86 protein-coding genes, 8 pseudogenes and 1 riboswitch are annotated in these 86213 nt (G+C 72.2%); of the genes and pseudogenes, 53 read left to right on the top strand and 41 right to left on the bottom strand.

Going from position 1 to position 86213, the window contains the following annotated elements; translation table 11 throughout:
• Positions 1-100: pseudogene (locus ABZ154_RS22250) on the top strand (glutathione peroxidase); the annotation flags it as partial.
• A 13-nt stretch (positions 101-113) separates the two neighbouring features.
• Here the strand turns inward: ABZ154_RS22250 and ABZ154_RS22245 are convergent.
• Positions 114-1340, bottom strand: coding sequence for an acyl-CoA dehydrogenase family protein (locus tag ABZ154_RS22245; RefSeq protein WP_356835144.1), 1227 nt, complete (start codon positions 1338-1340; stop codon positions 114-116).
• A 186-nt stretch (positions 1341-1526) separates the two neighbouring features.
• On the opposite strand from ABZ154_RS22245, the gene ABZ154_RS22240 reads away from it, so the two are divergent.
• Positions 1527-2201 (top strand): TetR family transcriptional regulator, encoded by a 675-nt coding sequence (locus ABZ154_RS22240; protein WP_356835142.1) that lies wholly within the window; start codon positions 1527-1529, stop codon positions 2199-2201.
• Here the strand turns inward: ABZ154_RS22240 and def are convergent.
• On the bottom strand, positions 2198-2749 hold the full coding sequence (gene def, locus ABZ154_RS22235; RefSeq protein ID WP_356835140.1) for a peptide deformylase: 552 nt from the start codon (positions 2747-2749) through the stop codon (positions 2198-2200). The genes ABZ154_RS22240 and def overlap by 4 nt on opposite strands.
• Positions 2750-2863: 114 nt before the next feature.
• Here def and ABZ154_RS22230 point away from each other — a divergent pair, with 114 nt between their 5' ends.
• From ABZ154_RS22230 to ABZ154_RS22200, 7 genes are all read left to right on the top strand, one after another.
• Positions 2864-4102, top strand: a complete 1239-nt coding sequence (locus tag ABZ154_RS22230; RefSeq protein ID WP_356835139.1) for a MurT ligase domain-containing protein — start codon at positions 2864-2866, stop codon at positions 4100-4102.
• Between the two features lie 34 nt (positions 4103-4136).
• Positions 4137-4865, top strand: coding sequence for a glutamine amidotransferase (locus tag ABZ154_RS22225; RefSeq protein WP_356835137.1), 729 nt, complete (start codon positions 4137-4139; stop codon positions 4863-4865).
• 143 nt (positions 4866-5008) lie between these two features.
• Entirely contained in the window at positions 5009-6034 is a 1026-nt protein-coding gene (locus ABZ154_RS22220; RefSeq protein WP_073881335.1) for a 6-phosphofructokinase, read from the top strand.
• A 110-nt stretch (positions 6035-6144) separates the two neighbouring features.
• The gene (locus ABZ154_RS22215) at positions 6145-7092 is read left to right on the top strand and encodes a cytochrome c oxidase assembly protein (RefSeq protein ID WP_356835135.1); all 948 of its coding nucleotides are present in this window, start codon (positions 6145-6147) and stop codon (positions 7090-7092) included.
• 66 nt (positions 7093-7158) lie between these two features.
• Positions 7159-7317, top strand: a complete 159-nt coding sequence (locus ABZ154_RS22210) for a hypothetical protein (protein WP_167405160.1) — start codon at positions 7159-7161, stop codon at positions 7315-7317.
• A 193-nt stretch (positions 7318-7510) separates the two neighbouring features.
• Entirely contained in the window at positions 7511-8227 is a 717-nt protein-coding gene (locus tag ABZ154_RS22205) for a lysophospholipid acyltransferase family protein (protein WP_356835133.1), read from the top strand.
• An 86-nt stretch (positions 8228-8313) separates the two neighbouring features.
• Positions 8314-9345, top strand: a complete 1032-nt coding sequence (locus tag ABZ154_RS22200) for an NAD-dependent epimerase/dehydratase family protein (protein ID WP_356835159.1) — start codon at positions 8314-8316, stop codon at positions 9343-9345.
• A gap of 248 nt (positions 9346-9593) precedes the next feature.
• On the opposite strand, the gene ABZ154_RS22195 is transcribed toward ABZ154_RS22200, so the two are convergent.
• The 7 genes and pseudogenes from ABZ154_RS22195 to ABZ154_RS22165 all read right to left on the bottom strand — a co-directional run.
• Positions 9594-10391: an urease accessory protein UreD gene (locus tag ABZ154_RS22195; RefSeq protein ID WP_356835131.1), complete on the bottom strand. Its 798-nt coding sequence runs from the start codon at positions 10389-10391 to the stop codon at positions 9594-9596.
• On the bottom strand, positions 10388-11065 hold the full coding sequence (ureG, locus tag ABZ154_RS22190; RefSeq protein WP_356835129.1) for an urease accessory protein UreG: 678 nt from the start codon (positions 11063-11065) through the stop codon (positions 10388-10390). The genes ABZ154_RS22195 and ureG overlap by 4 nt, the downstream gene beginning before the upstream one ends.
• 25 nt (positions 11066-11090) lie before the next feature.
• Positions 11091-11753 carry an urease accessory UreF family protein gene (locus ABZ154_RS22185; protein ID WP_356835127.1) on the bottom strand — a complete coding sequence of 221 codons (663 nt, stop codon included), beginning with the start codon at positions 11751-11753 and terminating at the stop codon, positions 11091-11093.
• A gap of 19 nt (positions 11754-11772) precedes the next feature.
• Positions 11773-13494 (bottom strand): urease subunit alpha, encoded by a 1722-nt coding sequence (locus tag ABZ154_RS22180; protein WP_356835124.1) that lies wholly within the window; start codon positions 13492-13494, stop codon positions 11773-11775.
• Entirely contained in the window at positions 13487-13798 is a 312-nt protein-coding gene (locus tag ABZ154_RS22175) for an urease subunit beta (protein WP_356835157.1), read from the bottom strand. Before ABZ154_RS22175 ends, ABZ154_RS22180 begins: the two co-directional genes overlap by 8 nt.
• Before the next feature lie 13 nt (positions 13799-13811).
• Positions 13812-14114: an urease subunit gamma gene (locus tag ABZ154_RS22170; RefSeq protein WP_109976838.1), complete on the bottom strand. Its 303-nt coding sequence runs from the start codon at positions 14112-14114 to the stop codon at positions 13812-13814.
• A 139-nt stretch (positions 14115-14253) separates the two neighbouring features.
• Positions 14254-14664 (bottom strand): annotated as a pseudogene (locus ABZ154_RS22165) (TetR family transcriptional regulator C-terminal domain-containing protein); the annotation flags it as partial.
• Here ABZ154_RS22165 and ABZ154_RS22160 point away from each other — a divergent pair.
• The 3 genes and pseudogenes from ABZ154_RS22160 to ABZ154_RS22150 all read left to right on the top strand — a co-directional run.
• Positions 14621-14764 (top strand): hypothetical protein, encoded by a 144-nt coding sequence (locus ABZ154_RS22160; protein ID WP_356835161.1) that lies wholly within the window; start codon positions 14621-14623, stop codon positions 14762-14764. The pseudogene ABZ154_RS22165 and the gene ABZ154_RS22160 overlap by 44 nt on opposite strands.
• A gap of 353 nt (positions 14765-15117) precedes the next feature.
• Positions 15118-15304, top strand: a riboswitch (cyclic di-AMP (ydaO/yuaA leader).
• Between the two features lie 3 nt (positions 15305-15307).
• On the top strand, positions 15308-15778 hold the full coding sequence (locus tag ABZ154_RS22155; RefSeq protein ID WP_356835122.1) for a C40 family peptidase: 471 nt from the start codon (positions 15308-15310) through the stop codon (positions 15776-15778).
• A gap of 151 nt (positions 15779-15929) precedes the next feature.
• Positions 15930-16097: pseudogene (locus ABZ154_RS22150) on the top strand (LysR family transcriptional regulator); the annotation flags it as partial.
• Between the two features lie 136 nt (positions 16098-16233).
• Here ABZ154_RS22150 and ABZ154_RS22145 read toward each other — a convergent pair.
• Positions 16234-16665: an ATP-binding protein gene (locus ABZ154_RS22145; RefSeq protein ID WP_356835120.1), complete on the bottom strand. Its 432-nt coding sequence runs from the start codon at positions 16663-16665 to the stop codon at positions 16234-16236.
• 250 nt (positions 16666-16915) lie between these two features.
• On the opposite strand from ABZ154_RS22145, the gene ABZ154_RS22140 reads away from it, so the two are divergent.
• Both ABZ154_RS22140 and ABZ154_RS22135 read left to right on the top strand, forming a co-directional pair.
• Positions 16916-17776: a helix-turn-helix transcriptional regulator gene (locus tag ABZ154_RS22140; protein WP_356835118.1), complete on the top strand. Its 861-nt coding sequence runs from the start codon at positions 16916-16918 to the stop codon at positions 17774-17776.
• 27 nt (positions 17777-17803) lie between these two features.
• The gene (locus ABZ154_RS22135; protein ID WP_356835116.1) at positions 17804-18046 is read left to right on the top strand and encodes a DUF397 domain-containing protein; all 243 of its coding nucleotides are present in this window, start codon (positions 17804-17806) and stop codon (positions 18044-18046) included.
• Here ABZ154_RS22135 and ABZ154_RS22130 read toward each other — a convergent pair.
• Positions 18039-19199 (bottom strand): 8-amino-7-oxononanoate synthase, encoded by a 1161-nt coding sequence (locus ABZ154_RS22130; RefSeq protein WP_356835113.1) that lies wholly within the window; start codon positions 19197-19199, stop codon positions 18039-18041. The genes ABZ154_RS22135 and ABZ154_RS22130 overlap by 8 nt on opposite strands.
• A 144-nt stretch (positions 19200-19343) precedes the next feature.
• Here ABZ154_RS22130 and bioB point away from each other — a divergent pair, with 144 nt between their 5' ends.
• From bioB to ABZ154_RS22110, 4 genes are all read left to right on the top strand, one after another.
• Positions 19344-20612 carry a biotin synthase BioB gene (bioB, locus tag ABZ154_RS22125; RefSeq protein WP_356835111.1) on the top strand — a complete coding sequence of 423 codons (1269 nt, stop codon included), beginning with the start codon at positions 19344-19346 and terminating at the stop codon, positions 20610-20612.
• A complete protein-coding gene (locus tag ABZ154_RS22120; RefSeq protein WP_356835109.1) occupies positions 20605-21993 on the top strand; it encodes an adenosylmethionine--8-amino-7-oxononanoate transaminase in 1389 nt (462 codons plus the stop codon). Before bioB ends, ABZ154_RS22120 begins: the two co-directional genes overlap by 8 nt.
• Before the next feature lies 1 nt (position 21994).
• A complete protein-coding gene (gene bioD, locus ABZ154_RS22115) occupies positions 21995-22690 on the top strand; it encodes a dethiobiotin synthase (RefSeq protein ID WP_356835107.1) in 696 nt (231 codons plus the stop codon).
• A gap of 185 nt (positions 22691-22875) precedes the next feature.
• Entirely contained in the window at positions 22876-23553 is a 678-nt protein-coding gene (locus tag ABZ154_RS22110; protein ID WP_356835105.1) for a class I SAM-dependent methyltransferase, read from the top strand.
• Between the two features lie 12 nt (positions 23554-23565).
• Here the strand turns inward: ABZ154_RS22110 and ABZ154_RS22105 are convergent, their stop codons facing one another.
• Complete coding sequence (locus tag ABZ154_RS22105; protein WP_018516085.1) at positions 23566-23937, bottom strand: hypothetical protein; 372 nt, start codon at positions 23935-23937, stop codon at positions 23566-23568.
• Entirely contained in the window at positions 23934-24161 is a 228-nt protein-coding gene (locus ABZ154_RS22100; protein WP_014157595.1) for a hypothetical protein, read from the bottom strand. The genes ABZ154_RS22105 and ABZ154_RS22100 overlap by 4 nt, the downstream gene beginning before the upstream one ends.
• Positions 24162-24245: 84 nt before the next feature.
• Between ABZ154_RS22100 and ABZ154_RS22095 the strand changes: the two genes are divergently transcribed.
• From ABZ154_RS22095 to mug, 8 genes are all read left to right on the top strand, one after another.
• A complete protein-coding gene (locus tag ABZ154_RS22095) occupies positions 24246-24680 on the top strand; it encodes a GNAT family N-acetyltransferase (protein ID WP_356835103.1) in 435 nt (144 codons plus the stop codon).
• Positions 24681-24873: 193 nt separating this feature from the next.
• Complete coding sequence (locus ABZ154_RS22090; protein ID WP_356835101.1) at positions 24874-26211, top strand: hemolysin family protein; 1338 nt, start codon at positions 24874-24876, stop codon at positions 26209-26211.
• A complete protein-coding gene (locus ABZ154_RS22085) occupies positions 26208-27227 on the top strand; it encodes a hemolysin family protein (protein WP_356835099.1) in 1020 nt (339 codons plus the stop codon). Before ABZ154_RS22090 ends, ABZ154_RS22085 begins: the two co-directional genes overlap by 4 nt.
• Before the next feature lie 92 nt (positions 27228-27319).
• Positions 27320-28183 carry an SGNH/GDSL hydrolase family protein gene (locus ABZ154_RS22080; protein WP_356835097.1) on the top strand — a complete coding sequence of 288 codons (864 nt, stop codon included), beginning with the start codon at positions 27320-27322 and terminating at the stop codon, positions 28181-28183.
• Positions 28184-28399: 216 nt separating this feature from the next.
• Positions 28400-28606, top strand: coding sequence for a cupin domain-containing protein (locus ABZ154_RS22075; protein ID WP_356835095.1), 207 nt, complete (start codon positions 28400-28402; stop codon positions 28604-28606).
• Positions 28607-28794: 188 nt separating this feature from the next.
• Positions 28795-28998 carry a helix-turn-helix domain-containing protein gene (locus ABZ154_RS22070; RefSeq protein ID WP_356835093.1) on the top strand — a complete coding sequence of 68 codons (204 nt, stop codon included), beginning with the start codon at positions 28795-28797 and terminating at the stop codon, positions 28996-28998.
• A 171-nt stretch (positions 28999-29169) separates the two neighbouring features.
• Positions 29170-30612, top strand: coding sequence for an adenylosuccinate lyase (gene purB / locus ABZ154_RS22065; protein WP_356835089.1), 1443 nt, complete (start codon positions 29170-29172; stop codon positions 30610-30612).
• Between the two features lie 19 nt (positions 30613-30631).
• Positions 30632-31189, top strand: coding sequence for a G/U mismatch-specific DNA glycosylase (gene mug / locus ABZ154_RS22060; protein WP_356835087.1), 558 nt, complete (start codon positions 30632-30634; stop codon positions 31187-31189).
• 34 nt (positions 31190-31223) lie between these two features.
• Here mug and ABZ154_RS22055 read toward each other — a convergent pair whose 3' ends face one another.
• Both ABZ154_RS22055 and ABZ154_RS22050 read right to left on the bottom strand, forming a co-directional pair.
• Positions 31224-31661, bottom strand: a complete 438-nt coding sequence (locus tag ABZ154_RS22055; protein ID WP_356835085.1) for a hypothetical protein — start codon at positions 31659-31661, stop codon at positions 31224-31226.
• Between the two features lie 49 nt (positions 31662-31710).
• Positions 31711-31836 (bottom strand): annotated as a pseudogene (locus ABZ154_RS22050) (ABC transporter permease); the annotation flags it as partial.
• An 84-nt stretch (positions 31837-31920) separates the two neighbouring features.
• Here ABZ154_RS22050 and ABZ154_RS22045 point away from each other — a divergent pair.
• Positions 31921-32178, top strand: a pseudogene (locus ABZ154_RS22045) (helix-turn-helix transcriptional regulator); the annotation flags it as partial.
• A gap of 100 nt (positions 32179-32278) precedes the next feature.
• Positions 32279-33436, top strand: coding sequence for an ROK family protein (locus ABZ154_RS22040; RefSeq protein ID WP_356835082.1), 1158 nt, complete (start codon positions 32279-32281; stop codon positions 33434-33436).
• A 210-nt stretch (positions 33437-33646) separates the two neighbouring features.
• Here ABZ154_RS22040 and ABZ154_RS22035 read toward each other — a convergent pair whose 3' ends face one another.
• Together ABZ154_RS22035 and ABZ154_RS22030 are read right to left on the bottom strand one after the other, a co-directional pair.
• Positions 33647-34414 (bottom strand): GntR family transcriptional regulator, encoded by a 768-nt coding sequence (locus ABZ154_RS22035; protein ID WP_356835080.1) that lies wholly within the window; start codon positions 34412-34414, stop codon positions 33647-33649.
• A gap of 279 nt (positions 34415-34693) precedes the next feature.
• A complete protein-coding gene (locus ABZ154_RS22030; RefSeq protein WP_356835078.1) occupies positions 34694-34933 on the bottom strand; it encodes a hypothetical protein in 240 nt (79 codons plus the stop codon).
• Between the two features lie 122 nt (positions 34934-35055).
• Here ABZ154_RS22030 and ABZ154_RS22025 point away from each other — a divergent pair, with 122 nt between their 5' ends.
• Positions 35056-35886 (top strand): alpha/beta fold hydrolase, encoded by an 831-nt coding sequence (locus ABZ154_RS22025; protein ID WP_356835076.1) that lies wholly within the window; start codon positions 35056-35058, stop codon positions 35884-35886.
• Between the two features lie 66 nt (positions 35887-35952).
• Here the strand turns inward: ABZ154_RS22025 and ABZ154_RS22020 are convergent.
• Positions 35953-36798 (bottom strand): annotated as a pseudogene (locus tag ABZ154_RS22020) (DMT family transporter); the annotation flags it as partial.
• A 131-nt stretch (positions 36799-36929) separates the two neighbouring features.
• Here ABZ154_RS22020 and ABZ154_RS22015 point away from each other — a divergent pair.
• The 5 genes from ABZ154_RS22015 (at position 36930) to ABZ154_RS21995 (ending at position 45863) form a co-directional block, all read left to right on the top strand.
• Entirely contained in the window at positions 36930-38324 is a 1395-nt protein-coding gene (locus ABZ154_RS22015; RefSeq protein WP_356835155.1) for a PLP-dependent aminotransferase family protein, read from the top strand.
• A gap of 160 nt (positions 38325-38484) precedes the next feature.
• Positions 38485-40077 carry an alkaline phosphatase D family protein gene (locus ABZ154_RS22010; protein ID WP_356835074.1) on the top strand — a complete coding sequence of 531 codons (1593 nt, stop codon included), beginning with the start codon at positions 38485-38487 and terminating at the stop codon, positions 40075-40077.
• A gap of 72 nt (positions 40078-40149) precedes the next feature.
• Positions 40150-41526 (top strand): SWIM zinc finger family protein, encoded by a 1377-nt coding sequence (locus ABZ154_RS22005; protein WP_356835073.1) that lies wholly within the window; start codon positions 40150-40152, stop codon positions 41524-41526.
• Positions 41523-44285 (top strand): DUF6493 family protein, encoded by a 2763-nt coding sequence (locus ABZ154_RS22000; protein ID WP_356835071.1) that lies wholly within the window; start codon positions 41523-41525, stop codon positions 44283-44285. The genes ABZ154_RS22005 and ABZ154_RS22000 overlap by 4 nt, the downstream gene beginning before the upstream one ends.
• A 123-nt stretch (positions 44286-44408) precedes the next feature.
• Positions 44409-45863: a GNAT family N-acetyltransferase gene (locus tag ABZ154_RS21995; RefSeq protein ID WP_356835152.1), complete on the top strand. Its 1455-nt coding sequence runs from the start codon at positions 44409-44411 to the stop codon at positions 45861-45863.
• Here ABZ154_RS21995 and ABZ154_RS21990 read toward each other — a convergent pair.
• Positions 45745-47010: a PLP-dependent transferase gene (locus tag ABZ154_RS21990; protein WP_356835069.1), complete on the bottom strand. Its 1266-nt coding sequence runs from the start codon at positions 47008-47010 to the stop codon at positions 45745-45747. The genes ABZ154_RS21995 and ABZ154_RS21990 overlap by 119 nt on opposite strands.
• 59 nt (positions 47011-47069) lie before the next feature.
• Here ABZ154_RS21990 and ABZ154_RS21985 point away from each other — a divergent pair, with 59 nt between their 5' ends.
• Complete coding sequence (locus tag ABZ154_RS21985) at positions 47070-47558, top strand: Lrp/AsnC family transcriptional regulator (protein ID WP_356835067.1); 489 nt, start codon at positions 47070-47072, stop codon at positions 47556-47558.
• A 93-nt stretch (positions 47559-47651) separates the two neighbouring features.
• Positions 47652-49340 carry a DUF885 domain-containing protein gene (locus ABZ154_RS21980; RefSeq protein ID WP_356835065.1) on the top strand — a complete coding sequence of 563 codons (1689 nt, stop codon included), beginning with the start codon at positions 47652-47654 and terminating at the stop codon, positions 49338-49340.
• Between the two features lie 294 nt (positions 49341-49634).
• On the opposite strand, the gene ABZ154_RS21975 is transcribed toward ABZ154_RS21980, so the two are convergent.
• The 3 genes from ABZ154_RS21975 to ABZ154_RS21965 form a co-directional block, all read right to left on the bottom strand.
• Positions 49635-52643 carry an SMC family ATPase gene (locus tag ABZ154_RS21975; RefSeq protein ID WP_356835063.1) on the bottom strand — a complete coding sequence of 1003 codons (3009 nt, stop codon included), beginning with the start codon at positions 52641-52643 and terminating at the stop codon, positions 49635-49637.
• On the bottom strand, positions 52640-53809 hold the full coding sequence (locus ABZ154_RS21970) for an exonuclease SbcCD subunit D (RefSeq protein ID WP_356835060.1): 1170 nt from the start codon (positions 53807-53809) through the stop codon (positions 52640-52642). The genes ABZ154_RS21975 and ABZ154_RS21970 overlap by 4 nt, the downstream gene beginning before the upstream one ends.
• Before the next feature lie 192 nt (positions 53810-54001).
• Complete coding sequence (locus ABZ154_RS21965; protein WP_356835058.1) at positions 54002-54628, bottom strand: YigZ family protein; 627 nt, start codon at positions 54626-54628, stop codon at positions 54002-54004.
• 74 nt (positions 54629-54702) lie between these two features.
• On the opposite strand from ABZ154_RS21965, the gene ABZ154_RS21960 reads away from it, so the two are divergent.
• Both ABZ154_RS21960 and ABZ154_RS21955 read left to right on the top strand, forming a co-directional pair.
• The gene (locus ABZ154_RS21960) at positions 54703-55110 is read left to right on the top strand and encodes a CoA-binding protein (RefSeq protein ID WP_356835056.1); all 408 of its coding nucleotides are present in this window, start codon (positions 54703-54705) and stop codon (positions 55108-55110) included.
• 42 nt (positions 55111-55152) lie between these two features.
• Entirely contained in the window at positions 55153-56082 is a 930-nt protein-coding gene (locus ABZ154_RS21955; RefSeq protein WP_356835054.1) for an AAC(3) family N-acetyltransferase, read from the top strand.
• Between the two features lie 11 nt (positions 56083-56093).
• Here the strand turns inward: ABZ154_RS21955 and ABZ154_RS21950 are convergent, their stop codons facing one another.
• Together ABZ154_RS21950 and ABZ154_RS21945 are read right to left on the bottom strand one after the other, a co-directional pair.
• On the bottom strand, positions 56094-56648 hold the full coding sequence (locus ABZ154_RS21950) for a YbaK/EbsC family protein (RefSeq protein WP_356835052.1): 555 nt from the start codon (positions 56646-56648) through the stop codon (positions 56094-56096).
• Between the two features lie 76 nt (positions 56649-56724).
• Positions 56725-57474: an acyltransferase gene (locus ABZ154_RS21945; RefSeq protein ID WP_356835050.1), complete on the bottom strand. Its 750-nt coding sequence runs from the start codon at positions 57472-57474 to the stop codon at positions 56725-56727.
• 161 nt (positions 57475-57635) lie between these two features.
• On the opposite strand from ABZ154_RS21945, the gene ABZ154_RS21940 reads away from it, so the two are divergent.
• Complete coding sequence (locus ABZ154_RS21940; RefSeq protein WP_356835048.1) at positions 57636-58166, top strand: gamma carbonic anhydrase family protein; 531 nt, start codon at positions 57636-57638, stop codon at positions 58164-58166.
• Between the two features lie 87 nt (positions 58167-58253).
• Here the strand turns inward: ABZ154_RS21940 and ABZ154_RS21935 are convergent, their stop codons facing one another.
• Entirely contained in the window at positions 58254-58691 is a 438-nt protein-coding gene (locus tag ABZ154_RS21935) for a DUF4442 domain-containing protein (RefSeq protein ID WP_356835150.1), read from the bottom strand.
• 134 nt (positions 58692-58825) lie between these two features.
• Here ABZ154_RS21935 and ABZ154_RS21930 point away from each other — a divergent pair, with 134 nt between their 5' ends.
• A complete protein-coding gene (locus ABZ154_RS21930; RefSeq protein WP_356835046.1) occupies positions 58826-59971 on the top strand; it encodes a hypothetical protein in 1146 nt (381 codons plus the stop codon).
• Positions 59972-60053: 82 nt separating this feature from the next.
• Here ABZ154_RS21930 and ABZ154_RS21925 read toward each other — a convergent pair whose 3' ends face one another.
• From ABZ154_RS21925 to ABZ154_RS21910, 4 genes are all read right to left on the bottom strand, one after another.
• Positions 60054-60899 carry a fused MFS/spermidine synthase gene (locus tag ABZ154_RS21925; protein ID WP_356835044.1) on the bottom strand — a complete coding sequence of 282 codons (846 nt, stop codon included), beginning with the start codon at positions 60897-60899 and terminating at the stop codon, positions 60054-60056.
• Between the two features lie 71 nt (positions 60900-60970).
• Positions 60971-62146 carry an elongation factor Tu gene (gene tuf / locus ABZ154_RS21920; RefSeq protein WP_356835043.1) on the bottom strand — a complete coding sequence of 392 codons (1176 nt, stop codon included), beginning with the start codon at positions 62144-62146 and terminating at the stop codon, positions 60971-60973.
• Between the two features lie 97 nt (positions 62147-62243).
• Complete coding sequence (locus tag ABZ154_RS21915; protein ID WP_356835041.1) at positions 62244-62402, bottom strand: hypothetical protein; 159 nt, start codon at positions 62400-62402, stop codon at positions 62244-62246.
• A gap of 60 nt (positions 62403-62462) precedes the next feature.
• Positions 62463-63179 (bottom strand): DNA alkylation repair protein, encoded by a 717-nt coding sequence (locus ABZ154_RS21910; protein ID WP_356835039.1) that lies wholly within the window; start codon positions 63177-63179, stop codon positions 62463-62465.
• Positions 63180-63228: 49 nt separating this feature from the next.
• On the opposite strand from ABZ154_RS21910, the gene ABZ154_RS21905 reads away from it, so the two are divergent.
• Positions 63229-63954, top strand: a complete 726-nt coding sequence (locus ABZ154_RS21905) for a TVP38/TMEM64 family protein (protein WP_356835037.1) — start codon at positions 63229-63231, stop codon at positions 63952-63954.
• A 185-nt stretch (positions 63955-64139) separates the two neighbouring features.
• Positions 64140-65012, top strand: coding sequence for an undecaprenyl-diphosphate phosphatase (locus tag ABZ154_RS21900; protein WP_356835035.1), 873 nt, complete (start codon positions 64140-64142; stop codon positions 65010-65012).
• A gap of 167 nt (positions 65013-65179) precedes the next feature.
• Here ABZ154_RS21900 and ABZ154_RS21895 read toward each other — a convergent pair.
• A pseudogene (locus tag ABZ154_RS21895) lies at positions 65180-65730 on the bottom strand (AAA family ATPase); the annotation flags it as partial.
• Between the two features lie 199 nt (positions 65731-65929).
• On the opposite strand from ABZ154_RS21895, the gene ABZ154_RS21890 reads away from it, so the two are divergent.
• Genes ABZ154_RS21890 through ABZ154_RS21875 form a run of 4 tightly spaced genes read left to right on the top strand, consistent with a single transcriptional unit; the run spans position 65930 to position 70206 of the window.
• Positions 65930-66670 (top strand): class I SAM-dependent methyltransferase, encoded by a 741-nt coding sequence (locus ABZ154_RS21890; protein ID WP_356835033.1) that lies wholly within the window; start codon positions 65930-65932, stop codon positions 66668-66670.
• The gene (locus ABZ154_RS21885) at positions 66667-67764 is read left to right on the top strand and encodes a pyridoxal-phosphate dependent enzyme (protein ID WP_356835031.1); all 1098 of its coding nucleotides are present in this window, start codon (positions 66667-66669) and stop codon (positions 67762-67764) included. Before ABZ154_RS21890 ends, ABZ154_RS21885 begins: the two co-directional genes overlap by 4 nt.
• A complete protein-coding gene (locus tag ABZ154_RS21880) occupies positions 67761-68984 on the top strand; it encodes an ATP-grasp domain-containing protein (RefSeq protein ID WP_356835029.1) in 1224 nt (407 codons plus the stop codon). Before ABZ154_RS21885 ends, ABZ154_RS21880 begins: the two co-directional genes overlap by 4 nt.
• A 7-nt stretch (positions 68985-68991) precedes the next feature.
• The gene (locus ABZ154_RS21875) at positions 68992-70206 is read left to right on the top strand and encodes an MFS transporter (RefSeq protein ID WP_356835027.1); all 1215 of its coding nucleotides are present in this window, start codon (positions 68992-68994) and stop codon (positions 70204-70206) included.
• Here ABZ154_RS21875 and ABZ154_RS21870 read toward each other — a convergent pair.
• Entirely contained in the window at positions 70195-70803 is a 609-nt protein-coding gene (locus tag ABZ154_RS21870; RefSeq protein ID WP_356835148.1) for a sigma-70 family RNA polymerase sigma factor, read from the bottom strand. The genes ABZ154_RS21875 and ABZ154_RS21870 overlap by 12 nt on opposite strands.
• 263 nt (positions 70804-71066) lie before the next feature.
• Entirely contained in the window at positions 71067-71717 is a 651-nt protein-coding gene (locus ABZ154_RS21865; protein WP_356835025.1) for a hypothetical protein, read from the bottom strand.
• Between the two features lie 221 nt (positions 71718-71938).
• Between ABZ154_RS21865 and ABZ154_RS21860 the strand changes: the two genes are divergently transcribed.
• The 4 genes from ABZ154_RS21860 (at position 71939) to lnt (ending at position 76171) form a co-directional block, all read left to right on the top strand.
• Positions 71939-72961, top strand: a complete 1023-nt coding sequence (locus ABZ154_RS21860; RefSeq protein WP_356835023.1) for a ferric reductase-like transmembrane domain-containing protein — start codon at positions 71939-71941, stop codon at positions 72959-72961.
• Between the two features lie 36 nt (positions 72962-72997).
• Positions 72998-73864, top strand: a complete 867-nt coding sequence (locus tag ABZ154_RS21855; RefSeq protein WP_356835021.1) for a universal stress protein — start codon at positions 72998-73000, stop codon at positions 73862-73864.
• Between the two features lie 72 nt (positions 73865-73936).
• Entirely contained in the window at positions 73937-74416 is a 480-nt protein-coding gene (locus tag ABZ154_RS21850) for a nuclear transport factor 2 family protein (RefSeq protein WP_356835018.1), read from the top strand.
• Positions 74417-74545: 129 nt separating this feature from the next.
• Positions 74546-76171, top strand: a complete 1626-nt coding sequence (gene lnt, locus ABZ154_RS21845; RefSeq protein ID WP_356835146.1) for an apolipoprotein N-acyltransferase — start codon at positions 74546-74548, stop codon at positions 76169-76171.
• Here lnt and ABZ154_RS21840 read toward each other — a convergent pair.
• Positions 76092-77000 (bottom strand): Gfo/Idh/MocA family oxidoreductase, encoded by a 909-nt coding sequence (locus ABZ154_RS21840; protein ID WP_356835016.1) that lies wholly within the window; start codon positions 76998-77000, stop codon positions 76092-76094. The genes lnt and ABZ154_RS21840 overlap by 80 nt on opposite strands.
• A gap of 156 nt (positions 77001-77156) precedes the next feature.
• On the opposite strand from ABZ154_RS21840, the gene ABZ154_RS21835 reads away from it, so the two are divergent.
• Both ABZ154_RS21835 and ABZ154_RS21830 read left to right on the top strand, forming a co-directional pair.
• Positions 77157-77669 carry a DinB family protein gene (locus tag ABZ154_RS21835; protein WP_356835014.1) on the top strand — a complete coding sequence of 171 codons (513 nt, stop codon included), beginning with the start codon at positions 77157-77159 and terminating at the stop codon, positions 77667-77669.
• A gap of 135 nt (positions 77670-77804) precedes the next feature.
• Positions 77805-78287, top strand: coding sequence for a hypothetical protein (locus tag ABZ154_RS21830; protein ID WP_356835012.1), 483 nt, complete (start codon positions 77805-77807; stop codon positions 78285-78287).
• A 64-nt stretch (positions 78288-78351) separates the two neighbouring features.
• On the opposite strand, the gene ABZ154_RS21825 is transcribed toward ABZ154_RS21830, so the two are convergent.
• The 8 genes and pseudogenes from ABZ154_RS21825 to ABZ154_RS21790 form a co-directional block, all read right to left on the bottom strand.
• A complete protein-coding gene (locus tag ABZ154_RS21825; RefSeq protein ID WP_356835010.1) occupies positions 78352-78861 on the bottom strand; it encodes a hypothetical protein in 510 nt (169 codons plus the stop codon).
• A gap of 100 nt (positions 78862-78961) precedes the next feature.
• Positions 78962-79645, bottom strand: coding sequence for a uracil-DNA glycosylase (locus ABZ154_RS21820; RefSeq protein ID WP_356835008.1), 684 nt, complete (start codon positions 79643-79645; stop codon positions 78962-78964).
• A 101-nt stretch (positions 79646-79746) separates the two neighbouring features.
• The gene (locus tag ABZ154_RS21815; RefSeq protein WP_356835006.1) at positions 79747-81327 is read right to left on the bottom strand and encodes an ABC transporter substrate-binding protein; all 1581 of its coding nucleotides are present in this window, start codon (positions 81325-81327) and stop codon (positions 79747-79749) included.
• Between the two features lie 118 nt (positions 81328-81445).
• Complete coding sequence (locus ABZ154_RS21810) at positions 81446-82201, bottom strand: SDR family oxidoreductase (protein ID WP_356835003.1); 756 nt, start codon at positions 82199-82201, stop codon at positions 81446-81448.
• A gap of 20 nt (positions 82202-82221) precedes the next feature.
• Positions 82222-82983 carry a 3-oxoacyl-ACP reductase FabG gene (gene fabG / locus ABZ154_RS21805; protein WP_015607234.1) on the bottom strand — a complete coding sequence of 254 codons (762 nt, stop codon included), beginning with the start codon at positions 82981-82983 and terminating at the stop codon, positions 82222-82224.
• Between the two features lie 226 nt (positions 82984-83209).
• Positions 83210-83593, bottom strand: coding sequence for a DUF3037 domain-containing protein (locus ABZ154_RS21800; RefSeq protein ID WP_356835001.1), 384 nt, complete (start codon positions 83591-83593; stop codon positions 83210-83212).
• On the bottom strand, positions 83590-84468 hold the full coding sequence (locus tag ABZ154_RS21795) for a HipA family kinase (protein ID WP_356834999.1): 879 nt from the start codon (positions 84466-84468) through the stop codon (positions 83590-83592). Before ABZ154_RS21795 ends, ABZ154_RS21800 begins: the two co-directional genes overlap by 4 nt.
• Before the next feature lie 4 nt (positions 84469-84472).
• Positions 84473-84738, bottom strand: a pseudogene (locus ABZ154_RS21790) (hypothetical protein); the annotation flags it as partial.
• A 436-nt stretch (positions 84739-85174) separates the two neighbouring features.
• Between ABZ154_RS21790 and ABZ154_RS21785 the strand changes: the two are divergent.
• Positions 85175-85729 (top strand): NUDIX hydrolase, encoded by a 555-nt coding sequence (locus ABZ154_RS21785; protein WP_356834997.1) that lies wholly within the window; start codon positions 85175-85177, stop codon positions 85727-85729.
• Positions 85730-86213 lie beyond the last annotated feature (484 nt).

Genomic DNA, 86213 nt, shown 5'->3' with positions numbered 1-86213 from the left:
GGAGCCGGGGAGCGCCGAGGAGATCGAGACCTTCTGCTCCACGACGTACGGCGTCACCTTCCCGCTCCTGGAGAAGATCGAGGTCAATGGGGCGGCCCCCTTGCGTGTGTACGTCAGCGGATCGGCATACCCGACAGTGTCCGGGCGATCACCAGGCGCTGGATCTCGCTGGTGCCCTCGAAGATGGTGTAGATCGCTGCGTCCCGGTGCATCCGCTCCACCGGGTACTCCCGGGTGAAGCCGTTGCCGCCGAGGATCTGGATCGCCTGCGCGGTGACCTTCTTCGCGGTCTCGCTGGCGTAGAGCTTCGACATGGAGCCCTCCGCCGACGTGAAGGGCTTCCCGGTGGTCGCCATCCAGGAGGCGCGCCAGACCAGCAGCCGGGCCGCGTCGATCTGAGTACGCATGTCGGCGAGCTGGAAGGCGATGCCCTGGTTGTCGATGATCGGGCGGCCGAACTGGCTGCGCGTCTTCGCGTAGTCGAGGGCCACCTCGTACGCCGCTCGGGCGGTGCCCACGGCCATGGCGCCGACGGCCGGGCGGGAGGCCTCGAAGGTGGCCATCGCCGCGTTCTTGACGCGCTCGCCGCCCGACCTGGCGCGCTCCCGGGCGCGGGCGAGCCGCTCGTCGAGCTTCTCCTTGCCGCCCAGCAGGCAGTGGCCGGGGACGCGGACGTCCTCCAGGACCACCTCGGCGGTGTGCGAGGCACGGATGCCGTGCTTCTTGAACTTCTGGCCCTGGGAGAGGCCGGGGGTGTCCGGCGGCACGATGAAGGAGGCGTGGCCCTTGGAGCCGAGGTCCGCGTCGACGACGGCGACCACCACGTGGACGTTGGCTATGCCGCCGTTGGTCGCCCAGGTCTTTGTCCCGTTGAGAACCCACTCGTCCTTGGCCGCGTCGTAGACCGCGCGCGTGCGCATCGCGGCGACGTCGGATCCGGCGTCGGGTTCGGAGGAGCAGAAGGCGGCGACCTTCACGTCGTTCGCGTCGCCGTACATCTGCGGGATCCAGGTGCCGATCTGCTCCTCGGTACCGTTGGCGAGGACGCCGACGGCCGCCAGGCCCGTGCCGACGATGGAGAGGGCGATACCCGCGTCACCCCAGAAGAGCTCTTCCATGGCCATGGGGATGCCGAGCCCCGTAGGGTCGAAGAACTGCTGGGCGTAGAAATCGAGGGAGTAGATGCCGACCTTGGCCGCCTCCTGGATGACGGGCCAGGGCGTTTCCTCGCGCTCGTCCCACTCAGAGGCCGCGGGGCGGATCACATCCGCCGCGAAGCCGTGAAGCCAGTCACGGACCTGCTTCTGGTCGTCGTTGAGATCGAGCGTGAACTCGGCCATGTTCCCCTCCATGCATTGCCGTGAGAAGCATGCGTTACTTGCGGTAACCGCAGTCTGTTACCGGACAGTAGCCGCTGTCAACCGCCCCGGAGCTGATCGACAAGGGCGCAGGGCGTGGTGTTACGTTGCGCAGGCGCGAAGAAGCAGACGTGAAGAAACAGCATGGCCAGGGGTGGGAGAGACGACATGGAGACCACACGCGGCGCCGAGCGACAGCGGACCGCGGCCGAGGCCCGTCGCCGCGAACTGCTCGAAGCAGCGGACCGGGTGGTGCTCAGGGACGGCCCGCAGGCGTCGATGAACGCGATCGCCGCCGAGGCCGGGATCACCAAGCCCATCCTCTACCGCCACTTCGGCGACAAGGGCGGCCTCTACCGCGCGCTGGCCAAGCGCCATACCGACGCCCTTCTGAGCGCCCTGCGCGCGGCCCTGGACGCCCCCGCCGAGCGACGGGCGCGGGTCGAGGCCACGCTCGACACCTATCTCGCGGCGATCGAGGCCCGCCCGCAGGTCTACCGCTTCCTGATGCATCCGTCCGACGACTCCGCCACCTCCGCGGAGGCCGCCCTCTCCGCCGAGCAGGGCTTCGACGTCGGCCGCCACTCCGCCCCGCTGCTGCGCCGCCTCGGCGAGGAGCTGGGGCAGGTGATCGTCGAGCGCGTGGACCTGGGGCCGGACGGCGAGCAGATGGCGCGCATCTGGGGCCACGGCATCGTCGGCATGATGCACGCGGCGGGCGACTGGTGGCTCGCCGACCGGCCCTGCTCCCGCGAGCGGCTGGTGCGCAGCCTCGCCGACCTGCTGTGGGGGCGGTTGGCGGAGGCGGGCGACCGCGACGTCAAGGGCGGCCCGGGGTTCTAGGCCCCGTCCTCGCGGGCCCACGGCGCCCGGCGCGCCGCCCGCAGCGCCCGGGACCGCCGCAGGCCGGTCAGCCGGTCGGTGTAGACCATGCCCTGCAGGTGGTCGCACTCGTGCTGGAGGCACCGGGCGAACCACCCCGTTCCCGCGATCCGCACCGGCTCACCCGTCATCGTGAAGCCCTCGACCACCGCGTGGTCGAAGCGTTCCGTGCCCGCTTCCAGACCCGGAAGTGACAGACAGCCCTCCGGTCCGCGTACGGTGAGTCCGTCCGCCTCGACCAGTTCGGGGTTGACGACGTGTCCCAGATGACGGACGTCGTCGTCGTCCGGGCAGTCGTAGACGAACACTTTGAGCGGGACGCCGATCTGGTTGGCGGCGAGCCCGACACCCTGCGCGGCGTACATCGTGGCGAACATGTCCTCGACCAGCCTCGCGAGCGAAGGCCCGAACTCCGTGACGTCCTCACAGGCGCGGTGGAGCAACGGGTCGCCGAGCAGACTCATCTCACGGACGAGTCCGGAACTGCCGGGGATCGGGCGGTTTCGCATGGCGGCAAGCGTACGTTCCGCCGCGGCCGGTGAGTTCCCGTGGTGCCGCGGTGCGGTCGCCGCGCCGGACATCGATAGGCTGGGCGCGGACCGATGCAAGGAGGATCTAGGACGATGGCAGGCAACACGGAGCCGTTGTCGCCGCGGGCCAAGCTGGCCGTGACGGCGGGCAAGGCCGCGGCGGCGGTGTCACGCGCCGCGGGGCGGGGCAGCGGGTCGGTGATCGGCGGCCGGGTGGCGCTCAAACTCGACCCCGACCTGCTGGGGCGGCTGGCGCAGCACCTGGACGTGATCCTCGTGTCGGCGACGAACGGCAAGACGACGACGACCCGGCTGATCGCCGAGGCACTGGGGGCCGCGGGGCCCGTCGTGTCGAACGCGCTCGGCGCGAACATGCCCGCGGGCATCACCTCGGCGCTGGCCGGCGGCTCGGACGCGAAGTTCGGCGTGATCGAGGTCGACGAGAAGTATCTCGCCGGCGTCGCCCGCGACACCACCCCCAAGGCGATCGCGCTGCTCAATCTCTCCCGCGACCAGCTGGACCGCGCGGCGGAGACCCGGATGATGGCCGAGCACTGGCGCGAGGGCCTCTCCGGCTCCAAGGCCGTGATCATCGCCAACGCGGACGACCCGCTGGTCGTCTGGGCGGCCTCCTCCTCGCCCAACGTGGTGTGGGTGGCGGCCGGTCAGGCGTGGAAGGACGACGCCTGGTCCTGCCCGTCCTGCGGCGGTGTGATGCAGCGCCCCGGCGAGGACTGGTTCTGCGGGCAGTGCGGCTTCCGCCGCCCCGCCCCGAGCTGGGCGCTCAACGGCGACTACGTCCTGGACCCGCACGGTTCGGCCTGGCCGATCCATCTCCAGCTGCCCGGCCGCGCCAACAAGGCGAACGCCACCAGTTCGGCCGCCGTCGCCGCCGTCTTCGGTGTGCCGCCGCAGGTCGCGCTGGAGCGCATGTACCAGGTGCAGGCGGTCGCCGGACGGTACGACGTCGTCACCTTCCAGAACCGTGAGCTGCGCCTGCTGCTGGCGAAGAACCCGGCCGGCTGGCTGGAGACGTTCTCGCTGATCGACCCGCCGCCGACGCCGGTGATCCTCTCCGTCAACGCCCGCGGCGCGGACGGCACGGACACCTCCTGGCTCTGGGACGTGGACTACACCCAGCTGGCCGGTCACCCGATCTTCGTGCTCGGCGACCGCAAGCTCGACCTCGCGGTCCGCCTCGAAGTGGCCGGTCTCGACTTCCGGGTCTGCGAGAACCTCGACGAGGCCGTGCAGTACGCCCCGCCCGGTCGCATCGAGGTCATCGCCAACTACACCGCCTTCCAGGATCTGCGCCGTCGTGTCGGCAACTGACCCCGGCCCCGGCCACCTCCGGAGAGGACGAAGCATGAGCAACAACGGTCTGCGTCTGGTCTGGGTCTACCCCGACCTGCTCAGCACCTACGGCGACCAGGGCAACGCCCTGGTCGTGGAGCGGCGGGCCCGGCAGCGCGGTCTGGACGTGCAGCGCGTCGACGTGCGCAGCGACCAGCCGGTGCCGACGTCCGGCGACATCTATCTGATCGGCGGCGGTGAGGACCGGCCCCAGCGCCTCGCGGCGGAGCGGCTGCGCCGCGACGGCGGGCTGAGCCGGGCCGCCTCCAACGGCGCGATCATCTTCTCGGTCTGCGCGGGCTACCAGATCCTCGGCCACGAGTTCGTCAACGACCTCGGTGAGCGCGAGCAGGGCCTCGGTCTCCTCGACGTGGTCTCGACCCGCGGCGAGGGTGCCCGGTGCGTCGGCGACGTACTGGCGGACATCGACCCGCACCTCGGCCTGGAGGCGCTGACCGGCTTCGAGAACCACCAGGGCGTCACCCATCTCGGCCCGACGGCACGGCCGTTCGCCCGGGTCCGGCTGGGCCGGGGCAACGGCACCGGGGACGGCACGGAGGGCGCGTACAACGACACGGTCTTCGGGACGTACATGCACGGCCCCGTGATGGCCCGCAACCCGCAGATCGCCGATCACCTGCTGAAGCTGGCGCTCGACGTGAACGCGCTGCCGCCCACGGACGACCGCTGGTACGAGGCGCTGCGCGCGGAGCGGATCGCGTCGGCGACACAGCCCGCCTGATGAGGGGTTTTCCGCTCGGTTGAGCGGAGTCCAGCAGGCGGACGGACGGTTCGGTCCCGCCACCCTGCGCCGGTAGGGTGGCGGGGATCCAACCGGACGACGTGGTCCGGTCGTCGACTTAACGTTGCAAAGGTTTCCGGGCCATGCGCATTGGCGTACTCACCTCCGGCGGCGACTGCCCCGGCCTCAACGCCGTCATCCGTTCCGTCGTGCACCGCGCGGTGGTGGACCACGGCGACGAGGTCATCGGCTTCCACGACGGGTGGAAGGGCCTGCTGGAGGCCGACTACCGCAAGCTCGACCTCGACGCCGTGGGCGGCATCCTGGCCCGCGGCGGCACGATCCTCGGCTCCTCCCGGGTCCAGCCCGCGCATCTGCGGGACGGTGTGGAGCGGGCCCGCGGCCATGTCGCCGACCTCGGCCTGGACGCCATCATCCCGATCGGCGGCGAGGGCACGCTGAAGGCGGCCAACCTCCTCTCCGAGGCCGGGCTGCCCATCGTCGGCGTCCCCAAGACCATCGACAACGACATCGCCTCCACCGACGTCACCTTCGGCTTCGACACCGCCGTCGGCGTCGCGACCGAGGCGCTGGACCGGCTGAAGACCACCGCCGAGTCCCACCAGCGGGTACTGATCGTTGAGGTCATGGGGCGTCACACCGGCTGGATCGCCCTGCACTCCGGGATGGCGGCCGGCGCCCACGCCATCGTCGTACCCGAGCGCCCCTTCGACATCGACGAACTGACCGAGCTGGTCGGCAAGCGCTTCTCGGCCGGCAAGAAGTTCGCCATCGTGGTGGTCGCCGAGGGCGCCAAGCCGCGCGCGGGCTCCATGCAGTTCGAGCAGGGCGTCAAGGACATCTACGGCCACGAGCGGTTCGCCGGGGTGGCCACGCAGCTCTCCGGGGAGCTGGAGCAGCGGCTCGGCAAGGAGGCCCGCCCGGTCATCCTCGGCCACGTCCAGCGCGGCGGCACGCCGACCGCGTACGACCGGGTCCTGGCGACCCGGTTCGGCTGGCACGCGGTGGAGGCGGCGCACCGGGGCGAGTTCGGGATGCTGACCGCGCTGCGCGGCACCGACATCGTGATGGTCCCGCTGGCGGAGGCGGTCGAGACGCTGAAGACGGTCCCGGCCGAGCGGTACGCCGAGGCGGAGTGCGTGCTCTAGCACCTGGTCCCCGAGAACTGCCCCCGGCCGCGAGCGCGGTCGGGGGCAGTTCTACGCTGTACCGGACAACCGGCACGAAACGGGGACGTGTCCCCATCGGGAGTGAACAGATGGACCACAGCGGGCACGGCATGAACATGGATCTGCCGCCGTTCACGCTGGGACGGGGGCTGGAGCTCTCCGCCGACCCGTTCTTCCTGACCGGCTGTGTCCTGGCGCTCGCGCTGTACGCGTACGGCGTGGTGCGGCTGCGTCGGCGCGGGGACGGCTGGCCGGTCAACCGGATCGTCTTCTTCGTCATCGGCGTGCTGAGCGTCGCCCTGGTGATGTGCACCAGGCTCAACGACTACGGCATGGTCATGTTCAGCGTGCACATGGTGCAGCACATGGTGATCAGCATGCTGTCGCCGATCCTGCTGCTCCTGGGCGCTCCGGTGACGCTGGCGCTGCGCGCACTGCCGCCCGCCGGGCGAGGGCGGACCGGGCCGCGAGAGGTGCTCCTGAAGCTGCTGCACAGCCGGTACATGAAGATCATCACGCATCCGGCCTTCACCATCCCGCTCTTCATCGCGAGCCTGTACGCGCTGTACTTCACGCCGGTCTTCGACTTCCTGATGGGCTCCAAGCCCGGCCACATCGGGATGATGGTGCACTTCCTCGCCGTCGGCCTGGTCTTCTTCTGGCCGATCATGGGCGTCGACCCCGGTCCCCACCGGCCCGGTTATGTGATGAGGATGCTGGAGCTGTTCGCCGGGATGCCGTTCCACGCGTTCTTCGGGATCGCGCTGATGATGGCGAGCACGCCGATGGTCAAGACGTACGAGAACCCGCCCGCATCCCTCGGTATCGACGCCCTCACCGACCAGAACTGGGCGGGCGGCATCGCATGGGCGTTCAGCGAGATCCCCTCGGTGCTGGTCCTGATCGCGCTGGTCTACCAGTGGTACCGCTCCGAGCAGCGCACGGCCAAGCGTTCGGACCGGGCCGCCGACCGCGACGGCGACAAGGAGCTGGCGGCGTACAACGCCTATCTCGCGTCATTGCAGGCGCGACAGTAGCGCGAGGGGTGGTGTCGGGGTGACCATGGGGACAACGGCCGCGCGGCCGACGAGGAGGGTGCGCGCATGTCCGGATCGACGAGAACCATGGGATATCTGACCGTCGGGGCGCTGGTCACGGTGACGGCGTACACGGTGGCACTGGGAAGCAGTGGCTGGCTCTGGTTCGGCTGGGTGGTGCTGGGACTGTGCACACTCGGCATGCTGGCCACCCAGGACACCTGACGGCCGCGCCAGGACACCTGACCGTCGCGCCGGACACGCCTGACGGGCCCGGTGGCGGGTACGAGCCCGGGTGACCGGTTCGCTACGGTCGCACGGTGATGCCGGGGACCTAAACTGTCGGTCCCCGGCACGACCATGACCTGGTAGTACGCAGCCCTGACGCCGGCCCGGCAGAGCGAGGTGCACCCACAAGGTGTTTTATTACGTCCTGAAGTATGTCGTGCTGGGACCCGTGCTGCGGGTGCTGTTCCGCCCTCGTATCGAGGGCCTGGAGAACATCCCGGAGGAAGGCGCGGCGATCGTCGCGGGGAACCATCTCTCCTTCTCCGACCACTTCCTCATGCCCGCCATCATCAAGCGCCGCATCACCTTCCTCGCGAAGGCCGAGTACTTCACCGGCCCGGGCATCAAGGGCAAGCTCACCGCCGCCTTCTTCCGCAGCGCGGGGCAGATCCCGGTGGACCGCTCGGGCAAGGACGCGGGCCAGGTGGCGATCCGCGAGGGCCTGGGGGTGCTGGGCAAGGGCGAGCTGCTGGGGATCTATCCGGAAGGCACCCGCTCGCACGACGGCCGGCTCTACAAGGGCAAGGTCGGGGTGGCGGTCATGGCGATCACCGCACAGGTGCCGGTGGTCCCGTGCGCCATGCTCGGGACATTCGAGATCCAGCCGCCCGGCCAGACCCTCCCGAAGATCAAGCAGGTCGCGATCCGGTTCGGTGAGCCGCTGGACTTCTCGCGGTACGCGGGCATGGAGAACCAGAAGGCCGCGATCCGGGCCGTGACGGACGAGATCATGTACGCGATCCTCGAACTGTCCGGCCAGGAGTACGTGGACGAGTACGCGGCGAAGGTGAAGGCCGCCGAGCAGGAGGCCGCGCCGCCGAGGAAGTTCCCCAAGCTGCGACGCTGAGGGCGGATTCGCCACCGGCAGAGCGGGCTGGTCCGGCCGGGCCCGCTCCCCCTAGCGTCGTCACCATGAACCAGGGACACGCATGGGTGCTGGGAGCGACAGGACAGATCGGGCGGGCCGCGGTGAGTGCGCTCGCCGGGGACGGCTGGGAGGTGACCGCCGTCTCGCGCGGCGGCGGCCGGGACGAGCGGTGGGGTGACGGGGTCCGCGTCCTGGCGCTCGACCGGGACGAGGAGGGCGCGCTGGAGAAGGCGCTCGGCGAGGGCTGTGACGTCCTGGTCGACATGGTCGCCTTCGGCCCGGCGCACGCACGGCAGCTGACCGGGTTCGTCGGGCGGGTCGGTTCGGCCGTCGTGATCTCCAGCGGCGCGGTGTACGAGGACGACCGGGGCCGCAGCTTCGACACCCAGGAACAGCCCGACGGCTTCCCCCGCTATCCGGTTCCTCTGCCGGAGACCCAGCGCACGGTGGAGCCGGGGGACACGACGTACGGGACCCGGAAGGTCCTGCTGGAGCGTGAGCTGCTGGCGGCGGGCGACGCGCTGCCGGTGACCCTGCTGCGGGCGGGCGCGGTCCACGGCCCGCACTGCCGCACACCGCGAGAGCTGTACTTCGTGAAGCGGCTGCTCGACGGGCGCCGGCGCCGGGTCCTCGCGTACGGCGGCGAGAGCCGCTTCCACCCGCTCCACGTCGAGAACGCGGCCGAGCTGATCCGGCTGGCCGCCCGGCGGCCCGGTTCGCGGGTGCTCAACGCGGCTGACCCGCAGGCGCCGACCGTGGCCGAGATCGGGGTGGCGATCGACGCGGTGCTGGGCCGGGAGACGGAGACGGTCCTGGTCGACGGTCCGGCACCCGAGGGGGGCGTGGGCGAGACGCCGTGGAGCGGGGCCCATCCCGTCGTGTACGACATGACGGCGGCGGAGCGGGAGCTCGGGTACCGGCCGGTGACGGGGTACGTGGAGTCGCTGCCGGAGACCGTCGAGTGGCTGGCCGGGGAGCTGGCGGGGCGGGACTGGCGGGAGGCGTTCTCCACGATGGCACGGAACTACGGGGAGGTGCTCTTCGACTACGCGGCGGAGGACGCGTGGCTGGAGGCGTACGACCGGCGCCGGCGCTGAGGTCCCTCCGGACCCCGGCCGAACACCGGCACGGTCACCCGGCCGCACTGAACGGGGTGGCCAGGCCCCCGTCCTCCGGACGGTTCTTCCGGTCGGTCCCTGTCTTCGCCGACCGCTCGGCGGCGATCCTGACGCCGCGCGCCTTCGAGCCCGCCCGGTCGTGGTGGCAGCCGGTGCGGCTGTCGCTCCCGCGACGAGTGTGCCGGCGATCAGCGCCCCGCGCGCGCCGAGCAGTGAGGAGAGTCCGCTCAGCGGACCCAGCCGCCGCCTGCCTCTGGTTCGAGGCCGTCCAGCAGCTCGCGCATCGCCTCGTCCAGGACCGCGCGCAGCAGGCGGGCGTCGGCGGCCACTGCTGTGACGAGGACGGCGGGTCCGGCCAGCGGGGTGAGGGCGGCGGTGGGACCGAGGAGGCGGGCGGGGAGCGGGGCGCCCTCGAAGGAAGGGTCGGCCAGGAGGAGTTGGCCCACCGCGCGGTGGCCACCAAGGACCGCGGGACCGTCCCAGCCGCCGCGGGCGCCGGGCCCGTACGCCAGTTGCTGGTCCAGGAGCGGGCGGCCCGCCCGGCGGACGGTGAGCCGGGTGGTGAGGGCGCCGGTGGGTTCGCCGTGGCGGCCGAGGACCTGCTCCTCGCGCAGCAACAGCCGTGCGGAGGGCGCGATGTCGACCCGGGTGGTCTGGTGCAGGTCGCTGCCGTGGGCGGAGACGAGCTGTTCGGGCAGCCAGCGCAGGGCGGCCCCCTCCCCCACCCTCAGGCTCACCGTGTACGTGGACGGCTCGCCGTCGGACCGCGCGCCCGGCAGCGCGACGGTGGCCGCCGCCGCGTCGACGGTGAGGCGCGCGCCGTCGGCGGCCTCCGCCTCCAGGGTCAGCCGATCGCCGTTGAGGGGTGCGCTCATGGCGCCGACGACGGTGGCCCGGGCGTATCCGGCGAACGGTGAGCGGGTGCGGCGCAGCGCGAGCGGGCCGTCGCTCTCCAGGACGGGCAGCGCGGTCCCGCCCCGCCCGTCGGGCTCCGCGCGGAGGCGGGCGGTGGCGTGGACGCTCATGCGGTCCAGGCGGAGAGCTGCGCCCGCACCCAGTCGGCGACCGGCCCGACCCCCTCCGCCGAGGTCAGGGAAGTGAAGAGTACGGGGAGTTCACCGCGTTGCTCCTTGGCGTCCCGGGCCATCCGCCGGAGGTCGGAGCCGACGTAGGGGGCGAGGTCGGTCTTGTTGATGACGAGGAGGTCGGCGGTGGTGACACCGGGGCCGCCCTTGCGCGGGATGTCGTCGCCGCCCGCCACGTCGATGACGAAGACCTGGGCGTCGACGAGCCCCTTGGAGAAGGTGGCGGTGAGGTTGTCGCCGCCGGACTCGACGAGGATCAGGTCGAGCGGGCCCACCGCGTCCTCCAGGTCCTCGACGGCTTCGAGGTTGGCGGAGATGTCGTCGCGGATCGCGGTGTGCGGGCAGGCCCCCGTCTCCACCGCCTGGATGCGCTCGGGCGGCAGGACGGCGTTGCGGAGGAGGAAGGCGGCGTCCTCCTGGGTGTAGATGTCGTTGGTGACGACGGCGATGGAGAGCCGGTCGCGCAGCTCGCGGCAGAGGGCGGCGACGGTGGCTGTCTTGCCGGAGCCGACGGGGCCGCCGAGTCCGATGCGCAGGGCGCGCCGGGTGCCGTCGGGGCGGGTGGCGTCGGCGCTGACGGCGGCGGGGCCGTCGTGGGTGTGGCCGAGGTGCATGGTGCTGCTCCTGTTTGTTCGAGGGTCAGGAAGCGAAGAGGCGGACCGGCCAGGCGGCGTGCGCCTCGGCGGTGATGTCGAGGAGCGGGGCGGAGGCGGCGGGCAGGGCGTCGATGCCCTGCCTGGCGGCCTCGGCGGCGCAAGCGGCCACCTCGTCCAGCTCGGGGGCGAGCCGGGCGAGTACGGCGGTGGCCTGGAACGGGTCGAGGGAGAGCAGCCGGACCACGGCGGTGGCCGGACCGCTGACCGTCTCGTACGCGACACAGTGCGCCGCGTCCTTCGGTCCCAGCCCGGCGGCCCTGGCGGTGAGGCCGAGCACGACGGGCTGGTGGGCGCCACGTGGCCGGGCGGTGGCGAGCGCGTCGAGTTCGGGGCTCGGCCAGGTGGCTCGGGCGGCGCGCATCATCTGCCGGCCCAGCTTGCGGGCGGTGGCCCGCAGGGCGGGCGAGGACGTACGGGCGTCGGCGGCCTCGTCCAGAGCGAGCGGGTCGAGGCCGTGGGCGGCCGCCGCGGCGAGGGCGGCGGCGGTGAGCCCTGCGGTGTGCAGGCGGCCCCGGCAGAAGGCGGCGAGGTCGCCGGCGTCGCGGATGCGCCCCTGGGTGACGGCCGGTTCGGCGCCGCCGGAGTGGGCGTGGCCGCCGGCGGGGAACCGGCCGTCGGCGAGGACGAGCAGGGCTGCGCGTGACATGGCTGGTGGTCCACCCGGCTCAGAAGAGGAAGTAGCGCTGGGACATGGGCAGTTCCGCCGCCGGCGCCGGTTCGACCGGTTCGCCGTCGATGGTGACGGCGAAGCTGTCGGGGTCGACGTGGACGTGCGGCATCGCGTCGTTCTCCCGCATGTCCGTCTTGGTGACCCCCCGGGTGCTGGTGATCGGCGTGAACCGCTTGTCCAGCCCGAGCCGTTCGGGCAGTCCGTCCTCGATCGCCGTCTGGGTGACGAAGTTGAAGGAGCCGCGTGCGGCCGCCCGGCCCAGCGCGCCGAACATGGGCCGGGGCATGACCGGTTGGGGCGTCGGGATGGAGGCGTTGGCATCGCCCATCTGCGCGTACGCGATCTGTCCGCCCTTGATGACGGTCTGCGGCTTCACACCGAAGAACGCCGGGTCCCAGAGCACGAGGTCGGCGAGCTTGCCGGTCTCCACCGAGCCGATCTCGCGGTCCAGGCCCTGGGCGACGGCCGGGTTGATGGTGTATTTGGCGACATAGCGACGGACCCGGTGGTTGTCGGCGGCACCGTCCCCGGCCAGCGCACCACGCCTTTTCTTCATGACGTGGGCGGTCTGCCAGGTCCGCAGGATCACCTCGCCGATGCGGCCCATCGCCTGCGAGTCAGAGGAGATGATCGAGATGGCGCCGAGGTCGTGGAGGATGTCCTCGGCCGCGATGGTGGAAGGCCGGATCCGGGACTCCGCGAAGGCGAGGTCCTCGGGGACGGCGGGGTTGAGGTGGTGGCAGACCATCAGCATGTCGAGGTGTTCCTCGATGGTGTTGACGGTGTGCGGCCGGGTCGGGTTCGTCGAGCTCGGCAGGACGTACGGCTCGGAGACCACGGTGATGATGTCGGGCGCGTGCCCGCCGCCCGCGCCCTCGGTGTGGTACGCGTGGATGGAGCGCCCGGCGATGGCGGCGAGGGTGTCGGCGACGAACCCGGCCTCGTTGAGGGTGTCGGTGTGGATGGCGAGCTGGGCGCCGGTCTCCTCGCAGACGTTGAGACAGGCGTCGATGGCGGCCGGGGTGGCGCCCCAGTCCTCGTGGATCTTGAATCCCAGTGCTCCGCCGCGCAGTTGGGAGTACATGGCGTCGCGGGAGGTGGTGTTTCCCTTGCCGAGCAGCCCGATGTTGACGGGGAAGGCCTCCAGCGCCTCGAACATCCGGGCAAGGTGCCAGGGGCCCGGGGTGATGGTGGTCGCCTTGGTGCCCTCGGCGGGTCCGGTGCCGCCGCCGACGAGGGTGGTGATCCCACTGGAGAGCGCCTGGTCGAGAAGGGTCGGTGAGATGAAGTGGACGTGCGCGTCGACCGCTCCGGCGGTCAGGAACTTGCCGTTGCCCGCGATGATCTCGGTCTCGGGGCCGATCACCAGGTCGGGGTGGACCCCGTCCATGGTGTCCGGGTTCCCGGCCTTGCCGATGCCGGTGATGCGGCCGTCGCGGATGCCGATGTCCGCCTTGACGATGCCCCAGTGGTCGATCACGACCGCGCCGGTGATGACGGTGTCGGGTGCGCCCTCGGCGCGGGTGGTGCGGGCCTGGCCCATGGACTCGCGGATCACCTTGCCGCCGCCGAAAACCGCCTCGTCGCCCGCGTGGCCGGGTCCGCCGGAGCGGTCCTCCTCGATCTCGACGAAGAGGCCGGTGTCGGCGAGGCGGATGCGGTCGCCGGTGGTGGGCCCGAAGAGGTCGGCGTACACGGCCCTGTTGAGGTCAGGCATCGAGGGCACCTCCCATCTCGCCGCGCAGGCCGGGGACGATGCGGCGGCCGGCGAGGGGGACGAGCTCGACGTCGACGGGGATGCCGGGTTCGAAGCGGACCGCCGTGCCGGCCGCGATGTGCAGCCGCAGTCCGTGGGCGGCCTGCCGGTCGAAGCGCAGCCCGGGGTTGGCCTCGGCGAAGTGGTAGTGGGAACCGACCTGGACGGGGCGGTCGGCGGCGTTGAGAACGGTGAGGCGGGTGACCGGGCGCCCCTCGTTGAGGGGGATGCCCCCGTCCCCGTACAGGATCTCTCCGGGAATCATCGGCGTGGCCCCGTCAGACGATCGGGTCATGGACGGTGACGAGCTTGGTCCCGTCCGGGAAGGTGGCCTCGACCTGGACGTCGTGGAGCATCTCCGGGATGCCCTCCATGACCTCGTCCCGGGTGAGCAGCTTGCGGCCGGACACCATGAGTTCGGCGACCGTACGGCCGTCCCGGGCACCTTCGAGCAGATGGGCGGTGATGAGGGCGACGGACTCGGGGTGATTGAGCTTCAGCCCGCGCGCCCGGCGCTTCTCGGCCACGTCGGCAGCCACATGGATGAGCAGGCGTTCCTGCTCGTGCGGGGTCAGTTGCACGCTTCCACCTCATCGTCCACCGCCCGGTAACGGCCTCCGGGCGCAGCGGGACCCTATCCCTGTTCAACAGTTCGTTGAACGACGAACCCGGCTCCCGCGACCAGGTATTGCACGTTAGGGCGGAAGTTTTTCCGTCGCGTTAACTGGCCCTTTGCGGACCCATGGACATCGGCCCGCGCAAGCCGTTCTCCAGCACCTCGGGGCGTACGTCCCCGAAGAGAGCCTCCTGCACGATGAAGCCCCGGGCGGTGGCGATCATCGCGCGCGCCACATGGTCGGCCACCACGTCGCCGACCAGGATTCCGGCGTCCCGGTAGGCCTCGACCAGTCCGGTCCATGCGGCGCGCATCGCGGCGTAACCCTCCTCCGACCGCGCCGCCAGTCGCCCGTCGCGCAGCGTCTCGGACCAGAGCGGTACAGCGAGGGCGGCGAAGGTCCGGCGCTCGAGCCCGCACACCGCCCCGTCCAGCACCCGGCCGAGCACCCGGCCCAGCAGCACGTCCGGGGTGGGCGGCGGAGACATACGGCCGGCCTCCTCGAACGCGCCGCGCGAGCGGCAGATCCACGCGGCGACGCTCGCGCGTGCCCTGCGGGTGCTGGACGGCGAACGGCGGGCGGGCCGGGTCGCCGTACCGCCGACCCCGAACTGAGCCGCGCTGCGCGCCGGGAGCGCATGACGGGAGCGGGCCGGTCGTCCTGCCGTGCGACACGCCCGGTCCCGCGATCGATTTCCCTCGCTCGTTCGGCGTAGGCGATCACCCGCGCGAGCGACGGCTCAACTTGCGCCCGACGCGGGAGTCGTACTCGAAATGCGGCCTTTCGTCGCTGGTACGAGGGCGTGCGCCCGGCTCGTCGGCGGGGGCGAATCCCCCCTGTCCACCTGAATGGATCAGTGGTGAGGAGACTCACAAATCCCTGTTTCGACTCGGAAATCCGGCACTTCGTGAGTCAAGATCCCTGGGACGACAAGCCCCCGCCACCGCGGCGGGGCGGTCCGGGTGGACGCCGAGTCCTGCCGCCTCCCGGATGACTGGTCGACAGGAGTGGATCGGCAGGAGTGGAGGACCCGAGCACAACGGGCCGACCGGGAGACCGGGAAGCCCTCGGGGTGAAGCCGCGTCGAGCGGCCGGGCAACTTCGCCAGCCCGAACCCGACAGGTCATCCTTCACAGGCGGCTGACGAAGGGTTGCGCATGTCTGCGCAGGTTCATGTCCCGTCTCTGTTCGCCCGGGTCGGTACGGCTTCCGTGCTCACCCTGGCCGTGACGTCCTCGATGCTGGCACCAGGGCTGGTCGACGATGCCGAGGCCGCCACCCATTCGACGAAGGCGCTGAAGGTCGCCGCGTCGAAGAAGGGCGCTCCCTACAAGTACGGGGCCGCAGGTCCCAACCGGTTCGACTGCTCGGGGCTGACTCTCTACTCGTTCAAGAAGGCCGGGAAGAAACTTCCCCGCACAGCACAGCAGCAGTACAACAAGACCAGCCGTATCTCCTCGTCGAAGCGGAAACCCGGCGACCTGGTCTTCTTCCATTCCGGGCGCAGCGTCTACCACGTGGGCATCTACGCCGGGGGCGGGAAGATCTGGCACTCCCCCAAATCCGGGGACGTGGTGCGCAAGGCGAAAATCTGGTCCAAGAGCGTCTGGTACGGACGGGTCCGCTGACCCACCGGCCGGACGCTCTTCCCTTGCGGGCGGTACGCCGCGCGCCTCGGCGCCGCCCGCAAGGCTCCGGCGGCCCTCCTGGGCGCTCTCGGCGCAGGAGGGGCCCGGTCGCCAGCACCAGTGCAGTCCGGTGAGCGCCACGCCGCTGCCGCGGGCCCATCCGGAGGTCGATCCGGCCGTCACCGGGTACGAGCCGCCGGGCGGAATCGCGGCGGTCACCGCGGGCGAGGTGGACCTGGCGCTGACCCACACCTACGAACAGGCGGTGGCCGACCCGCCGGCCCCAGGTGTCACCGTCGAGCCCCTGCTGTTCGAGGAGTGGTCCTGGCGACGATCTCCGTGGTGCACCGCGGCGACCGGGCGACCGCCGCGGCCGGCGGCGCTGCTCGCCGTGCTGCGGAGCGGGATCGGCCGGGTGGCGGCCCCCTGCGCCGCCGGTTCCCCGAACCGTGCCGTCAGCCTTGGAATGGCACCGCCCAGGGCAGCGCGATCCAGACCGTCTTGCCGCCCTCCGCCGTCGGCACGACCGTGAGCCGTCCCCCGTATTCCTTGGCCAGTGTCCGGATGATCACCATGCCCCGCCCGTTGTCCTGCCGTACGGCCGCGGGCAGCCGCTGGGGCCACCGGGGGTGACTGTCCGTCACCCCGAGGCGCAGTTCCTCGTCGCGTTCGAGGCGCAGATCGACCGTGAAGGTGGGCGACTGGCCGAAGGTGTGCTGGACGGCGTTGGTGGTGAGCTCGGAGATGATCAGCCGGATGGTGTCGGCGAGATCCGTGTCCTCGGAGAGGCCCCATTCGGCCAACGTCCTGGCCACATATCTGCGGGCCGAGGAGACCGAGACCGGATCGCTCGGCAGGGTGACGGTTGCTTCCTGATGGTCTGCCATGGCGACGCCGTCCCTTTCGCGCCCCGGCCGACCGGCAGTCGGCCAGGATTGTGCTTCGCGCCAGACTGCCACTGTTGGAGCTCGCTGTAACGACGTTCGACCAAGATATGCATATATCTGTCGCTCGAAGCGGTGAATTCGGGTCCCGCACAACCCGGACGAAGGGCACACTGACCCCCCTGCGGGCCCGAACCTTGCGGTGTGTGTCGGACCCGTCCCGTTCCGTACCGCACAGTGCGAGGAGACCTGGATGCTGCACGGCCCCGTCGTCCGACGACGGAAGCTCGGCGAGGAGTTACGGAGTCTGCGGCACGCCTCCGGACTGACCAGCCGGGACGCGGCGCGCCTGCTCGGCTGGCACCAGTCGAAGGTGAGCCGTATCGAGACCGGCGCCAGCGGGGTCAGCCCCGAGGACGTGACGCGTCTGCTCGACATCTACGCGGTGCGCGACACGCAGCTGCGCGCCCTGCTCGAAGTGCTCGCCGGGTCGGCGGGCGGCGGCGGCTCGGGGTGGTGGCACGCCTACCGGGGCCTGATCCCGCCCCAGTACCGCGACTTCATCAGCCTGGAGTCCCAGGCCAGTACGGTGCGGACCCTGGAGACGTCGGTGGTGCCGGGGCTGCTCCAGACGGCCGGCTACGCGCGGGCGGTGACCCGCGCCTCGCTGGACGGACTGCCGGCGGACCGTCTGGACTCGCTGGTCGAGGTGCGGCTGGCGCGTCAGAGGGTGCTGCGCGCGAAGCCGCCGCTGCGGTTCACCGCCGTGCTGGACGAGGCGGTGCTGCACCGGGAGGTGGGCGGGCCCGAGGTGATGCGGGACCAGCTGCACCATCTGACACAGATGGCCCAACTTCCCCATCTGGCCCTCCAGTTGCTCCCGTTCTCCGTCGGCGGGTATGTCGGACTCACCTCCCCTTTCGTTATCTTCTCCTTTCCGAACATTTCCGATCTGGATGTGGTCGTTCTTGACCACTTGACGAGTAGCCTCTATCTGGAGCGGAAAGAAGACCTCGAGGCGTACAGCTCGGCCTTCCGCACCTTGCAGACGCACGCACTGACGCCGGATCAATCGCTGGAGCTCCTCGCCGCGATCCGCTGCGGCTTCCGTTAGGACGTCCGACTGCCCGAGGGGGGCATCATGTCCGACCGTCTCGCACCACACGCCGTACCGCCCGCTGGGAGGCCACTGCTGTGGCGCCGCAGCAGCCGCTCCACCGGAATGAACAACTGCGTGGAGACCGCACAGCTCTACGGATCGGAGTACGGCGGGCCGCTCCTCGCCGTACGCGACTCCAAGGACGTGGAACGGCCGCCGCTGCGCTTCTCCCCGTCGGCCTGGACCACGTTCGTGGCCGGGCTGGCGCCGCGTCCCTTCAGCTGAGCGGAGCCAGTGCCTCCCGGGGAGCGGTGGCGACGACCGTGGACACCGCGGCCGTGATCTGCTCCTCGGTCAGGTCCGCCCGCGCGGTCAGCCGCAGCCGGGAGACGCCGTCCGGCACCGACGGCGGACGGAAGCACCCGACCGCCACCCCGGCCCCGCGGCAGTCGGCCGCCCACCGCACCGCCGCGTCCGCGGAGGGCGCCCGGACGGAGACGACCGCCGCGTCGGGCCGGACCGCGGTCAGTCCGGCGGCGGTGAGCCGCCCGTACAGTGCGGTGGCCACCTCCCGGGCCCTGGCCGCCCGTTCCGGTTCCCGGCGCAGCAGCCGGAGCGCGCCCAGTGCGCCGCCCGCCGCGGCCGGGGCGAGACCGGTGTCGAAGATGAACGTACGGGCCGTGTTCACCAGGTGATCGATGACCCGGGCCGGTCCGAGGACCGCGCCGCCCTGGCTGCCCAGGGACTTGGAGAGGGTGAGCGTGGCGACGGTCCCCTCGCCGCCCGCCAGTCCTGCGGCGGCGAGGGCGCCGCGTCCACCGTCCCCGAGGACGCCGAGGCCGTGGGCGTCGTCCACGACGAGCGCGGCGTTCGCGGTGCGGCAGACCTCGGCCAGGGCGGACAGGGGTGCCGCGTCCCCGTCGACCGAGAAGACGGAGTCGGTGACGGCGAGCGCCCGCCCTCCGTGGGACTGGAGCGCCTTGGCGACCGCCTCCGGATCGGCGTGCGGGACGACCGCGGTCTCCGCACGGGAGAGCCGGCAGCCGTCCACGATGGACGCGTGGTTGCCCGCGTCGGAGACGATGAGTGAACCGCGCCCGGTCAGTGCCGTCAGGGCCGCCAGATTGGCCGCGTAGCCGGAGGAGAGGACGAGGGCCGCCTCGAAGCCGCAGAAATCGGCGAGTTCCCGTTCGAGTTCGGCGTGCAGCGCGGTGGAGCCGGTGACCAGCCGGGACCCCGTCGCGCCCGCACCCCAGCGGTGGGCGGCACCGGCGGCGGCGGTGGTGACCTCGGGGTGCCGGGTGAGGCCCAGGTAGTCGTTGCTCGCGAGGTCGAGGAGCCCGGCCGCCGCACTCCTCGGGCGCAGGGCCCGGACGAGTCCGGCGGCGGCCCGGCGGCGGGCCTCGTCGTCGATCCAGTCGAACGGGGCGAAGGACATAGGAGGGTCCCCTTTGTAGGCAGCTCACAGACCCTAGCGGGGGGCGCAGCAGGTCAGGGTGTGGCAATACACACACCCTCGTCCACGTCTCCTGTCTGGTTCCTCCTTGGCTGGAGGCGGTGCCGTAAGCCAGGATCATCTTTCATGGACCTGCTGAACACGCTGGTGGACAAGGGGCTGCGGCGCGAACTGCCGACCCGCGAAGAAGCGCTCGCCGTGCTGGCGACCTCCGACGACGACCTGCTGGACGTGGTGGCCGCGGCCGGCAAGGTACGCCGCCAGTGGTTCGGGCGGCGCGTCAAACTCAACTACCTGGTCAACCTGAAGTCGGGGCTCTGCCCCGAGGACTGCTCGTACTGCTCGCAGCGGCTGGGCTCCAAGGCCGGGATCCTCAAGTACACCTGGCTGAAGCCGGACGAGGCGTCCAAGGCGGCCGCCGCCGGGGTCGCGGGCGGCGCCAAGCGGGTCTGCCTGGTGGCGAGCGGGCGCGGGCCGACGGACCGGGACGTCGACCGGGTCACCAAGACCATCGAAGCCATCAAGGAAGAGAACGAGGGCGTCGAGGTCTGCGCCTGTCTCGGTCTGCTCTCCGACGGACAGGCCGACCGGCTGCGTTCGGCGGGCGCCGACGCGTACAACCACAACCTCAACACGTCCGAGGAGACGTACGGGGCGATCACGACCACCCACACGTACGCGGACCGGGTGGAGACCGTGCAGCAGGCCCAGGCCGCGGGCCTGTCGGCGTGTTCCGGGCTGATCGCCGGGATGGGCGAGAGCGACAAGGACCTGGTCGACGTCGTCTTCGCACTGCGGGACCTGGACCCGGACTCGGTGCCGGTGAACTTCCTGATCCCGTTCGAGGGCACGCCGCTGGCCAAGGAGTGGAACCTCACCCCGCAGCGCTGCCTGCGCATCCTCGCCATGGTCCGCTTCGTCTGCCCCGACGTGGAGGTCCGGCTCGCGGGGGGCCGCGAGGTGCATCTGCGCTCGATGCAGCCGCTGGCGCTGCACCTGGTGAACTCGATCTTCCTCGGTGACTACCTGACGAGCGAGGGCCAGGCCGGCCAGACCGACCTGGACATGATCGCGGACGCCGGTTTCGAGGTGGAGGGCGCGGGCACGACGACGCTCCCCCGCCACCGGGCCGACGCGCTCGGCGGCGGTTGCGGTTCGCAGGCGGCCGCACCGGAGAAGGCGGGCTGCGGTTCGCACGAAGCGTCCGGTGCCGGGGGCTGCGGTTCGCACGGTGGCGGCGGAGGCTGCGGGCCGTGCGGCGGTCACGGGGAACCGGAACCGGAGTCGGCGACTGTCACGGGCGCCGGGGAGAGCGTCCCTGCCGGGGCGGCCCGTACGGATCTGGTGGCGGTCCGCCGCCGCGGTGCCGGGACGGATCTCGCGCCCAATGCCTGAGCCGTACGACCGTGAGCGATACGCCCCGGGGGCCGAGCCGTACGCCTCCGGGGCCGCCTCGGACGGCGTACCCGCCGCGCCGAAGCCGTACTCCACCGACGAACTGCGGGCGCTGGACCGCGCGCACGTCTGGCACCCCTACGGTCCGATGCCCGGCCGGCAGGAGCCGCTGATCGTCGAGTCGGCCTCCGGTGTACGGCTCAGGCTCGCCGAACCCGTCGAGGGGCAGAACGAGTTGGTGGACGGCATGTCGTCCTGGTGGTCGGCGGTGCACGGGTACAACCACCCGGTCCTCAACGAGGCCGCGCGCGGCCAGCTGGACCGGATGAGTCATGTGATGTTCGGCGGGCTCACCCACGAGCCCGCCGTCCGGCTGGCCACCCGGCTGGTGGAGATCACGCCCGAGCCTCTCCAGCACGTCTTCCTGGCCGACTCGGGGTCCGTCTCGGTCGAGGTCGCCGTCAAGATGTGCCTGCAGTTCTGGCGTTCGGCCGGGCGCCCGGAGAAGCGCCGGCTGCTGACCTGGCGCGGCGGCTACCACGGCGACACCTGGCAGCCGATGTCGGTCTGCGACCCGGACGGCGGAATGCACGAGCTGTGGTCCGGGGCGCTGCCCCGGCAGGTGTTCGCCGACGCCCCGCCGGACGGCTTCGACGCGGAGCCGGACCCCGCCTACGTCAGCCACCTGCGGGAGCTGATCGCGCACCACGCCGACGAGCTGGCCGCGGTGATCGTGGAACCGGTGGTGCAGGGAGCGGGCGGGATGCGGTTCCACTCCCCCGCCTATCTGCGGGTGCTGCGTGAGGCATGCGACGAGCTGGACGTCCTGCTGGTGTTCGACGAGATCGCGACGGGTTTCGGGCGGACGGGGAAGCTGTTCGCCGCCGGGCACGCCGGTGTCTCGCCGGACGTCATGTGCGTCGGCAAGGCGCTGACCGGCGGTTATCTCACGATGGCGGCGACGCTGTGCACCTCGCGGGTGGCAGAGGGGATCTCTCGCGGCGAGGTGCCGGTGCTGGCGCACGGCCCGACGTTCATGGGCAACCCGCTGGCCGCCTCGATCGCCTCGGCCTCGGTGGACCTGCTGCTCGGACAGGACTGGGAGGGCGAGGTCTCGCGGATCGGCGCGGGGCTGCGCTCCGGTCTGGCGCCCGCGTCGGACCTCCCCGGCGTCGTGGACGTACGTGTCCTGGGGGCGATCGGGGTCGTCCAGCTGGACCACGAGGTGGACATGGCGGCGGCGACCCGGGCGGCCGTGCGCGAGGGCGTGTGGCTGCGGCCGTTCCGCGAGCTGGTGTACACGATGCCGCCGTACGTCACCGGGGACGATGACGTACGACGGATCTGCCGGGCCGTGTGTGCCGCGGCTCGGGAGGGCTGACATGACGATTCTCGTGGTGACCGGTACGGGCACGGAGATCGGCAAGACGGTGGTGACCGCCGCGGTGGCGGCCGCCGCGCGGGGACGCCGGGTCGCGGTGCTCAAGCCCGCGCAGACCGGGCTCGCGCCCGGGGAGCCGGGTGATGCGGCCGAGGTGGCCCGTCTGGCGGGTGACCGTGTGACCGCGGTCGAACTGGCCCGGTTCCCCGAGCCGTTGGCCCCGGCCACGGCGGCGCGGCGGGCGGGGCTCGTCCCGGTGCGGCCGCGCGAGGTGGCCGAGGCGGCTCAGAAGCTGGCCACCGAGCACGATCTGGTGCTGGTGGAGGGGGCGGGCGGGCTGCTCGTCCGGTTCGACGACGAGGGCGGCACGCTCGCGGACGCCGCCCGGCTGCTGTCCGCGCCGGTGCTGGTGGTGGCGCCCGCGGGCCTGGGCACGCTGAATGCCACGGCCCTGACGGCCGAGGCGCTGCGGGCCCGGGGACTGGAGTGCCTGGGCGTCGTGGTGGGCAGCATGCCGGACCGTCCCGATCTCGCTTCCCGGTGCAACATCGAGGATCTGCCGGTGGCGGCCGGCGCCCCGCTGCTGGGAGCCGTGCCGGCCGGGGCGGGGGCCCTGGCGGGCGCCGATTTCGCGGCCAGGGCGGCGGGCTGGCTGGCCCCGGAGCTCGGAGGGACCTGGACCGTGCCGTCGCTGTGACTCGGGGGTCTGCCCCGGTGCCGTACGGACGTGCCGGGCCCCGGCGCCGTACGGACATGGTCGGCCCCGGTGCCGTACATACATGCCCCGGCCTCGGTGCCGTACGGACATGCCTGTACCGGTCCGTACGGGGGAGAATCGGTGAGGAGAGCCGTACGTCCTCCTCTCCCTCCCGGAGGTCCGTCATGCAGCCGCGCAGCAGGAAGCTCCCGCGGGACCCCGTGCACCACCCGGTCTTCGCCCGCTTCTACGCCCGGCTGAGCGTGACGGCTGACCTCAAAGGCGGCGTCGCCGCGTACCGCGAGGAACTGCTGGCGGGGCTCTCCGGCCGCGTCATCGAGATCGGGGCGGGGAACGGGCTGAACTTCGCCCACCACCCGGGGGCCGTCTCGGAGGTCGTGGCGCTGGAGCCCGAGCGCTCGCTGCGGCAGATCGCCGTTCGCGCCGGGCTGCTCGCCGAGGTGCCGGTGGACGTGGTGCCGGGGGCGGCCGAGGCCCTCCCGGTCAAGAGCGAGGCCTTCGACGCGGCGGTGGCCTCACTGGTCCTGTGCACCGTACGGAACCTGCCGAAGGCGCTCGCCGAGATCATGCGGGTCCTGCGCCCGGGTGGTGAACTGCGGTTCTTCGAACACGGACTGGCACCGGGCAGAGCCCTGGCGGCCGCACAGCGCACGGCGGACCGGACGGTGTGGCCCCTGCTCTTCGGCGGCTGTCACACGGCACGGGATCCGCTGGCCGCGATCGAGGCGGCGGGCTTCGAGACGGGGACGTACCGCAGGCTGCGGATCCCGGAGAAGGGTCTGCAGTTCCCGTCGTCCCCCTGCGTCCTGGGCGTGGCCCGCAAGCCGTTCACCCCGGACTGACCAGCTCGTGTCTCACACGCTCCACTGGCGCAGCTCGTCCGCGATGGCTCGCACGTCCGCCTTGCCCTGCTTGACCAGGAGGGCAAGGTCGCGCACCTGCTCCGGCGAGGTGATGACCTTCAGCCCGGAGGCGACCAGATAGCCGTACGCGACGGCCGAGGCGAACATCGCGTTGGAGCGTTCGAGGGCGGGCACATGCAGCAGCAGCTGCAACAGGGCGGCCGCCCGCGTGTGCGGGTCGCTGTATACGGCGCTGCCGAAGATCTCCGCCTCGTGGCGGGCGACCGCGGCGACGAGGGCGCCCCAGTCGACGACCTGGGGGTCACCGGGTGTCTTGTGCTCGGCGACCATGAGCAGCCAGGAAAGGTCGATCCGCAGGTTCAACGGGTGCCTTCGCGCTCCGGGCCGAACTCCTCGGCGAAGACCGACTCGTACTGCTTCATGAAGTCGGCGGCGGCCTCGACGAAGGTGTGTCCCACCTCGCCGGCGTCCTGTTTGACGAGCTCCTCTATGTAGCGGTTCACGCTCATCCCCCTCTGGAGCGCACGCTGCCGCGCGGCCTCGGCGGTGGCCTCGTCCACTCGGACGTTCAGCTGAGTCTTGGGCACCCTTCCAAGCTAGCGCGACCGTGCTAGCACCGGCAAGAGGAGGCCCGGGAAAGCGGTCGACCTCCGGGGCCGGCCGGTGGTGGGATGGCCGTCATGAACGATCTTTCGATACGGTCCGCGACGGCTGCCGATCCGGACCGGGTGCTCGCCTTCTGGAAGGTGTCCGCTCAGGGCACCAGCATCAGCGACGACGGCGAGGGGGTCGCGCGCCTGGTGGAACGGGACCCGCACGCCTTGATCCTGGCGGAGCGGGACGGAGCGCTGGTGGGCACCGTGATCGCGGGCTTCGACGGCTGGCGCTGCCATCTCTACCGGCTCGCGGTCCATCCGGAGCAGCGCCGCAGGGGCGTGGGCGGCGCCCTTCTCGCGGCGGCGGAGGAACGCTTCGCGGCTCTCGGCGGACGTCGCGCCGACGCCATGGTGCTGGACCGCAACGAGCTGGCACAGCACGCCTGGCGGGCGGCGGGGTACGGGCCCGAGCCGCAGTGGAGCCGCTGGGTGAAGCACCTCACCAACTGACGCGGTACGGCCGGGGGCGGCTGGGGGCGGTACGGCCGGGGGCGGCTGGGCAGACGCCCTACGATGAGGTCTTCTTCCGTCCCCCACCTGCCTCTGCCGAAAGGTGTGAGCGTCCGCCCATGGGCGAGCCCCCCAGTAGCCGACACCGCGCGATCCGTCCGGCCCTGCCCGATCATGGGACGGAGGTGAACCGATGATCGAAGTGCTTCTGCTGCTCGTCGCCCTTCTGCTCTGTGTCGCGTGCGGCGCCTTCGTCGCGGCGGAGTTCTCCCTGACCACGGTGGAGCGCGGGGAGCTGGAGCGGGCCGTCGAGCGGGGTGACCGGGGTGCGGCGAGCGCTCTGAAGGCCGTACGGAGCCTGACCTTCCAGCTCTCGGGCGCGCAGCTCGGGATCACCGTCACCAACCTGGTGATCGGCATGCTCTCCGAGCCGTCGATCGCCAAGCTCGTCCGCAGCCCGGTGGAGGCCGCCGGGCTGCCTCCGGCCGCGGCGTCGACGCTGGCCCTCGTCATCGGTACGGCGCTGTCCACGGTGGTCCTGATGGTGGTCGGCGAGCTGGTGCCGAAGAACTGGGCGATCTCCTCGCCGCTGTCCGTGGCCAAGGCGGTCGCCACCCCCCAGCGGGTGTTCACCGCCGTGTTCCGCCCCTTCATCAGCCACCTCAACAGCACGGCGAACCGGATCGTGCGCCGCTTCGGCCTGGAGCCGACCGAGGAGCTGGCCTCCGCCCGCAGCCCCCAGGAGCTGGTCGCGCTGGCGCGGCACTCCGCGAAGGAGGGGGCGCTGGAGGCGGACACCGCCGAACTCTTCGTACGCACCCTGAATCTGGCGCAGCTGACCGCGGAGAACGTGATGACCCCTCGGGTCCAGGTGACCGCGCTGGAGGTGCGGGCGACGGCCGAGGACGTGGCCAACGCGACCCGCGCCACCGGTCTCTCCCGCTTCCCCGTCTACCGCGGCAGTCTGGACACCGTGGTCGGCGTGGCCCACATCAAGGACGTGCTGGCGGTCCCGGCCGGCGAGCGCCCCCGCAAGCGGGTTTCGGAGATGCTGCGTGAACCCCTCCTCGTACCGGAGACGCTCACCGTGGACCGGCTGCTGGACCAGCTGTCCGGCAATCTCGCCATGGCTGTGGTGATCGACGAGTACGGCGGTACGGCGGGGGTCGTGACGTTGGAGGACATCGTGGAGGAGGTCGTCGGCGAGGTCCGTGACGAGCACGATCCGCACGAGACGCCCGATTTGGCGGCCGCCGGTGAGGACGCCGGCGGCCGCACCCTGTGGTCGGCCGACGGCGCGGCCCGTACCGACCAGCTGAGCCGGATCGGGCTGCGGGTTCCCGACGGGCCCTACGAGACGCTGGCCGGGCTGATCGCCGCCGAGCTCGGACGGATCCCGACGGTGGACGACACCGTCGAGCTGTCGGGGTGGCGGATCGACGTGGTCGACGCCACGGGCCGACGGGCCGCGCGGGCACTGCTGCACGCGCCGCTGCCCGGTGCCGAGGAGCGGGCGGAGGAGGGCCGGTGACCGTTCTTCAGCTCTTCATCGGTCTGCTGACCCTGGTGGTCAACGCCTTCTTCGTGGGCGCCGAGTTCGCCCTGATCTCCGTACGCCGGAGCCAGATCGAGCCGCAGGCCGAGACCGGCGACCGGCGGGCCCGCAGCGTCATCTGGGGGCTGGAGCACGTGTCGGCCCTGCTGGCCGCCGCCCAGCTCGGCATCACGCTGTGCACCCTGGTGCTGGGCATCGTGGCCGAGCCCGCCATCGCCCATCTGCTGGAGCCGGTCTTCGACGCGGTGGGGGTGCCGCACGGACTGGTGCACCCGCTCTCCTTCGTGATCGCGCTGAGCGTGGCGACCTATCTGCACATGCTGCTGGGCGAGATGGTGCCGAAGAACATCGCGCTGGCCGAACCGGCGCGCAGCGCGCTGCTGCTGGGGCCGCCGCTGGTCGCGGTGGCCCGTGCGCTGCGTCCGGTGATCTTCGCGATCAACGCCTTCGCCAACGCCTTGCTCAAGCTCCTGCGGGTGGAGACGAAGGACGAGGTCTCCGCGACGTTCTCGGACGACGAACTGGCCCGGCTGGTGAAGGACGCCGGGGACGCGGGGCTGGTCGACGACCGCTCAGCGGAGCGGCTGCGCCACGCCCTGGAGCTGGGCCGGCGGCCGGTACGGGATGTGGTCATGCCGGTGGACCGGGTGCTGTACACCCGGGTCGGCACCACTCCGGAGGAGTTGGAGCGGCTCTCGCACGAGTCCGGGTTCTCCCGCTTCCCGGTGATGGACAGCGAGGGCCGCATCCTGGGCTATCTCCACGTGAAGGACGCCCTGGACGCCACGCCCCGCGACGCGCCCTTCCCGGTGACGGCTCTGCGGCCGATCGCCCGGGTCCGCGCGGCTACTCCGCTGGACGACGTGCTGACCGCGCTGCGGCGCAGCCGGACCCATCTCGCGGCGGTCCTGGACGAGGGCGACCGGCTGGTCGGCATGGTCACGATGGAGGACGTCCTGCGCGAGCTCGTCGGCTGGGCGCAGTCCCGCTGAACGCCTGCCGTGGCGGCTTTCGCACCGGCGGTGCGACGGCTCCCGTACCGGCCGGACGGTACGGGAGCCGTACGCGATAGGATCACGGGGCCATGGAATTGAATGCCTCCTACACCAGTCTCGTCACGGTCGGCGACTCCTTCACCGAGGGCATGTCGGACCTGCTCCCCGACGGCACCTACCGGGGCTGGGCCGATGTCCTGGCCTCACGGCTCGCGTCCCGGTCCCCCGGATTCCGGTACGCCAACCTCGCCGTACGCGGAAAGCTCATCGGTCAGATCGTCGACGAGCAGGTGGGCGCGGCGGCTGCGATGCGGGCCGATGTGGTGACCCTCGTCGGCGGGCTGAACGACACACTGCGCCCGAAGTGCGACATGGGCATGGTCAGGGGGCGGCTGGAAGAGGCCGTGGAACGCCTGGCCCCGTCCTGCAAGCAGCTGGTGCTGATGCGCAGCCCCGGGCGCAGCGGCCCGGTGTTCGACCGGTTCCGTCCTCGGATGGAGGCGCTGTTCGCCCTGATCGACGACCTGGCCGGCCGGCACGGCGCCGCGGTGGTCGACCTCTACTCCGCCCCCTCGCTCAGCGACCCGCGCATGTGGGACGCCGACCGGCTGCACCTCGCCGCCGAAGGGCACCGGCGGGTGGCGGAGGCGGTCTGGCAGACGCTGGGGCTCCCGTCCGAGCTCGACTGGCAGGCGCCGGTACCCGCCTCCCTGCCGCCGCGCTGGGTCAACCGGCGGGCCGACGACATCCGCTTCGCCCGCCGCCACCTGGGGCCCTGGATCGGCCGCCGGCTCACCGGCCGGTCCTCCGGCGACGGCCGGTGGGGCGCCCAGTTCGACGCGGGGACGGCGTCGGGCTTCTGGATCACGCCTGCGGACGCCGCGTCCCCCGGCCCGGTGACGGGATGGCGCCGGGCCGCCCCCGAGGAGGGCGCGCCCCCCGCGTCTTCGTAGCGAGCCTTCACCGTTGGTCTTCGCCGGCGGCCTTCGCATGCGGTCTCCCCGTCGGCCTTCGCAGCAACCCACGAACCGGACCGCTGCGCCGACCCGCGGAAACCGCCAGTTCTTCCGCCGCACCTCTCCGGCCTGCACCAATCCGCGACGAATCTGCTGTGACTTGCGAAGGGGCTCCGGAAGCTGAACTCGTCCACCCGCAGCGAGGTGTGGGAGATGTCGGCCAAGGTGGGTGAGACACCCCTGCGGTCCAGGTGGCCGACGGCTTCGTATGCCGAGCTCGCCACCCGCCACGGCCGGCACCCCGAGCTGAGAGCGGCCGTCCAGCTCCTCGGCGCGGAGCTGGAGAACCCGCGCATCGGACCGGCCGGCATCGTCCCCGCGCTCATCGACTCGCTGCTCCTCCACATCCTGCGCGCCTGAATCGAGGAGGTACCCGACGGAGACCAAGGTACGGGCCGCCACTCTCGGTGATTCCGCGGTCGCCCCTGCTCTGGCGGCCATCCACGAGGCTCCGTCGCGCAATGGACCGTCGAGTCGCTGGCCGACCGGGTGGGCCTGTCCGAGCAGCGTTCGCGCGCCGGTTCACCGCCTTCGTCGGCGAACCGGCCATGACCTATCTGACCCGCTGGCGCGTGACGACCGCCGCGAAACTGCTGCGCGAGTCCCAGGCCCCGCTCGTGACCGTCGCGGCCCGAACGGGATACGGCTCCGAGTACGCCTTCGCCAAGGCCTTCAAGCGCGAGTACGGCCGGGCTCCCGGCGGTTACCCGCCGCGAGTCGCGTGCTGCCTGAGTCCGTTGTTCATGGTCTGATCCGGTCGCTTGACCCTCGCCGTTCCTGGCCCTGGGTGGTCCCGAGGTCTCGTACCTCGATTCGGCCTGACTTCGACCTGCTGGTACACGCCGGAGCGCAGTAGCCCTCTGACGTGGGACGAATGGCCGGGGCGGCAGAGCATGTCTTGACCGCCAGTAGAATCTGTCCACGTGACTGCTGTGTCTGCGAAGCCTCGCATCCCCAATGTCCTGGCCGGCCGCTACGCCTCCACGGAGCTGGCCGTCCTCTGGTCCCCCGAGCAGAAGGTGAAGCTGGAACGTCAGCTGTGGCTGGCGGTGCTGCGCGCTCAGAAGGACCTCGGGATCGAGGTGCCGGATGAAGCGCTGACCGACTACGAGCGTGTGCTCGACCAGGTCGACCTCGCGTCGATCGCTGAGCGCGAGAAGATCACCCGACATGACGTGAAGGCCCGGATCGAGGAGTTCAACGCTCTCGCGGGTCATGAGCAGGTCCACAAGGGCATGACCTCCCGGGATCTGACGGAGAACGTCGAGCAGCTGCAGATCCGCCTCTCGCTGGAGCTGATGCGTGACCGCACCGTGGCCGTACTGGCCCGGCTCGGCAAGCTCGCGGCGGAGTACCGCGAGCTCGTGATCGCCGGTCGCTCGCACAATGTCGCCGCGCAGGCGACGACGCTCGGCAAGCGCTTCGCGACTGCGGCCGACGAGCTGCTGGTGGCCTACGGACGGCTGGAGGACCTCCTCTCCCGTTATCCGTTGCGCGGGATCAAGGGCCCGGTCGGTACGGCGCAGGACATGCTGGACCTCCTGGGCGGTGACGCGGACAAGCTCGCCGACCTGGAACAACGCATCGCCGGGCACCTCGGTTTCGCCGAGGCGTTCACCTCGGTCGGGCAGGTCTACCCCCGCTCCCTCGACTACGACGTGGTGACCGCTCTGGTGCAGCTCGCCGCGGCGCCCTCGTCGGTGGCGAAGACCATCCGGCTGATGGCCGGCCACGAGCTGGTGACCGAGGGCTTCAAGCCCGGCCAGGTCGGCTCGTCCGCGATGCCGCACAAGATGAACACGCGCTCCTGCGAGCGGGTCAACGGCCTGATGGTGATCCTGCGGGGTTACGCCTCGATGACCGGCGAGCTGGCGGGTGACCAGTGGAACGAGGGCGACGTGTCCTGCTCCGTGGTTCGCCGGGTGGCGCTGCCCGACGCGTTCTTCGCGTTCGACGGTCTGCTGGAAACCTTCCTGACGGTGCTGGACGAGTTCGGCGCCTTCCCCGCGGTGGTCGCTCGCGAACTGGACCGTTACCTTCCCTTCCTGGCGACGACCAAGGTCCTCATGGGCGCCGTGCGGGCCGGGGTGGGCCGCGAGGTCGCCCACGAAGCGATCAAGGAGAATGCGGTCGCCTCCGCACTGGCAATGCGGGAGCAGGGTGCCGAGCGCAACGAGCTGCTCGACAAACTGGCCGCCGACGAGCGCATCCCGCTGGACCGTGCGCAGCTTGACGCGCTGATGGCGGACAAGCTCTCGTTCACGGGTGCGGCGGGCGACCAGGTGACTGTGCTGGTGTCCCGGATCGAGGAGATCACCAAGCAGCACCCCCAGGCCGCGGCCTACGCCCCCGGCTCGATCCTCTGACCGGCACCGCCCTCACCGCATGACCCCCGAGGAGCTTCGCGCCGCCCGCGACCGCATCGTCCCCGATGTGGCCGCGGGCGGTCTGCGGGTGCTCTTCTGCGGTATCAATCCGAGCCTGATGACCGCTGCCACGGGCCATCACTTCGCCCACCCCGGCAACCGGTTCTGGCCGGTCCTCCACCGTTCGGGCTTCACACCCCGGCAGCTGCTGCCCTCGGAACAGTCCGAACTTCTGCCCCTCGGCCTCGGCATCACCAACGTGGTGGGCCGGGCAACGGCCCGGGCGGACGAGCTCGGCGCGGACGAGTTCCGGAAGGGCGGGGCGGCCCTCACCGCGAGGGTCGGGCGGCTCGCGCCGACGTGGCTCGCGGTCGTCGGCATCACCGCCTACCGCACGGCCTTCGGGGAGCCCCGCGCACGGATCGGTCGGCAGGAGCGCACGATCGGCGGTGCCCATGTGTGGGCTCTGCCCAACCCCAGCGGACTCAACGCCCATTGGACGATCGACACGATGGCCGAGGAGTACGCCCGCCTCCGCGAGGCCGTCCAGGCCTCGGCGCCGGACTCTCCCGGCTGACGCCCTCACCGACCGTCGGCCCCTTCCATCCGGATCAGGGCGGGTCGACGATGGTCACCAGCACCGTCAACTCGCAGCCCCGTCCGCGCTCTTCCAGGATCAGCCCGATCGCGACCCACCGGTCCTCGACCTGCCACAGCCGGACGAATTCGCATCCGGCCACCGGATCTGCCCAGGGGTCCGGTATCACTTCGCCCGCCAGCATCCGCTCCTGGGCGCTCCACAGGCTCATCAGCTGCGGTTCGCCCCAACGGGCGGTGAGGAGGGTGAGCAGCGCGTCGTGGTCGACCAGGCCTTGGGCCCGGTATTCCGGGCCCGCCTGTTCGTCGTCATCCCACGGTTCATGGCCGATACGCAGGAATGCCGTGTGATAGCCGGGTCCGCTGACTCCCGAGACCGACGGCGTGCGCTCCTGGGGAAAGTCCCTGGTGCACATCCCGTCGATGAGGCGGAGATGGTGTGCGGTCGTCATGACGTCAGTAAACCGTCCGGCACTGACAGCCGTTGCCCTGGCCCCGGGCTCAGGCGTCGCGCCGGCGCACCGCCCACCAGCCCGCCAGGAGCGCGTCCGCCGCCCAGGCCACCGTCACGGCCAGCCCGGACCAAGGCCCGTGACTGCCCTCCGGGTTCTGGTGGAAGAGGGAGCGGCAGAGCACCGCGGCGAGCGATATGTGCAGGGCTCCCCCGAGAAATACCGAGGAGATCGCTGCGGCACCGAACGCGATGACGGCCGCGATCTGTCCGAGGCCGGGTACAGCACGACCGAGCGGCGGGCGCCTCTGGAGAGGGCCGCGCTCACCGACCGGGAGCAGGAAGTGCTCCGGTTGGTGGCCCGGGGCCTGTCGAACGCGGAGATCGCCGCCGGGCTGACCGTCGGGGTCGAGACGGTGAAGCCCCATGTCAGTTCGATTGCCGCGAAGTTGGGTGCCCGGGACCGTACACAGGCGGTCATCGCGGCGTACGAGCCCGGTTTCGTGGCTCCGAGCTGACGCAGGTTGCGGCTCGGTACCGGCTTGCGGAGCTGCTCGCAGGCCCTGCGAGCAGCGAGTACGATCCGGCAGACATGCGCACGAGCTGGGAGGACACACCGTGAGCCGGCTGACCGGGGGAGATCCGTCGCTGCTGCGGCGGATCAATTCAGCGGTGGTACTGCACGCCCTGAGAGGGGCCGGCTCGCCGACGCTGACGGATCTGACCCGGATCACGGGTCTCTCCCGTCCGACGGTCGAAGGCGTGGTCGAGGGGCTGTTCGAGGCCGGTCTGGTGGTCGAGGCCCTGCCCGACGAGAGTGAGGCACGGCGCCAGGGACGGCCTGCCCGCCGCTTCCGGTTCCGTGCCGAGGCCGGACATCTGCTGGGCGTCGAGATCGGCCCGCACCGGGTTTCGGCTCTCCTGTCGGGGCTCGACGGCCGGGTGACCGGGGCGGGTTCCCGCACGGTCTCGGAGACGGCCGGTGCGGACGAGCGGCTCGACCAGGTGAGGGCCGTGATCGCGGACCTCCTGCGCCGCACGGGTGTGGCTAGGAGCAGTCTGCGTGCCGTCGGCGTCGGCAGCCCCGGCATCGTGGAGGCCGATGGGACCGTTCGGCTGGGCACGGCGCTGCCCGGGTGGACGGGGCTCGCGCTCGGGGAGCGACTGCGGCGTTCGTTCCGTTGTCCGGTCCTCGTCGAGAACGATGCCAATGCCGCCGCCGTCGCCGAGCACTGGAAGGGCGCGGCCACCGAGTCCGACGACATCGTGTTCGTTCTGGCGGGGCTGAGCCCGGGGGCCGGTTCGCTGATCGGCGGGCGTCTGCACCGGGGGTTCGGCGGGGCGGCCGGGGAGATCGGCGCTCTGCACCTGCTGGGCAGGGACGTGACTCCGGAGCATCTGCTGTCGACCACGGGCACCCCGCTGGAGCCGCTGGACGAACAGGCGGTGGCGGTGGTGTTCGCCAAGGCACGGCAGGGTGACTCGGAGGCGCAGGCGGCCGTCGAGCGGTTCCTCCAGCGGCTCGTGCACGATGTGGCGGCCCTGGCGCTGGCGCTCGACCCGGAGCTGGTGGTGGTCGGGGGCTGGGCCGCCGGCCTGGACGGGGTGCTGGAGCCGCTGCGCGAGGAGCTGGCCCGCTACTGTCTGCGCCCGCCACGGGTGACGTTGTCGTTGCTCGGCGAGGCCGCGGTCGCGACGGGGGCCCTGCGGCTGGCGCTGGACCACGTCGAGGAGCAGTTGTTCGCCGTGGAGGGCGCGGTGACGGCCCGCCGCTGATCGCGGACGGGCCGGGCGACGTGCATGGGCCGGGTGACGTGCATGGGGGGGGTGGGCCGGGCCAACGCGGGGTGACCGCGGACGGGGCGGGAGACGCGCCGATGGCGGCCCGGCCGGTTTCCCGGCGGGCCGCCATCAGGTGGCGCTGTTCACGGAGGGCCCGGAGCCTTCCGGGCTGCGGCGGCCCGCAGGCCCCCGGCGCGCGAGGCCTCAGGAAGCCTGGCGCTCCTGCTGCTCGTCGTGGCTGATCTCCAGTGCGCCGGAGTCCCCGAAGGTGAGCCGGCAGGTGTCCGCCCGGTAGGTGGCGATGGACACGGCGGCCGTACCGCCCGCGGCGAAGTACCGGGTGGTGACGACGAGGACGGGTGCGCCGGGGAGCCGGTCGAGCTCCTTGGCGTCGTCCGCGCGAGCCGATCCGAGCTCGACGGAACGGTCCTGCCCCTCCAGGCCCAGCCGGTGCAGCTCGCGCAGCACGGCTCGGGCGCGCACGGTGCCGGACGGTGCGTCGATCGCGGAGAGGTCGGGCACCGAGGCGGCGGGCACGTAGAGAAGCTCGGCCGCCACCGCCTGGCCGTGGGTGTCGCGGATGCGGCGCACCACGTGCACGGGCTCGGTACCGGTGCCGAGCATCGCGGCCACGGCGCTCGGGGCCGCCTCGCTCGCGCAGTCGACGGGCTGCCACGCCTCGCCGGCCACACCACCCGTCCATTCGTGCTGGGCGGTGGAGACGGCGACACCCACGCGCGGCGGGGCGACCGTCGTACCGACACCTCGGCGGCGCTGCAGTCTGCCTTCGAGTTCGAGCTGCTCCAGAGCCTGCCGGAGCGTGGCACGCGCGACGCCGAACCGTGCCGCGAGGTCCCGCTCGTTGGGCAGGATCTCACCCACCGCAAAATCCGAGTCGAGTGCCTCACTGAGCACGGTCTTGAGGTGCCAGTACTTCGGCTCCTGCACCGATTCCAGCTGCGTGGTCCCCACCAAGTCCTCCGCAATCGCCCAGCGACTTTTCCGCGACGCTATTTATTAAAGGTTCCTGTCTTAAGGTGACCTTAGGATGGCGCACCCCCTTGGTCAAGACCAATCCTTATTCCGTAACGGAACGAAACGGGACTTTGGCGCAGAGCGTTCACAAGACGTTCGCGGTGCCGTGAGCCGCACGCAGCATGAAGCCCCACCACCGGGCCGGTGGCGGGGCTTCTGCGGGTCAGCCGCGGAGGAGGATCGTCCGGATTCCTCTTGGCCGGAAAGCTCGGCCGGCTACACGGCGGACAGACCGGCGAGTTTGTACGGATCGCGAACGATATAGACAGATTGCATGGCACCGTCCCGGACCTCGATCCGGCAAAAGGAGTCCGGCTTTCCTCCGACAAAGCACGCCACAGCGGGTCCGCCGTTGTACTCCGCGACGCGCACGTCCCAGTCCGGCCCCACCCCCCGGCCGACCGCGGCGAGGAACCGGCCGACCTTGTCGACTTCGGTGGCGGGGCCGGCTGTCACCGGTCCGCCCCAGCCGACACGCCGGATGGTGTCCAGCGGGAATCGCCGGAGCCCTTGAACTCCAAGCTACCGGACGGTAATTGTTGTTGACGCGATGTCTACCCACTCCAGGGAGCAGCTCCATGACCACCACGGTCTCCTTCACCGTCGATTCGGCGCACGGCCCCCGTCCCGTCTCGGTGGAGTACGAACGGACCGGTGCGGGAGAGCCGCTGGTCCTGCTCCACGGCATCGGCCACCATCACCAGGCCTGGGATCCGGTGACGCGGATCCTGGCCGCCGAGCGTGAGGTGATAGCCCTCGACCTGCCCGGCTTCGGCGCGTCTCCCGGCCTGCCGGACGGAGTTCCGTACACGCTGGAGGCGGTCACCCCGGTCCTCGGGGCCCTCTTCGAGGCGCTGGGTCTCGACCGCCCGCATGTGGCCGGCAACTCCCTCGGCGGCCTGTTCGCCCTGGAGCTGGGGCGCAGGGAGCTGGTCCGCTCGGTGACCGCCCTGTCACCCGCGGGTTTCTGGAACGAGCCGGAGCGCCGCTACGCCTTCACGACCCTGCGGGCGATGCGCCGCGCCGCGCTGGCCCTCCCGGAGCCCGCGATCGAGCGGCTCTCCGTCAGCGCGGCCGGCCGTACGGTGCTGACCAGCACCATCTACGCCCGGCCCGGCAGGCGGTCACCCGAGGCCGTCGTCGCCGAGACGCTGGCCCTGCGGGGAGCGACCGGCTTCCACCAGACGCTGGCCGCCGGTGGGGGCGTCTCCTTCACCGACGACGTGTTGGGCATCCCCGTCACCATCGCCTGGGGCACCCGCGACCGCATCCTGCTCCGGAGGCAGGGGATCCGCGCCAAGCACGTGATCCCGGAGGCCAGGCTCGTGCGCCTGCCCGCCTGCGGGCACGTCCCGATGAACGACGACCCTGCCCTGGTGGCCCGCGTCATCCTCGACACCAGCCGCTGAGGGGGCGTCACGCCGCCGGGTGACGGCCTCGCGGCGCCCCAGGAGACCTGAGCCGAGCGCCACCCCGGCGCCGACCAGCAAGCTCCCGGCGCCCTGCGCCGGGCCGTACGTCCCGGCTCCGACGAGCGGCGCCGTCAGCGCGGCGGAGACCGGGATGAGGCCGGAGAAGAGGGTGGCGCGTTCGGCCCCGATGCGTTGCAGGCCGATGTACCAGCAGACGAAGCCGATCACGGTCACGACGACGGCCTGCCACAGCAGGGCCGTCGTCTCAGCCGATGTGGGCACCCGCAGGAACGCGACACCGTCCATCACCAGGCCGAGCAGCACGGACTGCACGGCGGCGACGGCACACACCGTCGCCGCGAGCAGCTTCGGGCCGAGGGACCGCAGCACCGGTACGGCCAGGACCGCGAAGCCGACCTCGCCCGCGAGGGCGCCCACCGACCAGCAGACGCCCGCCAGGTCGGTGCGCCCCCAGCCCTGGACCGTGAACGCTCCGGCGGCGACGAGCCCGGCGGCGTACAAGGTGGTACGGGAGGGGCGGCGGCTCTCCAGAAGGGGGGCCAGTACGCCGACGACGATGGGCGCGCAGCCGACGAGGACGCCCGGAACGGCTGGCTCCGCGGTCCGTTCCGCCGCCAGGATGGCCAGGTTGAAGCCGACCATGCCGACCGCGGCCAGCAGGCCGAGCCGCGTCCAGTGGCGCCCGGTGAGGCTCCGGAGCGGGACGGCCACGGGGTCGGGGCCCCGCCGCAGCAGAGCGGCCAGCAGCAGGGCGGCCAGGCCGTAGCGGAGCGCCTGGCCGCCCGCGTACGGGTAGTCGCCGAGGACGCTGTTGGCGGTGAAGGAGGCCCCCACCAGCACACAGGCGAAGGCCGCCAGAAGGGCCCCGCGCAGAGAGTTCGCGTTCATGACGGTGACGCTAGGTTCGGGATCGGACCGGTTTAAGGTCCACTTCCATGACGTCTTCGAGGACCAATTCGACCGGTGGAGGCGGCCGCGGTGGATCCGGCGGCCTCGATTCCACCTCGCCGGCCTGGGAGTTGCTGCTGCCCGCCGCTGCCGCGCCGGCGCGCGGACGGGGGCGCGCGCTCCGGTCCGCCCTGCGCGAGGCCGTCCGCTCGGGCCGCCTGGTCGCGGGTACGAGGCTGCCGTCCAGCCGGGAACTCGCCGCAGATCTCGGGGTGTCGCGCGGGCTGGTCACGGAGGCGTACGAGCAGCTGACCGCCGAGAGCTACCTGCGCAGCGGACAGGGCGCGGGGACCTGGGTGAGCGACGGAGTTCGCGCGGCAGCGCATTCCGTACGCGATCTGGCGCCGCGCGCGCCGGGCGCGCGGGTGGACTTCCGGCCGGGTGTGCCCGACCTCTCGCTCTTCCCGCGTGCCGCGTGGGCCGCCACCCAGCGGACGGTGCTCGGACGGCTGCCGCACAGTGCGCTGGGTTACCCCGATCCGCGGGGGCTGCCGGAGCTGCGGGAGGCGCTGGCCGGACTGCTGGCCCGGCGACGCGGGGTGGTGGCCGATCCCGAGCGGCTGGTGGTCTGCTCGGGGGTGGCACAGGCGACGACGCTGATCGGCTTCGTACTCCGAGAGCAGGGCCTGGCCTCCGTCGGGGTGGAGGACCCGGGGAGTCCGGAGCACGCCTCGCTGTTCGCGGCGACGGGCCTGAGCGCGACGCCCCTGCCTCTCGACACGGAGGGGGTCGCACTGGGACCGCTGCGGCGCTCCGGCGTGCGCGCCATGGTGACCACTCCGGCGCACCAGTTCCCGACCGGAATCGCGTACTCCGCCGAGCGCCGCCGTGCGTTGCTCGACTGGGCGCGCGAGGCGGACGCCGTGATCATGGAGGACGACTACGACGGGGATTTCCGCTACGACAGGGCTCCGGTGGGGGCGTTGCAGGGGCTCGACCCGGAGCGTGTCGTGTACACCGGGTCGGTGAGCAAGTCGCTGGCTCCGGGTCTGCGGCTGGGCTGGCTGATCGCTCCCGCCGCGCTGACCGGCCGGGTCGTCGCCCGCAAGCGGACCATGGACCTGGGAAACCCCGCCATCGACCAGGCGGTGCTGGCCGACTTCATCGTGCGCGGCGCCTACGACCGGCAGCTGCGCCGCTGTCAGCGTGCCTACCGGGAGCGCCGCGACGCCTTGGTGGCCGCGCTCGACGAGCACTTTCCCGGCACGGTGGTCAGCGGTATCGCGGCAGGCCTGCACATCATCGCGCGGCTGCCCGAACAGTACGGCCCCGAGGCCGCGTTCCTGAGCCGCGCGGACCGGGCGGGCGTCGCGCTGCGGCCACTGAGCGACTGCGGGGACGCCGGGCCCGAGGACGGCACGGTGGCGCTCGTACTCGGCTACGCCCATCTGGGGGCGGGTGAGGTCTCCCGGGGCGTCGGGATGCTCGCGGCCGCGCAGGGGCCGGGCGCGGGTGCTCGTGCCTGACGGCACCTTGGACCGGCTCCGTTCACCCGGCGTTGGGACAGCGGCCGCCGCGGCCCACTAGGCATGGGGGCGGAGACCGGCTCCGGCCCGACGGAGCGCTGCGGCCGCCCCGGCCCGGTGTCCGCCCGCCCGTTCCGTCCGCCGTCCTGGAGGCGCTTCGATGCCGCACCGTCCGCACATCCCCTCGCCCGGCCGCCGTACCGTTCTGCGGGGCTCCCTGCTCGTCCCGACTGCGGCCGTCCTGCCCGTGGCCGCCGCCGCGGCTCCCGCCCTGGCACTGGCGGGGCGGCCGGAGGCCGCGTGGGGGGTGCAGGTGGGGAGCGTCACCGCCTCATCGGCGCTGGTGTGGGTGCGGTCGGACCGGCCCGCCCGGATGCTGGTGGAGACCGCGGCGACGGAGTCCTTCCGCCGGGCCCGGAGCTGGTACGGGCCGCTGATCGGCCCTGGATCGGACTTCACCGGCACCACTCCCCTGTACGGCCTTCCGGCGGGCGAGCAGGTGCACTACCGCGTCACGCTGGCCGACCCGGGCGATCCGCGCCGTACGGGCAGACCGGCGTACGGAACGTTCCGTACCGCTCCGGCCCGCCGTGGGGACGGGGCGCGCTTCCTGTGGTCCGGGGACATCGCGGGGCAGGGATGGGGCATCAACCCGGACATCGGCGGCTACCGGGTGTACGAGGAGATGCGCCGCCTCGACCCGGACTTCTTCCTGTGCAGCGGCGACACCGTCTATGCGGACGGGCCGCTCCAGCCGAGCGTGACGCTGCCCGACGGCAGGGTGTGGCGCAACGTCATGACCGAGGAGAAGGCCAAGGTCGCCGAGACACTGGACGAGTACCGGGGGAACTTCCGCTACAACCTGCTCGACCGCAACGTCCGGCGCTTCAACGCGCAGGTGCCCTCCGTCGTCCAGTGGGACGACCACGAGGTGCGCAACAACTGGTACCCGGGCCAGATCCTCGACGACGCGCGCTACACCGAGAAGAACGTCGACATGCTCGCGGCCCGCTCCGCGCGCGCCTTCCACGAGTACTTTCCCGTGTCGGCGCCGAACAGCGCGTACGGCACCTCCTCGCGGCGCTCCCGCATGTACCGGGTCGTCCACCACGGGCCGCTGCTGGATGTCTTCGTCCTCGACATGCGGTCGCACCGCAACCGCAACTCACCGGGCCGCCAGGCCGACGACACGACCGGCATCCTCGGTGCCGAGCAGCTGCGCTGGCTCAAACGCTCCCTCGCCGAGTCCCGCGCGGTGTGGAAGGTGATCGCGGCCGACATGCCGCTCGGCCTGGTGGTGCCGGACGGGGCGACGGACTTCGAGGCGGTGGCGCAGGGTGATCCGGGCGTTCCGCTCGGCCGGGAGCTGCAGATCGCGGAGTTGCTGCGGTTCATCAAGCACCACAAGGTCACCGGCACCCTGTGGCTCACGGCGGATGTGCACTACACGTCGGCGCAGCACTACGCCCCTGAGCGCGCGGCGTTCAAGGATTTCGCACCGTTCTGGGAGTTCGTCTCGGGCCCGCTGGCCGCAGGGGGATTTCCGGCCAATGCCCTGGACGGCACGTTCGGACCCGACCGTGTCTTCGTCCGGGCGCCGGACCGGGCCAATGTGTCGCCGATGGAGTCGCCGCAGTTCTTCGGTGAGGTCGAGATCGACGGCGGCAGCGCGGAGCTGACGGTGCGTCTGCGGGCGGAGGGAGGCGGGGTGCTGTTCACCAAGGTGCTGCGGCCGGGCCGCGTCGGCCAGTGAGGGAGCGCCTGCGACCTGCGGGGACGGCTGTGCCAGGGTCCGTTGTCAGTGGTGGGTCCTACCGTTTCTTCCATGACCCGATCCGTTCAGGCCTTGGCCTACGCACGCCCCTCCGCCCTGGAGTCCTCGCAGGTGGGGGCCACCCTCGGCCTGGAGACCGCGGGCGCTCTCACCCCGCGCGGGGCGGAGGCGCATCCGCGGTTCTTCGCCGGATTCCTCTCCTCTCCGCGCATCGCCGCCCGGGGGCTGCTGGCGGTGGCCGACGTGGCCGCCGCCCGTTACTACCAGCGTGCCCTGCCCGCCTCCCTCGATCCGGTGGTGACGGGGAACGGAGACCGGCTGCGCTTTGAGTCGTTCTCCGGCTGTTGCGGGGTGTACGCGCGCCTCGATGTGCTGCAGGAGGGCCTGGAGGGGCAGCGCGCGGGGCACGGCACGACCAATGTGGACGTGAACAATCCGCTGCGAGAGGCCCTTTCCCGGATAACGGCGGACGACCCGCTGCATCTGCGGGTGGGCCCCGAGGAGTTGGCGGTCACCACGCTGGACGGCCCGGTGGTGGAGAAGAAGGTGCCGCTGCCGGACCGGTGGCTGAGAGGGTTCGCCGAGGCGCAGGTGGCCTCGGCCGGGTTCGATCTGCGGGCCGAGCTGTCGGCGGCGCAGGCGGTGGCGTTCCTGCGCTCCCTGCCGCGCGGCTCGGGCAACGCGGCCCGGGGCGCTCAGTGGGTGGTGGCCTCAGGCTCCGCTCTGCGGCCGACGACCCGGCCGGTGCCGGGCGCGGTGTGCCTGCCGGGGCCCGAGCGGCTGGTGGCGTTGCAGCGGGTGCTACGTCATGCGACGGCTCTGCGGGTGTACGGGCCTCCGGTCCCCGACGGTGCGCCGGCGGCAAGCGCCTGGGAGGTGGTCCTGCCGGGGATGCGGCTCACGCTGACGCTGTCGCCGGATTCCTCGCGCGGGTTCTCGGGCGAGGGCGGCGTCCTGGAGGCGCTCGCCACCGATGAGGCGGCGGCCGACGCCGAGCTGGTCTCCGTCCTGCTCGCCTGGGAGCCGACGATCGAGCCGGCTTCCCTGGCCGAGCAGTCGGGGCTGGGTGTCGAGCGGGTACGGACCGCGCTCACCCGGCTCGGCACGGCGGGCCGGGTGGGCTACGACCTGGCGGACGCGGCCTACTTCCACCGCGAACTGCCCTACGACTCCGACCGGGCGGAACGCCACAACCCGCGTCTGGTGGCCGCCCGCGAGCTGGCCGGCACGGAGGCGGTGTCGCTGGACGGCGCGCTGGCGTACGTGACCTCCGGCGACCGGCGCTACCAGGTGCGCGAGAGCGACGGAACGCTCACCTGCACCTGCCAGTGGTGGGCGGACTACCGGGGAAAGCGGGGCCCGTGCAAACACGCCCTGGCCGTGACGATGGTCCGGCGCGGCGCGACGGTCGCCGGAGGTGTGCGATGACCGACCTGCTCACCGCGGTACGCGCGGGACAGCACCGCGAGGTTCCGGCGCTGGTGCTCCGGCTGGACCGGGCCGGGCGCAGAGCGGCACTGGCCGAGGTGAAGGAGCTGCGCAAGGAGGCCCGGGGCTGGGAGTGGCAGCGGCAGGACAAGATCCGCAAGGCGCTCCTGGTGGCCGGGGCCGGCTGTCACACCGGGGCGGCGGGCTGTGCCGCCTGGATCGGCGGCCGCGACCTGCGCAGCTGGTCGCGGTCCCCGTACCCGCTGATCCTCGTGGCGCTGGGCGACCGCGATCCGGCCTGGCTCGGCGATCTCGCCGACCGGCTGGCGGCGAAGTCGCTCAACTCCGAGGCGGAGTACACCTTCATCAGCGAGCTGGTACGGATGGCGGGGTGCCCGATCCCGACGACGGACAGTCTCGTCGAGGGCTGGTCCGAGCGGATCAGTACGGGGCGGTGGCGCGGCAGTTCCGGGCGGGTGCCGCTGGTCGGCGTCCTGCGCTCCGACCCGCACGTCGCCGTGCTCGCACCCCGGCTCTTCGAGATGCAGGAGCTTCCTTCGCAGGTCGGCTGGTACGACACGCCGGATTCGACCGACCACTGGCCGGCCGCGCTCTGCGCGCTCGCCGAGGAGGGGGTGCTCGACCGGTCGCAGCTGGTCGAGCGGTGTGTGACGCGCCTGGTGCGCGGCGGCAAGACCGGTGACCAGCGCTTCTTCCTCAAGGTGCTCCAGCAGCTGAGCATCACGGGGGACGAGGAGCAGGCCCACCTCCGCGACTGGATGGGGATGGCGGCGGACGGCATCTCGGTGGTGGCCTCCCAAGCCCAGGACGTGCTCGCGCGGCTGGACGCACGGGCCGAGCTGTCCACCGGAGATCTCGCCGAGATGTCGGGCGCGGTCCTCTTCCGCCGGGAGAAGAAGCTGGTGCGGGGCCAGTTGATCCTGCTGGGGAAGGTGCTGAGCCGGGAGCCCTCGACTGCGGGTGAGCTGCTACCGGTGGTCGCCGAGGCGTTCGGGAACGAGGACGTCGCCCTCCAGGAGCGGGCGCTCAAGCTGATCGCGCGCCATCTTCCGGCCGACGATGCGGCGCTGCGGGAGGAGCTGTCCTTCGCCGCCGCGCAGCTGGGCCCGCTGCACCGGGAGGCGGTCACCGCCCTGTTCGGGACGGTGGGCGGGGAGGCGTCGGCGGCGGGCCGCCCGTACGAGGAGCTGCTGCCGCCCGTGCCGGTCCTGTCCCGGCTCGACCCGGCGCCGGGGAGCGTGGCGGAGCTCGTCGAGGAGGTGGCGGCCCAGCTGAAGTCCCGTTCCTGGCAGGGCTCCACCCCGGGAGCCCTGGCCGCTGCGTCCGGGACCTCCGCTTTCGAGCGCACGCTGGACGGGCTCGTCCGCGTTGCGCGCACCAAGCGGGCCGAGCTGACGGAGGCGCTGCGGGAGGCCCTGGCCGGGACGTGGTTCATCGAGCGCGGATTCGAGCGGCAGCCCGAGCCGGCGTATCTGACGCCGGGCGACGCGCTGGCCCTCGTAGTGGGCTCGCTCCTCGGCCGGGTCCCGTACCAGGCCGTCGTCGAGGGGAAGAGCCGGTGGACCGGCACCGGGACGTGTGCCCATGCGGCACTGAACGGGGTGCTGCTCGCCCGGGCGTGGGAGGCGGCCGGTGATGTGGCGACCGACCGGGTCCCCTTCCTGCTCGCCACCCCTACCTGGCATACCGGTTCGCTGGACGCGGCGGAGCTGGTCGAGCGGCTGCGGACCTATCAGCGTCTCGGCGTCGCCCCGGGTCCGGCCGACTTCTCCCAGGCCCTGCTGCGCGTGTGCAGGAACGGCGCGTCGGTGGCCGCCGAGGCCGCCGCGTCCCTCTCCACGCCGGAAGGGGACCGGCTGGCCGCCTGGATACGGGCCGACGAGCCTGTGGCTCCCGTCCTGCGGCACGGTCTCACCAGCCACCGGCCCTCGGCCGACAACTGGTGGCAGCGGTCCGCGTCGGGTGTACGGCACGTACTGCTCGCCACCAAGGAACGGCTGGTGATCCAGCAGGAGTTCCCGCGATCCTTCCACTGGCTGGGCCGACCGCACGTGCCCAACGCCCGGGAGTGCTACCACTGGGGCGCCGAGCAGTGCCCGCACTGGGCCGCCACGCTGCCCGAGGACGGCGAGACCCTGGCCGCGTGGCTGATGCCGGATCTGCTGCGCACCGCCGACGACGGGCCCAGGGGCGGTGCCTGGTTCCTCCCGCCGCTCGTGGAGACGGGAGGCGAGGCCGGTGTCGCGGTGCACCTCGCCCTGGCCTACGGGCTGGGTGCACGGCACCCCGAGGACCGGATGTCCGCCGTGGACGCGTTCCTCATGCTGGCCGCTCAGGGACGGCTGGACACCGCGCTGCTCGGGCGTGAGCTGGGGGTCCTCGTCGACCACGACATGGTCAAGGTCAGCCGACTGGCCGACGCCGCCCGGACGGCGGCCGCCACCGGTGCCTACCGGACCGTGCTGGGCGTGCTCGCCGGGGCGCTGCCGACCCTGCTGGCGTACGAGAAGACGCCCCGGGGGATCGGGGACCTGCTGGCCGTGGCAGCGGAGTGCGCCGAGCGCTGCGGTCCGGAAGGCATCGAGCACCGCGGTCCGGAGGGGATCGAGCCGATCGCCGGGCTGGCCGCGACGGCCGGGCGCAAGGGGTCCTCGCAGACCGTCCGCCAGGCCGCCCGCTTGCAAACGGCCATCGTCAGGCTCCGCGGTCAGGGGCCGAGTGATCACCAGCCACGGTGATCGCAGGAAACAGAAGGTGGCCGGAAAAACGATGATAGGGGATCAGATTGACACTTAACCCATCAGTCACAAGGTGTTCGTGATCAGGCAACACCAGTCATCCACAGTGAGGATATGACTGATGTGACGTCTTCGAAGACCGCCCGCCGTCCGCACCACTGGCGGCGTGACCTGATCGAGCTGGCCGCCCTGTTCACCGCGGTCGCCGTGGCCGACGCGATCGCCGATCTGATCGGACACCAGCCCGACGGGGCCTACCTGCTCATGGCGTCGGCCGTGGCCCTGGTGGCCACGGCGACGTTTCACACCTGGTGGGCGCGCCGGCACAGCAACGCTCCTCCGCCGGAGGAACCGGGCGCGCCCGGTCCGACGCGGGACGAGGTCACCGGCTCGATGGACGGGTCCGGAGCCGAGGCCGGGTCGGGGACCGGGGAGACGGTCCTGTGGCGGATGCGGACGACCGTGCGCGACGCCCCGGGCAGTCTGGCCGCGCTGTGCCTGGTGCTCGCCCGGCTCCGTATCGACATCCTGACGCTGCAGACCCACCCGCTGGCGGACGGGACGGTCGACGAGTTCTTGCTGAGGGCGCCCGCCTCGCTCCCGGCGCAGGAGCTGACCCGGCAGATGTCGGGCGCGGGCGGCACCTCTACCTGGATCGAACGGGCGGACACCCACGATCTGGTCGACACCCCGACCCGGGTGCTCTCTCTCGCCACCCGCACGGCGCTCGATGCGGCGGAACTCCCCCTCGCCCTACGCCAGTTGCTCGGACGCTGCACCATCCACTCGCTGCCCGCCGTCTCCATCACCGGCCGCCCGACCGGGGAGAGCGCGCCGGTCGAAGGCGTGCTGGAGGAGACGGTGATGCGCCTGCGCGACCCGTCCGGCGGCGTCATCTCCGTCGAACGGCCCTACCTGCCCTTCACCCCGACCGAGTTCGCCCGGGCCCGCGCCCTGGTGGAGCTGGACGCCCGGCTCGGCCCGCGGGTGCCCCGAAGCGAGGACATCCTCACGCTGCCCGAGGGCAATGAGATCACCGTGCGCCGCGCTGACCGCAGCGATCTCGCCGCCGCCCGCGCCATGCACGACCGGTGCTCCCCGGACACCCTGGGCCTGCGCTACCACGGGCCCGTCAAAGACGCGGACCGCTACCTGGACCACCTGCTGAGCCCGCGGTTCGGCCGCACGCTGGCCGCCCAGACCACCTCCGGCAAGCTGGTGGCCCTCGGCCACCTCCTCTGGGACGGCGACGAGACCGAGGTGGCCCTCCTCGTCGAGGACGACTGGCAGCGCCGGGGCATCGGCTCGGAGCTGCTCGGCCGTCTGGTGCAGCTCGCCGAGGAGGCGGGCTGCGACAGCGTGTACGCCGTCACCCAGTCCCGTAACACCGGCATGGTCGCGGCGATGCGCGCCCTGGAGCTGCCCCTCGACTACCAGATCGAGGAAGGCACCCTGGTCATCACCGCGCGGCTGACGCGTGCGACGGAGCTGACGCGTGGGACGGACGAGCGGACGCCTCAGCCGACGGACGCGCGGACGACTCAGCGGTTTGAGCCCGCGGAACGGGCCCGTCGCTGAGCGCCTGGCACAGGTCGGCCCAGAGATCCTCGACGTCCTCGAGCCCGACCGACATGCGCAGCAGCCGGTCACCGACGCCCGACGCCTGCCGGTCCCCCTCGTCCACGATGCGGTGACTGATGGAGGCCGGATGCTGGATGAGCGAGTCCACACTGCCCAGGCTGACGGCGGGCGTGATGAGCCGCACGCCGGCGATCACGGCGTGCGGGTCCCCGTACACCTCGAAGGAGACCATCGCCCCGCCGATCTCCGGGTAGTGCACCCGGGCGATCCGGGGGTCGGCGGTCAGTCTGCGCGAGAGCTCGGCGGCGCTCGCCGAGGCGGCCCGTACGCGTACCGGCAGCGTGGACAGTCCCCGCAGGAGCAGGTAGCCGGCCAGCGGGTGCAGCACTCCGCCGGTGGCGAACCGCACCTGGCGCAGCCGGGCGGCGAACTCCTCGTCGCAGGCCACGACTCCGCCCATCACATCGCCGTGCCCGCCGAGGTACTTGGTGGCGCTGTGCAGGACGAACCGGGCGCCGTGTTCGACGGGCCGCTGGAGCACGGGGGTGGCGAAGGTGTTGTCGACCAGGAGCGGCACGGATCCGCAGGAGTGGGCGACGGCCCGGATGTCGATCTCGGCCAGGGTGGGGTTGGCCGGGGTCTCGACCATGACCAGACCCGTGTCCGCGCGGATCGCGTCGGCGATGCCGGCCGGGTCGGTCCACGTCACCTCGGTGCCCAGCAGCCCGGCACCCAGCAGGTGGTCGCTGCAGCCGTAGAGCGGCCGGACCGCGACGACATGCCGCAGCCCCATGCTCGCGCGGGCCAGCAGGACCGCCGTGAGAGCCGCCATGCCGCTGGCGAACGCGACAGCGCTGTCGGTCCCCTCCAGCCGCGCGAGCGCCGTTTCGAAGCGGGCGGTGGTCGGGTTGTCGAGCCGTGCGTAGACGGGCGGGCCGTCCGGCCGGGCGCCCGTGGTGGCGAAGGCGTCGATCCGCTCGGCCTCGCCGCGCGAGTCGTAGGAGGGGTAGGTGGTGGACAGGTCGAGCGGAGGGGCGTGCAGGCCGAGGGAGGCGAGATCGTCGCGTCCGGCGTGCACGGCTTCGGTGGCCAGCGCCCTGGACGGGGTGGGGGCAGGGGGCGTCATCGAGACTTCGTTGTCCATGACAACACTCTGAACAGTTACCGGCTCGTACTGGCGAGAGACCGTGTTACGTTCGCCGCATGGCCGATTCTGTCGCTCTGGATCCGGTGGATCTACACATTCTGCGACTCCTGCAGAACGATGCGCGGACCACGTACCGCGAGCTCGCCGCGGAGGTGGGGGTCGCCCCCTCGACCTGCCTGGACCGGGTGAGCCGGCTGCGCCGCTCCGGGGTCATCCTCGGCGATCAGCTGCGGCTGGATCCGGCGAAGCTCGGCCGGGGGCTCCAGGCGCTGCTTCTGGTGCAGGTCCGGCCGCACCGCCGCGAGCTCATCGGCCCGTTCGTCGACCGGGTCCGGGCCCTGCCGGAGTCCCGCGCGCTCTTCCATCTCACCGGCCCCGACGACTATCTGGTCCAGGTGGCGGTGGCCGATGCGGCGGATCTCCAGCGGCTGGTCCTGGACGAGTTCACCTCGCGTCGGGAGGTGGCACGGGTGGACACCCGGCTGATCTTCCAGCAGTGGGACTGCGGCCCGCTGCTGCCGCCCGGCGAGCCGGTCCGCCCGTGACCGCCGGTGAACCGGTCCGCCCGTGATCGTCTTTCGGACGGACGCCGTCAAACGGTGGTGACGGGGAGGGGCCCGCCGTTGGAGGATGTCCGCATGTCAGACACTTCGAGCAGCGCGCTGCCCCGTCAGGTCGCCGACGCCTACGTCGACGCAGTCATCGAACTCGACCCCATCACGGGCACCTATCTGGGTGTCCCGGAAAGCTCGCGCCGCCTGCCCGATTTCTCACCGGCCGGTCAGGCCGCGGTCGCCGACCTCATCCGCGCCACACTGCTGAAGCTGGACGACGCGGAGCGGCTGCCGGGAGCCGACAGCGATGAGGAACGCCGCTGCGGGCGGCTCCTGCGGGAGCGGCTGACGGCGGAACTCGCCGTGCACGACGCGGAGGAGGGGCTGCGGACCGTCTCCAACCTGCACTCGCCCGCGCACAGCCTCATCGGGGTCTTCACGGTCACCCCCACCGCCACGGAGGAGGACTGGGCGGCGGTCGCGGAACGGCTGCGCGCGGTCCCGGCCGCGGTCGAGGGGTACCGGGCCTCGCTCGGGCTGGGTCTTGAGCGCAAGCTGTACGCCGGGCCCCGCGCGACCGCCACCTTCATCGGACAGCTCACCGAGTGGAGCGGAGGCGGTGAGAGCACGGCGTTCTTCGCGGACTTCATCGCCCCCGCACCGGAGGCCCCGCGTCCGGAGCTGACCGAGGCCGCCCAGCTCGCGACCGCCGCTTTCGCCTCCCTGCGGGACTGGATGCGTGACGTCTACGCCCCGGCGGTGGAGGGGGCACCCGACACGGTGGGCCGGGAGCGCTACGCCCGCTGGACGCGCCAGTTCAACGGGACGGACCTCGATCTCGACGAGGCGTACACATACGGGTGGTCCGAGTACCACCGCCTGCTGGCCGAGATGAAGACCGAGGCCGCGAAGATCCTTCCGGGCGCGGGTCCCTGGGAGGCGCTCGCCCACCTCGATGTGCACGGCAAGCACATCGAAGGGGTCGAGGAGGTCCGGGAGTGGCTCCAGGGCCTGATGGACGAGGCGATCGAGGCGCTGGACGGCACGCACTTCGAACTGGCCGAGCGGGTACGGAAGGTGGAGTCCCGCATCGCCCCGCCCGGCGGCGCCGCGGCCCCGTACTACACGGGCCCCTCCGAGGACTTCTCGCGCCCCGGGCGCACCTGGCTGCCCACCATGGGCGAGACCCGCTTCCCCGTGTACGACCTGGTCTCGACCTGGTACCACGAGGGCGTTCCCGGCCACCACCTGCAGATCGCGCAGTGGAAGCACGTCGCCGACAGCCTCTCCCGCTATCAGACATCGCTCGGCCAGGTCAGCGCCAACGCCGAGGGGTGGGCGCTGTACGCGGAGCGGCTGATGGACGAGCTGGGATTCCTGCCCGACGCGGAACGGCGCCTGGGCTATCTCGACGCGCAGATGATGCGGGCCTGCCGGGTGATCGTGGACATCGGCATGCACCTGGAGCTGGAGATTCCGGCCGACTCGCCCTTCCACCCGGGCGAGCGCTGGACGCCGGACCTGGCGCAGGAGTTCTTCGGCAGCCACAGCGGGCGGCCGGCCGACTTCGTGGAGAGCGAGCTGACCCGCTACCTGTCGATGCCGGGCCAGGCCATCGGCTACAAGCTGGGCGAGCGGGCATGGCTGCTCGGCCGGGAGAACGCCCGCGCGGCACACGGGGACGCGTTCGACCTCAAGGCCTGGCACATGGCGGCGCTCTCCCAGGGGTCGCTCGGCCTGGACGATCTGGTGGACGAGCTGTCCAGGCTCTGACCTGACCCGCCCGTCGGCCGGGAACCGTTCCTGGAGCGGGTCCCGGCCGGTGGTGGAGCCCGACGAACGCCTCAGCAGCCGCGGTCGGCGTCGTCGGCCGGGCCGTGAGCTGGTCGGCGGCGCGCCGCTCGCCGCCCTGCCAGGTCTCGAAGGCGAAGCCCTCGCGCGCCCAGTATGCCGTGACAGCGGCTCGGCCTCGGTGCGAACCCGACCGTTCGCCGGGAAACGACGGGGAGCGAACTCCGCCGGGGAACGACGGGGAGCGAACGGGGAGCGGATCAAGGAGAGCGTGCCTCAGATGCGGTGGTGCACCGTCGATCCGTGCCGGTCCTTGACCACTTCGAGCCGGGCGGGGATGCGGCGGCGCAGATCGGCCACGTGGCTGACGATCCCGACGCTGCGGTCCCGCTCCCGCAGCGAGTCCAGTACGTCGAGGACCTCGTCCAGAGTCTGGTCGTCCAGGCTGCCGAAACCCTCGTCGATGAAGAGGGTGTCCAGGCGTACGCCCCCGGCTTCCTCGGTGACGACATCGGCGAGACCGAGCGCCAGCGCCAGGGAGGCGAAGAACGTCTCCCCGCCGGAGAGCGTGGACGTGTCCCGTTCGCTGCCGGTCCACGCGTCCACGACATGGAGTCCGAGCCCGGCCCTGCGGCCGCCCGCGCGGGCGTCGGAGTGGACCAGGGTGTAGCGGCCGGAGGACATCCGTTGCAGCCGGGCGGTGGCCGCGGCCGCCACCTGTTCGAGGCGGGCGGCGAGAACGTACGCCTCCAGGCGCATCTTGCGTTCGTTGTCGGCGGAGGTCCCCGCGGTGAGACCCGCGAGCCGGGCGACCCGCTCGTACTCCTGTCGCACCGGTCCCAGCCGCCGTACCTCCTCGGCCGCCCGTCCCGAGAGCCGGTCGAGTTCGGCGCACCGGTCGCGGGCGGCGGCGCGTGCCGAGGCGGCTTCGTGCAGCAGCCATTCGGCCGTCTCGTGGGCACTTTCGGCCGCTGCGACCTGCGCCGCCGGGCGTTCGGCGGCTTCGCGTGCGTCCCGTTCGGCGCGGCGGTCGGCGACCGCCGCCGCCTCCGCCTGCCAGGCGTCGATGCGGTGCTGGAGGTCGCGCTGTGCGGCGGCGCCGAGAAGCGTCGCGGCAGCGGCCTGCGGGGTGTCGAACCCGGCCTTGAAGGCCGCGTCGGAGAGCCGGCCGTCGGCCTCCTTGCGCCGCTGGGCCGCGTCCTGTTCGGTGCGTACGGCCTCGGCGGCGTCGGCGAGGAGCGCCACCCGGCGGGTAAGCCGGTCCGCGTGCGCGGCGACGGACTCCGACTCGCCTCGGGCGGCGGCGATCTGCTCCTCCAGGGCGGCTTGCTCGCGGTCGAGTGCCTCGCGCTGGGAGGTGCGGGCGGCGGTCCGGTTCCTGGCCTCCTGTCGCTGCTCCACCCGCTCGTCGTGCTCGCGTTCGGCGACGGCGAGGGCTTCGCGCGCGGCATGCGTCCCGGCGGCGAGGCGGTGGGCCGCAGCGTGTTCGCCGGTCAACCGCTCGACGAGGGAGCGGAGTTCGCTGACGCTGGGGGATGCGGAAGCGTCCTCCCCCTGGGCCTCCGTCTCCGCCGCCGCATGCCGTTCGCGTACGAGCGCGAGTGCGTGCTCGACGCTGGTGCGGGCCACCTCGGCGGACCGGTGGACGGCGAGGGCCTTCTCCTCGGTGGCCCGGTCCACATGGCCGTCGCCGGGGCTGGCGGGCGCCGGGTGATCGGCCGAGCCGCAGACCGTGCACGGCTCGCCAGCGACGAGACCGGCCGCCAACTCCGCAGCGATGTCCCGCAGACGGCGCTCCCGCAGGTCAAGCCAGGATTTACGTGCGTCCAGGGCCTGTTCACGTGCGGTGGCAAGCTTCTCCCGGGCGCCCGTCAGGTCGTCGGCCAGCGCGTCGCGCCGACGTGCCGCCTCCAGTCGGCGGCGGGCCGGGTCGAGGCGTCCCGCCAGTTGCTCGGCGTGAGTGGCGGCTTCCTGCGCCGTCTCCACGCGCTGCGCGAGTTCCGCGCGGGTGGCATCCCAGCCGGCCAGCCACGCCTCCGCCTCCCGGACGATCTCGTCGTCGGCGCGGGCGTCGCGGTTCAGCCGGACGCGCTCCTCGTCGATCCGCGCGCTGCGCACCTCCGCCTTGCGGGCCGCTTCGAGTCCGCCGAGCTCCTGCCGGAACCGACGCTCCATCTCGGCGAGCTGCCCGGCACCCGCGTCGGCCAGGTCCGCGGGCAGCAGCCCTCTGGCCCGGTCCAGGGCGCCGCTCGCCGCCCGGTACGCCCGCTCGGCCTCCTCGCGCAGCTCCAGCGCCGGGACGACCCGGTCCGCCTTCCGGGCGCGCTCCAACTGCTCCTGCCAGCGGTCGTGTTCGGGGCGCCGCCTCTCCAGCGCCTCGGCGCGCCGGCGGGTCTCCTCGTGGCGCTGCTGGAGGCGGGCCAGTTCGCGTTCGGCGTCCAGCGCGCTGCGGGCGGCCAGTTGGCGGTTCTCCGCCTCCGCCAGCACCGCGTGGGCGATCTCGAGGTGCTCGCGGGCGGCGCTGCGCACGATCGCGGCCCACTCCAGAACGGCTTCGGCGAGGCCCGGTTCGCCCGGCCGGTCAGCGGGCGGCGCGGCCTCGGTCGCCGCAGGGCCGCCTGCCTGGGCGATGCGCTGGGCGAGGGCGAGGACCTGCTCGTCACCGGATCTCACCCGGGCCTCGGCACCCCGGCGCAGTTCGGCGAGGCGCTCCTCGACGGCGGCGAAGCGGCGGGTGTCGAAGAGCTTGCCGAGCAGTTTGCCGCGGGCCTCGGCGTCGGAGCGCAGGAAACGGGCGAAGTCACCCTGGGGCAACAGCACGACCTGGCAGAACTGGTCCCGGCTCATGCCGATCAGCTGCGCCAGTTCCTCGCCGATCTCCTGGTGCGACTTGCTGAGGGCCTGCCAGCCGCGCTCGGGATCGTAACTCCGCAGTCGGCTCTGGGCCTTCTCCAGGGTGAAGCCGCCGCCGCGCTTCTTGGGGCGCGGCTGGGCGGGGCTGCGGGTGACTTCGAGGCGGCGGCCGCCGACCGTCAGCTCCAGCTGGACCTCGGTGGGCAGGCCGGCGGGCGCGTGGTCGCTGCGGAGAGTGGCGCCGGGGCTCTGCCGGGCGCCGGGGACGGCCCCGTACAGGGCGTAGCAGACGGCGTCCAGGACGGAGGTCTTCCCGGCGCCCGTCGGGCCGTGCAGCAGGAAGAGGCCGGCCGAGGAGAGGGCGTCGAAGTCGACTTCCTGGGTGGCGCCGAACGGGCCGAAGGCGGTGAGGGTGAGGCGGTGCAGTCTCAACGGGACACCTCGCGCGCGCTCTCGTCGACCCGTACGTCGTCGAACGCGGCGCGCAGCACGGTGCGTTCGGGCTCGCTGGGTCCGCTGCCGCCGCGCACGTGGGCCACGAAGTCCTCCGCGATCTGGTGGTCGTCGCGGCCCTGGAGGCGCTGGGCGTAGGAGGCGAGCGGGTCCTCGGGGGGCCGCTCGGGGTCGAAGACGAGACTGAGGGTGTGCGGGAAGCGGGCGCTGAGGCGGGCCATGGGTTCGGCGGGGCGGACGGGGTCGGTGAGGGTGGCCTCGACCCAGGCGTGCTCGTGGCGGTCGAGAGCCGGGTCCTCCAGCAGGGTGCCGAGGCGGCCGCGGAGCCGGGCGAGGGGGCGCTCCACGGGACAGTCGATCCGTTCCTCGGCTGCGATGCTCCCACTGCCGTCGAGATCGATCAGCCACATCGTCTTGCGGTGGTCGGCCTCGGAGAAGGAGTAGGCGAGCGGGGAGCCGGAGTAGCGGACGCGGCTCGTGACGCGCTGGGAGCCGTGGAGGTGGCCGAGGGCCACGTAGTCGACGCCGTCGAAGACCCCGGCCGGGACGGCGGAGACCCCGCCGACGGTGATGTCGCGCTCGCTGTCGCTGGGTTCTCCGCCCGCCACGAAGGCGTGCGCCAGGACGACGGAGCGGGTTCCGGCGGGGCGGGTGGCGAGGTCGGCGCGGACCCGGTCCATGGCGGCGGTCAGGACCGCCTCGTGCCCGGCCTTGGCGGCGCGGAGGGTGTCCTTGACGAGGGCGGGTTCCAGGTAGGGGAGGCCGTAGAGGGCGACGTCGCCGTGGTCGTCGGTGAGGACGACGGGGGCGGCGCAGCTCTCGGGGTCGGTCCGCAGGTGGATCCCGGCCCGGTCGAAGAGCCCGGCGCCGACGCCGAGCCGGCGGGCCGAGTCGTGGTTCCCCGAGATCATGACGGTGGGGACGCCTATGGCGGCGAGCCGGTGCAGCGCGCGGTCGAAGAGTTCGACGGCGGTGAGCGGCGGGACGGCCCGGTCGTAGACATCGCCGGAGACGAGGACCACGTCCACCTCCCGCTGCCGGACGGTGGCCACCAGGTGGTCCAGGAAGGCGGCCTGGGCGTCGAGGAGGGGTACGCGGTGGAAGGACCGGCCCAGGTGCCAGTCCGACGTGTGCAGCATCCTCACGCGATCGCTCCGCCTGCTCCGAGCCGCATGTACGTCGTCCTCCACCCCTGGGCCACCGCCGGAGCGGCCCGTGATCCCGCCGCCGGCACGGACCACGCTAACGCCGCCGGGCCGCCGGGGCTGCATCGATCAAGGATTTGGCCGGGACGGGATTGCCCTCACACGATCGGAACGCTCACACGTCCGGAACGCTCACACGTCCCCGTACGCCTCGCCGCCCAGCTCCAGCGCGGCCGAACCCGCGGTCGCGTCGGCCAGCCAGGCGGTGAACGCGGCGACGTCGGCGTCCGGCAGCCCGATCTCGATGGTCACGGCCTCCGCGTACCGCACCTCGCGCACATCCCGGCCGGTGGCCCGCAGGTCGTTCTCCAGCTTGCCCGCCCGCTGGTGGTCGACGCGGACGGTCGCCAGCCGGAAACGCTGCCGGGTGAGGGTGCCCAGTGCGTCGAGGGCCTCGCCGACCACTCCCCCGTACGCCCGGATCAGCCCGCCGGCCCCCAGCTTGACCCCGCCGTAGTAGCGGGTGACGACCGCCGCGACGTACCGCACCTCGCGGCGCATCAGCATCTGGAGCATCGGGACGCCCGCGGTGCCACCAGGTTCGCCGTCGTCACTGGCCTTCTGTACGGAGGCGTCGGCGCCGATCACGTACGCGAAGCAGTTGTGGCTGGCGGCCGGGTGCTCCTTACGGACGCGTGCGACGAAGTCCTGCGCCTCCTGTTCGGTGGCGGCGGGGGCGAGGGAGCAGAGGAAACGCGATCGGTTGATCTCGCTCTCGTGCACACCCGCGCGGGCGACGGTCCGGTACTGCTCCTGCATCCGTCCACCCTATGCGCCGCCGCACCTGCGGGTTCCGGCGGGAATGGCGGGCGGGAGCCGTCCGTTGACCGGGCATGGACACAGAGGCAGAGACGATCCGGCGGATTCTTCAGGACTCGGGCGACACCTGGGCGGTGGTGGGCCTGTCCGACAACCGCTCCCGCGCCGCCTTCGGGGTGGCGCAGGTCCTCCAGCGCTTCGGCAAGCGGGTGGTGCCGGTGCACCCGAAGGCCGAGACGGTGCACGGGGAGCAGGGGTACGCCTCGCTGGCGGAGATCCCGTTCCCGGTGGACGTGGTGGACGTGTTCGTCAACAGCGGGCTGGCGGGCGGGGTCGCGGACGAAGCGGTGGCGGTGGGGGCGAAGGCGGTGTGGTTCCAGCTCGACGTCGTGGACCCGGCCGCCTACGAGCGGACGCGGGCGGCGGGGCTGGACATGGTGATGGACCGGTGCCCGGCGATCGAAATTCCAAGGCTCGGATAGGGGTGTGGGTGGGGGCACCCGGCGTGGGGAAGGCTCCCCGCCATGGGTGACCCTCTCGACGGCGACCGGCTGACCGCCGCGCTGTCCGCGCTGGGCGTGCGCCCCGGCGATGTACTGCTGGTGCACGCCTCCCTGCGGTCGGTGGGGCCGGTGCCGGGCGGCCCCGCCACCGTGCTGGCGGCCCTGCGCCGGGCGGTGGGGCCGGAGGGAACCGTGGTGGTCCCCTCGTTCACCCCGGAGAACTCGGACACCTCGCCGCACTACCGCGCCCGTGTGCGGGGCCTTGACGCCGAGGCCTGCGAGGCCGTCCGCTCGTCGATGGAACCGTTCGATCCGGCGCGCACCCCCGCACCGTCGATGGGCGCCCTGGCCGAGACCGTACGGACGGCGGTGGGGGCGGAGCGCAGCGGCCATCCGCAGACCTCCTTCGCCGCGATCGGCCCCGGGGCCGGAAAGCTGCTCGCCGGGCACCGGCCCGACTGCCACCTCGGCGAGGACTCCCCGCTCGCCCGGCTGTACGAGGCCGACGCGAGGACCCTCCTGCTGGGCACCGGCTACGGCACCTGCTCCGCCTTCCACCTCGGCGAGTACCGCCGCCCCCGGCCTCCGCTCCGCCCCTACCGCTGTGTGGTGGCCCCGCGGGGCGTGCGGCAGTGGTGGGAGTACGAGGACGTCGCCCTGGACGACAGCGACTTCGCGGTCCTGGGCGCGGCGTTCGAGGAGGCCGCAGGCCTCGATGACGTACGGACGGCGCTGCTCGGGCCCGCGCCGTGCAGGCTGCTCCGGCTGCGGGCGGCCGTCGACTTCGCCACCGGGTGGCTCACGGAGCACCGGCCTCCCCACGACGGAGCGCTCGGGCAGGGGCCGACGAAGGCCCGAAGCTCTGCCGGACGGCCGGAGCGCCGCCACGGCGGTGGTCGGCGGTATGGGGACCGACCGGTCACCGTTCCGCGCCACCCGCCCCTTTCGTAACGGGCGTGACGTCAGACCCCGAGGCCCTCGACGATCACAGCGCCTGGGAGGGCGGCGAGCGCCTTACCAGGCACGATGAGCTTGCCCCGGCGGCTGCCGCTGCCGATCAGGACCCACTCCTCGTCCACCACCGTGGGGTCCAGCAGGAGGGGCCAGGAGGCGGGCAGGCCGATCGGAGTGATGCCGCCGTACTCCATGCCACTCTCGCCGACCGCCGTGTCCATCGCCGCGAAGGACGCCTTTCGGGCGCCGAGGTGCTTGCGCACCGCGCCGTTGACGTCGACCCGGGTGCGGGAGAGCACCACGCAGGCGGCGAGGGTGACCTCTCCGCCGCGCTTGCCCGCCACGACGACGCAGTTGGCCGAGGTGTCCAGCAGGTCCGCGCCGTGGTGCTCGACGAAGACCGCGGTGTCGGCCACGGCCGGGTCCGAGTCGACGTGGATGATCCGGTCGGCGGTGACGTCGCCCCACCCGGCGGCCAGGGCCGCCGCGACGGGGGCGGGGAGCAGGTGGAGCCGTTCCGAGGCGGGAGAGGCATCCTCGAAGGTGCCGATGGGTGCGCGCATGCGGCCACGCTAACAGCGTCTCCCGGGCAGCCCCTTGGCTGTCCGGGAGGATGCCGCGAGCCCCGGCGGGAAGCCCTCAGCGAGCGTCCGGCTCCGGCTCCAGCTCGGCCAGCGCGAGCAGTTGCTCGGGCGTGACGCCCTTGGGGATCGGCACGGGGGCCGGCGTGCGCAGGGGCGGCTGCCAGCCCTTCTCCGGGTCCCAGCTCCGTACGACACGGGCCGGGGCCCCCGCGACCACCGCGTGGTCGGGAACCTCGCCCCGTACGACCGCGCCGGCGGCGACCACCACATTGCGGCCGAGCCGCGCACCGGGCAGGATCACCGCCCCGGTGCCGATCCAGCAGCCGGGGCCGATCTCCACCGGTTGCATCCGGGGCCACTGCTTGCCCACGGGCTCGTGCGGGTCGTCGTAGCTGTGGTTCGTCGAGGTGATGTAGACGTACGGACCGCAGTACGTGTCCGAACCGATGGTCACCGTCGTGTCGGCGATGACATGGCTGCCGCGCCCCAGAACCACCCCGTCGCCCAAGGTGAGGATCGGCTCGGGCCCCAGGTCCAGGTCCGGCATCATCCCGGCCGTCAGGGTCACCTGCTCGCCGATGACGCAGTGCCCGCCGAGCTCGATCCACCGCTCCCCGAAGACGGTGCCCTGGGGGAAGGCGAGCCGGGTGCCCTCCCCGATGGCGCCGAAGCGCAGCCGGCCCGGGTGCTCGGCGGTGACGGCACCCGCCTCCCGCGCCCACGCCCAGCCGCGGTGGACGGCGCGGGAGACGGCACGGCGCCGCCAGTGGGCGAGGAAGGAGAACGTGTTTCGGTTCTTCGGCACGGGCTCACGGTAGTCGGCGGCGGGGCGGCGATCCGCGCGGTGACCTGTGATGTTCGCCCCACCCCCCGGCGCGCGCGGGGAGCCGTCACCTACGGTGTGAGGCGGCCCGATCCCGATCGAAGGCCCCAGGAGCAGCACACCGGACCACCGAGGAGCAGGCCATGGCGGAACAGGCGTTGATCACGGGCCTGGGCGGCAAGGAGCCGGACATCGACGCGGAGGCGTTCGTGGCCCCGACCTCCGTGGTGATCGGAGAGGTGACACTGGCCGCCGGTTCCAGCGTCTGGTACCAGGCGGTGCTGCGTGCCGACTGCGGCCCGATCACGCTCGGCGCCGACAGCAACATCCAGGACAACTGCAGCGTGCACACCGATCCCGGCTTCCCGCTGACGGTGGGCGCGCGCGTCTCGGTCGGCCACAACGCGGTCCTGCACGGCTGCGTCATCGAGGACGACGTCCTCGTGGGGATGGGCGCCACGGTGCTCAACGGCGCGCACATCGGCGCCGGGTCCCTGGTCGCGGCGCAGGCGCTCGTACCGCAGGGGATGCGGGTCCCGCCGGGGTCGCTGGTCGCGGGCGTGCCCGCCAAGGTGAAGCGGCCGCTGACGGCGGAGGAGCTGGAGGGCATCCGGTTCAACGCGGCCGGTTACGTGGAGCTGGCCAAGGCCCACCGGGCGGCGCACGAGGGCTGAGGTCCGCCCGGACGCGTACATACCGAAGCCGCCGCTCCCTCCCCGACCGGAGGGGGCGGCGGCCCCGGGAACGTACGCCCGCGGGCGTCAGCTATTGGGGCGCAGGGTCCACACGACGGTCATCTCGCCGGTGACCGCACCGTCCGCACGACGGATCTCGATGGCGACCGGGAACTCGGGGCGCTCCCCGGCGTCGAGCTGGGCGACGACGTCGGCGATCGGGCGGCCGAGGGTGGCGGTCGCGGTGACCTCGCCCATGGCGAGCTTCTTGTAGCCGATCTCGGCCTTGACGGCGAGCGGTACGGCCCGGGACATCTGGTCGCCGAAGGCGGCGATGACGATGGCGCCGCTGGCGGACTCGGCGAGCGTGAACATCGCTCCGGCGTGCGGCCCGCCGACGTGGTTGTGGTACTCCGCCTGGTCCGGCAGCCGGACGACGGCGCGCTCGGGGGTCGTCTCCAGGAATTCGAGGTTGAGGGTCCGGGCCATCGGAACCGTCGCGACGAGCATCTCGCCGACGTTCATCTGTTCAGCGCTCATGGATCGAAGGTTACTCATGAGTAGCCAGATTTGGCCATCCCCCTGTGACAGCACCGGGACAGCACCGGGACGGGGGCGGCCGTAGCAGTGGCCACGCCACCCATCTATGGTTACCAGCCATGTGGCCAGGACAGCAGCCGCCCGGGGGCGAGCAGAACCCGCAGGACCCGAATCAGAACCCGTACCAGCAGCCGGGGTACCAGCAGCCGAATCCCTATCAGCAGCCGGGATATCCGCAGCAGGGGCAGCAGCCGGGGCGGTCCGGCGCGCCCGGATACCCACCGGGCCAGCCCGGTCAGCCGGCGCAACCGGGGCAGCCGGGCTACGGACAGCAGCCCGGATACGGGCAGCCGGGCTACGGGCAGCCCAATCCCTACCAGCAGCCGACCGTCCCGCAGTACGCGGTGCCGGGTCCGCCCGGCGGACCCAAGCCGGACGACGGCAAGAAGAAGACGACCGTCATCGCCATCGTCGCGGCGACCGCTGTCGTCGTGGCGGCCGTCGTCACCGGCGTCATCGTGATGAACAACAAGGACGACGAAGGCGGCTCGACCGTCGCCGACGACAAGAAGTCAGCCTCCCCGAGCGCGAAGCCGAGCGCGTCGGAGGACACGAGTTCCGCGCCGGCGGAGAACCCGCGCGGGCCCGAGGGCGACCCCGAACCCCTCATCCCGGGCTGGAAGGTGGTCACCAACCCGAAGTGGGGCACGCAGTTCGACGTACCCGGTGACTGGGAGGTCTCCAGCTCGGGTATGTTCGCCGGCTTCGAGGACGCCAAGAACCCCACGGGCAAACCCGTCGCCGGGTTCTCGGCACCTGCCTACTACAAGAGCAAGTGGTGCGTCGACGACTCCGACAAGGACGGCCGCGACGAGGAGACCGAGCTGGCCGGCGTCGGGACGAAGGGCGCGCGGGGGGCGAAGAACGCCGACGAGGCAGCGCGGGCCGAGGCGGGCACCTGGGTGTGGGCGGCATACGCCCAGACCGACTCGAAGAACAAGGTCAAGATCGCCCCGGCCAAGCCGTTCACCACGAAGTCGGGTCTCTCCGGCAGCGTCGTGACCGCCACCGCGACCGGTCTGGCCAAGAAGGAGAAGTGCGACACCGACGGCAAGTCGATCGCCTTCTCGTTCAAGAACGGCAACGACGAGTTCTCGACCTGGATCCTCTACGGCCCCAAGGACGTCGAGGGCGAGCTGCCGGACACCACCATCCAGCAGATCCTGAGCACGGTCCGCCTCTCCGCCGACAAGCCCACCGGCTGATACGGCCGACGCGGCTGACACACGGCTGACGCCCGTCCGCCCGGCCCGGGGACGCTGTCCCCCGGGCCGGGCAGCAGCGTGTTCAGCCGATGCTGAAGGCGCCGTCCGGCGGCTCCGGCGAGGCGACGGCTTCCGCGTCCGCCACCGGGCGGGCCCCGCCGATGAGCCGGTCCAGCGCCTGACCGTCGGTGACCCGGCCCGGAAAGGCGTCGGCGGCACAGCGGCGGGTGAGCGGCGCCGTGTCGATCGGGGCGTGCGAGGCGAGCAGCACCACGTTGCCGAAACGCCGCCCGCGCAGCACCGCCGGTTCACCGATCAGCGCGAGCTCCGCGAAGGCGGCCGTGAAGTTGGCAAGTTGGGACCGGAGGAACGCGAACGGCGCGCTGTCCGCCAGGTTGGCGGCGTAGATCCCGTCGCGGCGCAGCACCCTCCCGGCGGCCCGCGCGTACTCCACCGACGTGAGGTGGGCCGGGACCCGGGAGCCGCCGAAGACGTCCGCGACGATCACATCGGCGGACCCGGGCGGTGCCGCCTCCAGCCGCGCCCGGGCGTCGGCGGCGTGCACGGTGATACCGCTGTCGTCGGGCAGCGGCAGGTGTTCCCGCACCATCCGCAGCAGCTCCCGGTCCGCCTCGACGACGTCCTGCCGCGAGCCGGGGCGGGTCGCCGCGACATACCGGGGCAGGGTCAGCGCCCCGCCGCCGAGGTGCAGGACGTCCAGCGGAGCGTCCTCGGGCGCCGCGCAGTCCAGGACATGCGCGAGGCGCCGTACGTACTCGAACTCCAGGTACGACGGGTCGTCGAGGTCCACGTAGGACTGGGGTGCCTCGTCGACCGTGAGCAGCCAGGCGCGGTCGCGGTCCACATCGGGCAGCAGCCGGGCGGTGCCGCAGTCGACGTCACGGATGACGGGTATCGGCTCGTTCACCCCTCCATTGTCGCCCCCCGCACGCCGCTGCCCGTCACCCTGGGACCAGGGGTGACGGGCAGCGGCAGCCCTCAGAGCAGGCCGGTGACCGTGCCCGCGCCGACCGTGCGGCCGCCCTCGCGGATCGCGAAGCCGAGGCCGGACTCCAGCGGGACGTCGCGGCCCAGCTCCACGGTCATCGTCACCGTGTCGCCCGGGCGCGCGACCGCCGTCCCGCCGAGGTCCACGTCGCCGACGACGTCCGCCGTACGGATGTAGAACTGCGGCCGGTAGCCGGTGGTGACCGGGGTCGACCGGCCGCCCTCCTTCGTCGACAGGACGTACACCTGCGCGGTGAACCGGCGGCTCGGCACCACGCTGCCGGGCGCGGCCACGACATGGCCACGGCGGACCCGGTCGCGCTCCACCCCGCGCAGCAGCAGCGCCACGTTGTCCCCGGCCTCGGCGGACTCCATCGGCTTGCCGAAGGTCTCCAGACCGGTGACGACCGTCTCGATGTCCGCGCCCAGCACCGCGACCCGGTCCCCGACGCGGACGGTGCCGCGCTCGACCGCGCCGGTGACGACCGTGCCCCGGCCGGTGATGGTCAGGACGTTCTCCACGGAGAGCAGGAACGGCGCGTCGGTGTAGCGCACCGGCATCGGTACGTACGTGTCGACGGCGTCCAGCAGTCCTTCGATCGCCGCCGTCCAGCGCGGGTCGCCCTCCAGCGCCTTGAGCCCGGAGACCCTGACCACGGGGACGGCGTCACCGCCGTACCCGTGCGCGGAGAGCAGCTCGCGGACCTCCAGCTCGACCAGGTCGGTCAGCTCGGGGTCGCCCGCGTCGGCCTTGTTGAGGGCGACGACGATGTGGTCGACGCCGACTTGACGGGCCAGCAGGACGTGCTCGGCGGTCTGCGGCATGATCCCGTCGAGCGCGGAGACGACGAGGATCGCCCCGTCGAGCTGCGCCGCTCCGGTGACCATGTTCTTGATGTAGTCGGCGTGACCCGGCATGTCGACGTGCGCGTAGTGGCGGGTGTCGGTCTCGTACTCGACGTGCGCGATGTTGATGGTGATGCCGCGCCGGGCCTCCTCCGGGGCCCGGTCGATCCGGTCGAACGACACGTAGGAGGTGGAGCTGCCGCCGCGCTCGCTGAGGACCTTGGTGATGGCGGCGGTGAGGGTGGTCTTGCCGTGGTCGACGTGGCCCATGGTGCCGATGTTGAGGTGCGGCTTGGTGCGCACGTATGCGGTCTTGGACATGGCTCGTTCCTTCTGGAGAACCCGAAGCTGAGTGGAGAAGACCCCAAGGCCCCGCCGACCCTCCCCTTGCGGGGTCCGCCGGACTGTCGGGGGAGGGTCAGCTTCGGGCGCCGCCGACGGGCGCTGCGGCAGCGGTGAACGCTGCTGCGAAGACTGCTGCGGCCGGGGCGAGTGCCTCGGCGACCGCGTCGTTCACGGCAGCCTTCGGCGCGTCCGCGACTGCGGACCGCGCTGCGAGGAAGGCGTACCGGAACATGCCCCAGATCATGGCGGGGCTGGGCCGCCGCGTCGAATGATTTTCCCGTCCCCCCGCACTTCAGGGGTTCTTGAGCGCCTCGCGCACCGACAGCGGTGACAGACGGTCCCGGGCGCCCTCGACGAAGTCGCGTACGGCGGTGGGGTCGGTCTTGGCGTACTCCCGCAACGCCCAGCCGATCGCCTTGCGGATGAAGAAGTCAGGGTGGTCCGCGCGGCGCAGGCAGTAGCCGAAGAGCCGGTCGGTGTCGGTGGCTTTTTTGTAACGGAGCTGGTGCAGCAGGGCGGTCCGCGCGGCCCACAGGTTCTCGTCGTCGATCCACCGGTCCATCGCGCGGGCGAGCGCCGGATCGGCGGCGACCAACGGCCCGGCGACATGCGCGGCGAGCAGATCGACCGTGTCCCACCAGGGAGTGGTGGTCACCAGGTGGTGCAGGACGGGCAGAAAGCCGGAGGAGCAGGAGGTCACGTACCGGCGGAGGTAGTCGACGGCGAAGTACTGGTACTCGCGCTCGGGCAGCTCCCAGCAGCGCAACACGATCGCCGTGCAGTCCCGCTCGTCAGGCCGTCCGGTGCCGGCCAGCACGGCCTTCGACAGGGCTCGCCGCTGCGGGGTGGGCAGCCCGAGGAACGGGGCGATGTACTTCATGTACGCGGCGGCGCCCTCGGCCCGTACGGGGTCGGCGGCCGGGGCGTACAGCTCGGTCAGCCGTGCGAGGACGGTGTCGGCGAGCCGGCTGTCCGGTACGGCGGGGGCGGGGGCTGCGGCTGGGTCCACGCGACGCACATTACGGCGATCACACACCCTTTTCGGTTACTCTCCCCGAATGTTCGACCCCGTCCCCACCGCCCGGCCCGCCGGCGCCACGGCCCTTCGTCGTTCGAAGGCGCTGCTCTCCCCCTGGTCCCGGTTCTCGCTGCTCGTCGCGGTGCTGCTGGGCGCCGCCTCGACGATGCTGCTGTTCGAGCCACAGCGACTGCTGGCGTCGGGCTGGCCGCAGCAGCTGACCGGCAGTGGTGCGGCGATGCTGTTCGGGCTGGCGTACGGGGCGCTGACCGTGGCGTTCGTGCCGCGCCCGCTCCTCAACCTCGCGGCGGGGGCGCTCTTCGGCACGCAGACGGGTCTGGCGGCGGCCCTGGCGGGCACGGTGCTCGGCGCGGGCGTCTCGTTCATGCTGGGCCGGGTGCTGGGCCAGGACGCGCTGCGCACGCTGCTGCGCGGGAAGGTGCTCACCGCCGCCGACGGGGTGCTAAGCCGGCACGGCTTCCGCTCGGTACTGGCACTCCGGCTCTTCCCCGGCATCCCGTTCGCGGCCGCCAACTACTGCGCGGCGACCTCCCGCATGGGCTACCCGCCCTTCCTCCTGGCCACCGGACTGGGCTCCATCCCGAACACGGCGGCGTACGTCATAGCGGGCAGCGAGGCCGCGTCGCCGACCTCGCCCCTCTTCCTGGCGGCGATGGGGTTCATCGTGGTTTCCGGTCTCGGCGGGGCGCTGGTGGCCTGGCGCAAGCGCCACCGGCTCGGCCGGGACACGCCGCCGGACAAGTGAGCGGACGCCGGCACGTGGATGACCGCTGCGGTCGGCCTGGCGTTCACTTTCAGGCGATACGCTGCCCGCGACCTCGATGTCCTTGATGTCCTCGACCGCACTCCGTACTCCGCACGCCGCACTCTGCCGACGGGCCCAGTCGTCCCTGGCCGATGCACGATCATTTCCGGGATGGCCGAAGCCCCATGAGCTGGTTCGAATCATTCGTCCTGGGACTCGTTCAGGGACTGACCGAGTTCCTGCCGATCTCCTCCAGCGCCCATCTGCGGCTGACCGCCGCGTTCGCCGGCTGGCACGACCCGGGAGCCGCCTTCACCGCCATCAGCCAGATCGGCACGGAGGCGGCGGTGCTGATCTACTTCCGCAAGGACATCGCGCGGATCGTGTCGGCCTGGTTCCGCTCGCTGACGGACAAGGAGATGCGCGGCGACCACGACGCCCAGATGGGGTGGCTGGTCATCGTGGGGTCGATCCCCATCGGGGTGCTGGGCCTCACGCTCAAGGACCAGATCGAGGGCCCCTTCCGCGACCTGCGGCTGATCGCGACGACGCTGATCGGCATGGGTATCGTACTCGGCATCGCCGACCGGCTGGCCGCGCGCGACGAGGTGGGCGGCAAGCACCGCGCGGTGAAGGAGCGCAAGACGCTCAAGGACCTGGGCATCCGGGACGGCCTGATCTACGGCTTCTGCCAGGCGATGGCGCTGGTCCCCGGTGTCTCGCGCTCGGGCGCGACCATCAGCGGTGGTCTGCTGATGGGTTACACCCGTGAGTCGGCCGCCCGCTACTCGTTCCTGCTGGCCATCCCCGCGGTTCTCGCGTCGGGTGCGTACGAACTGAAGGACGTGGGCGAGGGGCATGTCTCCTGGGGGCCGACGATCTTCGCGACCGTCGTGGCGTTCTTCGTCGGATACGCCGTCATCGCGTGGTTCATGAAGTTCATCTCCACCAAGAGCTTCATGCCGTTCGTCATCTACCGGGTGGCCCTCGGCATCCTCATCTTCGTCCTCATCTCGGCCGGTGTGCTGAGCCCGCACGCGGGTGAGTCGGCCGGCTGACAGCGATGGGTCGCCCCGCCCGGGAGCAGCCGGGCGGGGCGCGTCCAGCAGCGCGGCAGCCAGCAGCGCGGATAGATGTCACCACCGTGGAACGGGGGTCTGACAACGCCGCCCCGCCGACGGTTCACAGGGCTGAGCGCCTCGCTGTCGCGTCGGCGGCTCCGGGGGGGCGTGAGCCCCGTCGCCGCCAGGACCGCGTCCACCGTCTCCTGCACCGTCAGCCGGGCGTTGTCGATCCAGATGCACTCGTCGGCCAGTTCGGCGCGCATCACCGTGTCCAGAAACGACCAGTTGGTCGTGAGCGTCTTGTCCCGGGCGAGGTTGCGCTCCCCCGCCTCCGCGGCACCCGGAGCGAGGACCACGCAGTGCAGCGGCCCGACGGCGACCTGCCGCCGGTAGAAGCCGAGGTGGGCCCGGCGTACGACCACGTCGTCGATGACCGGCAGGAACCCGGCGCTGCGAAGCTGTCCGCCAGCAGGCAGGCGTTGCGGGCCCGCAGGAAGATCTGCCGGTCCGCCTCCTCGTCCCGCTCCGGAGAGGGCCACCGCCCGCCCGTGACGATGAACTGCTGGAGGGCGTCCACCTCGATGTGGGCCGAGGCGGCGAAGCGGGCGGCGAGCGCGGCGGCCACCGTGGACTTGCCGCTGCCCGGGATGCCGCTCAACAGGACGGCTCCCGCCGCCGGTTCGGTGTCCACCGGCACTTCGGTCCAGGTCATCGCGTCCCCGCTCCCTTCCCGGGCGGTCCGGGCCCGCCCCTGCCGGTGATCGTAGGGCACCCCTCACCGATGGGCGGCGGCGGGAACTTCCCGGGCGGGGCCGCCGACTACTGGAGGACAGCACGGCGACAGGTGCGGCACACACGCCAGGCACCTCAGCGCGACGGGCCCCACGAGGGCCGGGAGGAGGCCGAGAGGCATGCACTGGTACGAGGACGACGCGCTCTGGTCCGACTTCGCCCCGACGATGTTCCCGCCCGCGCGGGCCGAGTCCGCCGCCGCCCTCGTCGCCTCCTCGCCCCTGCTGGACCTCCCACCGGGTTCACGCGTGCTGGACCTGTGCTGCGGACCGGGGCTCTTCGTGGTGCCGCTGGCGGCACGCGGGTACGCGGTGACAGGCGTCGACCTCTCACCCTCGATGCTGGAGCGGGCCCGGAACGCCTGCGCCGCGGCAGGGGCCGATGTCCGCCTGGAGCGGGCCGACATGCTCACGTACGCGGAGCCCGGCGCCTTCGACGTCGTCCTGAACGTCTTCACCTCGTTCGGCTACTTCGAGGACGCCGAGGACAATCTCCAGGTGCTCCGCAACGCGTACGAGAGCCTCGCGCCGGGAGGCCGGCTGCTGGTCGACGTGATGGGCAAGGAAGTGCTCGCCGGCTGGATCGGGCGGCCGAAGGTGGTGGACCTGCCGGACGGGGCGTACGTCGTCCAGCGCGACACCGTCCTCGACAGCTGGCGACGGCTGCGTACCGACTGGACGCTGGTGCGCGGGGACGCGGCCCGTACGGCGTCCATCCACTCCTGGCTCTACTCCGCCGCCGAACTGCACGCCCTCTTCGAGGCGGCGGGCTTCACCGACGTGGAGTGCTTCGGCGGCTTCGACGGTTCGGCCTACGACCAGCACTCCGACCGGCTCATCGTCCGCGGGCAGCGCAAGTGAGGGCCGGGGCACGGCACTCCGCCGCCACCGCGACCGTGCACGAGCACATCACCGACGCCGTGAAGGACCCGGACCTGATCCGGCTGGACGGCGACGTGGTCCTCGCGCGGTTCGAGACGATGAAGGTGTACGCGGCGCTCGGCGCGGTCCGTTCGCTGCTGCGCCGCGGGCGGGTGGTGCCCGGCCAGACGCTGGTCGACAGCTCCAGCGGCATCTACGCGGTGGCGCTGGCCATGGCCTGTCACCGCTACGGGCTCCGCTGCCACATCGTGGCGTCCACCACCGTCGACGCCACGATGCTCGCCCAGTTGGAGATCCTGGGCGCGACCGTGGACAAGATGCCGCCGTCACAGAGCCTGCGCCTGGACCAGGAGCTGCGCGTACGGCATGTGCGCCGGCTGCTGGCCGAGCGGCCGGACTTCCACTGGATGCGGCAATACCACGACGCCGTGCACCACGAGGGGTACCGGGAGTTCGCCGATCTCCTCACCGCGTCCCTGCCCGAGGGCCCGCTGACCGTGGTGGGAGCGGTCGGCACGGGCGCCTCGACCGGTGGACTGGCCCGGGCGCTGCGGGAGTCGGGGCGGGCGGTTCGGCTGGTGGGGATCCAGCCGTTCGGCAGCGTCACCTTCGGCAGCGAGCAGTTCAGCGACCCGGAGGCGATCATCGCGGGCATCGGCAGCTCCATCCCCTTCGGGAACGTCCACCACGAGCTGTACGACACCGTCCACTGGCTGGACTTCCGCCATGCGATGGCCGGTGCGGTCGGACTGCTGCGCCGGCACGCGGTGTTCGCCGGTCTCTCCACCGGGGCGGCGCACCTGGCGGCCTCGTGGGAGGCGGCGCGCGACCCGGGCCGTATCCATCTGGTGCTGGGGGCGGACACCGGACACCGTTACGCCGAGCGGGTGTTCACCCGCCACGCCGAGGCGCTGGACCCGGCCGGGCTGCGCCCCCGCCCGATCGCGTCGCTGGACGCCCTGCGGCCGCCGTGGTCGGTGATGGAGTGGGGCCGGCGCGCCGCCCCCGACGCCGCCCGTCTGCCCGAACAGGGCTCCCCCGCCCCCGTACCGACCGTGGAGATGCTTCCATGACCATCGCCGCTCTGGAGTCCCTGTCCTTCGGGCTCGGCAGGATGGCCGATGCCGCCGCGGACACCGGGCACCGGCTGTGCCTGCTCACCGGTGACCGCTCGGTGTACCGGCACGAGCTGGCCACCCTGCCACCGGACGCCCTGGACGTCGTGGACGTCGACACCGACGACCCGGAGGCGGTCCGCCGGGCACTGGCCGCCGTCCCCTCGCTGGCCGGGCTGATCAACACGACGGACACCTGGAGCGTGCCGGCTGCCGGGCTCGCCGCCGAGCTGGGGCTGCCGGGCCCGGACCCGGAAGCGGTCCGGCTGCTGCGGGACAAGCGCCGGGTCCGGGAGGCGCTGTACGCGCGGGGGCTGAGCCGGTCGACCGCCGTTGCCGTGCCGCCCGGGCCGGAAGGGGCTGACGCCGTCCTGCGTGCGGTCGGACTGCCCGCCGTACTGAAGGACTCGGCGGGCACCTCGTCACGCGGGGTGTGGATCGTGCACGACGAGGAGGCGCTGCACCGGGCATTGGCCAAAGCCGCGCGACAGCCGCTGAAGGGGGCGCTGTTCGCGGAGGCGTTCCTCGCCGGTCCGCTGTACAGCGCGGAGACCCTGAGCTGGGAGGGGACCACCCGGCTGCTGGGGGTGCTGAGCCGCCAGACGTCCCGGACGTCGGTGGTACGGGAGGAGGTCGCGGCGTTCCCGGTGGTGCTTCCGGGCGGGGAGCGGGACACGATCGAGGCGTGGGTGGGGCGGGTGCTCGAAGTGGCCGGGCACCGGCGGGGGTTCGCCCATGTGGAGTTCATCCTGACCGCCGAGGGGCCGGAGTTGGTGGAGGTCAACCGGCGGATCGGCGGCGCTCTGGTCGGCGAGGTGCTCTGCCGGGCCCTGGGGACCAATGTGTACACGGCGATGGTGGACGAGGCGCTGGGCCGCCGCCCCCGGCTGCTGGACACCCCGCTCGAGGGGCAGGGGCCCTCGTACGGCTTCGTCCTCGTCTACGCGGACCGGCCCGGGGTCCTGAAGGGCTGGCACGGCCTGGACGGACTCGCCGCCTTTCCCGGGTCCGTGGAGTGGTACCCCGTCCGCGAACCCGGCGAGACCCTGGCGCATGTGGGCGACCAGCGGGGGTGCACGGGCATGGTGCTGGCCGAGGCGGCGACGGCGGAGCTGGCCCAGCACCGGGCGTGGAGTGCGGCGGTCCGGGTCCGCCCGGTGATCGCGGACACGCCGTGAGGGCTGGGTGAGTCCTGAACGGGTCCCGGAAGAAAGGCGTTTCACCGCTCCCCAAGGGTTCCTGCTGGCGGGCTCGTTCCTGATCACGCTGGGCAGCTTCGCCGTGCTGCCGTACATGTCGGTCCTGCTGCACCAGCGGCTCGGCCTCGGGATCGGCATGGTCGGCTTCGTGCTGGCGGTGGCCTCGCTCATCCAGTTCGCCGGCGGCGTGGTCGCGGGCCCGGTCGCCGCGCGGATCGGGCTGCGGCGGTCGATGTCGCTGGCGCTGGCCTTGCGGACGGCCGGCTTCGCCGCGTTCGTACCGGGGTTGAGCAGCCCCGTGCCGGCGATCGGCGCGCTGATGCTGGTCTCGGCGGGCGCGGCGCTCTACCTCCCGGCCAACAAGGCATACCTGGTGGACGGTTCACCGGAGGCGGGCCGGCCACGGTTGCTGTCGGCGAGCAGTTCGGCGTTCAACGCGGGGATGGCGCTCGGTCCCCCGGCCGCCGCCCCGCTGGTGATGGGCTCCCCCGGGGTGCTCTTCGCTTGCGTCGCCGGGCTGTTCGCACTGGTCGGGGTGGGGCACGCGTTCCTGCCGCGCGAGAAGGCCCGTTCGCAGGCGGTCGCGTGCGGGGCTCCGAGCGGGAGCCCCGCACGGTCCGGGCTCTCGCCGTTCCTGGTCACGGTGGTGAGCGTCTACGCGTTCATGTTCTTCCAGCATTACCTGGCGCTGTACGCGGTGCCCCGGACATCGGCGGGCTACTACGGCGTGGTCCTGATGGGGTACGCGGCCCTCCTCGTCGTGGCCCAGCCGCTGCTGGCGGAGTGGATCGCCGCTCTGAGCTATCCGGCGGCGCTGCGGTGGGGGTTCGGGGCCATGGCGGCGGGCATGGCGGCGATCGCCGGGGGCGGGCACGTGGGCATCGCGGTGGGCGGGGCACTGCTCTGTCTGGGCGAGATCGTGCTCTTCCTGAAGAACGATCTGGAGGCGCTGGCCCGTAGCGCCTGTCCCCCGGCCACCGTGTTCGGCCGGCAGCGGCTCGCGGCGGGCATCGGCGCGTTCGCCAGCGGGGTGGTGGGCGGGCAGTTGTACGCGGCAGCGGAGTCGGCCGGTTCGGCGCGGGCGTTCTGGGCGGCGGTCTGCGTCCAGTGCCTGCTGCTGCCGGTGCTCCTGCTGAGCCGCCGAACCGCCCGGGGCCGGTCGGAGCCCCGGGCGGAGACGGTCCCCGACCTACGTGGCTGAACCGGCGTCCACCGTCACCCGCTCCCCCGGCTCCGTACGCCACTGCCCGGCCAGCTCCCGGCGGGCGCGCGCCACGCGCGAGCGCACCGTACCGACAGGGCATCCCGCCGCGTCCGCCGCCTCCTCGTAGGAGAGCCCGAGCACCTGGGTGAGGACGAATGCCTGACGGCGCGCCGGGTCCAGGCGGCCCAGGGCGTCGAAGACCGCGACCGACTCGTCGAAGCCGGGGAGGTGGCGTGGCTGGGCCCGTTCCGCCGCGCCCTGCCAGTCGGCGGTGTCGGCGGTGCGGGGTCGCACGGCGGCCGTGCGGTGGCGGTCGATGACGACGCGCCGGGCGATGGAGAGCAGCCAGGTGCGGGCGCAGGAGCGTCCGGCGAAGCGGGCCAGTCCGCTCATCGCCCGCAGGTAGGTCTCCTGGGCGAGGTCGTCGGCGCCGGGGACGTCGGCGCTGAGGTAGGCGACGAACCTGCGGACGTCCTCGTAGGTCGCCCGGACGAAGCGGTCGGCGGCCTCCCGGTCGCCGCCGCCAGCGGCCAGCGCCCAGTCGGTGATCTGTACGTCGTTCTGTCGGGTGGCGTACACCCGGGGCCGGGGCACCGGGGTGAGGGGCGGCCCGGCGGGGAGGGGCGGCCCGGCGGAGAGGGGCGGCCCGGCGGAGAGGGGGGTGGCAGTAGGGGTCACAGCAGTCCTTCGCGTCCTGGCGGAGCCGTGGCGTGGTCGTCGCCCGGCCCCGCGTGGCCGGGCGCGCGGACGGCCCCTGGGGGCGGTCCGGCGTAACCGGCATGCCTGTCACGGGTGCGAGCGCGAGCGCACACCCGTACCGCCACCGGGTCACACGGAACCGGGTGGGCGGCTGGAGGTCACAGGGAGGGGGCGGGAAGCGGTGGACCGCGCCGGGAGATGGCGTGCAGGCTGAGGAGGTCCTGGAGGCGGCGGCCCGGGCGGCGGCGGGTGCGCAGCCGTACAGGCGAGACACCGTCGGAGGGTGTCGCCGACCAGAGGCACCAGGCCGTCCGCAGCGGGGTTCGTACGAAGAGGGCCAGGCAGCGGCCCAGCCGGGCGAGAGCCACCTCGCCGCGCCACAGCCACCAGCCGCAGATCAGCCCGGCGACCGCGTGGGAGGCGGCCATGCCGGTGGTGAAGACCGAGGCGTCGAAGGCCGCCAGCAGCTCGATGCGGTGCGAGACGTCCCCGGCCGGGCCCGCGTGGGAGGCGTGGGGCATCGCCCCGTGCGCGTGGTGCGCTCCCCCCGTGGCGGATGCGGTGAAGTAGGCGTGCAGTCCCAACTGGCCCAGCACATGGGCCGATACGGTGACCGGGGCGTTCCGTTCGAGGCCGGCGAGCCACCAGCCGGCGCCCGCGACCGGTACGAGGACGGCGAGCAGGGGCGGCAGTGGCAGGGGTCCGTCGGACATCAGGGCGTGACCGAGCCCGGACACGGCGACGCACACGACCGCGAACAGCGCGGTGCGGGCGAGGCGGAGTGCGGTTCCGGCTCCCATGGCGGCCATCGTGCCAGCCGCACCCACCTCGCGGAGAAGACCGGCAGATGCGGAAACAGCGGGAGTTCACCCCGTTTGCCCTAGGGCGCCATCTCTGTGATTCATGTCACACAGCTTTCGCGGGAACTTCCCTCCCTCCCTCGCCGACTGCTCCAACGACGCGCCCGCACACGCCTCGTGGCCCGGGGCCGACGCGTCCGCCCCGCCAGCCGACGCCCCGAAGAGGCCGCATGACGAACCAGCACCCCGCACCCGAACCGGCAGCGGCCGCCGGAGTCCCCACCGGATCCCCCGGGACCGGCGTCACGCCGGACGCCCGGCTCCCCGGCCCCCGGCAGCCCCGTCCGACGCAGCGCACCACTCTCCGCTCCGATCTGCGCGCCTCCTGGCCCGACGGGCTCGTGGCACTCCTGGTGACGGCGGCCGTCTTCGTCCTGCTCTACATACGCATCCGCAACAAGACCTCCTCCACGGTCTCCGTGATGCCGTTCATGGCCGACGCGGGCGGCTTCTGGATGTACTTCCTCAGCCAGGCGTTCGGCTGGTCCGCGCTGCTCTGGGCCTGGGGAACGGTCATCCTGGGGCTCCTGCTCTCCGGACAGCGCCCGGGCCGCCTGCCGCTCTCCGGCCCCCGGCTGGAGCGCCTGCACCGCACGACGAGCCTCAACACCATCGCGCTGATCGCGGCTCACGCGCTGCTGTTCGGCGCCGAGTTGTTCCGGCACTCCACCGATGCCTGGAACTCCGCACTGGCCACCGCCTTCATCGAGACGTTCGTCCCGGGCGGCTACACCTCGGGAACCGGACAGGTCGCCATCCCGATCGGCCAGGCGGCGCTGTACCTCGCGATACCGCTCGGCCTGCTCTTCTACGTACGCCACCGCATCGGCCCGAAAACCTGGCGCGTCCTGCACCGCTTCGTGATCGTGGTCTACGTGCTGAGCGTCTGGCACACCCTGCTGTACGGGACGAACGTCTGGTACGACGGCTGGTTCCGCACCGGCGTCTGGCTGATCCAGCTGCCGATCGGCGCCCTGCTGCTCGTCCGTCTGCTGCGCCCGGCCCGCCGCTCCGAGAAGCTGCCCCTGACGCCCGGTGCCACCACCTCCCGGACCCGCTGGGCGCTGCGCCTGGGCGGCCGGCTCACGGTGGTCGGCGTCATGGTGGCGCTGGTCGTGGTGGTGGTCAGCGGGAGCGACGGCGGACGGACCGTGCCGCCGGACGACACCTCCTCCACCCACAACCACGACTGACCGGCCCGTTTGCCCCGGCACCGTACGCTCGGGTCCATGACCACCACCGATCTTCCCGTGATCGCCGCCGTCGACGGCTCCACGCACAGCTGGCAGGCGCTGGACTGGGCCGCGCGGGAAGCCGCGCGGCGCCACCTGCCGCTGCTGATCGTCCATGTCCGGCCGCTCACGCGGAACGTCGACGAGGAGACCGGGCAGCGCGAGGCGGACCAACTGCTCGCCGAGGCCGTACGCCGGAGCGAGCTGGCCGCACCGGCGTCGCGGCCCTCGACGCTGGCACCGCTGGACTTCCCTGCGGCCGCCCTGGTCTCGCTCGGCCGCGACGCGTCGATGGTCGTGGTCGGCTCGCGGGGGCTCGGCGGCTTCCGGTCCCTGATGATCGGCTCCAACAGCCTGGCGACCGCGTCGATGGCGAGCTGCCCCGTCGTCATCGTGCAGGACGGCCGCTCGGACGAGGACGACCGGCCCCAGGACGAGGAGGCCCACTCCGACATCGTGGCCGGGGTGGCGGCCGACGAGAGCAGCGAGGCAGTCCTGGAGTTCGCCTTCGCCACCGCCGCCTCCCGGCCCGGTGCACGGCTGCGGATCGTGCACGGCTGGACGATGTTCTCCTCGATGCTCGCGGGCGGTCCGGTCTTCGACCGGGAGACCGCGGCGGGCTCGGCCGCGCGGGGCCTGGCTGAGGTGACCTCCGGCTGGCAGGAGCGGTACCCGCAGGTGGAGGTCGTACGGGAGCCGGTCAACGGTTCCGCCTCGCGCACCCTGGTGACGGCCTCCGCCACGGCCGCCCTGACCGTGATCGGCCGCCGCAAGGGCGGGGAGTCACTCGGTCTCGGCCTCGCCCCGGTGGCCCAGACGACGGTCACGCACGCACTGGGTCCGGTCGCCGTCGTGCCCTGCTGACCGGGTGGGCGGTCAGCCGCCCGCGTGCGCAGGCCCCTTGGCGTGGCGGGCGGCTTGACCGAGACTTGGCCGATGACACAGCGTGTGGCACTCGCGACCGTGATTGACCGGCTCGCCATCGATGATGTGATCACCGGGTACGCCGTGACCGTGGACGACGGCGACTGGCCCGCGTACGAAGCGCTGTTCACCCCGGACGGTCGCGCGGACTACACGGGCGCGGGCGGGGTGGAGGGACCGGCGGATGAGATCGCCCGGTGGCTCACCGGGACGATGCACCTCTTCGCGATCCGCCAGCACCTGATCGTCAACCGGCGCATCGACCTCCAGGATCTGGGCGGCTACCCGGGCGACATGGCCCAGGTGCGGGCCGACTACCTCAACCCGATGCGCCTGGCACGGGAGGGCGAGGCCTCGGGGGCCGGTGACACCGCTCCCGACTTCGTCTCCGGCGGGCGGTACACCTTCGAGCTGCACCGTACGGACCCGGGCTGGCGGATTTGCACGGTCACCGTCCACGAGAAGTGGCGCCGCGCACCCGCAGGGGCCTGAAGCGCGCCCTTGGCCGGGGGTGTCCTGTGTCCCGGGGAGGATCACCTCCCCCACACTGGGTACACAGAGCCGACCTGGCAGATCACGCGGCTGCTCACCCACGTGGGACGAGGAGGGCACGGCATGCGGATGCGGGGCGGAGAGGTTCCGGCGTCCGACGGGAAGCACACACACCGGTCGCTTCCCGCCTCCGGCTGGGTCCGAGGGGTGGCGGCGCTCCTCGCCGGAGCGCTGCCCGCTCTCTCATTCCCCGCACCCTCGCTCTGGTGGCTGGGCTGGGTGGCCCTCGTCCCCTGGCTGCTGCTGATCCGCTCGGCGGCAACGACGCGCCGGGCGGCGCTGGACGGCTGGATCGGCGGAACCGGCTTCGTCATCGCCGTCCACCACTGGCTGATGCCGAGCCTGCACGTCTTCATCGTGCTGCTGGCCGCGATGCTGGGTTTGCTGTGGGCACCTTGGGGTGTGCTGGTCCAGCGACTGCTCGGCGGCGTGCCCTCCGCGCTACGGGCCGGCACCGCGGTGGTGGCGGTGCCCTCGGGGTGGCTGGTGATCGAGCTGGTCCGCTCCTGGGAGGGGCTCGGCGGGCCCTGGGGGCTCCTCGGTGCGAGTCAGTGGGAGGCCGTCCCGGCGCTGCGGGTGGCGTCGGTGGGCGGCGTGTGGCTGGTGAGCCTGCTGGTGGCGGCGGTCAACACCGCACTCGTCCTGCTGACGGTCGCGCGCACCGGCGCCCGGACGACGGGCGGGGCGCCGCTGGTCGTGTGCGCGCTGGCCGTGACCGGGATGTGGGCCTGGGCCCCGCAGCCGGTGACCACGGGAACGGCCAGGATCGCCGTCGTACAGCCCGGAGTCGTCTCCGGACCCGGGAGCGTCGAGCGGCGCCTGGCCCGGGGCGAGGAGCTGACCCGTACGGTGACGGGCCGGGGCGTCGACCTCGTCGTATGGGGCGAGAGCAGCATCGGGGCGGGCGCCTGGGGGGACCCGGAAACCGCCCGGCGGCTCGCGGCCCTCTCCCGGGAGACCGGGGCCGACCTGCTGGTCAATGTGGATGCCCGGCAGACGGACGGTGCGGGCCGGAGCGGAATCTTCAAGTCGGCGGTGCTCGTGGGACCGGACGGCCCGACCGGGGACCGGTACGACAAGATGCGCCTGGTGCCGTTCGGCGAGTACATCCCGGCGCGCGCCCTGCTCGGCTGGGCGACCTCCGTGGGCAAGGCCGCGGGCGAGGACCGGCTGCGCGGCGACCGGCAGGTGGTCATGGTCCTGCCCGACGGCGACCAACCGCTGCGGATCGGTCCGCTGGTCTGCTTCGAGTCGGCCTTCCCCGACACGAGCCGGCGGCTGACCCGGGACGGCGCCCAGGTCCTCGTCGCGCAGTCCGCCACCTCCACCTTCCAGGAGAGCTGGGCACCGGCCCAGCACGCGTCCCTGGGGGCGCTGCGGGCCGCCGAGAACGGCCGTCCCATGGTGCACGCCACGCTCACCGGGATCAGTGCCGTGTACGGGCCGCGCGGGGAGCGGATCGGTGAGCCGCTCGGTACGGAGGAGAGCGCTGCGGCCGTCTACGACGTACCGCTGACGCACGGCACCACGCTCTACGGCCGCTTCGGCGACTGGGCGGTGTACGCGGCCCTGGCGGCGCTGGCCGCCCTGTGCGCCGCCGAGGGGCTACGGGCCCTCAGGAGGAGGCCTGCTCCAGGGACTCCCGCACGATCCGCTCGCACAGCTCATGGGTCGCCAGAGCGTCCCGGGCACTGATCACCTTTCCGGCGCGGATCGCGTCCAGGAACGTGTGGACGCACGCCTCGATGCCGCGCTGGCGGGCCACCGGCACCCAGTCGCCGCGCCGGCGCACGCTGGGCTGGCCCTTGTGGTCGACGATGTCGGCGAGGTTGAGGACCTGGCGCTTGGTGTCCCGGCCGGAGACCTCCAGGATCTCCTCGGTCGAGCCGTTCAGCCGGTTCATCATCCCGATCGCGGTGAAGCCGTCGCCGGAGAGCTGGAGCACCACGTGGTGCATCAGACCGTCCACGATCCTGGCCCGCACGGTGGTGTGGTCGACGGGCCCCGGGGCCAGGAAGCGCAGGGTGTCGACGACGTGGATGAAGTCGTCGAGCACCAGGGTGCGGGGGTCCTCGGGCAGCCCGACGCGGTTCTTCTGCATCAGGATCAGCTCGCGCGGGTGCTCGGCGCACTGCGCGTAGCCCGGCGCGAAGCGGCGGTTGAAGCCGACGGCGAGGCTGACGCCCCGCTCCTCGGCGAGGTTCACCAGCCGTTCGGACTCGGCATACTCATAGGCGATCGGCTTGTCGACATAGGCGGCGACACCGGCTTCGAGGAGCCGCCCCACGATTTCGGGGTGCACGGCGGTCGGGGCGTGCACGAAGGCCGCGTCGAGCCCTTCGGCGAGCAGCGAGTCCAGGCTCGTGTGGCGGGCGCCGGCCGGGATGCGGTGCGCGTCGCCCACCGCGTCGAGCGTGGCGGGCGTACGGGTCTGGAGGTGCAGCTCGACCCCCGGGACGCTGCTCAGCACCGGCAGGTACGCCTTCTGCGCGATGTCGCCGAGCCCGATGCAACCGACCTTCACAGGGGTCTTCCTCTCGCCGTGCCGTCCGGTGTCCGGATCGCCGTGCCGCGCTGATGTTCCGGTGCGGGCAGCATACGGGGCCGCCTGCGACCGGCTTCCGGCCGCCCGGGCGGGAAATGCCTGGCCAGGATCGTGATCATGCTCCAGGATGACCGGATGACTTCCGCAGAACGCTCCGAACCCGCCCTCGACGCAGCCGAACGCCCCATGCTGGAGGGCTGGCTGGACTACCACCGCGAGACGCTCGCCATGAAGTGCGCGGGCCTCACGGACGCGCAGCTGCGCGAGGCGTCCGTGCCGCCCTCCGCGTTCACCCTGCTCGGCCTCGTGCAGCACCTGGCGGAGGTGGAGCGCTTCTGGTTCCGCGAGATCCTGGCGGGCGAGGAGCTGCCGGACCTCTACTCCACCGAGGAGGACCCGGACGGGGACTTCAAGGTAACGGAGTCCACCACCTGGGCCGGGACGGAGTCCGTGTGGCGGGCGGAGATAGCGGCGGCCCGCAGGAGCGCCGCCGGATACGGCCTGGACGACTTCTCCCAGGGCGTCGGCTCGGCGGGCAAGCCGTTCAGCCTGCGCTGGATCTATACGCACATGATCGAGGAGTACGCCCGGCACAACGGCCACGCCGACCTGGTGCGGGAGCGCGTCGACGGCGCGACGGGCGAATGACCGGTCCGGCTGTCCGCCCCCCTGACGCCGGGCCGCGGCGCCGGGCCGCGGCGCCGTGCTGACCGGGTCACTCGTGCGGGCCATTCCTCGCCCACGGGCTGCCCGAGTGGCCGCCCACACCGCAGAGTTATCCGCGTGCAGCGAACGAGATTCACCACGAGACTCCTGGTCGGGATGGCCGTCACCGCCGTCTCCGGTTGCGTGTCGGTCGATCCGCAGGCGGGTCCGCGGCAGCCTCCGGCGACGGAGAGCAGCAGAGCGGCCCAGGACGTCTTCCCGCAGGTGGTGCAGCCGCCCGGCCGCGAGGCGCTGGAGACCGTCGTGGAGCCGAGCCCGTCACCGGGCAGGCCCGCCTCTCCGGCGCCTCCTGCCCCCGCCCCTTCGGAAGCCCGGCGGGCCGGACCTCCGCCGGCGCCCCGGCCGCCGGAGCGGGCCGCGCCACCGCCTCGGCGGACACCGCCCCGGCAGGTCCCGGTCGTCCCTCCCGGCGTGCTGCCCGCCCTGCCGCAGGCCCGCGGCGGCGGCCTTCCAGACGTGTGCGCGCTCGGCCGGGGGTACGGCGGCTGGCCCGCGGGCAGCAGGGAGGCCCGGATCTGCGAGGAGACGTACGGGCGGTGACGGCCGCGTGGCCCGGGGCAGCCTGGCTTCCGGGCCGTCCCGGCATCCGGATCGGCCCCGGGCCTCACATCCCCCGCATCCGCAGCTCCAGCCGCTCGATGGCGGCCCGCACTCCGGCGTCGTAACCGCTGTAACCGCCATATCCCTCATACCCGCCGTGCCCGCCGTCCTCCAGGGTGTCCGCCGCGTCGCGGGCCTGGCGCAGGTGGATGCGGGCCGCGTCGGGGCGCTGGAGCTTGAGGTAGTCCGCCGCCAGGTTGAGGTGCAGCGAGGGGTAGAACGCCTGGACCGCCAAGGAGTCCCGGTGCTCGGCCGACCGCTCACCGCTCAGCCCCTCGGCGGCCGTCAGGGCCCGCAGGTCCCAGGCGAGCTCGTCCCCGGGGTCGTCCTGGGTGTCGGCCATGTAGTGCGCGAGGGTGCAGCGGTGCAGGGCGTCGCCGTCCGCGCCGAGCTCCGACCAGAGGATGCCGAAGCGGTTGCGGGCCTCCTCCCGGTCACCGCCGTGGAGCAGCATGACCGCCTGACCGATCCTGGTCATGACGGCGTCCCCGGACGCCTCCTGCTGCTCCACCACTGCGGTCTCCTCTTGGCCCGTCAAGCCGGTCGCGGTCCCTCCGACGCTAGCGCCGGAGGTGCGCAATCCCGCTCAGACACGGGCGGCGGTCCGGTCGGCCTCAGCCGAGGTCCGGAATGCGCCAGTCGATCGGCTGGTGGCCCTGGGCCGCGACGGCCTCGTTGATCCGGGTGAAGGGCCGGGAGCCGAAGAACTTCTTCGCGGAGAGCGGGGAGGGGTGGGCGCCCTTCACCACGACGTGGCGCTCCTCGTCGATCAGGGGGAGCTTCTTCTGGGCGTAGTTCCCCCAGAGGACGAAGACGGCCGGGTCGGGCCGCTCGGCGACGGCGCGGATCACCGCGTCGGTGATCTTCTCCCAGCCCTTGCCCTTGTGGGAGTTGGCCTCGCCACCGCGCACGGTGAGCACCGCGTTCAGCAGGAGCACGCCCTGCTCCGCCCACGGCATCAGATACCCGTTGTCCGGAATCGGCAGGCCGAGCTCCTGCTGCATCTCCTTGTAGATGTTGCGCAGGGAGGGCGGTGTCCTCACGCCGGGCCGCACGGAGAAGCAGAGCCCGTGCCCCTGGCCCTCGCCGTGATACGGGTCCTGGCCGAGGACGAGGACCTTGACCTTCTCGTACGGTGTGGCGTCCAGGGCGGCGAAGACCTGCTCGCGCGGCGGATACACGGGCCCCTTGGCCCGCTCCTCCTCGACGAAGTCCGCCAGCTCCTTGACGTACGGCTTCTGCAGTTCTTCGCCGAGGACGCCACGCCAGGACTCGGGCAGCAGGTCGATATCGGTCACGTCCACAACCTCCGGTGAGCAACAGGTTCTTGATCCCAGAACCTACCGCCCGCCACTGACAACGGGCCCGGGGAGACCGGCCTCCCGGGCCCGCGCACCCACTACCAGCTGGCCTTGCGGTACAACTCCCACATCTGCATGACGGTCTGCGGGTCCAGTGCGCGCTCGCCGCCGCCGATGTCCTCGCCGGAGGCCACGTACAGCTTGCCCTGCCAGAGCGGCAGCAGCCGGACGTCCTCGACGAGGATCTGCTGGGCCCGCTCGAACTGCTTGCTGACCGCGCCCCGGTCGCTCTCCTGCCGCGTGGCCGGGATGAGCTGCTGGGTGATCTCCTTGTTGCGGTACGGGGTTCCGGTGACGCTCTCCTCGCCGACGAACGGGGCGATGAAGTTGTCCGGGTCCGGGAAGTCCGGGAACCAGCCTCGGCCGAAGACCGGGTACTCGCCCTGGGTGAAGCCCTCCTGGAAGGTCTTCCAGGGGGCGCTCTCCAGGGTGATCTCGAAGAGCCCCGCCTCTTCCAGCTGCCGCTCCAGCTCCTCGAACTCGGGCTGCGTGGAGGAGCCGTACCGGTCGGTGGTGTACCAGAAGGTCATCTTCACCGGCGCGGTGATCCCGGCGTCGGTGAGGAGCTCCTTCGCCTTCTTGACGTCCGGATCGCCGAACGTGTCGAAGAAGCTGGTGGCGTGCCCGGAGATGCCCTTGGGGATCATCGAGTACAGGGGTTCGGCGGTTCCCCGGTAGACCTTGGCGACCAGGGCGTCCCGGTCCACGATGTGGGCGATGGCCTTGCGGACGGCGGGCTTGGCGGAGGCCGGGTCCTTCGGGTTGAAGACGAGGAAACGGATGTCCGCGCCGGTGGTCTCGATGATCTGGAGGCCGTCGTTGCCCTCCTTCTTGTCCTCCAGGCCGACGACCTCCTCGGCGGTCAGGCCGCGGTAGGTGGCGTCGATCTCCTTGGCCTTGAGCGCGTTCACCATCTCGCTGGACTGCTCGAAGTACCGGATGGTGACCGCGTTGTTCTTCCGGTTGGCGAAGCCCTTGTAGTCGGGGTTCTTCGTCAGCTCGGCGGTGACGCCGGCCTCGTAGGAGTCCAGGAGGTAGGGCCCGGAGCCGGTGACCTTGCCGTCGTCGCGGATCTTGTCCTTGGGGTAGTCACCGGGGGCGACGAGCGACATGGCGGGCGTGGCCAGGATGAACGGGAAGGTGGCGTCGGACTTGTTCAGGTGGAAGATGACGGTGTCGTCACCCTTGGTCTCGATCCGGTCGAGCGAGCCGAGCATGCCGGCCGGGCCGCCCTTGAAGTGGATGTCCACGACGCGGTCGATGGAGTGCTTCACGGCCTGGGCGTCGAGCTTCTCGCCGTTGGAGAACTTGAGGTTCTTCTTGAGCGTGCACCGGTAGGCCATGCTCGTGGCGTCGGTGAACGTGCAGGTGTCGGCCGCGTCGGGCTCGGGGCTCGTACTGCCGGTGGGGAAGCTCACCAGGGTCTGGTAGATGTTCCGCATCAGCTCCCAGGAGCCGTCCCAGGCCGCCGCGGGGTCCAGCGTGGACGGGGAGCTCGTCGTCCCGACGGTTATCTTCTGGTTCTCTTCCGATCCGCTGTCGGAAAGAAGACCGCAGCCGGCCAGCAGAGAAAGGGATGCTAGGGCTGCAGCGGCCTGCAGACTGGCCCGGTAGAACACGTGCACGCTCCTCGATCAGCCATGGGTCGGCAGACCATACCGCAGCGCCCCGCCGGAACAATCCGTCGGTCCAGCGGGGCACTTGACTCAATCGGGGCCAAACCGGTTCAGGCCGCTCTCAGCCGACGCCGGCGTTGAGGAAAATCCCTCCGTCGACGACCAGGGTCTGCCCGGTGATCCAGTCGGACTGCGCCGAGGTCAGGAAGGCCGCGGCGCCGCCGATGTCCTCGGGCACGCCGAGCCTGCCGAGCGGATAGGCGGCGGCCGCCTCCGCTTCCCGGCCCTCGTAGAGCGCCTCGGCGAACTTCGTCTTGATCACCGCGGGGGCGATCGCGTTGACCCGGACGACCGGCGCGAACTCGTGCGCCAGCTGGAGGGTCAGGTTGACCATGGCCGCCTTGGACATCCCGTACGCGCCGATGAACGGCGAGGGGGCGACACCGGCGACGGAGGCGATGTTGACGATCGCCCCGCCGTTCTCCTTCTGCCAGGCCTTCCAGGTCTGCTGGGCGAAGCCGAGCGCCGAGATCACGTTGGTCTCGTAGACCTTGCGGGCCACGTTGAGGTCGAGCTCGGCCATGGGCCCGAAGACCGGGTTGGTCCCCGCGTTGTTCACCAGGTAGTCGACCCGGCCGAACGCCTCCATGGTCCGCGCGACCGCAGCCGCCTGGTGCGCCTCGTCGTGGGCCTTGCCCGGGACGGCGATGACCCGGTCGGCGCCGAGCCGCTCCACGGCCTCCTTGAGGGCGTCCTCGCCGCGCCCGGTGATGGCCACCCGGTCGCCGCGCGCGACGAACGCCTCGGCGATCCCGTAGCCGATGCCCCGGCTCGCGCCCGTGATGAGGGCGACTTTTCCGCTGTCCTGCACCGTCATGTCGTTCGCTGCCCTTCGGGTCAGTTGAGGGGGCCGCCGGCCACGTAGATGACCTGGCCGGAGACGAAGCCGGCGTCGTCGCCGGCGAAGAAGGCGATGGCGTTCGCGACGTCCTCGGGGCGGCCGACGCGCTGGACCGGGATCTGGGTGGCGGCGGCCGCCTGGAACTCCTCGAAGCCCATGCCGACGCGGGCGGCGGTCTGCGCGGTCATCTCGGTGACGATGAAGCCGGGGGCGACGGCGTTGGCGGTGACGCCGAACTTGCCGAGCTCCTTGGCGAGTGTCTTGGTGAGGCCCTGGAGCCCCGCCTTGACGGCGGAGTAGTTGGCCTGGCCGCGGTTGCCGAGGGCCGAGGAGGAGGACAGCGAGACGATCCGGCCGAACTTGGCCTCCACCATGTGCGCCTGGACGGCCTTCGCCATCAGGAAGGCGCCCTTGAGGTGGACGTTCATCACGATGTCCCAGTCGGACTCGCTCATCTTGAACAGCAGGTTGTCGCGGAGCACGCCCGCGTTGTTCACCAGGATCGTCGGGGCGCCCAGCTCGGCGGCGACCCGCGCGACGGCGGCTTCCACCTGGGCGCTGTCCGACACGTCGCAGCCGACGGCGAGCGCGGTGCCGCCCGCGGCGGTGATCTTCTCGACGGTGTCCTTGCAGGCCGCCTCGTCGAGGTCGAGTACGGCGACGGCGCGGCCCTCGGCCGCCAGGCGTACGGCGGTGGCGGCGCCGATGCCCCGCGCCGCTCCCGTCACGATGGCGACGCGCTGCTCGGTGGTGGACATGCTTGGTTCTCCTCGCCCTTGGATAGCGGCTCAGCGGACGTCGTGGCCGTCCCCTGACAGAGAGGCCCGATGGCTGAGCAACCGCTTAGTACCTTCAGCAGACGAGACGCTAGAAGCCCTGGCACCCGGTGTCAACGGCGCACGGCCCGGGGGGCCGCACGTCACACCGGGCGGCGGCCCCCTCGTGCCGGACCCGGCGCACCGGGCGGCGCCGCGCCCAGGACGCTCAGCGCACCAGCAGGTCGAGCAGGCGCTCCACCTCACCGGCCGGGTCGGTGGTGAGCCCGGTGTGAACGGCTCCGGGCTGGACGACCGTGGAGCGCGGGGCGATCAGCCAGCGGAAGCGCCGCCCGGCGTCGTCGCCGGCTGCCTGACCGGCCCCCTCACCGCCGCCGCAGACCCCTTCGACGGCGCGCAGGGCGGCCCGCACGCCCACCACGTCGGCGTCCGGGTCCAGCGCCTTCAGCTTCGCCTCGTCCAGATGCGTACGGGCGGCGACGAACGAGTGGGCCCGGCAGTAGACGAGCACCCCGGCGTTGAAGCACTCCCCGCGCTCCACCCGGGGGACGACCCGCAGAAGCGCGTATTCGAAGACGTCGCGGCGCGTCATCGGCCACCCTCCCGGCCGGTACGGGCGGCTGCCGCGGCGGGCGCCTCGCCGGCCGGCTGGGGCCGGGGTGGCAGGCGCTCGGTGAGCCAGCCGGGCGCCTGGGAGGGCCGGTTCGCGGTCGGCGCGTCCAGGGTGATCCGCTCGTGGATGGTGGCGGCCCGCGCCAGCAGAGGCGCCACATAGGCCCGCCGCAGCTCGTCGGTGGAGGAGAACCCCGGCTCGTCGGCCAGCCAGGCGTCCGGCACGTCGGCGGCCACCTCGGTGAGCAGTTCCTCGGTGACCAGCGGGGCCAGCTCGGCGGCCGCGGCGGCGACGTCCGGGGCGAAGGGGGCCAGCACGTGGTCGGAGGCGTTGTACGGCTTCGCGGCCGATGCCTCGGCGCCCGGCCAGTTGTGGTGCCAGATCATGGTGGCGCCGTGGTCGATGAGCCAGAGGTCGCCGTGCCAGACCAGCATGTTGGGGTTGCGCCAGGAGCGGTCGACGTTGTTGATCAGCGCGTCGAACCAGACGACCCGCCCCGCCTCCCCCGCGCCCACCTCGTAGGCGAGCGGGTCGAAGCCGAGCGAGCCCGGCAGGTAGTCCATGCCCAGGTTCAGCCCGCCGCTCGCCTTGAGCAGCTCCTGCACCTCCTGGTCGGGTTCGGCGAGACCGATGACCGGGTCGAGCTCGATGGTCACCAACTCCGGGACCCGCAGCCCCAGCCGACGCCCCAGCTCGCCGCAGATGACCTCCGCGACGAGGGTCTTACGGCCCTGGCCGGCGCCGGTGAACTTCATGACGTACGTACCGAGATCGTCGGCCTCGACGATCCCCGGGAGCGAGCCGCCCTCACGCAGAGGCGTGACATAGCGGGTCGCTGCGACCTCTTCCAGCACTTTCTCAGGCCACCCATCTCTTCAGCCTTACATTCCACGGACGACTTCTCCGGGGCGTAGAGGCAGGGATCACCGGTCGACGACGCTGGGGAGAATCTGGGGAGTTCCGGCCGGCGGGCCTCCCCACTCCCCCAGCGGACCGTCGATGACGCCGCGCCCTCCGCTGCCGGCCTCCGGCATGAAGTGAGCATAGTAACCGAGGGTGATCGTCGGCCACCGAGTCGGGGTCACGACGGACTCTCCGGGTTCCGCCGTGACCGAGGCGTAGGTGCCGAGCCTTCGACAGGCTCCCCGGACGCCCCGCCACGCTGCGCGTCCCCGGCCACACCCCGGGCAGCACGGCCTACGTCTTCGGCGAGCCGGGGGCGGTCTTCACCGGCGACGCCCCGATCGACCCCGACGGCCTTCACCGGACACCGCGGCCCTGGCGCCGTCTGCCGGGACTTCTCCAGCGGCAGCACCACCACCGCACTCGCGTCGTTCGCCCGGCTCGTCGCGCTGGACAATTCGCTGGTGCTGCTTGGACACGGCCCAACCTGACCGCGGTCGCCACACCGCGCGAACCGGTCGGTGCGGCAGGGCCGGAAGCCGGGGCGGCCCCTCTGCCGGGTGCTTCAGCTGCCGCCGTCGATGTGCGTGGCCGACGTCGCCGCACCCCTGTACGTCAGAGGCCTCTCCTCCGCGACCCGTTGGATAGGGTCGGCGCATGACTGAACAGCACGATCCACTGACGTGGCGCCTGAAGAGCGAACGCCCCGGCCCCGTCGGCTACCTGGACGTGCGCTGTCGCACCTATGTGCAGCCGGACGGCAAGGAGTCGGACTGGGACGTCCTGCAGGGCCCGCGTGCGGTGGCCCTGGTGGCGTTCACCGAGGACGGCCACGGCATTCTCGTACGGCAGTACCGCCCCGGTCCGGACAGGGTCCTGGCAGAGCTCCCCGGTGGCCTCGTCGAGCCTGAGGAGGACGTGATGGCTGCTGCCGCCCGTGAGCTCCTGGAGGAGACCGGATACCAGACCGGCTCTGCCGAGATCGTCATGCAGACCTACCTTGCGTCCTTCGCCACTCATGTGCGGTACGCCGTCCTGGCCCGCGACTGCCGCAAGGTCGGCGAACCCACACCGGACGCGGAGGAGTTCGTCGATCCGCTCCTCCTTCCGCGGGAGGAGTACGTGGCCCATCTCCTCGGCGGCCAGTACACCGACGCGGACCTGGGCCTGGCCGGACTCGTGGCGGCGGGTCTGCTCAAGCAGACGGGCTGAACTCCCGGGATCCCCAGGAGCGCCGGTCGAATCGGGCAGCAAAACCACAGCCGGGGCACCGGAAGCCACACGGCCTCATTCACATCGGCGTGTTCTCGTGCCGATTGCACAGGTCCACGCAATGAACAGAAAACCCTTACCAGAATAATCCTCAGGTCTTCAGGCAAGGGAAGAACGTGCACGACACGCCTGCGTGCTACGAATTGCATCGGGGCTGTGGGATTTTCGCGGCAGAGGCTTTCGCTTCTGCGGCCGAAGTCGTTGTGGGCGCCTTCATCCTCCTCGAACACCACAGGAAACGGGCGCCATAGACGTGAAAACGGGCCCGACGCGAGGGCGGCGACCCCAGACCCGACAGCAGAGAAGCCCTCACGCGGAAACCCGTTGGCCCCCACACAAGATGCCGCGACACCGACCCCTCGTTCTTCGCCGTCGACGGGTCGGGGATCCTGCACGACGTCGGCCCCGCCCACGGCAGCGGCTA

Source organism: Streptomyces sp. NPDC006261 (genome assembly GCF_040613515.1).
GTDB lineage: Bacteria > Actinomycetota > Actinomycetes > Streptomycetales > Streptomycetaceae > Streptomyces.
Note: the sequence above shows the minus strand (reverse complement) of the source record. Positions and strands in the feature narration are given on the sequence as shown.

Coding starts and splice junctions, on each gene's coding strand:
- ABZ154_RS22245 (WP_356835144.1), bottom strand. CDS start 1,340: ATGGCCGAGTTCACGCTCGATCTCAACGACGACCAGAAGCAGGTCCGT.
- ABZ154_RS22240 (WP_356835142.1), top strand. CDS start 1,527: ATGGAGACCACACGCGGCGCCGAGCGACAGCGGACCGCGGCCGAGGCC.
- def (WP_356835140.1), bottom strand. CDS start 2,749: ATGCGAAACCGCCCGATCCCCGGCAGTTCCGGACTCGTCCGTGAGATG.
- ABZ154_RS22230 (WP_356835139.1), top strand. CDS start 2,864: ATGGCAGGCAACACGGAGCCGTTGTCGCCGCGGGCCAAGCTGGCCGTG.
- ABZ154_RS22225 (WP_356835137.1), top strand. CDS start 4,137: ATGAGCAACAACGGTCTGCGTCTGGTCTGGGTCTACCCCGACCTGCTC.
- ABZ154_RS22220 (WP_073881335.1), top strand. CDS start 5,009: ATGCGCATTGGCGTACTCACCTCCGGCGGCGACTGCCCCGGCCTCAAC.
- ABZ154_RS22215 (WP_356835135.1), top strand. CDS start 6,145: ATGGACCACAGCGGGCACGGCATGAACATGGATCTGCCGCCGTTCACG.
- ABZ154_RS22210 (WP_167405160.1), top strand. CDS start 7,159: ATGTCCGGATCGACGAGAACCATGGGATATCTGACCGTCGGGGCGCTG.
- ABZ154_RS22195 (WP_356835131.1), bottom strand. CDS start 10,391: ATGAGCGTCCACGCCACCGCCCGCCTCCGCGCGGAGCCCGACGGGCGG.
- ureG (WP_356835129.1), bottom strand. CDS start 11,065: ATGCACCTCGGCCACACCCACGACGGCCCCGCCGCCGTCAGCGCCGAC.
- ABZ154_RS22185 (WP_356835127.1), bottom strand. CDS start 11,753: ATGTCACGCGCAGCCCTGCTCGTCCTCGCCGACGGCCGGTTCCCCGCC.
- ABZ154_RS22180 (WP_356835124.1), bottom strand. CDS start 13,494: ATGCCTGACCTCAACAGGGCCGTGTACGCCGACCTCTTCGGGCCCACC.
- ABZ154_RS22175 (WP_356835157.1), bottom strand. CDS start 13,798: ATGATTCCCGGAGAGATCCTGTACGGGGACGGGGGCATCCCCCTCAAC.
- ABZ154_RS22155 (WP_356835122.1), top strand. CDS start 15,308: ATGTCTGCGCAGGTTCATGTCCCGTCTCTGTTCGCCCGGGTCGGTACG.
- ABZ154_RS22145 (WP_356835120.1), bottom strand. CDS start 16,665: ATGGCAGACCATCAGGAAGCAACCGTCACCCTGCCGAGCGATCCGGTC.
- ABZ154_RS22140 (WP_356835118.1), top strand. CDS start 16,916: ATGCTGCACGGCCCCGTCGTCCGACGACGGAAGCTCGGCGAGGAGTTA.
- ABZ154_RS22135 (WP_356835116.1), top strand. CDS start 17,804: ATGTCCGACCGTCTCGCACCACACGCCGTACCGCCCGCTGGGAGGCCA.
- ABZ154_RS22130 (WP_356835113.1), bottom strand. CDS start 19,199: ATGTCCTTCGCCCCGTTCGACTGGATCGACGACGAGGCCCGCCGCCGG.
- bioB (WP_356835111.1), top strand. CDS start 19,344: ATGGACCTGCTGAACACGCTGGTGGACAAGGGGCTGCGGCGCGAACTG.
- ABZ154_RS22120 (WP_356835109.1), top strand. CDS start 20,605: ATGCCTGAGCCGTACGACCGTGAGCGATACGCCCCGGGGGCCGAGCCG.
- bioD (WP_356835107.1), top strand. CDS start 21,995: ATGACGATTCTCGTGGTGACCGGTACGGGCACGGAGATCGGCAAGACG.
- ABZ154_RS22110 (WP_356835105.1), top strand. CDS start 22,876: ATGCAGCCGCGCAGCAGGAAGCTCCCGCGGGACCCCGTGCACCACCCG.
- ABZ154_RS22095 (WP_356835103.1), top strand. CDS start 24,246: ATGGCCGTCATGAACGATCTTTCGATACGGTCCGCGACGGCTGCCGAT.
- ABZ154_RS22090 (WP_356835101.1), top strand. CDS start 24,874: ATGATCGAAGTGCTTCTGCTGCTCGTCGCCCTTCTGCTCTGTGTCGCG.
- ABZ154_RS22080 (WP_356835097.1), top strand. CDS start 27,320: ATGGAATTGAATGCCTCCTACACCAGTCTCGTCACGGTCGGCGACTCC.
- ABZ154_RS22075 (WP_356835095.1), top strand. CDS start 28,400: ATGTCGGCCAAGGTGGGTGAGACACCCCTGCGGTCCAGGTGGCCGACG.
- ABZ154_RS22070 (WP_356835093.1), top strand. CDS start 28,795: ATGACCTATCTGACCCGCTGGCGCGTGACGACCGCCGCGAAACTGCTG.
- mug (WP_356835087.1), top strand. CDS start 30,632: ATGACCCCCGAGGAGCTTCGCGCCGCCCGCGACCGCATCGTCCCCGAT.
- ABZ154_RS22055 (WP_356835085.1), bottom strand. CDS start 31,661: ATGACGACCGCACACCATCTCCGCCTCATCGACGGGATGTGCACCAGG.
- ABZ154_RS22025 (WP_356835076.1), top strand. CDS start 35,056: ATGACCACCACGGTCTCCTTCACCGTCGATTCGGCGCACGGCCCCCGT.
- ABZ154_RS22010 (WP_356835074.1), top strand. CDS start 38,485: ATGCCGCACCGTCCGCACATCCCCTCGCCCGGCCGCCGTACCGTTCTG.
- ABZ154_RS22005 (WP_356835073.1), top strand. CDS start 40,150: ATGACCCGATCCGTTCAGGCCTTGGCCTACGCACGCCCCTCCGCCCTG.
- ABZ154_RS22000 (WP_356835071.1), top strand. CDS start 41,523: ATGACCGACCTGCTCACCGCGGTACGCGCGGGACAGCACCGCGAGGTT.
- ABZ154_RS21990 (WP_356835069.1), bottom strand. CDS start 47,010: ATGGACAACGAAGTCTCGATGACGCCCCCTGCCCCCACCCCGTCCAGG.
- ABZ154_RS21985 (WP_356835067.1), top strand. CDS start 47,070: ATGGCCGATTCTGTCGCTCTGGATCCGGTGGATCTACACATTCTGCGA.
- ABZ154_RS21980 (WP_356835065.1), top strand. CDS start 47,652: ATGTCAGACACTTCGAGCAGCGCGCTGCCCCGTCAGGTCGCCGACGCC.
- ABZ154_RS21965 (WP_356835058.1), bottom strand. CDS start 54,628: ATGCAGGAGCAGTACCGGACCGTCGCCCGCGCGGGTGTGCACGAGAGC.
- ABZ154_RS21960 (WP_356835056.1), top strand. CDS start 54,703: ATGGACACAGAGGCAGAGACGATCCGGCGGATTCTTCAGGACTCGGGC.
- ABZ154_RS21955 (WP_356835054.1), top strand. CDS start 55,153: ATGGGTGACCCTCTCGACGGCGACCGGCTGACCGCCGCGCTGTCCGCG.
- ABZ154_RS21950 (WP_356835052.1), bottom strand. CDS start 56,648: ATGCGCGCACCCATCGGCACCTTCGAGGATGCCTCTCCCGCCTCGGAA.
- ABZ154_RS21940 (WP_356835048.1), top strand. CDS start 57,636: ATGGCGGAACAGGCGTTGATCACGGGCCTGGGCGGCAAGGAGCCGGAC.
- ABZ154_RS21935 (WP_356835150.1), bottom strand. CDS start 58,691: ATGAACGTCGGCGAGATGCTCGTCGCGACGGTTCCGATGGCCCGGACC.
- ABZ154_RS21930 (WP_356835046.1), top strand. CDS start 58,826: ATGTGGCCAGGACAGCAGCCGCCCGGGGGCGAGCAGAACCCGCAGGAC.
- tuf (WP_356835043.1), bottom strand. CDS start 62,146: ATGTCCAAGACCGCATACGTGCGCACCAAGCCGCACCTCAACATCGGC.
- ABZ154_RS21915 (WP_356835041.1), bottom strand. CDS start 62,402: ATGTTCCGGTACGCCTTCCTCGCAGCGCGGTCCGCAGTCGCGGACGCG.
- ABZ154_RS21905 (WP_356835037.1), top strand. CDS start 63,229: ATGTTCGACCCCGTCCCCACCGCCCGGCCCGCCGGCGCCACGGCCCTT.
- ABZ154_RS21900 (WP_356835035.1), top strand. CDS start 64,140: ATGAGCTGGTTCGAATCATTCGTCCTGGGACTCGTTCAGGGACTGACC.
- ABZ154_RS21890 (WP_356835033.1), top strand. CDS start 65,930: ATGCACTGGTACGAGGACGACGCGCTCTGGTCCGACTTCGCCCCGACG.
- ABZ154_RS21880 (WP_356835029.1), top strand. CDS start 67,761: ATGACCATCGCCGCTCTGGAGTCCCTGTCCTTCGGGCTCGGCAGGATG.
- ABZ154_RS21865 (WP_356835025.1), bottom strand. CDS start 71,717: ATGGCCGCCATGGGAGCCGGAACCGCACTCCGCCTCGCCCGCACCGCG.
- ABZ154_RS21860 (WP_356835023.1), top strand. CDS start 71,939: ATGACGAACCAGCACCCCGCACCCGAACCGGCAGCGGCCGCCGGAGTC.
- ABZ154_RS21855 (WP_356835021.1), top strand. CDS start 72,998: ATGACCACCACCGATCTTCCCGTGATCGCCGCCGTCGACGGCTCCACG.
- ABZ154_RS21850 (WP_356835018.1), top strand. CDS start 73,937: ATGACACAGCGTGTGGCACTCGCGACCGTGATTGACCGGCTCGCCATC.
- lnt (WP_356835146.1), top strand. CDS start 74,546: ATGCGGGGCGGAGAGGTTCCGGCGTCCGACGGGAAGCACACACACCGG.
- ABZ154_RS21835 (WP_356835014.1), top strand. CDS start 77,157: ATGACTTCCGCAGAACGCTCCGAACCCGCCCTCGACGCAGCCGAACGC.
- ABZ154_RS21810 (WP_356835003.1), bottom strand. CDS start 82,201: ATGACGGTGCAGGACAGCGGAAAAGTCGCCCTCATCACGGGCGCGAGC.
- fabG (WP_015607234.1), bottom strand. CDS start 82,983: ATGTCCACCACCGAGCAGCGCGTCGCCATCGTGACGGGAGCGGCGCGG.
- ABZ154_RS21800 (WP_356835001.1), bottom strand. CDS start 83,593: ATGACGCGCCGCGACGTCTTCGAATACGCGCTTCTGCGGGTCGTCCCC.
- ABZ154_RS21785 (WP_356834997.1), top strand. CDS start 85,175: ATGACTGAACAGCACGATCCACTGACGTGGCGCCTGAAGAGCGAACGC.